Genomic DNA, 115,343 nt, shown 5'->3' with positions numbered 1-115,343 from the left:
GGCGTGTGACGCCGTCTGCACCTGTCACTTTGATTTCTGATAACAGGTCATCTTTGGTTTCAATGCCGGTAACCTGACCGATAGTCAGTTGCATTTCATAGTTGTCACACAGCTCTTTCATTTTGGCGACAGAGGCAGGCGCTGCGCGGAAATCGTCGCGACGATGCAGAAGCACGATGGATTCTGCTTTGCCCACCAGATTCAATGCCCAGTCGAGCGCGGAATCGCCGCCGCCGCAGATGACCAGATTTTTGCCGTGGAACTGGCTAGGATCTTTGACGCGGTAGAACACCTGTTTGCCTTCAAACGCTTCTATGCCATCGACTTTTAAGGTACGTGGCTGGAACGAGCCAACGCCGGCCGCAATGAAAATCGTTTTTGTGATAAAGCGGGTGCCAGTCGATGTTTCGAGGTCGAAACGACCATCTTCACGACGCGCAACCAGAGTGACTTCCTGACCCAGATGGAAAGTAGGTTCAAACGGTTCGATTTGCTTGAGCAGATTGTCAGTTAATTCCTGGCCTGTGCAGACAGGAACTGCAGGGATGTCATAAATCGGTTTATCAGGATACAACTCTACGCATTGACCGCCAACTACTGGCAGAGAATCAATGACGTGGGCTTTGATTTCGAGCAGGCCTAATTCGAACACCTGAAACAGGCCAACCGGACCTGCGCCAATGATGACGGCATCTGCTTCAATAACGCCATTTACCTGGGTAGTTTGTTTGTTTTCCATACGACTAGATAGTTCCTGATATTGCTTAAAATTACGTGGATAAGCTGGGCGGAGTTATCCGCGCCAGATTAGCGCTCCAGATATTGCAGTTTGTCTTTGACATCTTTCCAGTCATCCGCATCAGTGAGTGGTGCCACTGTTTTGGTGATGGAAGGCCAGTTGCGTGTCAGATCCGCATTGATTTTGATGAATTGTTGCTGGTCAGACGGCACATCTTCTTCAGCATAAATTGCATTTGCCGGGCATTCTGCAACGCAAACGGCGCAATCGATGCATTCGTCCGGATCAATAACCAGGAAATTCGGGCCAGCACGGAAGCAGTCCACAGGGCAGACATCCACGCAATCGGTATAACGGCAGCGGATGCAGGATTCGGTCACAACGTGGGTCATAACAGTCCAATCTAAAAAATTCGGGATGTTGGCGCAGCCAGATCGCAGAAAAACACATGCTTAGGCTGCAAAGCCTTGTATTTTAAGGCAATTTAAGAGTTCTCACAAACTGCACTTATATCGTTTGCGCATAAGCAAATGCGAACAGGGATTAAAAGCGATTCTGGAAGTGCGCTTTTGTCAGCGGAAACGCAAAATCTTATTTTAAGTGGATTCACGGTCATTGTTATTGATATGGGTCACTATCGATGAAAATCATCTATATCATTCATTGCTGAGATGAAAGTTTTTAAGGACGCAGAGGAACCCGGAAAAACTTCTTTTTCGAGGTTAAGATAAGCAACCACCCGCCTTTAATGTAAAGAAAGTTGTTAACTATGAAACCAGCGATTTTGGTTGCCAGAGCGATATTTCCAGAAGTATTGAACCGTTTGCGTCAGCATTTTGAAGTTGAGTCGAATCAGGAAGATGTGATTTTTACGCCGGCAGAGCTGGCGCAGCGTCTGGCTGGCAAAGCCGGGATACTGGCGACAGGAAGCGCGCGCATTGATGCTGCTTTGTTGCAGCAAGTGCCGGAGTTGAAAATGGTCGCGAATATGGCGGTCGGTTACGATAATATTGATTTGCCGGCTTGCTCTGCGCATGGCGTGATGGCGAGTAATACACCTGACGTGCTGAATGAAACGACTGCCGATTTTGGCTGGGCGCTGATGATGGCGACAGCGCGGCGTATTACCGAATCAGAACACTGGCTGCGGGCAGGGAAATGGAATAAATGGCGTTACGACTATTTCCTGGGGCCGGATCTGCACGGTTCCACCCTGGGAATTATCGGTATGGGGCGTATCGGACAGGCAATTGCGCGCCGTTCCACTGGATTTAATATGCGGGTGATTTATCACAATCGTTCACGGATTACACCAGAGCTGGAAGCGCAGGCGAATAATGCCAGTTATGTCAGCAAAGAAGAGCTTTTACGCCAGGCCGATCATGTGATGCTGGTGTTGCCGTATTCACCGGCTTCCCGCCACACGATTGCTGCGGCTGAATTGGCTATCATGAAGCCGACGGCAACGCTGACTAATCTGGCACGTGGCGGCATTGTGGACGATGTGGCGCTGATTGCAGCGCTACGCGAAAAACGTATCGCTGCTGCCGGGCTGGATGTGTTTGAAAACGAACCGAAGTTTCACCCGGATTTTCTGACGCTCGACAATGTCGTACTGACCCCGCATATCGCCAGTGCGTCAGAAAAAACACGTCTGGCAATGGCGAATTGTGCCGCCGATAATCTGATTGCCGGTTTGAGCGGGCAGGTGCCGCCGAACTTGCTGAAACTCTGAGGCTGGTTGCCAAAAATCGACGCAAAAAAAAGCCCTGATCAGGGCTTTTTTTTCATTGCGTTTTTATTGTTTATTTCAGTGAGTTAATCAGATCAATGTACTGTTGCATCGCGGCTTCCTGCGTCGTGCCTTTCAGACCAGCCCATGCATCAAACTTGGCGCGACCGACAAAGTCCGTCATACCCGGGCGATCGCCAGTTGCGTCGCCAGTGCTGCCTTGTTTATACAAAGCATAGATTTTTAACAGCGTCATATTGTCAGGACGTTCCGGCAGATTTTTAGAATCTGCCAATGCCTGGTTGAATTGTTCTTGCAAGCTCATGCGGGTCTCCGGCGGTCTTTAAACGAAAGCGCAAAAAATAGCACGCTGAAGATGTGTTCGCCAGCATTACTGCTAGAGGGTTCCTTCCAGCAAGATGACCTTAGTACTGGATCAGCGCCAGTTGAATCAGGGACGATAATTTACTGAGTTTTCCGTACGTTGACACTACCGAATTCTCTGACCAGTGAGGCGATAACTTTGCCTAAATATTCTTCGCCTTGGCCACCGTGCGAATAAAAAATCACGCCTGACTCAGTTATTTTTGCGGTGCCATCCGGCATTCTTCCAGAGACAGCGGATTGAAAATCGTAACGGGCACCAGTTGGTAATGTGACGGTTAACGCACCGATGGCGGCGAATAAACTGGCGACGCGATGTGCATCAGTAAAGGAAAATTCTATCGAATATTCTATGCCCATGGCGGCCTTTCAAGTATTTGCTTCGTCGTTGCTGCGTTATGAGTGAAGCTAGGGTCAATATTGACTAGCGGTTTGGCCGCTTTCAGAAAGAAAACAAACACAATATTTTCTTCCTGATGCCTGCCTGTTATCGTGAACCCGAATTAATGGATAGTTGGTTCAGCACCGCAGCAGACTTTGTATTTTTTACCGCTGCCGCAAGGGCAGGGATCATTGCGACCGACTTTCGCTGTTTCGCGTTTTACGGTTGTGACACCGGATTTGCGCAAAGGCACCCAGAAACGGCGTATCGCGGGAATCGAAGCTTCCAGCGTCAGCGCCAGTTCGTGGCATTTTTCTGGCGTATCGACGAAGCGCATTTCTTCTTCTTCGATTTCCTCGGCACCCAGCAAATAGATAGGTTGCAGCAAAGGGCCGATTTCTTCGGATTCCCAGGCGGCTTCCCAGGCTTCTTCGCGTAACTGCATGCCTTCCCAGAAGCCCCAGGCCCAGGTTTCGCCGTCGATGAGTTCTTTGCCGTTTTGTTCCATCACGCAGAATAAAGGTTCATATTCCTGTGGCGCGACTTCAAACGTAATTTGTATTTCATTCATAAAACGCGCGATCAGTTGCGTGATGCGCTGCATTTCTTTTTCGTTTTTGAACTTAGGTTCGCCCTGTTCCGGCAGCCCCCAGACTTTCGGCAGCCATTCCGCCATCGGTATCATTTCAGGCCCGAGCGCAATCGCTGTCAGATAGCCGTGCAAGGCGTCCATCGTCATACCTTCATCGCCTACCTTATCGGACATGAGAAATTTATCGAGTTCGTTGAATTCTTTGTCGCTGAGCGGTTCGTCGAGATGCATGGTGTTACCTGTTGGTGTGATGAAAATACCGGAAGTGTAGCGCTTTGTCGTCAGGCTGTGCAGGTGTTTTCTGCGTTTTTCCGTGGAATTAAATCCGTCTCAGAGGCATGTAAATCAAGGCGGGCAGGGGATAAGCACGTACAATTCAGGAATGACAGAACAAATCTCCCCCGTTTCCCAGGCTGCTTCCTTCGCTGATTTATCACCTGATCTGGTGCTCGATGCTGTTGACAGTTGCGGCTTGCATTGTGATGGGCGTTTGCTGGCGCTGAACAGCTATGAAAATCGCGTGTATCAGCTTGCGCTGGATGACGCGCCGCCGGTGATCGCCAAGTTTTACCGGCCACTGCGCTGGACCGATGCGGCGATTCTTGAAGAACATCAGTTTGTGCGCGAGTTGGTGGCGCAAGAGATCCCGGTTGTGCCTGCGATAGTGAATGCGGCTGGCGACAGTCTGCATCAGTATCACGGCTATCGTTTTGCCTTGTTCCCACGGCAGAGCGGACGTGCGCCGGAAATCGGCGATGCCGCCACGCTGGAATGGTTGGGACGTTTCATCGGACGCATACACGCCGTTGGCGCAATGCAGACGTATTGTCACCGACCCGCAATTGATCAGCAGACCTTTGGTATCGCACCGAGGCAATGGTTGCTGGAACATGATTTCATTCCGCCAGATTTGCTGCAGGCGTATGAATCGGTATCGCAACAGGCCCTCGATGGTATTGCACGCTGTTACGAGCGGGCAGGGGACGTGCAGATGCTGCGTTTGCATGGTGACTGCCACATGGGTAATGTCTTGTGGCTAGAATCCGGCGAGCAGGCCGGGCCGCATTTTGTTGATTTTGACGATAGCCGCATGGGGCCAGGCATACAGGATTTGTGGATGCTGTTGTCCGGCAGCCGTGCCGAGATGCAGAGCCAGCTGACCGATATTCTGGTTGGCTATGAAGATTTCTTTGACTTTGATGCGCGCCAGTTACATCTGATTGAAGCGCTGCGTACCCTGCGTCTGCTGCATTATTCGGCGTGGTTGGCGCAACGCTGGGACGACCCGGCGTTTCCGGCGGCGTTCCCGTGGTTTAACAACCAGCGTTACTGGCAGGATCGCATACTCGAATTGCGCGAGCAGATCGCGTTGATGGATGACGCGCCATTGTGGCCGGTCTGAGCTTTACTATGTACTGGTCTGCTGTCCGGTAAAATAGCGCAAATTTTTTGAACTTTTGGACTGCAATACTAAAGTCCACGCATGATTGGAAATCACCATGACCCAGGATGAACTGAAACGCGCTGTTGCCCAGGCAGCGATTGCTTATGTTGTTGAAAATGAGATTGTTGGCGTCGGCACAGGCTCGACCGCTAATTTCTTTATCGACGAACTGGCAAAAATGAAGCATAAAATCAAAGCGGCAGTTGCTTCTTCGGAAGCCACCGCGCAACGCTTGCGTGATCACGGCATCACCGTGCTCGATCTGAATGAAGTGACATCGATGCCCGTGTATATCGACGGGGCAGACGAAATCACGCCGCAAGGCGCGATGATTAAAGGCGGTGGCGCTGCGCTGACCCGCGAAAAAATTGTGGCTTCCGTGGCCGATAAATTCGTCTGTATCGCCGATGGCTCTAAACTCGTTGATCAACTGGGCAAGTTTCCGTTGCCGGTTGAGGTGATTCCGATGTCGCATGCGGTGGTGACGCGTAAGCTCAATGCGCTGGGTGGTGAGGCACGTTTGCGTCTGAAAGACGGCAAACCTTTGCTGACGGATAACGGCAATATGATCCTTGATGTGCACGGTTTGCAGATCGCTGATCCGGTGGCACTGGAAGCGACGATCAATAATATCGTGGGCGTGGTGACGGTGGGTTTGTTTGCGCAACAAGGCGCGAATGTCTGCCTGCTGGGAACAGCAGAAGGCGTGAAAACTCTGCAATTCTGAGCGCGCGTTCTGAGTGCTCATACTGAGTGAAATGCGGAAAATTTCACGACAGACCTGCGACTGATTTGCGACGGATCTGCAACTGATTCGCAATGGACTCAAACAGATCGGTGAACATAAAAATGGTTGTTATTGACAGCCATTTTTGCATACTCCCCCACTAATTTAATAAAACCACCGTCATCTCCTTATAAAAAAAGGGCTGTTTTATATACTGGGGGGAGTATATTTTAAGCTTCCAGGCATCCTTTTGGCATGCCGCAGGCATGAGGTCGGGTAGGCCATGTTACTGAGGTGTGAATTCAGTTAAGTCGATTTGTCTTGCGCCTCCTTTTTTGCTGGCGCAGTCAGGGCAATATGGCGTCATTATTTCCATCGATTTCATGTAGGAGTAACAGCCTTTATCTGGCGCTGCACCACTATGGAAATACGCTTTATAGCAAATTCTTGCCGTTGTGGCGCTGCGGTTTTCGATGACTTCATAGCCCCAGTAACCCGATTTGGTCGTGCAAGTGCTGAGCACCACGGGTGCGCCGATGACTTGCCAGCTATCGCAAATTGCATCTGAAAACTGTTTATGATTTTGCGGCGTAGCGATGCCGTAGGCGCCGTATATTGGTCTCACATCCAAAGGTAGTGGCGTGACGCAGGAGCCGTTAGAGAGTATTTGCGGTGCTTTGCAGGTCACTGGTGTCGGCGGCGTGATGCACACACCATTCTGCGGTATTTGTGGTGCATAGCAGGTTGGCGTGACTGGGGCTGCGGTGGAAGCGGCCGGATAGCCAGCCGTCATCAGATAATTGGTCGCGTCATTGACAGCGGTTTTGCCACGGTTTGCGAGATTGTTTTGTATCGCCGTGCGGAAGGCCGCTGCCAGGGCTGTATTGCTCGGGTAGGTTTTTGCCCGCCACAGCCGGTCGATGATCTGCCGGAATTCTTCCGCAACGCTTTTGGCATAAATTAAGGCTTCGGCGGTATCCGGGTCTTGTAACTCTTCATTGCTGACAAAAATGGAATTGACCAGTGTGTCGCAATCGTAAGGGCCCGCATAGCAGAGCATGACACCGTAATAGTTTCCGCTTTGAACCGGAGTGATGGTGAAATAAAAAACAGGACGAATCGGAACCGGCGCGGTGGCGTTGACGCAACTGCCATTTTGCAGTATTTGCGGTGACGTGCAACTGATTGACGGCGGCGTAGAACTGGTTGAGGTGCTGAATCCAAAACGGCTGAGTTGTACCGGTTTTCCGTTTGGCAGTGTCATCGTCGCGGCATCGGCGGCAGTGAAGTTGAAGCTCATATCACCTGCATTGGCTTTTAGTCCCGCTGATTTGTAGCCACCGATTAAGGTCTGACCGCCAGCATATTCCTGCAGTGATCCGCTGAGTTTGTTCGGTGCGGATAATGTGGCGGAACTGACGTACCAGGTCGGTTCGCCAGCGTTGTCGTACATGAAGCTGCCGATAAAGGCCTGATTGCCCTGTACTTCAATAAAATAGCCGCGCCCGCCTTCTTTGTCGCTCCACCACCAGCCATTCTGAAAACTGGCTGCCGAAGCCTGAAACGGCACCGGAGTGGAAATCGGAAACCGCTGCAGTTTGACAGTAATCGCGTTTTCACCGGTATCCGGCGTGACATACAGCGTACCTTCAGTCGCGGACGTAAACGAGAGTACTGCATATCCAACCTGACTCTGCGTCGCACCTTTATAGTCACCGGTCAGACTCTGCCCACCGGCAAAACGCGCCAGCGATCCTATGAATTGTTTGTTCGACTGCATTTCCATCGTGGTGACATACCAGGTCGGATGTCCATTGCTTTCGTACAGAAAGCCAGATAAAAATATCTTGTCTCCCTGACGTTCAATCGCAAAGCCACGACCGCCTTCTGCCGGGTTCCAGTACCAGCCTGTTTCGGGCAAAACATAGATTGTGTCATTGACCGCACCGCTTGCCGTGATGGCACGAATGCCGGCAACTGGTGCGACCGTTTCTTTATTTGCAGAGGTGTCGCCTGATCCACAGGAAACGAGTGCCAGTAACATGAAAATGCTGAACAAGCGGCTGAGAGCGGTGAGGATAGTCCGGTACATGATGTCAACCTTGTCAGAACAAATCGTGCTTAATATTTTAGCATTCTCGATTGTGCTGACATTGAAATGCTGGCTGAGGTTGCACTGATACGACACTCACCGTATCGGTAAGATGAAGCAGAGTTCTGACGCCGCTCATGCAGTGATGACGAAGTGGCGGGTCATGGTCTCTCTGAGCAATTCACGTATTTGTTCTTCGTTCATGGACGAGATCGTGTTGTAGACCGAACTGGCGATGTCGAGAAATTGTGCCAGCAGATCCGGGTCGAAATGGCTGCCTGCGCCTTCCCGTAAAATCGCTATTGCTTGCTCGTAGCTGAACGGTTCTTTGTACGGACGCTTTGAGCACAAGGCATCAAACACATCCACAATCGCAAATATCCTGGCTTCCAAAGGAATGGCATCGCCCTGTAGCCCACGCGGATAACCCTGGCCATCCCATTTTTCATGATGAGCCGCGACCACGGCGGCTACGCTGGGTAACCAGCCTGCTCCTTTGACGATCTGTTCGCCATGTTCAACATGGGTGCGCATAATCTGCATTTCTTCCGGCGTATGTTTGCCCGGCTTTAACAGGATCGCATCCGGAATGCCGATTTTGCCGACATCGTGCAAAAAACTGCCGATGATCAGACCTTGCATGTGTTCACCGCTCAAGCCACGTTTTTCGCCCATCAGCGCTGACATCCAGGCAACCCGATAATTGTGCGAGCCGGTATCTGAATCCCGTTTTGCGATGGCGCGTCCGAGTGCTTCCATCATCGAAATGTGCGACTCATAGATTTGCAGCGTTTTGCGTTCGTTTTCTTTCGCGAGGTAGGTGACCACCGGGTAAATCGTCATCCCGCACAGCAATGACGCAATTGCCACCATCAGCGCAACGATGCTGGCATCGGCAGAAATTTGCTGCATTTGCCATTCGGGTATCACGCGCACACCTTCAAAATAGCCGCTCAGTTTCATTTGCTTGTCAAACAGAGGAACGAACACGCGGATGGCCGTTCTTTTATCTCCTTCCAGACTGATCGCATTATTTTCGTAGTGCGTATCCTGATAGTCTGGGCGTGCATGATGTGGCAACTGGTTTTCAACCAGACTTCCGGTCGGCGTCATTTGTTCAGCTAATTTTTTGCCTTGCGCATCGTAGACTTCGGCAATGTCGAATATGCCGCTGGTCAGAATGTTTGCGCCATTTTGTGCTTGCCTGGCGTTATCGGTATCAGATTTGCTTGTATCGTTCAGAAACGCCAGCGGGCGGCGACTTTCTTCGATAGCAAACGAAACGACTTCTTCTTCGGCATTTTCGCGTGAAATCAGCCAGGCCAGAGGGCTGCCAAGTATCGCCAGCAGCAGACTGACCAGTCCTATCCTGATTGCTGCCCGTTTTTTGTAGATGTTCATCGTTGAACCCAGGGTTAGGTGCATCTTGGAATAGAAATATCAGTGAGAATGCTCAGCATATATGGCATTTCTGAACAAAATCTTAAGAAAACACAAAAATGCACAGGTTTCCCATAAAAACCGCAAAAACTGACTTTTTAAATAACTGTGATTCTTTGATATGACGAAATACCATCATGCCGATATGTATACGTTGCGCGCTGATTTTTAATACGTTACTAAGAAAAAAGCCCGCGAGTTGCGGGCTTTTTGTTTGAACGGAAGGTGATTATTCCGTCGGTGGTACATAACCGGCAGCGGCGTCGGCACCGTCACCAAAGAAATGTTTTTCCATCTGCGTCGCCAGATATTTACGGGCGCGGGTGTCGGCAAGGTTCAGGCGGTTTTCATTCACCAGCATGGTCTGATGTTTCAGCCAGCCAGCCCAGGCTTCTTTGGATACGCTTTCATAGATTTTTTTACCCAGCTCACCCGGATATGTCGGAAAATCCAGGCCTTCAGCTTCTTTGTTCAGTTTGATGCAGTGGACCATACGGGCCATAGTAATACTCCTTAGTAATTCGTCAAAACACAGCGGACGTCACAGTAATTCAATCGCCGTGGATTATAAAGCCAAGTGATCAGAGTTGCTTGATCAGAACCAATGACTTGCGCTGCCAGTTGTACATTTTTTGCCGGTCTTTCGGCAAATCATCAACGGTTGCTTTGACAAAGCCGCGTTTCAGGAACCAATGCTCAGTACGGGTTGTCAGCACAAACAGTGAATGAAAGCCAGCGCGGCGTGCGCGTTTTTCTATGTGTTTCAGAATACGTTCACCGTCGCCCTGACTCTGTACGTCCGGATTGACCGTCAGGCAGGCCATTTCGCCCATTTTTTCAAACGGGAACGGATATAAGGCAGCGCAGCCGAAAATCACGCCATCATGTTCAATCACCGAGAAGTAATTGATTTCGCGCTCTATCAGTTCGCGGCCACGTTTCACCAGCGTGCCGTCGGCTTCCAGCGGTTCGATCAGTTTAATAATGCCACCGACATCTTCAATCGTCGCTTCGCGCAGACTTTCGAGATTTTCCGACGATACCATCGTGCCGACACCATCATGCGTGAACAATTCCAGCAACGCAGAACCATCCATTTCATACGGCACGATATGAATACGAGGTACTCCGCCGCGTGAGGCTTTTACCGCATGTTCCAGATAAAACGCGGAATCCGGCGGCAGGTAATTGGCGGCCAATTCTTTTTCTGCCTGAATGAAGGAAAGCTCGCGGATTTCAGCACCTTCGCGATCCACCATCATCGGCGTCTCTGAAATAAAAATCAGCTTATCGGCGCGCAGCGCACTGGCGGCTGAGACGGCGACATCTTCCATGGTCAGGTTAAATGCTTCGCCCGTTGGAGAAAAACCGAGTGGCCCCAGCAAAACCAGGCTGCCACCATCCAGAATACGGCCTATGGTGTCGTAAGCGACTTTACGCGCGGTGCCTGTCAGGCCGAAATCTACGCCATCAACGATGCCTATCGGTTTGGCGGTAACAAAATTACCGGAAATCAGGCGTATCGCGGCGTGTGCCATCGGGGTGTTGGGCAAGCCCTGGCTGAATGCCGCTTCGATATCGAGACGCAATTCGCCAGCGGCCTCTTTCGAGCATTCGAGTGCGGCGATATCGGTAATCCGGATACCATTGTGAAAACGGCCTTCCACATTACGCAAGGCGAGTTGTTCAGCGACCTGTGGGCGTGAGCCGTGGACGATGACAATTTTGATACCAAGCGCGTGCAATAAAGACAAATCCTGTGCCAGCACGGGCAGTGCACCTGCCATGACCAGTTCGCCGGGAAAGGCGACCACAAAGGTTTTGCCACGAAAGGCGTGAATATACGGCGCGACTGAGCGCAGCCATTGAACGAATTGAACAGGATTTTCCATCCGCCAATTATAATCTTAGACGAGAAAGCAGATGACCTTGCAACGTGGTCGAATTTCCACATTGTTGTCAATCAGACGCCGGATCTCGTATCGGTAAGTGCCTGATCGCTAATATTTGAATGGCTTAATGGTACGTGGCTTTAATCCTTTCCAGTTTGCCTGCATATAAATTCCGGGCCTTGCGTGTGGTGCTGTTGGCCTGTGCCAGTGTAAGTTCTTCTATCGCGTCCTTGGTTTCACCCAGTTTTAAATGTGCCAGTGCAAGCCATAAATGGAATTCGTCATAATTCGGGTCGCGTTTTATTTCCCGTTTGAACAGGGCTTTGGCTTCGGCGTATTCACCTCGATCCATGGCCGCCATGCCACGGTTAAAGTAGTGGAAGGGAGCATTCGGTTGCAGGTTTGCCAGCCTGTCGGCATATACCTGTGCTTCAGACTGGCGGTCGACTTTGCGCAATACTTCGATCAGATTGCTGAGCGCCATCGTGTTTTCTTTTTCTTTGCTTAGAATCTGCTTGAAGACAGTTTCAGATAACGCCAGATCTCCATGCTGGTGATATACCACGCCAAGGGTATTGTAGGCGGCAATGAAATCAGGGTCGCTCATCAGTGCGGCACGGGCAAACCAGTAAGCGTCGTTGACCTGATGTTGTGCCAGCGATTCAGCGGCGCGGTTGTTGAAATACATGGCAATGACGGTGGCTTCAGCTATCAGTTCCGCACGCTGACCATGCAGATCCTTGGGAGGGAGAAAATCTATCACCATGGATTGACTATATTCCTGCGCGGAGTTCCTAAATACCGATTTGTTTCCCAGTACGATATTCACATGTCCTACCGCAAAATAAATATCGTTGTTGCGGCTCCAGGATTCATTCATCATGACATTTTGAAATTGGACACTCATGCCCAGTTCTTTTGCCAGTGCTGCAGTCATCAACACCAGCGACAGGCAATTTCCGGAGCGGGCGTTGAAGGCCTGTGCAGCATTGCGGGTCATTTCCGCATCGTATTCAAGCTTGATCTGGCCTTTGGTGGAAAGTGCTTCAAACAGGGCTTTTTGTGGGGATTTTCCACGTAGTTGGGTAGCAATTTCATTTTTTATGTACGTATGCATTTCGTTGCTGACCGCCATGACATCTTCTGCATTGATGGATGTCGGTGCCGGGCCAAAGCCCTGATCGTGAAGTTGTAGGTTACTTAATTTTTGGTTGGGTTGGCTGGCGCAGGCGCTCAGCAAACTGGCGAAGAGCAGAATAATCCAAGTTTTCATTTTAATCCTCACGCGTCTGTATTTTGACTGAAACACATTTCAATTTTGTTGATGAAACAGGTTCTTCATTTAGACAGCAATCTAGGCTACTTTGGATTGCGAAATAGCTACGCAAAATGGGTCGTAGACGTAAGGTGGTGGTCTCAAATTTTTGTTTTCTTCATTATAGGTAAAGAAATAATGAAAGGATTTATTTATATGATTTGATGCTTGTTGCGAATCGATACGTATCGATTCGCAATCTTGTTTTGATCCGGGTGAAACCGCAGTGTTGTGGTGAGCAGTGCAACATTTCCTGTGCGGCGTAAAAATCAGGGATAATGCGCAGCGCTATGTCTTCAAATAAAACACCTAAAAATTCCCAAAAAAAAGCAACGTCCACCACGATAGATGGTTTGTCGGGGCTGCGCGAGCTACGTCAACAATTGCGGCAAGCTGCACCAGTGGCAGAAAAACCGGCAACGCCGGCAGCGAAGCCGCCGGTCGCGCAGGTGCGACAAGCAGCGTCATCAGCATCGTCGGCGTCGTCAGCATCATCGCCAGATCAGCGTGGGCATTCTCAGCGAGCCGCAGCTAAGCCTGCCGGACAGTCGCCGGTGCGTGCTGGCGCGAAGCCCGCCAATGCTAAAGCTGCTAGCGCTGCCACGGCTGCTGTAGTAGCTGATGAGAGCAGTCTGCCTTTCCGCAACCCTCTGCCGGTCATTACGTTTCCGGAAGAATTACCGGTGTCCGGTAAGCGCGTTGAGATTGCTGAAGCCTTGCAAACGCATCAGGTGATCATCGTCTGCGGCGAAACTGGTTCCGGTAAAACCACGCAATTGCCGAAAATTTGTCTGGAACTCGGGCGTGGACGCAAAGGGCTGATCGGTCATACCCAGCCGCGCCGGATTGCGGCTTCATCAACTGCCAAACGGATTGCGCAGGAGCTGAATTCACCACTTGGCGAGCATGTTGGTTTTAAAGTGCGGTTTACCGATACGCTGAGCAAAGGTGCGTCGGTCAAGCTGATGACCGACGGTATTTTGCTGGCAGAAACCCAGACCGACCCTTTGCTGCGTCAATATGACACCATCATCATCGATGAGGCGCATGAACGCAGCCTGAATATTGATTTCCTGCTCGGTTACCTGAAGCAATTGCTGCCCAAGCGCCGCGATCTGAAGATCATCATCACGTCCGCGACGATCGATGCGCAACGCTTTGCCAACCATTTTGCCGACGATGCTGTCAATCCGCGTGGTGCAGAACCTAAACCTGCGCCGGTGATTGAAGTATCGGGGCGGCTGTATCCGGTGGAATTGCGTTATCGCCCGGTGCAGGATACCGATAAAGATAAAGAACGCGATTTGATGACGGCGATCACCGATGCGGTCGATGAATTGTGTCGTATCGGTTCTGGTGATGTGCTGGTGTTTTTGCCGGGCGAGCGCGAGATCCGCGATGCCGCGGAAGCCTTACGAAAACATCATCCGCCACAGGTGGAGATACTGCCTTTATTTGCACGCTTGTCGGCACAAGAGCAGGAACGGGTGTTCAAAGTGTCGAATTCCCGCCGTATCGTGCTAGCGACGAATGTGGCGGAAACCTCGTTGACAGTGCCGGGCATCCGGTTTGTGGTTGATACTGGCCTGGCGCGCGTCAAGCGTTACAGCTACCGGAATAAGGTGGAGCAGTTACAGGTTGAATCGATTGCACAATCGGCAGCAAATCAACGCGCAGGTCGTTGCGGACGTGTCTCTGCTGGTGTTTGTATACGACTATTTGACGAGCAGGAATTTAATCAGCGTATCCGGTTTACTGAACCGGAAATTTTACGTTCCTCGCTGGCGGCCGTTATTTTGCGGATGAAGTCTTTGCGACTCACCGATGTGGAAACTTTCCCGTTTATCGAACCACCACCGGGCAGGGCGATTGCCGATGGCTATCAGCTCTTGCAAGAGTTGGGGGCGATGGACGATACCAATCAGCTCACAGCAGTCGGGCGGCAATTAGCAAAGTTGCCGTTGGACCCGCGAGTCGGACGCATGATCCTCGCCGCGCGTGATAATCAGGCCTTGCAGGAAGTGCTGATTATTGCTGCGGCTTTATCGGTGCAGGATCCGCGCGACCGGCCGATGGACGCGCAGGCGGCTGCGGATCAGGCGCATAAGAAATTTGCCGATGAAAAATCTGAATTCATCTCGTATCTGAAAATCTGGAAATGGTTTGAAGAGGCAATCGAGCACAAAAAAACGAACCGTCAGTTGCAGGATAATTGCCGTAGCAATTTCCTGAGCCAGATGCGCTTGCGCGAATGGCGCGAGGTGCATTCGCAATTGCTGACCATCGTGAAAGAGCAGGGCTGGCGTCTGAATGAAACCGCCGCCACTTACGAACAACTGCATCTGTCTTTATTGACCGGTTTGCTCGGGAATATCGGCTATAAATCCGAGGAAGAAGCGCATTACCTCGGCGCCCGTAGTATCAAATTCTATATTTGGCCCGGCTCCAGCCTGGCGAAGAAAGCCGGACGCTGGATTATGGCGGCAGAGCTGGTCGATACGACGCGCTTGTATGGCCGTTGCATCGCACAGATACAGCCGGAATGGCTGGAAAAAATCGGCGGTCATTTATTGAAAAAATCCTATGGCGAGCCGCGTTGGGAAAAGCGGACGGGTCAGGTGTCAGCGTTTGAGCGAGCGACCCTGTATGGATTGGTCGTGTACAGCCAGCGCCGGATTCAGTATGGTTTGTATCATCCGGTCGAAGCGCGCGAGATTTTTATTCGTGAAGCATTGGTGGAAGGTGAGTTCGAGACGCGTGCGCCGTTTTTTGCCCACAACCAGAAACTGGTGCGCGAGATTGAAAATCTGGAACACAAATCGCGCCGCCTCGATGTATTGGTCGACGCTGAACTGATCGTCGCGTTTTACGACAAGCTGATTCCGTCAGATGTGTATAACGCAGTGTTGTTTGAGGAATGGCATAAAGAAGCGATTAAAGCCAATCCCAAATTGCTGCATCTGAATAAAGATGATCTGATGCGTCACGAGGCAGCAGGCGTGACGACGGATTTATTCCCGAAAACCATGCAGGTATCCGGTGTGGCGCTGCAACTCAGCTACCATTTTGAACCCGGCAGCCCACGTGATGGTGTGACGCTGACTGTGCCTTTGTTTTCGCTGAATCAGGTGTCGGCAGAACGCTGTGAGTGGCTGGTGCCCGGCATGCTGAAAGAAAAAGTGCATTTGCTGATCAAATCATTGCCGCAAAAAATACGCCGTCATTGCGTGCCTTTGCCGGAATATGCGGCAGGATTTTGTGAGCGCAATGACTTTGGTAAGGGAAATTTCCTCGATGCTGTGATTGCCGATATCCGCGAGCAAAAAGGTTTGCTGTGCAAAACCACAGATTTTAAATTTGAAACCGTGCCTGTGCATCTGACGATGAATTTTAAAGTGGTGGATGAACATGGCCGCCAGTTAGAAATGGGGCGGAATCTGGCGAATCTGCGTGCTGAATTTGGCGGCCAGGCGCGTGAAAGTTTCCAGAAGATTGCGAGTGCAGAAAAGCTGGCGCTGCTGGACGCACAGGCAGCAAATATGCGCGGAACAAATCAGGAAAAAACGTCCGCAGCGGCAGAGACCTCACGCGCCTCCGCAGCGAATAAAAATGGAAGCGCAGCGTCTGCAGGCGCAATGCCAGCGCTGAAGCAGGAAAATTTTACAGGCTGGACTTTCGACAGCTTACCGGAATTACTGGAAGTACAGCAGGGCAAGCAAACCCTGATCGGCTATCCGGCGCTGGTGGATAAGCTCACGCATTGTCATATCGAGGTGTTTGATGATCCTGACGAAGCAGCGCGAGTGCACCGGATAGGCTTGCGCCGTTTGTTTGCCTTGCAACTGAAGGAGCAGGTGAAGTTCCTTGAGAAAAATATTCCCGGCCTTCAGCAAATGGGCATGCAGTTTATGGCGCTGGGCTCGCAGGAAGAATTGCGCGAACAGATTATCCAGACGGCGATTGAACGCGCGTGTCTGCAGCAGCCGCTGCCAGGCAATTCTGGTGAATTCAATATCCGCCGCGAGGAAGGAAAGGCGCGCCTGAATTTACTGGCGAATGAAATCGCTCGCATGGCGGGGCAGATTCTGGCGGAATATCACAGTCTGCCCAAGAAAATTCAGGGCATCAAAGCCCATGCGCAAGCAGCGGCTGATATCCAGAATCAGTTGCAGATGCTGATCACCAAACGCTTTATCGCCGAGACGGATTTTAGCCAGCTGGCGCATTTTCCGCGTTATCTGAAAGCGATCACGATACGCATGGATAAGCTGCGCGCAGATCCGGCGCGTGACGCTAAATTGATGGCGGAGTGGAATAGCGTCGCCCAACCTTGGCAGCGCGTGCCGCGAAAAACGGGTGCCGATGCTGATCCTAAGTTGCTGGAGTTCCGCTGGTTGCTGGAAGAGTTGCGGGTGTCTTTGTTTGCGCAGGAGCTGCGCACGCCGATGCCGGTGTCGGTGAAACGCTTGCAGAAAGTCTGGGAAAGTATGCAGCGTTAATTGCTGCGGAACTTAAAGTGAATGTCTGAATAAATACGTGCCTTTCCAGTGCTTTTTGGCTGGAGAAGCACGGTTTTATTGGACTTGCCTAGATTTTTCTGTCATGCGAGTCAGCGCACCCTGCAATTGATCTGACTCCAGAATCGCGACGCTATCGGTTGCAGTAAAGCTTGTATTCATGGCTGCATGCAGCATCGCGGCTGCAACATCAGCGACATCTACCGCGCGGTAACGGCGCGGTATCAGCCAGCCAAATAGGCGAGATAAGAAGATCGCGATGGCTTCGGCCGGGCGTTTATCTTTTCTGGTGCCGCCGCTAAGCAGTGATGGACGTACCATTGTCAGCGCTGAAAATCCCAAAGCACGCAAATCATTTTCCACTTGGCCTTTAACCTGTAAATAAAAGGAGTTGGCATCTGCGTTCGCACCAAGTGCCGAGTTATACACAAAATGTCTTGTGCCTGCGGCTTTGGCAAGGTTGGCAGCGGCTATTACGTAGTCGTGGTCGATACGGGAAAATGCGGCTTGCGATCCGGCGATCTTGATCGTCGTGCCGAGCGCACATAAGACCGCATCTGCCTGCCACCAGTCTGCATCCTGTGGCAAGTGGGCATAGTCAACGATGGGGTTGTGTAGTTTAGGATGCGGCGCCAACGCTGTACGCGTCGGCGCGATCACTTGCGAGACATCCTTGTGCCCCAGGGCTTGCGCAATTAATTGCTGCCCCACTAAGCCGGTACCGCCCAGAATTAATAATTTCACTTTTACCTTCTCTCTTTTTGCTGTGCCATCAACTTAGCGACGGCAGCGTCTGCCGGTATTTTAGAGGTGAATCTGACATATTGCAGCCGTCATACTGGTCGCCGCGGCCTGTGTCCGGGTGGTATGCTGTCGGACTTTGCTGACCGCCATTTCTTTCCTGTTCCGATTTTGTATGAATCATAAACTGACCCCCGGCACCATTTTTTTACTGGTATTGGCACCACTGCTTTGGGCAGGTAATGCGGTTGTCGGACGTATGATACATACGATGGTGCCGCCAGTGACCTTGAATTTCTTTCGCTGGGCAATCGCTTTTCTGATTTTGCTGACGATGGCCGCCAGTATTTTTAAACGTGGCAGCATATTCTGGTTTCGCTGGTATCGCTACGCATTACTTGGGCTGCTCGGTGTGGGTATGTACAACGCCTTGCAATATCTGGCTTTACAAAGTTCGACGCCGATCAATGTGACGCTGGTGGCAGCAAGTATGCCGGTGTGGATGTTGTTAATCGGACGCTTATTTTTTCATGCGCCGATTTCCCGCTCTGCGGTAGCCGGTGTGGTCGTCTCGATAGCTGGGGTATTGCTGGTGCTGTGTCGTGGTGAGCTTCAGCATTTAATGGCACTGCGTCTGGTTCCCGGCGATATGCTGATGCTGCTGGCAGCGATTTGCTGGTCACTTTACAGCTGGCTGCTGACACGTGGTGGCGACGGTGAGTTGCGCGATCACTGGTCACATTTTTTATTGGCGCAGGTCAGCTTCGGGCTGGTGTGGTCGGGTTTGTTTGCGGCGGGTGAATGGATGCTTGTTGCTCCTGTGATTCACTGGAGCGGTACGCTGATCGCTGCGATCATTTTTGTCGCAGTAGGGCCGGCGCTGATCGCCTTTCGCTGCTGGGGCATGGGCGTACAACGGGTCGGACCAAGTATCGCTGCGTTTTTCAGTAATCTGACGCCCTTGTTTGCCGCTTTACTGTCGTCGCTATTTTTAGGTGAGACGCCACAATTATTTCATGCGGTAGCGTTTTTGCTGATTGTTGCCGGTATCGTTTTATCTTCAAGACGTTGACGTCGCCTTGCAGATTAGCTGTGTTTTACAGCGGGTCGGGCGCGCCCGCAGCGATAGCGCCATTACTGACGATATAGGAAAACAATTGTTCGTAGCGATAACGTTCACCTGTGTCGTCAAGCTGATGGCGATTTTCCATAAATGCCTGATCGACTTCCTGCCAATCGGTGACATTCAATACCAGTTTGGCGACCGGTAACACATCATTTTCCTCAGCGTGCATGTGCGCGTAATAGAAAAGAGCATATTGCTCAGCCAGATCTCTGAAATGCGGAAAAGCCGGGGCTCCGCAAAACTCGTATTTCAGCAACGCATTGTGCAGATTGCGCACCAGGCATTCGCCGTTGCCATGTTGTTCGATCAACGCATCCAGCACATTGTCGAGTTGGTGTGTGCGCTCTTTAATCTTGGAAAACAGAAATTTGTCTTCTTTAGGATGATGTACTTTTTCCGGATATTCGCTGATGTAAAAAAGAATGGCGCGGAATAATTTAAGATCAGGTGGCGCTTCTCCTTTATCCGTCGAACGCACAAATTCCAGCATGGTCTGTATGACGGCAGACAAATGCTGATGTTCTTGCTGAATGATATCGATGGATATTGGATGGAAGTTTCTGGCGCACATAACGGTCTCCGCAGAATTTTTTTATACTGTACTCTGTGCACCTTATTCGCTGTTTGATGCCGATCAAATAAAGCGAGACGTACCAACGGATTTCGTTGACTTCCGCTGATTTTTTAGGTTGATCGGTGTTCGCGTCCGCATTCGGCTCTTGTTTTACTCTCCACTCATGCTCGTTTGATGAGTATTTTTTATTGCCCTGGTTATATAAAAAAACCTCGTTCCCATTAGCAGGGAACGAGGTTGGTTGACTACGTTATATCAGTGCTTCAGCGTTTCAGCGTTTTGCAACGATGGCTTCAATCTGATCCATGATGCTGTTCATGCGTTTAAACACTGCTTGATATGGTGCTGGCGATGCCAGATCGACCCCGGCTTTTTTTACGAGATCGTAAGGATAAGCAGATCCGCCAGCTTTCAGGATATTCAGATAATTGTCGCGTGCGCCTGTTTGTGATTTCAGAATTTCATCGGCAAACATAGAACCGGCAGCAATCGAGGTTGCATACTGGAAGACATAAAAGCGATTATAGAAATGCGGGATGTAAGCCCATTCTGTGGCATAGACATCATCGATTTTCATGACGCCTTCTTTATCACCGTGATAGCGCTTCAGGGTGTCGCCGTAGATTTTAGTAAGACCTTCACCAGTCAGTGATTCACCTTTGTCCACACGCGCATGCACTTCGCGTTCAAAGTCTGCAAACATGGCCTGACGGAAGAAAGTGCCGCGCAAATTTTCCAGTGCGGAACCCAGATACAGCAGACGCTCATCGTCGCTCTTCGCGATTTTCAGCATGTGATCAAGCAATAATACTTCGTTGGTGGTCGAGGCAATTTCAGCGGTGAAAATAGGGTAGTCAGCGGTGCTGAACGGCTGATGTTTATTCGCCAGATACGAATGCATCGCATGGCCCCATTCATGCGTGAGTGTGGATACTGACTCGTAATCGTCGTTGTAATTCAGCAGTATGTATGGGTGTACGTCATACGCGACGCCAGACATGTAGGCACCTGAACGCTTGCGTGGGCGAGGGTAGACGTCCATCCAGCGCGCAGTGCTCGCTTTGGTAATCGCATTGACGTAATCGTCGCCAAGCGGTTTGACTGAACTCAGCATCAGTTTCACACCGTCGTCGATGCTGTAAGTGAAATTGCCGGAAACCAGTTGCGGGTAAATATCGAAGTAGCGCAGATCTTGTACACCGAGCATTTTCGCGCGTAATTTGAAATACCGGTGCAGCGTCGGCAGATTGGCGCGGGTCTGATCGACCAGCGTGTCATATACAGCGCGCGGTATATTGTTGCCATCCAGCGCATGGGTCAGTGAATCAGGATAATTGCGCACTTTGGCATACACGGCGTCGCGTTTGAGTTGTTCGTAAAACGTGACGCCGTAGCTGCGTTCAAACTCTTTCCATTTGCCCCAGAACGCATCAAACACCAGCTTGCGGTCAGCACGATTCGGTGAAGCGCGGTATTTGGTGTACGCGGCCTGATCGATGGTGACTTGCTGACCATCCGACAGTGTGACTTTTGGCCACGGCATTTCTGCATTGGACAATGTTGAGTAGACAGCAGCGGGAGCATTCATTGCCATGCCAAAGCTTGCGATCAGTTCTTCCCCTTTTTTATCCAGCGTGTGTTGCGCGCCGCGCAGGATGTCGTGCAGGCCAAAGCGGTAGGCGGCGAGTGATTTGTCCTGATTCAGATATGCGTCGATTTTCTTTTGCCCCAGCTTCAGTATCTCCGGACGGAAGAAAGAACTCGCTTCTTCGAGCTTGCTGCCGATGATATCCGCATTTTGCGCAATGTCCTGCCCCTCGTTGTCACCGGTATCCTGATCGCGGAATTGCGACGCATAGGTCGCCAGGCGTGCATAACGTTTCAGAATATCCGCATTCAGATCGAGACAGGATTTAAAGCTGCTGATCTTATCGCCCAGATGACCGCTGCATTTTTGCAGCTGGACTAACTGTGTTTCCAGATTTTTTGCATCAGCGTTCCACGCAGCGCGATTGGCATACAGATCGGTAAGATTCCAGCGTTGCGCTTCAGTGTCGTTGCTGTGCGCTGCAAAACCGCTGGCAGGAAAGGCAAATGCGAGTGCCAGCAAGCTGGCGATCAGATGTTTTTGCATAGAGTCTCCGGTGTTGAGTATTGCCGGCAAAAGCCGGTAAAGGTAATCACAAACGATGTAACGAACAATGTGATAGTTGATGCGATAAAAGCAAAAATATACAGGTAAATCTATTGCATGAATTCAGGTAACAGGCAGATGAATCACAGATTTGATAAAACCTGTGCAATTCCGGAGAATCTTCTGGTTTTACTCCGTTTGACTATTTTTTATACGATTTAGATTTCCCTTTTTCTTATTTGAGAACGCAAATTTTTGCGCCCGGCGTTGTACTTGGGTGCGGTTTGACTGTCACAGTTTTGCGAACAGCAGAATTGCATTTTGATGAGGGGAATTTTTTCAGATGATTCAAGTACAATGAAGCTCGTTTTTATTTCTATTGCCGCCTATGAAACGCCCCCGCTTTTTACCTGACAACATGACTTTACTTTTGCTGGGTGTGATTCTGATCGCCAGTTTTTTTCCGGTAAAAGGAGAACTTGCAGTCAGCGTTGATCATCTGTCGACACTGATGATCGCGCTGCTGTTCTTTATGCACGGCGCTAAATTATCGCGCGAGGCGGTGGTGGCAGGAATGACGCACTGGCGTTTGCATTTGCTGGTACTGGGGGTGACATTCGCCTTATTTCCTTTGCTGGGGATGCTGCTCAAGCCAGCTTTGCTGACCGTGTTAACTCCGGATTTATATTTGGGAATTTTGTATTTGTGTCTGCTGCCATCGACGGTGCAATCATCGATTGCTTTCACCTCGGTTGCGCGTGGTAACGTTCCTGCCGCCGTCTGCAGCGCTTCCGCGAGTAACCTGCTCGGCATCTTCATCACGCCTTTATTGGTCAGCCTGCTGATTAAAGCCAACAGTGATGGACATTCGTCGATCGATGCGATGCTGAAGATCGTTTATCAATTGCTGTTACCGTTTGTGGCTGGACAGATCATGCGCCCGTATTTACAGGCATGGATCACCAAACATGCGAGCGTGTTAAAAATGGTCGATCAGAGCTCGATTCTGCTGGTGGTATTCGTGGCGTTCAGTGAAGCGGTCGTGCAAGGATTATGGCGTCAGGTGCCAACGCTGATGTTATTGGGCCTGCTGCTGATCAGTGCGGTGATACTGGCATTGGTAATGGGTTTTACTACCCTGATCAGCCGTCGTCTTGGCTTTAGTAAGGAAGACGAAATCACCATTGTTTTTTGTGGTTCTAAAAAGAGTCTGGCGAGTGGTGTGCCGATGGCGAAAGTCTTATTTTCCAGCGGTTCCGTCGGCATGGTGTTGTTACCTGTGATGCTGTTCCATCAACTGCAACTGATGGTCTGCGCGGTACTGGCGCAACGCTACGCAAATAGACCAAAATAAAAATCAACAGAATCCGGCCAATGTCAGGCCTGCCTGAATACCGGGTTTTTTAAGGAGAAATACATGCCTCGTTTTGCTGCCAACCTCAGCATGATGTATGCCGAAGTCGATTTTCCTGCACGTTTTGCTGCTGCGGCAAAAGATGGTTTCACCGGTGTGGAATATCTGTTTCCTTACGATTATCCGGCACAGCAATTACGTGAATTGCTGGATGCGAATAATTTGCAGCAAGTGTTGTTCAATGCTCCACCGGGGAACTGGGCAGCCGGTGAACGTGGCCTGGCGTCTTTGCCAGGGCGCGAAGACGAATTTAAGCGTGGCTTTGATCAGGCGCTGGAATACGCCCGTGTGCTGGGTAACCGCCATATTCATGTGATGGCAGGGCTGATACAGCCTGAGCAGGACAGGGCGCGTCATCGCGCGGTCTATCTGGGTAATCTGGCGTATGCGGCATTGCTGGCTTCGCGTGAAAATCTGACGGTGTTAATTGAACCTATCAATACCCGTGATATGCCGGGATATTTTTTATCTGAGCAAAATATGGCGCAGGAAATCTGTGAAGAAATTGGCGTCAGCCATTTGCAAGTGCAGTTTGATATGTATCACTGCCAGATTATGGAAGGCGATATCACACGCAAGCTGCAGCGGGATATGTGCCGGCCGCAGGCCGGCATCGGCCATATACAGATCGCCGGTGTGCCGGATCGCCATGAACCATCCGAAGGCGAAGTAAATTACCCGTATCTGTTTCAACTGCTGGATGATTTGGGCTATGACGGCTGGATAGGTTGCGAATACCGGCCGCGGGCGGGAACCTCAGAGGGGCTTGCATGGATCAGACCCTGGCTACCTGCGAAGTAAATCGCTTCCGTATCGCGCGGCGAGCGTGATCGAAATAGCCCGTCGATGTAATTCTCCGGCGATGGCATCTTCATTTTATCGTCGGTAAGCAGAATAAAAAAACGGCCTGTGTTTTTCTCAGGCCGTTTTTTTCAGATCAGATAAAATCGTCAGACCAGATAAATTACTCGTCTGCGACTTGCAGAATCAGCTTGCCGAAATTTTTACCATCGAACAGCATCATCAGCGTGTCAGGGAAAGTTTCTATGCCTTTGACGATATCTTCGCGGGTGTGGAATTTACCTTCTGCCATCCACTTGCTCATTTCTGCGACCGCTTCGCCATAACGTGCTGCATAATCAAAAACGACGATGCCTTCCATACGCGCGCGATTGACCAGCAGCGATAAATAATTCGCTGGCCCCTTAACCGGTGTTGTGTTGTTGTATTGTGAGATCGCACCGCAGATGATGATGCGCGCTTTCATATTGATACGGGTCAGCACGGTATCGAGAATGTCGCCGCCGACATTGTCAAAATACACGTCTACGCCATTCGGGCAGTGCTCTTTCAGTCCGTCACGTACAGAGCCTGTTTTGTAATCGATGCAGGCATCAAAGCCGAGTTCATTCACCACGAAATCGCATTTGTCTTTACCGCCAGCGATGCCGACGACGCGGCAGCCTTTTTGTTTGGCAACCTGACCGACCGTCTGACCGACCGCACCAGCCGCACCAGAAACGACGACGGTTTCACCTGCTTTAGGCTGGCCGACATCGAGCAAACCAAAATACGCAGTCATACCAGGCATGCCGAGCGCATTCAGGTATTTCGGTAAAGGTGCGAGTACTGGATTAATTTTGTAGAAGGCCGCTGTTTTATCGTTCGCCGCGCCAACCCAGTATTGCTGCACACCGGTGCCGCCGGAAACATAATCGCCGACCACAAATAAAGGTGATTTCGATGCCACCACCTTGCCGACGCCGCCAGCGCGCATGACTTCATCAATCGCGACCGGACGGATATAGGATTTGCCTTCATTCATCCAGCCGCGCATCGCAGGGTCGAGCGAAATGTAGATCGTTTGAACGACGATTTCACCATCGTTAATCTCTCTGACTTGTTCGGTGGAGAATTTCCAGTCGCTGTGTTTCGGTGTGCCGACCGGGCGGGCGGCGAGGCGGTATTGTTGATTGCTGAAGCTGCTCATAGTGTCTCCTGTGTTTTTGGTGATGTCTTACGTCTTACGGATGGTGGCTATCGCTGTTTTTGCGCCAGCCTTAATATACACGAAATAGAACGTACGTGCTTTTTGTTGCCGCTATTTTAAAACGCCGTGAAATTCAGGGCGGATTCTCGCTAATCTGGCACCGATGTGCGACGTACCTGCGATGAACGTGCGACAATAGTCCGTTACGGTTTTTAGCTTTGTTTTGCTTTAAAATTGCGGGTTATTCCAAATTAAATTTGCCTCACCCCCGAATGTCATGTGTATTCGGGCGAAAAAATAACATGATGACCATACGACCAGAATATATTCTCACCCTTTCTTGTCCTGATCAACGCGGTATCGTACACAGCGTTTCAGGATTTTTAGCCAATCATGGCTGCAATATCATTGATTCTGCGCAGTTTGGCGATGAACAATCCGCCACGTTTTTTATGCGTGTGCATTTCGCTGTTGAAGATGCGGGCGTCAAAGAGACAGCATTACGCGAAGAATTTGCGGAACTTGCTCACGGCATGCAAATGAGCTGGAAGCTCAATGACGCGCACCACAAACCAGCTGTGATACTGATGGTTTCCAAAATCGGTCATTGCCTGAATGATTTGCTGTTCCGCTACAAGAGCGGTTTATTGCCAGTGGAAATCAAGGCCATCGTTTCTAATCACACCGATTTTTATCAGCTTGCTGCCAGCTACAATATTCCTTTTCACCATTTGCCACTGGCGGCGGGTGCTTCGGCTGAGGCCAAACGTGCGCAGGAAGAAAAAGTGTTGGAAATCGTCGCCGCTAATCAGGCTGATCTGGTGGTGTTGGCGCGCTATATGCAGATTTTGTCGCCGCAGATGTGTGATGCACTCAAAGGCAAAGCGATCAATATTCATCACTCTTTCTTGCCCAGCTTTAAAGGCGCGAAACCCTATTATCAGGCGCATGAACGCGGCGTGAAACTGATCGGTGCGACCGCCCATTTCGTTACTGGCGATCTGGATGAAGGCCCTATCATTGAGCAGGATGTTGAGCGCGTTGATCATGCGATGGAACCGGAAACACTGACAGCCATTGGTCGTGATGTTGAATGCGTGGTGCTGGCACGTGCCGTGAAATGGTTTGTTGAGCACCGTATTTTGCTCAATGGTCACAAGACAGTGGTGTTCAAATAATGGCTTTGAAATCGATTATCTACAAAGCCGATCTGAATATCTCTGATATGGATCGTGGCTATTACGCCGACCATAGCCTGACGATTGCCCGCCATCCATCGGAAACCGATGAGCGCATGATGATACGCGTGCTGGCATTTGCCATTCACGCCGCCGAGCGACTGGAATTCGGCAAAGGTATTTCCGATACCGAAGAGCCTGATCTGTGGGAAAAAGACTATACCGATGCGATACAGCTATGGGTGGAAGTTGGTCAACCCGATGACCGCCGCTTGCTGAAAGCCTGCGGGCGCTCAGAGAAAGTGATCGTCTACAGCTTTGCCAGTGCCAGCGATATCTGGTGGAAGCAAATGAACAGTCGCCTCGATCGCGCAAAAAATCTGAAGGTGATGAATGTGCCATCGGTACAAAGCCAGGCGTTGGAAAAACTCGCACAACGATCCATGCAATTGCAATGCACGATACAGGACGGGCAAATCTGGATGTCGGCAGGCGACGCCTCGGTGCAGATCGATCTGGAAATGTTGAAGGATTTTGGTTGATCTGATGTGTGCGCTACTAATGCGCTGGTGACAGCCGTTCAGCCCATTGTAACGGTGCGGATAATTCTGCATTGCTCATTTCAAGGTGTAAAACCCTGCGTTGGCTGCATTCCTGCGATTTTTCGGACGCATGTACGATCAGAGGCCGCATCAGTAAAACGTCGCCGGCCTTGAGTTCGCAGCAATAAGCAGGCTGTGCTGCGGTCATGATGTTAAGTTCATCTGATGTCAGTTTGCCTTGGCGGTGACTACCTGGTATCAGTTTTAATGCGCCATTTTGTGGTGGCGTATCATCCAGTGCAAAACGCCACGTCAGCATGTTTTCCAGAATGCTGGCTGGTGGTTCTGCATGGACAACCCCATTTTTCTTTGTCCACTTTTCATAGCCTGCGATTCCGGCAGCGGTGTCGACGCAAATGGTTTTATCCTGATGCCAGGGAACGAGCCAGTTGTGGGACGCATTTTTGTTAAAGAATATACTCCGCACCGTTGTCGCGCCCGATAACCCGACATTGTTCAGTATGTTGGCGATATGAGATGTGGGGAGCGCCTTCACAATATCGGGGCAATGCTGCAATACTTGTCTGACACCATATTGCTCCTGAACCGGGTGGCAGGCATCACGCAGCGCCTCAAGCTGTTCAGGAGTAAGAAACTGGCGAAGTATCAGGAATCCATCTGTTTCCAGCGTTGCTTTCATTTCTGCCGGTTGCATATTTTCATGAAAGAATTTGTTAACCTTGTCCGAATGACTGCAGGAAAATTCCTGACCAGACTTTCGCGTGTCGCTGCTTTTTCAGATGGTGCCGGTATTGAAGAGCGATACCATCTGAAATGAAAGGCTGTGAAGTAATTAAGCTGGTGCTACGCCAGCCGCGTCAAAATAGCCATCAAACAGGACGGAGCTTAAATAACGCTCACCTGAATCAGGTAAAATCGCGACGATGGTTTTGCCTGCATTTTCAGGCAAAAATGCGAGTCGGGTTGCGGCAGCGACGGCTGCACCACACGAGATGCCAGCCAGTATGCCTTCTTCTTTGGCGAGTCGCTGCGCGAACAGCACAGCGTCTTCATTGCTGACTTGTTCAATCTGATCGATCAGCGATAAATCCAGTACATCAGGCACAAAGCCAGCGCCTATGCCCTGAATTTTATGCGGCCCCGGTTGCAAAGGCAGGCCAGCGCGTTGCTGCGTCAGTATCGGGCTGGAAGTCGGCTCTACCGCGACGGTGTGCAGTGCTTTGCCTTGCGTCTTTTTCAGGTAACGGGAAACACCGGTGATGGTGCCGCCTGTGCCGACGCCAGCGACAAAAATATCAATATTGCCCTTGGTGTCTTCCCAGATTTCCGGGCCTGTCGTGCGTTCATGTACTGCCGGATTCGCCGGATTTTTAAACTGTTGCAACAAGACATAACGATCCGGGTCGCTGGCGCGGATTTCTTCGGCTTTGGCGATCGCGCCATTCATGCCTTTAGGCCCTTCGGTCAGTACCAGCTTCGCGCCGAAGGCAGCGAGTAATTTCCGGCGTTCTATGCTCATGGTTTCCGGCATCGTCAATGTCAGCGGTATGCCTTTGGCTGCTGCGACGAAAGCGAGCGCGATACCGGTGTTGCCGCTGGTGGGTTCTATCAGTTCTTTGCCTGCGCCGAGCAATCCGCGTTCTTCTGCGTCAGCGATCATCGCCGCGCCGATACGGCATTTGACGGAGTAGGCGGGATTGCGACCTTCCACTTTCACCAGCACCGTTGCACCTGCACCGGCAGTGATGCGGTTGAGGCGAATCAATGGTGTGCGTCCGATGGAATCTGCGTTGTTTAAATAAAGTGCCATGATGGTCTCTCAGAAGTTGGATGTATGGATACTACGAGTCAGGTGATGCCGCGTGATTGATCTTTATCAAGCGTGCTTCCTTACATTTTTTGCGTATATCGATATGAAAAAAAGGAGAGCGGATGCTTTGCCGGTCGTCATACTTTTTTTGCTGCTCAGGATACGCGAGTACTATACATGGCAATCAGTAAACATGGTGATGGTGCTGCCAGTCTGATGCGCGTATCGTCATTGCGGCAGAATGCAGACTGGCCTCGGTTTTGCGCTTTGATTTTATAAATAAATGAAGAAAAATGGGGAGTATATGCAAAAAACGCCTTATTCTCAGCAGAAAATAAGGACGTTTTAAAATACTGGGGGGAGTATATTTAAGGCGTTTTTGCCTCTTGCAACGGGCAACAAACGCAAATTTACGCTGCCAGCACCTTGTGCAACCACAGCCCGATGTCGCGGATTTCTTCGGCGCAGACCGAATGCGGCATCATATATTCATGCCATTCAACCTGATAACCGAGCTCTTTCAGCAAGTCGCGCGATTGCTCTGCGCGTTGAATGTGAATCACAGGATCGGCGCGGCCATGCACCAGAAACACCGGTGTCTCCTGATTCGCCGCACTGCGTTCGGCAGCAACCACATCACGCAACGGCACGTAGCCAGATAAACACAGCAAGCCTGCCAGTTTTTGCGTATAGCGTAAGCCGGTTTGCAAGGTCATCGCGCAACCTTGCGAGAAACCCGCGAGGAAAATTTTATTAGCTGGAATACCGCGCGCCACTTCGCGCGCAATCAGTTTTTCAATTTCTGCTTGCGATGCACGTAAGCCTTTTTCATCTTCGCGGCGCGCGATGTCGGTGCCCAGAATGTCATACCATGCGCGCATCACATAGCCATTGTTGATCGTCACCGGCATCGTTGGCGCGTTCGGGAACACGAAGCGTATGCCGGGTAAGCCGCTCAGATCGAGTTCATGAACGATGGGGACGAAATCATTGGCATCTGCGCCCAGACCATGCATCCAGATAATGGCGACGCTGGGATTGGTGGCGCTTTCAATTTCTACGGTGTCGAGGTAATTGCTCATGGCTGACGGAGTGTTTTTCTTGGTTGAAGGAGAATTGCGGATGTCGGATGATTTTAGTTGTTTCTTGCTCGTGCCTGGAGTGATTACATTCACCGCATTCACCGCATTCACAGTTGCAGCAAAGGCCTTATTGAGCAGGCACAGCGCTGAGGTACTGAGCAAAGCAGTGATCCATAATCGTCTTGCTGATGGCGGAAAATCTGCTTTGTTCATCTGTCTGAGCCAATAGCGAGCGACCCGTTTTACCGGGAAGTTATCAGGATTTTTGTCGTAACGCCGATTTAGGACGGAAGACTTTGCACACGGATTCGTGCGTTTCTATGTAAGGCCCGCCGATCAGGTCGATGCAATAAGGAATCGCTGCAAAAATACCAGACACAATCTGTTTGCCATCCGCATCTTTCAAGCCTTCCAGCGTTTCTTTAATCGACTTCGGTTGCCCCGGCAAATTCAGAATCAGCGCCGCATGATCAGCGGTTTCGCGTATCACAGCCACCTGCCGCGACAAGATCGCGGTTGGTACAAATTGCAGGCTGATCTGACGCATCTGCTCGCCGAATCCCGGCATTTCTTTGCTGGCGACAGCCAGCGTGGCTTCCGGTGTCACATCGCGCCGTGCAGGACCGGTACCGCCGGTGGTGATCACCAGATCGCAGCGTGCCACATCGACCAGCTCAGTCAGCGCTTGTTCGATTGCCTGACGTTCATCTGGAATCAGGCGGGTTTCCATCACCCAATTGCTCGCCATGGCAGTACTGAACCATTCCTGCAACGCGGGCAAACCCTGATCCTGATAGACACCAGCTGATGCGCGGTCAGAGATTGAGACCAGGCCTATGCGCAATGCGCGGTCGGCTGTATCCGTATTACTCATTGTCCTCATCCTCTTGATCTTCAGCGTCTGCATCGTCCAATGCATCATCGCCCGCAGGCGCTTTCTGCAATTGCTTCAGAATCTGGAAAATCTCGCGGTAGGCTTTTGGTGGTTTGTTTTCTGCCTGTTCCTTACGCGCGTTGCGGATCAGCGTGCGCAATTGCTGCACATCGAGATGCGGATGTTCAGACAGTAACTCTGTCAGCGCATTGTCGTCCGTCAGCAGTTTGTCGCGACGACGTTCCATCGCATGCATCGCGGCGGTTTCTGCTTTCGACGCACCTTTCCAGCTGTCGATGGTTTTCTGGATCAGGGCAACTTCCGCCTCATCCAGCGTACGCATTTTTTTGCCGACAAATTGCATCTGACGACGACGACCTTCATGGTTCGTGATTTGCTGACATGCGAGAATCGCGTCGCGCACATCTTCTGGCATAGGAACGCGTTTGACGCGGTCACGCGCCTGTTCGACCAGTTCTTGTCCCAGTTTTTGCAACGCGGTCATTTCGCGTTTGAGCTGAGATTTTGAAGGGCGTTCGTATTCCTCTTCAAATTCGCTCGATTGGTAGCCACATGAGCCCCGGTTTGGATTTGGCATAATTCTGCGCCTTTACTATAAACTTAATGAAACGGCTGATATGATAACCGTTTTAGTTCCGTCTCCAAAGAAACCTCATCTATGAGCAAGCCAGTTTTTACCCATTCCCAAGATCAACTGAAACAAATTGCGCAGGATATGTTGCTTTTTGCTAAAGAAAAAGGCGCTTCCGATGCGGCTGTCGAAATCAGCGAAGGTGAAGGTTTATCGATCAGCGTGCGCAAAGGCAAGGTGGAAACGATAGAGCAGAACCGCGATAAAGGTATTGGTATTACTGTTTATATCGGACAGAAACGCGGCAATGCCAGCACTTCGGATTTTTCCCGTCAGGCGCTGAAAGATACGGTTGATGCGGCCTACAACATCGCCCGGTTTACGGCAGAAGACGATTGCGCTGGCCTGGCTGATGCGGAACTGTTTGAAATGGCGCCGCTTGATCTGAAGCTGTGCTATCCGTGGCATATCAGCGCAGAAGAGGCGATCGATATCGCCAAGCGCACCGAAGCGGCGGCGTTTGCGGTCGATAAGCGGATTACGAATAGTGAAGGCGCCAGCGTCCATGTGCAGCAATCGCATTTCGTGTCAGCAAATTCACGTGGCTTTATCGGTGGTTACCCGCTTTCCCGTCATACGATCGCCGTCGCACCGATTGCGGGTAAGGGCGCAAAGATGCAGCGCGACGATTGGTATTCATCGCAACGCAATCCGAAGAAACTTGCTCAGCCTGAGGCCATCGGTCGTTATGCTGCCGAACGCGCGCTGGCGCGTCTAAATGCACGCAAACTGACGACGCGCAAATGCCCGGTTCTGTTTGAAGCACCATTGGCCGCAGGCTTGCTGGGATCGTTTGTGCAGGCGGTTTCCGGCGGTGCCTTATATCGTAAATCCTCATTTTTGCTGGATTCGCTGGGGACGCAGATTTTCCCTGAACATATTCAGGTGGTCGAAGATCCGCATGTGCCGGGCGCGGTAGGTTCATCGCCGTTTGATGATGAAGGTGTCCGTACCCAGCGCCGCGATGTGGTCAGCAATGGCGTGTTGCAGGGTTATTTCCTGTCCACTTACTCGGCACGTAAGCTGGGGATGCAAACGACAGGCAATGCGGGCGGCTCGCATAATCTGAGTCTGCTGTCGTCCAATACAAAAAAGAGCGATCATTTTGCTGCCATGCTCAAGAAAATGGGAACTGGCTTGCTGGTGACAGAGCTGATGGGGCAGGGCGTCAATTACGTGACGGGTGATTATTCACGCGGCGCATCTGGTTACTGGGTGGAAAACGGTGTGATTCAATATCCGGTCGAAGAAATCACCATCGCAGGCAATATGCGCGACATGTTCACGCAAATCGTCGCGGTTGGCGCGGATACACTGGTACGCGGCACCAAGCAGACTGGCTCGATACTGATCGAGAGCATGACGATTGCAGGTAACTGATCATTTACTGACTGTTCAAATAAAAACGACCATCACAGATGGTCTTTTTTTTATGCTGAATTCCTTATTTCAATACCCACTATGCCCGTTAAAAATTTACTTTCCTTTTTTGCTTTGTTGTTGCTCTCACATGAGGGAATTGCGCAGCAGTCTTTGCAAGGCGTTGAGGTATTGGGAAATAAACTGTTAGCGAGGGAGACCATTCTGAGTGGGTTTCCTCTGCAAACGAATATGCCGTTATCTTCTGATATGTCCTCGTTCAAAGCATGGTGTGATACGTTGGAAGTCCGGCTTCATGTTCCGCTTGCGCGATGCAGTATCGTTGGCTTTGGCGGAGGTAAGATCTATGCAGTAGTCGACGTTGTTGAAGCGGGGAACGAAAATAAATTAAAAATTCAGGAGAAGACGCCATATCGCGACATTGAACTGAATTCAGACTTATACAAGTTATCGAGGCAACTGACTTCCGTCTGGATAGAAAAACTCAAGCAAAATGTCGGCGTAAAGAGTTTTGTCTCGCGCGGTGTCTTTCTCGATTATGACGATCCAGAACTATCGTTGATGGCCAGTCAGTTATTTTTGCTTGCTTCGGTACAAAAACAGACGATATTTGACGTGCTACTATATTCGAAGAGCGAGTCGCAGCGCACTGAGGCTGCACATTTGCTGAACTGGTGTGGCGACCCGCAGGCAGCGATGATCAAAGCAATGATCGCTTTCAGAGATGAGAGCTCCTCAGTAAGAAACAATCTTGTTCAATTCATTTCTTTTTACTTTACATATATACCGTCAGCAGACATACACCCTCTTATCGGCGACCTTGCATGGCAATTGAACCTGCCTTCTCACACCGACAGGAATAAAGCCTTGGGAGTACTGTTTTTACTTTTAAAACAGCATCCTGAAATAGCAAAACAGGTGAGGGAACTCGCTGAAGATGAAATCACTTATCTGGCTAAAAATAGCGTGTTGCCCAATGTTGGCGGAGTGGCGAAAAAAATTCTGGAGCAATTAAATAAGGATGCACCGGGATAACGGTGCTTTGCGACTGACTTGTCATCAGATAATCGCAAGCGATTGCCTGCGATTCGGATTTCGGATTTCGAATTGCTGATTACGTTTTGGTTGGCATTCGAGATCAGGCGCCTAGATAAGCTTCGATCACTCTAGGGTTGTTCAGCAGATTCTGACCGCTGTCTTGCAATACAATTTCGCCATTTTCAAGAACGTAACCGCGTTGGGCGATTTTCAGTGCTTGCCTGACGTTTTGTTCCACCAGCAAAATCGTCAGCCCGGTCTGGTTGATCTCTTTCAGTACGCGGAAAATTTCCTGCACCATCAATGGTGCGAGCCCCATCGATGGCTCGTCGAGTAGCAGCACTTTTGGTTTCGCCATGAGGGCGCGGCCAATTGCGAGCATTTGTTGTTCGCCACCGGATAAATTGCCTGCGAGTCCGGAAGCGCGGTTCTTCAATACTGGAAACAGATGAAATACGTAGTCCAGATCCTTGCTGATCTGCGCTTTATCTTTGCGGGTGTAAGCGCCGAGATCAAGATTTTCCTGCACTGTTAATGTGGTCAGAATGGCGCGTCCCTCGGCCACTTGTACCACACCTTTCTGCACGATCTGATGCGGCGAGAGTGTGGTCAGATCTTCGCCCTCAAACAGGATTTTTCCGGCATTCGCTTTGATCAGGCCGGATACCGCCAGTAATGAGGTGCTCTTGCCCGCGCCATTGGCACCGACGAGGGCGGTAATTTCGCCGGCGTTCAGTTCCAGTTGTATGTTTTTGACGGCGCGGATGTGGCCATACGATACGCTGAGGTTCTGGATGCTTAATATAGTGCTCATGCGGCATCCTCCTTACCGAGATAGGCTTCGATAACATCCGGGTTGGCGCGCACTTCATCCGGCGTTCCTTCTGCGATGATTTTGCCGAAATTCAGTACCGCGACGCGATCACAGAGTTCCATTACAAAGCGCATGTCGTGTTCAATCATAAAAATCGAAAATCCACGTTGGCGGATATTCTTAATTTCTGCCATCAGCTCGGTTTTTTCTGCGGGATTCATACCGGCGACCGGCTCGTCGAGCAGCAATAATTTTGGTTGCGTCGCAAGTGCCCGCGCGAATTCCAGCTTGCGTTGTTCGCCATACGATAAATTGTCGGCCAGCATGTGTGCTTTGTGATCGAGTCTTACCCAGGTCAGCAATTCATGGGCACGTTCACGTGCTTTCGCTTCTGCATTTTTAAACGTCGCAAGATTAAACAACATGCTGCCGACGCTGTAATTCAGGTGTTCGTGCATACCAACGACGACGTTTTCCAGCAAACTCATTTCCTTGAAAATGCGGATGTTCTGAAATGTGCGTGCGATGCCGAGTTGCGTAATCTTGTGGGGTTCCACCACGCTCAGATCCTGATTGTTGAAACGTATCTCGCCACTGGAGGGGCGCAACAGACCGGTGATCAGATTCACGATGGTGGTTTTACCTGCGCCGTTAGGACCGATCAATCCGAAAATGCTGCCCTGAGGCATGGAGAAACTGACGTCCTGCAAGACCTGCAAGCCGCCGAAATTTTTACTGATAGCTTGTAACTGCAACATTTAAGCGACCTCTTCAGACTTGCTGGATGTGAATTTGCGGCGCAGCGCGCGGATTTTAGCCGGATCCCAGATGCCTTTAGGCAGGTACAGAATCACGATGATCAGAATCAGGCCATTCGCGGCGAGTCGGTAGTCTTTCAGCGAACGCATCACTTCTGGCAGTAGTGTCAGGATGGTGCTGCCAAGCACCGGGCCAATCAGATTGCTGGTGCCACCGAAGACAGCCATGGTGAGAATTTCGACGGCATTTTCAAACGCATAATTTCCGGGACCTATCGTGAAGGTGTAATGTGCGTTCAGACCGCCTGCGACACCGGCGATCACTGCGCCGAGCACAAACGCCAGCAGTTTGTAGCCCGCAACGTTGACACCCATTAAGCGCGCCGCGATTTCATCTTCCTTAATCGCTTCAAATGCACGTCCGGTTTTCGAGCGGCGTAATCTCGCCAGCACAAATAAGGTGATGCCTAAAATAACAACGATGTGCCACCACTCTGTTTTAAGTGGAATGCCGTTCAGACCCATAGGGCCACCGGTGATTTCCATATTCAGAACGATGACGCGTACGACTTCGCCAAAACCCAGAGTGGCCATCGCCAGATAAACACCCGACAAACGCAAGGTCGGAATGCCAACGGCGAGAGCGACAAGCGCCGGCGCAACACCCGCTGCAAGCAAGGCGACCGGGAAAGCAAGCTCGGTCTGCATGCTGATCATCGACGCCGCATACGCGCCTATGCCCATAAACGCTGCGTTGGCAAGCGACAGCAAGCCGCACGACAGGGTCAGATAAATTGACAGTGCCAGCATCGCGTTGATGCCAATACCAAAAATAACAGTGCTGTAAATAGCCCAGAAACCATCCCACCATTCGAGCATGATCTTATGCCTTTCTTTCTAAAATCTTGCCAAACATGCCGGAAGGACGAACCAACAAGATCACAAACAATAAACCAAATGCCACGGCATCACGGAAGTCACTGGACAGATAAGCGACGCTCATGACTTCGGCAAAGCCAAGAAATAAACCACCGATGAGGGCACCACGGATATCGCCCATGCCACCCAGAATAATCACTGCAATACCTTTGTGCAGCATGGGTTGTCCCATGAATGGTGAAATCGCGTTGAAAGACAGGCCGACCAGCACACCTGCTGCACCGCCGAGTGCTGCCGCGGCAAAAGATGTGAACAAAAACAGGCCCTCAACATTAATGCCGAGCAGATACGCAGCTTTAGGTGATTCTGCGATGGCTCGCAAGGCTCTGCCGAGTTGTGTGCGACGCATAATGATCAGCAGCACGACCATCAGCGAAAATGAAATCAGGACGATGGCTAACTGTACAGCGGTCAGGTGCAGATTACCTACAGTAAAACTTTCTTCCGGTATCGTGCCAAACGGGAAGCGTTTGTTTTCTGCACCAAAGAAACCCTGTGCCACATTCGTAATCATGATGGCGACGCCGATGGTGGCGATCATCGGCGCCAGATGCGGGGCATTTCGTTTACGCAAAGGCCGGAGTACAAGGAAATCGACGATCACGCCAATCACGCCGCAGGTCAGCATCGCGATCAGCATGGCCAGCCACAAGGACATCTGGAATTGGTTGACCAGCAATAAGGCTACATAGCTGCCCAGCATGAATATTGCGCCATGAGCGAGATTAATGACGCCCAGCACGCCAAAGACGAGAGTAAAACCGAGGGCGAACAATGCATACACGCTACCGAGTGAAAGGGCATTGATAAGTTGTTGTTCAAACATGATGATCCAGGCGAAAAACTGTTGCAACTCTTGCCGCTGTTGAGTTGCGTATCAGTTTTGTCAGAAAAGCGTTTTATGGAAATGAGAGAAAGTTCAGATTAAAAAATGCAGATGCAAAGCACGAAAAAATCTGCTGAAAAAATGAAAACTCATACGAAACAAAAATTCATACCTTAGAAACACAGCAGCGGTTCGCGCTATCGGTAGCGGAACCGCTGTGTTTTAAAGAAGAATATCATTTCAGCAGTATAAATTTACCGCCCTTAGCAATATTCACAATGGCTTCTTGCTGTGCATCGTAACCTGCTTCTTTTCCATCTTTTGCAGCAGCGCGGCGGAATGCAAATTTGCCGGTGGCACCTTCAAATTTGATCGCAGGCAGGGCATTGCGCAGCGCGACCCGGTCTTTATCGATGCTGCCAGTCAGTTTTACTGTTTTCAATGCTTCGGCAACGATATTGAGTGCGTCAAAAGCCTGTGCTGCAAACTGATCAGGTTCATTGCCGAATTTTGCTTTGTAATCGGCGATGAATTTTTTGTTTGTAGCAGAGGTATTTTCTATCGACCATGGGCTGCCCATCAAAGTGTCGTCAGCCGCGTCTTTGGCGATTTCAAACAGTTTCGGCGAGTTGAACCCGTTACCACCGATAAAGGGCTGCTTCATACCCAGTGAGCGGGTTTGCAGAATAATATTGGCTGCCTCTTCTGCCAGACAGGAGCAAACAATCGCATCAGGATTCGACGCTTTGATTTTGGTCAGTTGTGCCTTGAAATCAACGTCACCCTTTGCATAGGTTTCGGTATCGGTGACACTGATTTTCTGATCTGCGAGGGCTGACTTGAAAACATCGTAGCCACTCTTCGTAAAGGCATCGTCATTGCCATACAGCACGGCGACTTTTTTGATATTGAATTTTTTTACTGCTGCACGAGTGGTGACTGGCAAGACGTCGGCTTCCATCACAGAGTTACGGAAAGTGAAAGGGCCCATATTGGTAATACCATCAGCAGTATTGCTGGTGCCAAAAACCACGGTTTTAGTTGCATTGGCAATAGGATCGGCGGCAAATGCGGAATTGGATAAAGTCGGGCCGAAAACCAGTAAAACTTTTTCCTGGAAGATCAGTTTTTTGAAAACGTTGATCGCTTCTTCTTTTTTACCTTGTTCGTCTTCCACAACCAGGGCGATTTTGTTTCCGTTGACGCCACCTTTTGCGTTGATGCCATCGGCTGCCAGAGTGAACCCGTTTTTAATTGCTACGCCGTATTTCGCTGCCGGGCCAGTCAGTGCTTCGGCAACGCCGACTTTGATATCTGCGGCATTGCCGATGACAGTCCATCCGAGCAAGGCACTTGCAACCATCAGTTTTAGTTGGTGTGACATAAAGGGTTCCTGAAAGAATGTGATGAAAAGGATTACTGGTCACCGACAGTGTGAAATAGCATGCGTCTCTATTAACTGGCGGCGCTGAATAATCGCCGTAGAATTTTTATTAGATAAATATTTATTTTCGCCAAATATTGTATTGGCTGCCAAGCAGAAGGGCAATATAACATGGTGTTGCGGTGCAATATCCGCTGCTTAAGTAGAATTACTTATAGCATCGGCAGAGCTGGGGTGGAAGCGGGTCTTGAGGTGGGAAGGTGCAGCCCTAAGATGGACTAGGGCTGCGCCTGATGCTTGTTGTTAAATACGAGAGTTTATGCGAGCGACTGGCGTGCACGTGCAATTGCTGCCCGCACCTGATTTGGCGCTGTGCCGCCGATGTGATCGCGAGCAGCGACAGAGCCTTCCAGTGTCAGCACCTGGAAAATATCCTGTTCAATCAATGCAGAGTAACCGCGTAATTCTTCGAGGGACATTTCGCTGAGGTCGCAGCCTTTTTCCACGCAAGTTTTGACGGCGTGTGCAACAGCTTCATGCGCATCACGGAACGGCAAACCTTTTTTCACCAGATAATCGGCGAGATCGGTTGCAGTTGCATAACCTTGCAAAGCTGCGGCACGCATGGCTTCAGGTTTGACGCTGATGCCAGTCGCCATATCGGCAAAAATGCGCAGTGTATCAACCAGGGTATCGACCGTATCAAAAAGCGGCTCTTTGTCTTCCTGATTATCCTTGTTGTAGGCCAGCGGCTGACCCTTCATCAGCGTCAGCAACGCAATCAAATGGCCATTGACGCGGCCTGTCTTGCCACGGGCAAGTTCTGGCACGTCTGGATTTTTCTTTTGCGGCATGATCGATGAGCCGGTGCAGAAACGGTCGGCAATATCGATAAAGCCAACCCGTGGGCTCATCCAGATCACCAGCTCTTCAGACATGCGAGAGATATGTGTCATCACCAGCGCGGCAGCGGCGCAGAATTCAATCGCGAAGTCGCGGTCAGAAACTGCATCGAGGGAGTTGTAGCAAACTTCGTCAAAGCCCAGTGTCTTAGCGACGCGTTCGCGGTCGATCGGGAAGGTGGTACCCGCCAGCGCTGCAGCGCCCAATGGCAGACGATTGACGCGTTTGCGGCAATCCAGCATGCGCTCGGTATCACGTCCGAACATTTCAACGTAAGCGAGAATGTGGTGCCCGAACGTGATCGGTTGTGCGACTTGCATGTGCGTAAAACCCGGCAAAATCGTCGCTGCATTTTTTTCTGCCAGATCAATCAATGCGCTGCGCAGGGAGCGCAGCAGGGTGACGATATTATCAATCGCAGAGCGCATGTAAAGGCGGATATCGGTCGCGACCTGGTCGTTACGTGAGCGTCCGGTATGCAGTCGCTTCCCTGCGTCACCGACCAGCTCGGTCAGGCGTTTTTCTATGTTCAGATGCACGTCTTCCAGATCCAGCAGCCATTCAAATTTGCCCGATTCAATTTCTGACTGAATTTGTGCCATGCCGCGTTGAATATCAGCGTAATCCTGAGCGCTGATAATATTTTGTGCACTCAGCATCTCCGCATGCGCGAGAGAACCCTGAATGTCCACCGCCGCCATGCGATTATCAAAAAATACCGAAGCGGTGTAGCGCTTGACGAGATCGGAAACTGGCTCGGAGAAACGGGCAGACCATGCCTCGCTTTTTTTATTGAATTGTGATGTCATAATGGATTGATTGCCGTTTTGGCTGCGGTTAGCGATAAATATTCTCCGATTATAAAACACCGCACCACTTTTCCCCGAGCAAAACCACGATGACGACTGTTTTATCTGTCCCAAAGAATGAACCTGTGATTCCCGATTGCTGCAATATCGGCGTGATTTTCCGCGTGCTGGCGGGTGTCAGTGTGGTTGTTTTGCTGGGATTGGCCTCGCGTGGCGACGGCTGGGCGCTGGTTTTGGAGAATTTCATTGAAGCGTCGATGCTGATAGAAGCGATTTGTCTGCTTTCGCTTTTCCTATTATGTGCTTGTCGCCGCTATGCCTATTCACATGCCTCCCCAGTCTGGCTACAGCGGCTGGCCTGCGTATTAATTCCCGCTGCCGTCAGTATTTTTCTGCTCGCCTTCTTCGGTCAGTTTGAATGGTTTTTGCTTGCTTTCCCACGGCTGAACACGGGTTTTATTCTTATTTTCACTGCTGTTTCAGGATTTTGCCTGCAACAGTATTTTGAGCTGCGGACCCGTGCTTTTTCACCTGCATTAGGTGAGGCGCGCTTGCAGGCATTACAGGCGCGGATACGGCCACATTTTTTGTTTAACAGTTTGAATACCGCCTTGTCGTTGATACGGAAAGACCCGCGTCGGGCTGAATCGGTGATAGAGGACTTATCTGATTTGTTTCGGGTGCTGATGCGCGATACCCGAACCATGACAAGTTTGCATGACGAGTTGCATCTTTGCAGACAATATCTGGCAATTGAGTCTTTGCGTCTTGGGGAGCGTCTGCAGTTAGCCTGGAACACAGAGCAGTTGACGGACGAAGATATGCGCCAGATACAAATTCCTGTGCTGTTACTGCAACCGATACTGGAGAATGCAGTTCACTACGGTGTCGAGCCATCTTCCGGAGCGGCAACGATTTTCATCGACATTCAGAGAGGATTGGATAAAATCGAAATCCGTGTGCGGAATTCTGTACATCAGGACGCCAGATTATCTTCCGGAAATCAAATGGCGCTCGACAATATCCGGCAGCGCTTAAAATTATTGTATGACGTTGAGGCACAATTAAGTATCAGAAAATCAGATGGTAGTTTTGAAGTGATATTACATTTCCCGGCTCAAAGATGAGTATTCCCACCATTTTTATTGTTGATGACGAAGCTCCTGCGAGGGAGCGGTTGACGACTTTATTGTCTGATATTCAGGCTGAATGCCTGCATCAGCTTGTTGGTGAAGCATCCGATGCAAAATCGGGTCTCGAAAAGATTGCAGAATTGCGGCCGGATATTATTTTGCTTGATGTGCAGATGCCGGAAATGAGTGGAATGGAAATGGCGCAGTATTTGCGCGATCACGCAGTCGTTTCCGGAGTGCCGGCGATTATTTTTATCACGGCCTATGATGAGTTTGCATTCCCTGCTTTTGGTGTGCAAGCAGCAGATTATCTCCTTAAACCGGTGAGGGCGAATCGTCTGGCTGATGCCATCACCCGGGTAGCGAATCGCCTCCCGGTAGCAGTGTCTGCGAGCGCAACCATGGAGCAGATACCAGCACTTGTTTGCCGCGAGAATTTTTCTGTTCTTGAGCGCGGACGTATTTTGCTGGTTCCGGTTCGTGATGTTTTATTTTTGAAGGCGGAGCAGAAATACGTGACTTTATATACATCGCAAAAGGAATTTTTGCTGGAGGAATCCCTGACTTCATTAGAAACAGAGTTGAAAGATAAATTTGTACGCATCCACAGAAATGCATTGGTTGCGAAAGCAGCGATTGCAGGTGTCGAGCGCGCGACTCACATTGTCGATATGGATGGCGAAAACGAGAAGGTAAGTGAAAATTGGCAGGTGATTGTCGCTGGTTCTGTTGAACGCCTGCCAATTTCAAGACGCCAATGGCCGTTGATCAAGGCATTGGTTCGTTGAGTGTCTTCAGCGCCAGATAGGAAGACCCGTCAGGTCGGTATTTTCATCATTAACCCAAGCTGGCAGTCCGCTGATATCTGTCGGGCCCAGCGCCGCAAGCAAATCAAGTTGTTCCTGCCGGATGTTCTTTCCTTGTCGGGGTTTGGTATTTCCCTTTCTGACCTCTGGAACCTCAAACGCAGGCTCACCGAATCCGGGTAATTCCATTGTTGCGTTATCTTTATAATCTTTCATCGGATAGTGTTTAAATTTGGCAGTATTTTTTCATCACAATATAGGCTGCTCATTGCTGGCAACTCATTGAATTGAAAGCGGATTCTTTTTGTCTTTTGTGTAAAATATTTCACAAATCCTTAACTACCACAAACAACGCAGTGATGTGTGCAGAAGTCTGGTAAAGGATTTTCGGATAATGATATCTATATTTATTTTCGTTTGGCGTCTGAATCGTTTGTCATTAAGTCCGAGACCAAAGGCGCTAAGCGATCAGCCACGAAACGGGAGCCATCCAGCGTAAGATGATGTTCGTCACGATACAGGATTTCACCATTTTTCTTTGCCCAACATAAGCTGCCATCGCAAAAATATGAGCCAGCATCAAAAATTTTCACTTGAGGATAGTCTTTCAATACATTGATAACTACCTTTCGATACTCTCGGTTTGCGTCATCAAAGGCAGTACGCTTAACAGCGCAAGGCGTGCGTTCATAATTGTGGTTCATCAAGTGGAATGGCCTGCTATCTACGCACGATCGAGGGCTAAAATCCAGTGCTGGTGAATCCAGGACATAAATAATTTTCTTTCCTTTATCTAATAGTCTGGTTAGCGTATTTCGCATCCCAATTTCCCAGATTTTTTTTTCATCTTTTATTTCCGGATGTCCTTGCAAAAATATTTGCTGCTCCTCGCTTTGGTAGGTGGGGACGTAGGCTTGGCCGAACATCGCCATAATAACCAACTGTACTGAGCTGGTATTTTCAGCTGCAGAGATCGCTTCATTCGTCAGCTTTATCGCTTGGGGGAGATAGCTCAAATCTCCCGGTGTATGCCCTACATTTAGCAAAGCGGGGCCCCAACCCCGTCCGGTAACAGAGAGATTTAAGATATTGATACCAGACTCGTCTTTAAAGTGCTCCGCTAGGCCTGGGAATAAGTGATTTGCATGCGAATCTCCAATTAACATCACAGTGGGCGGCGCATTTTTTTGCAAACGACATGCTTTATCATCACCGAAATTGGGATATCGTTTTAAGCACTCAGCATCTTGGTATTCCTGGTGTACTCCATCACGCAAAGGAGGTCCGCCCCAAGACAAGAATGGCTCATTAATGCTGTTAAGAGAACGCTCCATTTTTTCATTTATCGATTTTCTTACCATTCCGGTGTAGGCGGCGTAACCGAGGCCAGCCACTGCGACCAGCATCATACTCAAAATAAATGTTTTTAATAAACCCTTCCTGCCAAAACGTATGGGTTTCTCAATGAAAACGTAGGTTGCCCATGCCAAAACAATGGCAATGACAATCGCTGATATTCGTATGTGAACTGCAGGTGTTTCGCTTTCTACTATTTGCGCAAAGGAGAGCAGAACCCAGTGCCATAAATACAAAGGATAACTAATCAAACCAACAAACAGCATTATCTTGCTTGATAAGATATTTTTACTCACCCAAGACTCAGGGCCCGATAAAATTATCAGAAAAGCGCTTAGCACGGGTGCTAATGCCCACCAGCCAGGAAATGATTTGTTTTTGTTTATACAAAAAATAGCCAGGATCGCAAGTATGAATCCTGTAATAGATAAAAAATTATTTAATGTGTATTGTCTTTTATCTAAGTCTGGTGGATTACTAAATATCACAGGATGAAAAACTATATACCTGATTTTTGCGAGAAAGCCATCGAACTTGAATACTTGGAAGAACGCAAGTATTGATCCTGCAAGAATCTCCCAAAATCGTGTCTGAGGTAAAAAATACGCCTTCACTATTTCATACTGAACATCATGGATATTCTGCTTAAAGGAGAAAAAAGCTAGTATCAGAATGGCAGTGAGCGCATTTAAGCCAAAACGCCACACAATCCACATCAATGCAGGAAAAATCAGATAAAACTGTTCTTCTAAGGCCAGCGACCACAAATGAATCAGTGGTTTAAGTTCAGATGCATTGTCAAAGTATCCGGATTCTTTCCATAAGACTATGTTTTGTGCAAATCCGGCTCCGGCAAGAATATGTTTTCCTAATTGTTTGAATTCGTCCGGTAACAACACAAACCAACCCAGACTAAAGGCTGTAAGCAATACCAGAATCAATGCTGGAAAAATCCGTTTGATGCGGTGTGAATAGAATTCAAGAAAACTAAATTTTCCACTCGCCAGTCCTTTGAAAATAATGCTGGAAATCAGATAGCCGGAAATTACAAAGAATATGTCGACACCGACAAATCCCCCGCTCACTCTAGAGGGAAAGGCATGATACAGAACGACTGCGATGACTGCGATGGCACGCAAACCATCTATGTCCGGGCGATACGTAATTGGAGATATTGTGTGTTGAATGGCGGGAGTCTGCATGTATGGAATTAATGTCAATCTTGTCAGGACTGAATAGGGGATTCAATAAAAGCAATATTTTACTTGACACAAAGCTATTTACCTAACACTTGCTTAAGTTGAACTTGTTTTGCATTGCCCACTCTTGTTAAAGAGTTCTAACTCCATGACTTTGGTCGATATTGCATCACATTGCGAATATCCAAATATCAGGTTGCTAATGAAGTACCAGAGGAAAGTTCAGCACTTTAACGAGTTGACAGAGCTAACTCGATAGACGCTGAGCACAAAAAAAAGAACGCCATAAACTCGTCTCATGATTTTTTTAGAGCATTCGTTTCATTTTGAAAATTGCCGACGCACTTCCATTCAATTTTTGATGTGCGAGTCTGAAAACAAAAAAGGCTTAGGTCAATGACGTAAGCCTTTTAATTTAACTGGTTGCGGGGGCAGGATTTGAACCTACGACCTTCGGGTTATGAGCCCGACGAGCTGCCAGACTGCTCCACCCCGCGTCTGAAGAGGGCGAATGATACATGGCAAGTGGCCCATATACAAGTGCGCAACGAAAATAAATTCCGCGAGCTCCGTAAAGTTGTTGCTGGTCGAAATTCAATGATTAAAATCATGTGCAACATATAAATGGTTTACTGCGAGGCATAATGGGGAACGTATGAAGGCTAGTACTGAAATAAAGTACTGAAATAACATTGTGTCGAGAGTTTGACGTGCGGAATTAATTTGATTGATGCGGAGAAAAGCAGTGATGGAATATGAAGTGATTGATAGTCAGATTGCACCGGAAGGTCGCATGGAAGTATTGTCTAAAGCGGAAGTCAGTAAGTTGCTTGATAACAGCCATGGGGGTTTGTATCAGGTGTTTCGTAGCTGTGCGTTAGCGGTATTGAATTGCGGCAGCGGTCTGGATGATGGCAAGGAATTGCTGGAACGTTATAAGAATTTTGATATCAGCATTGTTCAGCGTGAGCGTGGAATTAAACTGGATATCAAAGGCGCACCTGCTCTGGCTTTTGTCAACGGCGTCATGATCAAAGGAATTCAAGAGCATCTGTTCGCCGTATTGCGCGACATTTTGTTCATGAATGCAGAAATGGAGAATAGTGTCGCGACTGGAATTGCAGACAGAAATAAATTCAATCTGAATTCTAGCGAGGGAATCACTGACGCGGTGTTCCATATTTTGCGTAACGCGAATTTGTTACGCCCTCAGGTGAACCCGAATCTGGTGGTGTGCTGGGGCGGTCACTCTATTTCTGGTCATGAGTATGACTACACCAAGCAAGTCGGTTATCAGCTTGGCTTGCGTAATCTGGATATTTGTACTGGTTGCGGTCCAGGTGCGATGAAGGGACCGATGAAGGGGGCGACGATAGGTCATGCGAAGCAACGTATTGCGCATAGCCGCTACATAGGTTTGACCGAACCGGGGATTATCGCTGCGGAGGCGCCTAATCCTATCGTTAATGATCTGGTGATTTTGCCCGATATCGAAAAGCGGCTTGAAGCATTTGTTCGTATCGGGCATGCGGTCATCGTCTTTCCAGGTGGCGCTGGGACGGCTGAAGAGATTCTCTATTTGCTCGGTATTTTGCTGCATCCTGAGAATGAAGGAATTCCGTTCCCTCTGATTTTTACCGGGCCCGAAGGTGCGGCCGATTACTTTCATCAGATTGACCAGTTTATCGCCAGCACTTTGGGCCCTCAGGCGCAGCAGCACTACCAGATTATCGTAAATGATCCCGTTGCGGTCGCCAGAGCAGTTGAGCAGGGTATAAAACAGGTCAGAGAATTCAGAAAGCAAAAGGGCGATGCTTATTATTTCAACTGGATGTTGAAGATCGATGAAGAGTTTCAGCGACCATTTGAACCCAGTCATGAAAATATGCGTAATCTGGCAATTCATAGAAATCAGCCGCAGCACATACTGGCCGCCAACCTGCGCCGTGCATTTTCCGGGGTGGTTGCCGGTAATGTGAAGAATCAGGGAATCAGGGCGATAGAGCAATATGGGAATTTTGAAATCTGTGGTGACCCCGCCATCATGGAAACCATGGATGCTTTATTAAGCTCGTTTGTTGCACAAAATCGTATGAAATTGCCGGGGAAAGCGTACACTCCTTGTTATCGGATTATCAAATAAAGCAGATCCGGGGGACTTGCGCTTTTATCGTCTTATTTTTGTTCAGGAACTGCAAAAAGATGTGAATTCCCCGTCTTGAAAGATAAATTTGTTTGGCTTATCCGTTGAAATTGGTAACATACCATCGAACCAGTTCTCTTTAATTTAGAAGGAAATATCTATGAGTACAGTACAGCAGGAAGTGGATGAGCGTACCAATCTCACCGGTTCGAATAAATTTGAATTGCTGCTGTTCAGATTGGGTGGCGATACAAATGGCGATCGTTCTGAATTGTTTGGTATCAACGTGTTTAAAGTGCGCGAAATCGTTGCGATGCCTGCGATTACTGCTGTTGCTGGCTCTCTTCCCCATATGCTGGGTGTAGTGAACTTGCGCGGGCAAATAATTCCAGTGATTGATTTGCCTGCGGTTGTCGGATGTACGCCGAAAACTGGCCTGAATATTATGCTGGTCACTGAATATGCGCGCACCACTCAGGGATTCGCAGTGGAATCTGTTGAGGAAATCGTGCGGCTTGACTGGAGTCAGGTGCTGTCAGCAGAAAACAGTGCTGTAGGTGGTATGGTAACCAGCATTGCTCGTCTTGACGGCGATGTTGAGAATACCCGTCTGGCTCAGGTGCTCGATGTGGAGCAGATCCTGCGTGAGATTACGCCATCTGACACGAAAGATGTTGACCCAGATACGATTGGCGATAAGTTGCTGATGAAAGAAGGCGCTGTCATTCTGGCGGCGGATGATTCTGGCGTGGCTCGCAGCTTGATCGAACAGGCGCTGAATGCGATAGGTGCGCCGTTTATCATGACTAAAACGGGTAAAGAGGCCTGGGATAAATTGCAGTCAATGACGGCAGCCTCTCTTGCGGATGGGAAGCCTGCCAGCGATAAAGTGGCGATGATACTCACCGATCTGGAGATGCCTGAAATGGATGGCTTTACCCTGACACGTAAGATCAAGCAGGATGATCGTTATAAGAATTTACCTGTGATTATCCACTCGTCTCTCTCCGGTTCCACGAACGAAGAGCACATTAAGAGCGTTGGCGCAGATGCCTATGTCGCCAAGTTTGTGGCAGAAGAGTTGGCAGCAGCAATCAGGAAAATTTTGAAAAATAAATAGTAAGTCAGCGCTTGTTTGCTATGTAAAAAGGACGCCGGGTTGGCGTCCTTTTTTTATATCGTCATTTATATCGCGACCGATGTCGCCACCTTGGAATTGAGCATGAATGACGATGTTATCGTCCTTGCGCGGGGACTTTTCTCCAGCCGCCCGGACAATCTTTAATTGCAGGATAAAAGCCGTCTGGCTGATTACAGTACAGCCAGTCGCCGTTATTGCTTGTTACTGGGATGGGATCGGAGTAGGTATAACTGGTCGCAGGTTCACTGATATACGCTGGACTGAAGTAGGTGCTATATGTCGTTGCGTATGCTGGGTAGGGCGCATACGTTGTGTACGTCTGGTTGCTATACACGACAGATGGTGCACTGAGCATGGCACCCACGACTACTGAGCCCAGAAGAACCTCCGGAAAATAAGAGTAATGCCCCCGGTAATAGCCGTAGTTGCCGTAATAAGGGCGGGGGCTATGATAGGTGTATCCAGGGAATGGGCGTCCGGGATAGTAGCCGTGGCGAACAGAGCTGACCGGGGCGGAGTGCGATTGCGCCAGCACATTGGCGGAAAAACAAAGAGCAAATCCCGTTACGCAAAGCAGCTTAAATACCTTCATGATGTCAACCTTCAGCATATAAATGACTGTTTCAGTAAAATTCCGAAACTTAATGCAAAAAAAACACTCAGTAACAGATAACTATGATCTGTCATGTTCATATACTGCATATTAGCAGTATTCTGAAAATCTATTGTTTCCTTATGTTGCACGATGAAGCGAGCTTTTTAAATTGTAAATAGCAGAATATGCGTGTAAATGGCAGTCAAAAGAAATGATGTTCCGTGAAAAACCGATAAGAAAAAGGATCTGTGATGACTCGTTTGAAACTTTCTGCGTTGTTATGTGCGTCGCTGCTGGCGTTTAATCCGCTTAGTTCTGCGCTGGCTGCAGCAGACGCAACGGAAAAAGCTGAAAGCAAGCCCTCGGTGCGTGAGCTGTACACCAAATATGAATACCAGATTCCTATGCGTGATGGTGTGCGTCTGTTTACCGTGGTCTATGTTCCCAAAGATACATCTAAAGCGTATCCGTTTCTGATGGTCAGAACGCCTTACGGTAGCGGTGTGCATGATGGTGAAGAGTCGCATTATGGTGTGGATTTTTACCCGCGCTCTGTCGGTCCATCAAAGGAATTTGAAAACAGTGGCTATATTTTCGTGAATCAGGATGTGCGTGGGCGCTACATGTCGGAAGGTAAGTGGCAGGAAATGACGCCCCATGCGAAATCTGACCGTGCTCCCGGCGAAGGCAATGAAAGCCAGGATATGTACGACACGGTGGAATGGCTGTTAAAGAACGTACGTGGTAATAACGGTAAGGTTGGCATCTGGGGTATTTCTTATCCCGGTTTTTATACCTCTGCCAGCGTCATCGATTCGCATCCTGCAATCAAGGCAGCGTCACCGCAGGCGCCAGTGACAGATTTATATATGGGCGACGATTCTTATCATGGTGGCGCCTTTATGTTGTCGGCAAATTTTGATTTTTATTCCAATTTCACGGCAGAAAAAAATCCGACCCGGTTGCCAAAAATCTGGAGTCAGTTTGAATATGGAACGCAGGATAGTTATCAGTATTTTCTGCAACATCTGACACTTGGAAATATCACGGCACAACTCAGCGACAAACAGCGCGAATTACTGATGCCGACAATTGCCCATACCAGTTACGATGATTTCTGGAAGTCGCGCAATATTGCGGCGCATCTGAAAAATGTTAAAACGCCAGTGCTCACGGTTGGCGGTTGGTATGACGCCGAGGATGCGCAGGGTCCGTTCACAACCTATCAGGCCATCAAAGCGAATAATAAAGGCAGTTTTAATGGCATCGTGATGGGGCCGTGGGCGCATGGCGGCTGGGCTGGCGCAGAAGGTAAGTCATTAGGGAATGTCAGTTTTGACGTGAAGACAGGTGAGTATTACCGTAAAAATATTCTGTTTCCGTTTTTTGAGCAGCATCTGAAAGGCGAGAAGGGCAAAGCACTGGCGGAAGCGACCGTATTTGAAACTGGAACGAATGTCTGGCGCGAATACTCCAGCTGGCCGCCACAGCAGGCACAAAATCGTACTTTGTATTTTTCTGCGAATGGGAAGCTGAGTTGGAAAGAACCACAGGAAGAGTTCAACACCTTTGACGAATATATCAGCGACCCGAAAAAGCCTGTGCCGTTTATCTCGTATGTGGCAACGGGCGTGCCGCGCGAATATATGGTGTCTGATCAGCGTTTTGCTTCTACCCGTCCCGACGTGCTGGTGTATCAGACTGATGTGTTGGAAGAAGATGTGACGATTGCGGGGCCGGTCAATCCCCGTTTATTTGTCTCGACATCCGGTACCGATGCTGACTGGGTTGTGAAGCTGATTGATGTTTATCCTGACGATTATCCTGAGCGACAAGCGCCGCGTGATCGGGGTAGTGATGTGCCGCCGCCGGCGATAAAAATGGCGGGTTATCAGCAATTAGTCCGTGGCGAACCTTTGCGCGGGAAATTCCGTCACGGTTTTGAAAAACCTATGCCGTTTGCGCCGGGTAAAGTCGATACAGTGAGCTATCGTATGCCGGATATCAACCACACGTTTCGCCGTGGGCACAGGATCATGGTGCAGGTACAAAGCTCATGGTTTCCGTTAATCGACTTAAATCCACAAAAATTTATGGATATTCCTAAGGCAAATCCTGATGATTTCCAAAAAGCGACGCAACGCGTTTATCGCTCGCCGGGGCAGTATTCCGGCATCGCTGTACAAGTGTTAGTAAAATAATCGCTCGCGCCATATCAACTCACATATCAATAAAACGAAAAATTATGTCCACACCTCAATTCTTTAAGCGCAGCATCCTTGCTACTCTGGTGAGTCTTGCCTGTCTTTCTTCGACAGCGCAGGCGCAAACCGCCAGCTCAAACCAACTGGTACTGGAATCGGCAACGATGGATTTGAAAGCAGATCCATGCACGCAATTTTTTGAATATGCGAATGGGCTATGGTTGAAAAATAATCCAATTCCTGCTGATCGCTCGCGCTACAGTGCTTACGATGAGGTCACCGAGCGCAATATGATTGCCTTGAAAAAAATCGCGGAAACAGCTGCTGCGGGTCACGATCAACACCGCGCAGCGCAGCTGGTTGGCGCGTTTTACGCCAGCGGTATGAATGAAGCGCAAATCGAAAAAGAGGGCGTACGTCCACTGGATGCGACATTGGCGAAAATTAACGCTATTGGTGATAAGCAGCAGCTGATTTCCATGATTGCTGTATTGCATAAGCAGGGCATCAATCCCTTATTTGGCTTTACGATCGATCAGGATGCGAAAAATGCGAACCGCTATATTCCACAACTGATGCAAGGCGGTCTGGGCTTGCCGGATCGTGATTACTATCTGAAAACCGATACAAAAACGAAAGAAATTCGCGCTAAATATCTGTCTTACATGACGCAGATGTTTAGCTTTCTGGGCGATACATCTGACGTCGCAGCAAAAAATGCAGCAGATGTGCTGGCGCTGGAAACCCGTCTCGCCAAGGTTTCTCTGACCAAGGTTGAGTTGCGCGATCCGCAGGCCAGCTATCATTTGTCAGACTTGGCTGGGTTGCAGAAACTGACGAAATCCACACCGTGGGCCACGTATTTTTCGGGTGTTGGGCTGACACAGCCGGGGCAGTTCAATATTGCGCATCCTAAATTTTTCGCCGAAGCCGATCGCCTGCTGGATCGCGTACCACTGGATCAGTGGAAAACCTATTTGCGTTGGGAATTGCTGAATACGCGGGCATCAGCACTCAGCTCTGCATTAGTCAATGCGCATTTTGATTTTTACGGCAAAACTCTGGCCGGGACGAAAGAGCTGCAACCGCGCTGGAAACGGGTGCTGGCAAGCATCGATGCTCACACTGGTGAGGCCATGGGTGAGTTGTATGTGGCTCAGTTCTTCGGACCCGAAGCGAAAGCTGGCGTGCAGGAAATGGTGACGAACATCAAGGCGGCGATGCGCGACAGTATCGGTAAGCTGGAGTGGATGTCCGATGTGACCAAGCAGCAATCGTATAAAAAACTCGACACGGTGATGGTGAAAATCGGTTACCCCGATGTCTGGCGCGATTACTCTGGCTTGCAGATTGACAAGGGCTCGTATGCCGACAACATCGCGCGCGCCTCTGAATTCGAGTTTAAGCGTGTGCTGGCAAAATTAGGTAAGCCTATTGACCGCAATGAATGGGGTATGACGCCGCAAACGGTGAACGCCTATTACAACCCGACCATGAATGAAATGGTCTTCCCGGCTGGGATATTGCAACCGCCGCTGTACCATGTGAATGCCGACCCGGCAGCGAATTACGGTAATACCGGTGCGACGATAGGGCATGAACTGACGCATGGTTTTGATGATGAAGGGCGGCAGTTCGACGCACAGGGAAATCTGAAAAGCTGGTGGACACCGCAGGATGAGAAAAAATTCTTGTTGCGCGCCAAGGCCATTGAGCGTCAGTTCGATGAATTTAATCCTATCGATCAACTGCACATTAACGGCAAGCTGACTGCCGGTGAAAATATAGCCGATCTGGGTGGCTTGAAAATCGCGTTACAAGCCTTACGTCAATCGTTGAAGGCCAAACCGCAGGCTGCAGAAATTGACGGCCTGACGCCGGATCAGCGCTTCTTCGTTGCGAATGCCCAAAGTTTCCGCAGCCTGATTCGTGATGAAATGTTGCGCATGAAACTGGCAACAGATCCGCATGCACCGGACAAATACCGCGTCATTGCGCCGCTGGCAAACATGCCCGAATTTGCGGAGGCATTCCAATGTAAGGGCGATCGTTCGCCATTGCGTCAGGGCGCGAAGCGCGTGAACATCTGGTAACAGCGTATACTATCGCCTTTGCTGTGATCCCAACGCCGGTTTCGCCCACAGTGCAACCGGCGTTTTTTATCCTCAATTTCCCTGAAAAACAGGGGGTATATGCCAAAACTAGCCTATTGTCAGCATAAACACTAGGCCTTTTTATATACCCCGGGGAGTATATTTTGATGCCGGAACGCCTTCCAGCGCGCTTCCGGCGATAGGCAGAGAATGATGGAAGCTACCAAAGTCGTTGAATTTGAACGTCCTTTAATGGAAGAAGGCAGCAGTTGTGTCGCTAATGCCGGGGCCAAAGTGCCGGATATGCCGACACCGGAAGAAAAAATCGCCCTGAAAAACCGTATCCGCAGCTTGCTGAAAGAAAAGCAGGCGGTGCTGGTTGCGCATTATTATGTGGATGCCGACTTGCAGGATCTGGCCGAAGAAACCGGCGGTTGCGTATCGGATTCGCTGGAAATGGCGCGTTTCGGGCGGGATCATCCGGCCAAAACGCTGATCGTCGCTGGTGTTAAATTCATGGGCGAAACAGCCAAAATCCTCAGTCCTGAAAAAACGATACTGATGCCGGATCTGGATGCGACCTGCTCGCTCGATCTGGGGTGTCCGGCAGATGAGTTTGCGGCGTTTTGCGATGCGCATCCTGACCGCACCGTTGTCGTGTACGCCAATACCAGTGCCGCTGTCAAAGCGCGTGCCGATTGGATGGTAACGTCCAGTATCGGTCTCGATATCGTCGCGCATCTGCATGCGCAGGGCAAAAAAATCTTGTGGGCACCAGACAAACATCTGGGCGGCTATATCCAGAAAAAAACCGGTGCCGACATGTTGTTGTGGCAGGGTTCCTGCCTTGTGCATGACGAATTCAAAGGCATAGAGCTGGATTTGCTGAAGGCCGAGCATCCAAATGCAAAAATTCTGGTGCACCCAGAGTCGCCTGCTGCCGTCGTTGCGCTGGCCGATGTGGTGGGTTCGACGTCGCAAATGATTCACGCGGCGCAGACCATGGATGCGCAGGAATTCATTGTCGCCACCGACAACGGCATCCTGCACAAAATGCAGCTGGCTGCACCCGGCAAAACGTTCATCGTTGCGCCAACGGCGGGCAATAGCGCGACATGTAAAAGCTGTGCGCACTGCCCGTGGATGGCGATGAACGGCTTGCGCAATCTGTTGCATGTGCTGGAAAACGGCGATCATGAAATTCATGTTGATCCTGTGGTCGGGCAAAAAGCGCGGGTCTGCATTGATCGCATGCTGGATTTTGCTGCAGCGAAAAAAGCCAATGTGCGCCCATCGTCCGATCTGGCAAAAGAAGCTAACTTATTTTCCGGCATTGGCCCGGCTTAATGAAACTCCGCTCAGGATTTTGTACTCATGCCTAGTAATTTGAAAAATTCTCATTCGCCGTTTGATGCCGATCTGCAAAAAGCGTTTGAACGCAATATCCGCGATGCACTGGCCGAAGATGTCGGTGCCGCCGACCTGACTGGCTTGTTGGTGCCTGCCGATGAAATCGTACAGGCGCAAGTGATAGTGCGCGAAGATGCCATTCTGTGTGGTGCGCCGTGGTTCGATGCCGTGATGACGACGCTGAATCCCACTATCGAAGTGGATTGGCAATACGCCGAAGGTGCGCAGATGAAGGCAAATACCGTGGTCTGCAAAATCAAGGCGCCAGCCCGTGCTTTGCTGACGGCCGAACGTTCCGCGCTGAATTTCCTGCAGTTGTTGTCTGCGGTTGCGACTGCGACCGGCAAGTATGTTGCTATCATCGCCGGCACTAAAGCGGCGATTCTCGATACGCGCAAAACCTTGCCAGGGCTGCGTCTGGCGCAAAAATATGCGGTACGTGTTGGCGGTGGAAAAAACCAACGTCTGGCTTTGTATGACGGCATTTTGATCAAGGAAAATCATATCGCTGCCGCTGGTGGTGTCGCCGCTGCCATGCAACAGGCACTGAGCCTGAATGCCGGTGTCAGCATACAGATAGAAGTGGAAACGCTGGAGCAATTACAGACGGCATTGCAAGCCGGTGCGACATCGATTTTGCTGGATAACTTCGATACCGCAATGATGCGTGAAGCCGTGGCAATCAACGCAGGCCGGGCTTTGCTGGAAGCATCCGGTGGTATTGATCATGTCACCGTTCGCGCGATTGCTGAAACCGGCGTTGACCGTATTTCCATCGGCAGCCTGACCAAGGATATCAAGGCGACGGATTATTCTTTACGGATTATCTGAGCGCTGACAGGTTTCCCGTTCTTTTTTTCGCATAAAGCAATGCCGCCAGAGCCCGCATAGATATTGGGCTGTGGCGGCATTGTTTTTTGCCGTTTTCGTGATTCTTGATTGTGTTGTATCGCCTGATGCTTATTTTTTGCGCTTCGGTGTCAGTACTGTTGGTAAGGCCTTTGGCAAGGTGTCGGGATAATCGCGACTGAAATGCAGGCCGCGACTTTCGCGGCGAGACAGGGCGCTGTTGACGATGAGCGACGCCACTTCAACCAGATTGCGCAATTCCAGTAAGTGGTTGGAAATGCGGAAGTTGGCGTAATACTCGTCGATTTCTTCTTTCAGCAAACGTATCCTGTGCTTCGCGCGCTCCAGTCGTTTGGTGGTGCGTACGATACCGACATAATTCCACATGAAGCGGCGCAATTCATCCCAGTTGTGGGCGATCACGACTTCTTCATCGGCGTCAGAGACGCGGCTTTCATCCCAGTCAGGTAGGGCGATCGGTGTGATTCTTTCCTGACTTTCTATGTGTTTTGCTGCGGCACGGCCAACGACCAGACATTCAAGCAGGGAATTGCTGGCGAGACGATTCGCTCCATGCAGGCCAGTGTAAGCTGTTTCGCCGACCGCATACAGGCCGTGCAGATCGGTTCTGCCATCGGTATCGGTAACAATGCCGCCGCAGGTGAAATGTACAGCGGGCACGACAGGAATACCTTGTTTCGTAATGTCGATGCCGAGCTCCAGACAGCGTGCATAAATCGTCGGGAAATGTTCCTTCAGAAATTCCGGCGGTTGGTGGCTGATGTCGAGTTCTACATAATCGAGGCCGCGTTTTTTCATTTCGAAGTCGATCGCGCGCGCCACCACGTCACGCGGTGCGAGCTCCAGACGTTCATCATGATCGGCCATGAAACGCTTGCCAGCGGCGGCACCTGCTTCGGCGGGCAATTTTAAAATACCGCCTTCGCCACGCACCGCTTCCGTGATCAGGAAAGATTTGGCAAATGGGTGATACAGACAGGTTGGGTGAAACTGAATAAATTCCATATTGCCGACGCGGCAGCCTGCGCGCCATGCCATTGCAATACCGTCGCCAGTCGCTGTATCCGGATTCGTGGTGTACAGATAAACTTTGCCTGCGCCACCGGTCGCCATCACGGTATGCTGAGCGGAGAAGGTATCGACTTTTCCGGTTTTAACGTCTTGCACATACAGGCCGAGACAACGTGGTGTCGGTGAGGTGTCGCCGAGCTTTGCGGAGGTGATAACGTCAATCGCGTAATGATGTTCAAACAGCGCGATGTTGGGGTGGTTGCGCACCTTTTGTTCCAGCGTGACTTGCACCGCATGTCCGGTGGCGTCGGCGGCATGAATGATGCGACGCTGACTATGACCACCTTCGCGCGTCAGATGAAAGCCGAGTTCTGCTTCCTCGTCGCGGGTGAATGGCACGCCTTGTTCTATCAGCCAATCTATCGCTTCACGCCCATGCTCAACAATATAACGGGTTGCTCCTTCATCGCACAGGCCGCCACCAGCGATCAGTGTGTCTGAAATATGCTGATCATGACTGTCATGCGAATCCAGCACGGCGGCAATGCCGCCCTGAGCCCAATTGCTGGCACCGTCAAGCAATTCGCGTTTGGAGATGATGGCAACCTTGCGTGTTTGTGCCAGATGTAAGGCGACGGATAAGCCCGCCAGACCGCTGCCAACGATGACTACATCGAAATTCTTCATAAAGAGCTTTATAAAAACGCGCTGTCTTGTTGCGCCGTCTTGTTGTTAAATGGCCGCGATTTTTAAGTCGCGGCAAACGTGCTGACAGACCTGCGTTTGTTGAAATGATTTATTTTATTATTTTATGACGACAGGTCTCACTTTGGCTGCAGCTTCTTTGGCCAGGCGGCGTGCTGTGTCGGTGTCGCACGCTGCTGCCAATGCCACGCCCATGCGCCGGCGTGCGAAAGATTCCGGTTTGCCGAACAGGCGGATATCCGTTCCCGGTACTTGTAATGCCTCCGCAACGCCTTCAAATGCGATACCTTTTGCTTCGTGTTGGCCGTAAATGACCGCTGATGCCGCCGGTGTCCGTAATGCGACATCGACCGGCAAGCCCAGTATGGCTTTGGCATGCAGCTCGAATTCATTCTGCACCTGACTCGACATGGTGACCATGCCCGTGTCATGTGGACGTGGGCTGACTTCGGAGAACCAGACCATCTCGTTTTTGACGAATAATTCAACCCCAAACAAACCGAGACCGCCGAGATTATCGGTAATTTTCTTGGCGATATCACGTGCACCTTGCAGCGCCTGCGGGTGCATCGCTTGTGGTTGCCACGATTCGACGTAATCTCCCTGTACTTGAACGTGACCGATAGGCTCGCAGAAGTGCGTCTGGATTTCGCCATTGCTGCCTACGGCGCGTACGGTCAGTTGTGTGATTTCGTAGTCGAAATCGATGAAACCTTCAACAATCACGCGACCAGAATTGACGCGCCCACCCGCTGCAGCGTAGTTCCAGGCGGTTTCTACGTCAGCTGCGCTATCGAGTTTTGACTGACCCTTGCCGGAAGATGACATCACGGGTTTGACGATGCAAGGAAAGCCGATGTCGTCGCATGCAATGCGTAATTCTTCCAGGCTATCGGCGAAGCGATATGGCGATGTCGCCAGCCCTAATGTTTCTGCTGCAAGGCGACGTATGCCTTCGCGATTCATTGTCAGCCACGCTGCGCGCGCCGTCGGAATCACCTGCACCTTGCCAGCATTTTCGAGTTCAACCAACGTCGGAGTAGCGATGGCTTCGATTTCTGGAACAACCAGATCAGGCTGCTCGACTTCAATCAGTGCCGCCAATGCTGCGCCATCTGTCATATCGATAACGTAAGCGCGATGTGCGACCTGATGACCCGGTGCATTTTCATAGCGATCCACAGCGATCACTTCGACTCCCAGTCGTTGCAGTGAAATGATGACTTCTTTCCCCAGTTCACCTGAGCCCAGCAGCATAACTTTGGTTGCGGAAGGGGAGAGTGGGGTGCCTAAAGTTTGAATCGGTTTCATATTTATGTCGGATAGTTTTTGTGTGATTTTGTCGTCGCCACCAGCATGTGGCTTTCGCTTATTTATGCAATGCGCGGTTGAGCCGATTTATCGTTAACAGAAAGCCAGCAACGATATCAAGGTGAAATTATACTGAGTAAAGTCAAACTTAATCCTTAAGATTGCAATGAAAGCTTGTAAAACCGCTTGACACAAGGCTTTCCGGCTTGTTTTAATACCGGATGCAGATTTCCTGCTTGCCGTGATAGATGCGAGACTGAGAAACAATCGAATACATCGTCGCGAAATTCAAATTTTTGTGAGGGGGCTTTAAGTGAATAAAACTGAGTTGATCGATCATATTGCGAAAACAGCGGATATTTCAAAAGCGGCTTCTTCCCGCGCTCTGGACGCTTTGATCGGTGCGGTAAAAACAACGCTGAAGAAAAACGGTACAGTCACACTGGTTGGTTTTGGTACTTTCTCCGTCGGTAAACGTGCAGCGAGAACTGGCCGTAATCCACGCACCGGAGAAGCAATTAAAATCAAGGCGGCTAAGGTTCCTAAATTTAAACCTGGCAAAGCATTGAAAGATGCTGTAAACTAATGATCTTTCGCGACGCCGTGACAATGGTGGCGCGGGTGTAAATTGAAGGTGCGGGCGCTTAGCTCAGTTGGTAGAGCGGAGCCCTTACAAGGCTTAGGTCGGGAGTTCGAGCCTCTCAGCGCCCACCAGTTAATTTATGCATAGTAGTAAAAAAGGAGTGGTAGTTCAGTTGGTTAGAATACCGGCCTGTCACGCCGGGGGTCGCGGGTTCGAGCCCCGTCCGCTCCGCCAGAAAACTGAAAAGGCGAACGAAAGTTCGCCTTTTTTTATATTTGCAATTTTGTGATTGTTATTCTTCGTCATACGATAGGTTGAACATGTTTGAATTTATTCGTACCCATCAGCGCTTAATGCAATTTTTATTGTTGCTGATTATTTTTCCTTCGTTCGCCTTTTTTGGTATCGAGAGTTATACCAGATCGCAAGCGACTGCCGGTGCGACGGTTGCAACGGTTGCAGGCCAGGCGGTCACTCAGCAGGAGCTGGATGCCGCTTTGCGCGAACAGTTGGATAAATTTCGCCAGAGCTATGGTCCGCAATTCGACTCTAAGATGTTGAATACTCCGGAAATGAGGAAAAATGTTCTGGATGAGTTGATTGCCCGTAAAGCCGTTGCTGCTGAAATTAAAAATAGCAAACTGACGGTGACCGATCAGACTTTGCAGCAACAGATTCTGGCATTGCCTGGTCTGGTGAAGGCGGATGGCAGCTTCGATAAAGAACGGTATCTGAATTATCTTGCTTCTCAGGGGATGACTCAGGCTATGTTTGATCAACGTATGCGCCAGGATCTGACGGTTGAGCAGTTGGCTGGTGCTGTGCAGAACACGAGTTTTATTCCAAAAACGGTCGTGGATCGTATTGCGCTGATCAGCGAGCAGGAGCGTGAAGTTCAGATGTTGAACTTTAAAACGGCTGATTTTACCTCGCAGGTAAAAGTCACTGATGATATGGTGAAAGCTTATTACGATAAAAATGCTGCGCAATTCGAAATTCCTGAGTCAATCAAAGCCGAATATGTTGTCTTGAATAATGATGTATTGCAGGCGCAGGTTGCTGTTTCTGATGCGGAAGTGCAGGAGTTCTATAAAAGCAATGCGAAAGCCTATAGCGTTGATGAGCAGCGCCGCGCCAGTCATATTCTGATTGCGGCGAAAAAAGACGCCAGTGATGCTGAAAAGGCGAAGGCAAAAGCGAAGGCTGAATCATTGTTGGCAGAAGTTCGCAAAAATCCTGCTTCATTCGCAAAGCTGGCAAAAGAAAATTCTCAGGATCCAGGCTCGGCAGAGCGTGGTGGTGATCTCGACTTCTTCGGTAAAGGTGCGATGGTCAAGCCTTTTGAGGATGCTGCTTACAAGCTGAAGCAAGGCGAAGTTAGCGATGTTGTGCAGTCTGATTTCGGTTTTCATATCATTCAGTTGACGGATGTTAAGCCTGCGATGGTCAAACCTCTGGATGAGGTGAGGGCGCAAATTACTGCTGATATTAAGAAGCAGAAGGCAGCAAAGGCGTATGCTGAGGCGGCGGAAACTTTTGGTAATACAGTTTATGAGCAGGCGGATAGTCTGAAACCGGTCGCAGATAAACTGAAGCTCAAAATAGAAGTAGTTGATGGTTTGATGCGCGAACCGAATAAGGCGTTGCCGGCTTCTGTGTTGACGAATAATGCCAAATTTCTGACTGCTATTTTTGCTGACGGTGCTGTGAAGAAAAAACACAACACAGAAGCGGTTGAGGTTGCACCAAATACTCTGATTGCGGGTCGTATTCTGGAATACAAAGCGGCTAGCAAGCGCCCGTTGGAAGAGGTAAAGCCGACGATCGTTGCGAAACTTACGCAATCCGAAGCTGAGGCTTTGGCTGAAAAAGAAGGTAAGGCTAAACTGGCCGCATTGAAAGCGGCGGATTCTGTTGCCGGATTCTCGGATGTGAAAGTGATTTCACGTGCGAAGCCGCAGGATATTCCAGCGGCAGCATTTGTGCAGGTGATGAAGGCGGATACACAAAAATTGCCAGCTTATGTTGGTGTGGCGCTCGGCGGTGGCGGTTATAGTGTTTTCCGTATTTCGAAGGTGAGTGCAGGTGTTCCTGATGCGGCAAAACGTGCATCAGATGCGCAGCAAATTGCCAGTATGCAGTCGCAACAGGATCTTTTGACTTACATAGAGTTGTTGAAAAAAAAGGCGAAAGTCAGCGTCAATAAATCGGCTTTGGCAGCTCCGGTTCAAGTAGTTCAGTAATCAAAAAAGATGACCATAAAACGGCGCCAGAACGGTGCCGTTTTTTTTTGCGCAAACCGTTAATCGGCGTTATTCTTGAGGCTGTTGCGAATAGCATGAAGCAGGCGCAGATTCCGGTAATATTTGATATGTATCAATGTAGTTGTGCAGTGCGGTTGTTATTCTTTCAGTGTATTTTTACAACAGAGTGAGATCATGACGATAACTAAAGAAAACTCATACAACTATCGGGTTGTACGCCAATTTTCTGTCATGGCTGTAGTTTGGGGAATAGTCGGCATGCTTGTGGGCGTGGTGATTGCTACTCAACTGGCCTTTCCAGAATTTTTAACAGGGATACCTTGGCTTAGCTATGGGCGCTTGCGACCCTTGCATACTAATGCAGTAATTTTTGCGTTTGGCGGATGTGCGTTGATGGCGACATCTTATTATGTAGTTCAGCGTACTTCCAACGTGCGCTTGTTTTCTGATGGTTTGGCTGAATTTACTTTCTGGGGGTGGCAACTGGTGATCGTTGCTGCAGCCGTTTCTCTGCCTCTGGGTTTTACTCAAGGTAAAGAATACGCTGAACTGGAATGGCCAATTGATTTGCTGATTGCAGTCGTTTGGGTTGCTTACGCGATTGTGTTTTTCGGCACACTGGCTAAACGTAAAGTAGAGCATATTTATGTTGCAAACTGGTTTTACGGCGCGTTCATTCTCGCCGTCGCAGTGTTGCATATCGTAAATAGTGCTGCATTGCCAGTCTCATTGACTAAATCCTACTCAGCTTATGCTGGTGTGCAGGATGCGATGGTTCAGTGGTGGTACGGTCATAATGCGGTTGGTTTCTTCCTGACTGCAGGTTTCCTTGGAATGATGTATTACTTCGTTCCTAAGCAAATCGAGCGCCCTGTGTACTCCTATCGTTTGTCGATCGTTCACTTCTGGGCATTGATTTTTACCTACATGTGGGCGGGTCCGCATCATTTGCACTACACGGCATTACCTGATTGGGCGCAGTCCATCGGTATGGTGTTCTCCCTGATTCTGCTGGCTCCATCATGGGGTGGTATGGTCAACGGTATTATGACTTTGTCTGGTGCCTGGAGTAAATTGCGTTCAGATCCTATCCTGCGCTTCCTGATCGTGTCTCTGTCCTTCTATGGTATGTCGACATTTGAAGGTCCTATGATGGCGATCAAAACCGTCAATGCCTTGTCGCACTACACTGACTGGACTGTTGGTCACGTTCACTCCGGTGCTTTGGGTTGGGTTGGCTTTATTTCCATCGGTAGTTTGTATTACCTGATTCCACGTTTGTTTGGACAGACACAAATGTACAGCAAGCGTCTGATCGAGATTCATTTCTGGGTTGCGACTATCGGCGTTGTTTTGTACATCGCTTCTATGTGGATTGCCGGTGTGATGCAAGGTCTGATGTGGCGTGCAGTAAATGAAGACGGTACTTTGACTTACTCTTTCGTTGAGTCTGTTAAAGCGACATTCCCTTACTACGTCATCCGTTTAACAGGTGGTGCAATGTATCTGAGTGGCATGTTTATCATGGCATACAACGTTGCGAAAACATTGATGGCTGCGAAACCAGTGAATAACGCGATACCTGCGTTGTCTGCTAATTCCGCTCATGCTTAAATCAACAGGAGAAATTTGATGCGTAATTTTACTCATGATCTGATTGAGCGTAACGTAGGCTTGCTGCTGGTGCTGACCATTCTGACGATCAGCTTCGGTGGTCTGGTTGAAATTGTTCCGCTGTTTTTTCAGAAATCGACAACGCAACCTGTTCAGGGAATGCAGCCTTACACGCCATTGCAATTGGCGGGGCGCGATATTTATCTGCGTGAAGGTTGCTACGGCTGCCATTCACAGATGATTCGTCCTTTCCGTGCTGAAACTGAGCGCTATGGTCACTATTCCGTTGCGGGTGAGTCTGTCTACGACCATCCTTTCCAATGGGGTAGTAAGCGTACTGGTCCTGATCTGGCACGTGTCGGTGGTCGTTACAGTGATAACTGGCATCGTGATCACTTAAATGATCCTCGCTCAGTTGTTGTTGAGTCGAATATGCCAGCTTATCCATGGTTAGCAAAAACACCGCTGGATCCAAATAGCATTGTTCCAAAACTGAATGCGATGAAAACTTTAGGTGTTCCATATACTGACGAGCAAATCAAAGCAGGTCCGGCAGAACTGGCAAATAAATCGGAGCAAGATGCTTTGATTGCATATCTGCAGGTTCTTGGAACAGCGATTAAAAATAAAAACTAAAGAGTGGCTCCTTGGGTTATCACTTTTTGAAAGGGTAAATTATGAATTTCACGATCCTGAGCAGTGTGGTGACGTTGATTAGCCTGTTTGTATTTCTGGGCATCGTCTACTGGGCGTTTAGTTCCGGTAACAAGGAGCGCTTCGAAAAACTGGCTCGCTTGCCAATTGATAATGAGAATGGAAAATAGTCATGGCAGATTTTTTTAATGAATGGTGGGGCATAGGTATCGCCACCATCGTGGCTCTCGGCATGGTCTTTTGCGTTGTGCTGTTATGGTCGCAGTCAAAAGTGAAGGTGAAGGTTGGTGCTGATGGTAAGCCTTTGCCAGCAGAAACCACTGGTCACGTGTGGGATGGTACTCTGATGGAGCAAAATAACCCGCTTCCGCAATGGTGGAAATGGTTGTTCTATCTGACGATCATTTTCAGCGTGGGCTATTTGATTGTCTACCCAGGTTTTGGTGGAAATCAAGGATCGTTTGGCTGGAGCCAGGTTGGTGCTTATGAAAAAGAAATGAAAGATGGTGAGGCGCAATACGGTCCGATTTTCAATAAATACCTGGCAATGGATATCAAGGATGTTGCGAAAGATCCGCAAGCACGTGAAATTGGTCAGCGTCTTTTCCTGAACACTTGTGCGCAATGCCATGGATCTGATGCCCAAGGCGGTAAAGGTTATCCAAATCTGACAGATAGCGACTGGCTGTATGGCGGCGATCCTGAAGTCATCAAGACTACTATCACTCATGGTCGTAACGGCATGATGCCACCAATGGGTGCAGCAATTGGTAGCGATGATGATGTTCGTAACGTTGCTAACTATGTATTGAGTTTGTCTAATTCTGCACATGATCCTATCAAAGCAGCGATAGGTAAACCAAAGTTTGCCGCTTGCGCAGCATGTCATGGTGCTGATGGTAAGGGAAATCAGGCTTTGGGTGCGCCGAATCTGACAGATAAAATCTGGTTGTATGGTGGCAGTATCGATACCGTAATGGAAACGATCAATAAAGGCCGCACTAACCAGATGCCTGCACATAAGACTATACTTACAGAAGGAAAAATTCATCTGTTAGCAGCGTATGTCTGGGGGCTGTCAAACAATACAGAAGCAGGGAAAGTATCTGATTCTGAAGCTAAGAGCATCAAGCAAATTGCTACCGCTGTTGTACCTGCTGCGGATAACGCCGTAAAATAAGCGTAAGAGCATTTGTTTAAATAAGAAAGACGAAGTTTTAAAATGAAGCATATCCCCATTACTCCGGTGCCGATGGATGAAGTAGAGCTGGCTCTGTTTGAGGAACGTAAGAAAGTTTATCCTCGTACGCAAAAGGGTTGGTTTGCATCCTGGCGCTGGGTAATGGTGGCTTTTACACAGTTACTGTTTTACGGTACTGCCTGGCTCAACTGGAATGAGAGACAAGCGGTATTGTTCGATTTGGTTGCACGTAAGTTTTACATATTTGGAATTGTTTTCTGGCCGCAGGATTTTATTTATCTCGCGGTGTTGCTGGTAATCTCGGCGTTGTCCTTGTTTTTATTTACAGCAGTTGCGGGACGTTTATTCTGTGGCTACGCCTGCCCGCAAACGGTATACACCGAAATCTTTTTATGGATAGAGCGCAAGGTTGAAGGTGACCGTAATGCGCGTATCAAACTTGATACAGGTCCATTAACTGCTCGCAAATTCTCTTTAAAATTCGTTAAACACTTTTTATGGCTGATTTTAAGCTTGTGGACGGGTTTTACGTTTGTTGGATATTTCACACCAATACGTGAATTAGCTATTTCTGTCGGATCCTTTACCTTGGGTCCATGGGAAACATTCTGGTTCCTTTTTTATGGTTTTGCCACCTACGGCAACGCAGGCTGGATGCGTGAGCAGGTCTGCAAATATATGTGTCCTTATGCGCGCTTCCAAAGCGCAATGTTCGATAAAGACACATTGATTGTGACTTACGATACCGAGCGCGGTGAGCCACGTGGTTCTCGCAACAAGAAGGTTGATTTTAAAGCTGCTGGTCTGGGCTCTTGTGTTGATTGTGGTATCTGTGTTCAGGTTTGCCCGACTGGAATTGATATTCGTAACGGCTTGCAATACGAGTGTATTGCTTGTGGTTTGTGTATTGATGGTTGTGATCAGGTCATGGATAAAATGGGTTATGAGCGTGGATTGATCCGCTATACAACTGAACATGCACTGACACGCAAGTTAGATAACAAGGCGATGTGGAAACGGGTATTCCGCTTACGTACCTTGGTTTACAGCGGTATTTTAGGATTAATTATCATCGTCGCAGCAGTGTCTCTGGTCTATCACGTACCATTAAAAGTGGATGTGATTCGCGATCGTGGTATGCCAAAAATTACTGAAAATGGCGAGATAGAAAATGTCTACCGCCTGCAAGTCATGAATACGCAGGAATCTGCACGCAGGTATTCGGTAGAAATTCAGGGTGTTAAGGGTGCAACAATTTTGAATAATGTTGATATCGACGTTAAATCTGCCGCAGCAAAAGCTTTTCCGGTGCGTGTACGAGTTCCGGCGAATGTTCTACAGACAGGATCCAATCGAATTCGGTTTGTCGTTAAAGATCTCGATGCGCCTGATGTTTCCGTCACTGAAAAAGCTGTGTTTATTGTTCCCCGCTAAGGAGTGGTTATGGATGCAATCCTGATTTCAAAAAAAAGAGATAAATGGTTCAAAGAACCTTGGCTTTTGTTAGTCGCGGGCGGACCTGCAATCGTTGTTTGTGCGAGTATTTTTACTGGTGCCATTGCATTTCGTGGAGCAGATAAGGTTGTTGCTGAAGATTATTACAAGCAAGGCTTAATGATCAATAAAGATATTCAGCGTGATGCGAAATCAAGAGAATTGCATTTAGGTGCAACGCTGAGTCTCGACGTGTCCTCTGGAAAACTTCGTATGCAGTTGAAAGGTGACGGTTTGTTACCTGACACTGTGAAGCTGAGTCTTGCTAATGCCGCTGAAGGTGCGACATCTGTAAACGAAGTCGTTCATCGCTTACCTATGGTGCAAGTTAGCCCTGGGATTTATGAGGGTGACTTAAAGTTAGTCTCGAGTATTTTTTCAAGCTCTGTTAAATTGTTTCACATTAAATTAGAAACGACTGATTGGCGACTGACCGGGGATTGGTTTGAACCAGAGCAAAAGGTCGCGCAATTAGGTATGGCAAAATAATTGCGCATCCCTATGATTTGTTGACTGATCAGTTGAATAATCACTAAAGGGGACGAGATTGGAACATCAGAATTCAGCTCACAGCAAAGCTTATTTACGGCCAATGTTGATGATAGTGTTGTGGCCAGCATTTCTAATGGCATGTGCTGCAACAGGATTGTTTTTTAGTCTCGTTGATCCTATGGAGTTGATTATATTTGATCAGCGTCTGCAGTTGCATCTTACAGGTGTGTACACAATAGGTTTTTTCATGTTCTGGCTGTTAGGCATTCTCTCCAGCGGTTTGACTGCTTTACTGGTACAGAAGGCTCATTAACCACGATTCAGACACCAGTCTGCTAACCATCTTTATTCAATCGGTGTGTAGCTCTTGAATACTGCTGCGCAATGCGTGTCAGTTTCATCTCTTAAGCGAGATATAGTTATTATCTCGTGTTCATTCCGATTTATTTATTACTATGCTGACTCTGCCCCTGATACTTGCTGCTGTAACCGCCGGTATCGCGGGAGGGGTGCATTGTGTAGGTATGTGCGGTGGTATCTCTTCCATGCTTAGTCGTGCCGGGAGCAATGGAAGAAAAGTGATTCCTATCAGTCGGAGTGATGATACTGAAAGCCAGCCGCAAGTCTTGGTAAATACTGGTATTCGTTTTCAGGCTTTGCTACAGGCCGGCAGACTTTCCACATATATGATGATTGGTGCAGTGTTTGGTGGTTTGGGAAGTGCAGGCATGATTTTGAAACCTTACTTTCCGGTTCATCAGATTTTGTTTGTCATTGGTAATCTTGCGCTGATTATTTTGGGGCTCAAAGTTGTTGGGTTTCGTTTTCACATAAATGCTCTGAGTCCTTATTTTTCGCGCCTACAGCAAGCATTGTTTTTTTTTGCGCCGCCGCTAAAGCAAAGTATTGAATATCCGTTCTTTGTCGGTATGGCTTGGGGATGTCTGCCTTGTGGGTTACTTTGGGGGATGGCACCTTTTGCTTTGCTATCGGGAGATGCATTTTCGGGTGCAATACTGATGTTGTTATTCGGTTTGAGTGCAATGCCACATCTGTTGTTGAGTCAGGGCATATTTAATGCTGTCAGTAAGGTCAGGGTGCCTTCGGTATTGAAATACACTGGCGCGTTTGTACTGATAGGTATAGGATTGATCGGACTCTGGTATCCAGATATGCAGCAGATGCCCGGTTTTCTTTGTGTCTTGCCTGATCGCTAGCTTTTTTTAGGTGTCAGTCAGTGTGGCGACTACGCTTTGGTATTGATCAGCGTTCCTAATAATTCATCAGCGGTTTTCACCATTTTTGCGTTGATGTCAAATCCAGCTTGGTATTGAATAGACTGCACTATCTCTTTCGTAAGATCAGTGCCGCTGGTCTCTTGTGTTGCCATCTTAAAACCCTGTTGGCTGATGCTGACGGTCACACCACCATTGCTTGCCTCTTGAAACGCAGCTTGCTGAGGTATGAAGCCTTGTGTTTCCGCGTTCGCTACATTGTGACTGGAAACATCTAAGGCTGTCTGATTTGCTCGCATGCCTGACAGTCCATTGCTCAAAATAGAAGATAGCATCAGCTTTCCTTTGAAAATATTGCCATATGCAGAGTGTATCCCGTATTTTTTTGCATCACGATGTGTTTTACAATATTTAATCTGTCAGCGGTAATCTTATTTCCAGAGTAGTGCCTTCTCCAGGTGTGCTCAGAACCTGAAATTCACCGTTCATTGCTTTAATTCTTTCCCTCATGCCTACCAAGCCGAATGAGCTGGTTTTCCCCATATCTTCTTCAACAATTCCTTTACCATTGTCGTTAATGTTTAATTTAAGTTCTGCGTGAGAGCGTTGAAATTCGATCTGAACATCGCTTGCTTCAGAGTGACGTGCAACATTGGTCAGTGACTCCTGAATAATACGGAAAATGGCTGTGCTTCGCGCGTCGTCTAACGTCAGTTGATCTTCGTCAGCAATCAATTCGCAATTTATGCGATGTCGGTGAGAGAAATCTCTCTGTAAAGTCTGTAGCGCAAAGAACAGTCCTCCCTCATCCAGTGCGCGTGGGCGCAGATCTGTGGCGATACGACGGAGTGTAGTAATCGCAGTCAATATCAACTGATCCATGCTGTTGATCGTGGGTTTATTTCTATCCAGAAATGACAGATCCCGTTGCAGTAATGATAAATCCATCCTAAGTGCAGCGAGCAGCTGACCCAGATCGTCATGTAGTTCACGCGCGATGTGCTTACGCTCCTCTTCTCGGATCGATTGTAGTGTCGCTGAGAGCTGGCTGAGTTGCTCATGATACTTTGCCATTTTCTCTTTTGCGACTTTTCGGTCAGTAATGTCTCTGAAGATGACCGTGTAGTAGCGTTTTCCGTTTTCCAGTTGATGTGCAATTGATGCCTCGATCGGAAACTCCTCACCTGATGCGCGACATCCGGTGACATAAAAGTCTTCAAAATGGGTGCCCATCTTGCGGCGGGTGATACCGGCCTCTCCAAATTGCTGCACGTGAATTTTATGCGTCTCGCGATGGCGTGCCGGAATTAAACGGTTAAGGGATGTTCCGACTAATTCATTTACTTCATAGCCGAAAATTAACGCAGCGGCGGGATTGACCAGGATGATTTCCTGTTTGTCGTCAACGGTGATGATGCCATCAATTGCAGTATCGATCATGCGACTCAGACGTTGGCGTTCCAGTTTTAATTCTTCAGCAGATTTTGCCAGATTATTAGTAGAAGCAGCGAGGCTTGCATAGGGGGTATGGATGTTGACAGCGACCATGCTGCGGTAAATCGCAATCGCCGAAAATAGTAGAAATGTATGCCCTATGACGACATTGACATCACTGGTTTCTGCATAGATGGAGAAGTAGACTTCAGACATTGCCATCAAGACGGTGGCCAGAAACAGTGGAACTCTGTCGATATGTAAATGCTCTGCAGATTTGTCAATCTGGAAGCGTAGTGCGTGTCTGTAAAATAAAACTGCAGCTAAGATATGTGCTGCAATTAATGAGGTTTCGCAGGCGACTTTGAACGATGTCTGACCGGCTCCCTGAATGAATGTAAGCGGAATTAAATTGGGAAATGCAAAAACCAGAATTCCCCAGCCTAACGTGGCTAGTAAGCCGGCACTCAAAACCCCATACGATTGCATCTGACTTATTTCTGAGTCTTCCGGATCAAACGCAAGCCCTAGCAAAGTTGTCGCGATTATTGATCTCGAGATAAGCCAGAAACTCATTGATTTATGCATGTCTCCTGCGGTTTCGAATCCAGGCATACCTTGAAATGTGAGCGTATGAAAAAAGCCTAATATTGCTGTACAGAGAAATGCGACTGCCAGTATCACACTACTTTTTTTACGTACTTCACCAAAAGCATTCCAGCAAACGATAAACACCGAGGCAAAAATAACGATGGTCACTGTCTCTAGAAAGGTATGTACCGGGAGCGGCGCTGGTACGACGAAGACGGAGAGACGCTCCTGGTCTATCCATAAAAAACAGGAAAGTACAAACAGGAACCCCGCGATCCAACGCGCTTCGGATAGTCTTGATGTTAGTGAGAGTGAATTTGATGACATGCGACTTGATGATATTGAGTGAGATCTGTCTATTCTAAGGGCTGAAATCAGCTTGTATTGATGTCTTGGTAAAAAAAATGGCACCCATCAGTGGATGCCATTATTACCGAGGCGGTGAACCTGACGCCAGTAATGATCAATGAGACATAAATACAGGAACCGTCATACTTTCAAGAATGGTCTTAGTCACGCCACCCATGATCATTTCCCTGAAACGGGAATGTCCATAACCACCCATCACTATCATATCGCTATCGAGGTCATGTGCTAATGAGAGCAATGCGTTACCGATATCAGTGGAAGTTTTGTGCACTGAGACCTCGACTTTAACGCCATGTCTTGCGAGGTAAAGAGCGATATCAGCGCCGGGTTGCTCGCCGTGGGCATCAGGCGTGGATTTTGGATTGAAAATGGCAACCTGAACTACATCTGCTTTTTTTAGTAAGGGCAGTGCATCAGTAACTGCACGGGTCGATTCCCGACTTGCATCCCAAGAGATCAAGGGGCGTTTTGCGATCGTATTAAAATCTCCTGCATAAGGAATGATGAGTACCGGACGCCCGGAATTCATCACAATATATTCAGGAAAATCTGGTAATACTGAAGGTGAGGGCTCGTCGTGATTGGTTTGTCCTATGATCACCAAGTCACTATATCTGGCTTGAAGGCCAATTCCACCACCAGCTTCATCATTTGCAACCATGCTTTCATGTGATGAAACACCAATCGTTTCCACTTCGCGATTGAAATTGGCGACGGCTTTTTCAGCGCGTTCTCTGAGAAAATTGAGATGGATCGTCAAGTTCGGGTCGCTGGCACTGATGTTTCCGTCCTGATAGATAAAACGTGAAACGCCGGTGACTGCTGTCCCGATTAAATGTGCATCTTCAGCTTTAGCAATTTCAGCCGCAAATTTGACTCTTAAATTCGATCGCCCTGATTCATCAACGTGCACAAGTATGGTTTTATATGTCATGTCATTGCTCCTGTTAATTTTTTCTTCGCGTCAGAGCTTTAAAAAACTCTTAGAGAAAAATCGGTAATGAATCAAAATCGGCGATGCAAATTTTTGTATAAGTTGCCAGATTCTAGCTTAAATATTTTATACGGCAACCGCTGTTTCACTTCCCCACTGTGGAAGCAGTTTTTTTCCAACCATTACAGATACTTTTTCGCTGACTTTATTTCGGGTTTTTGCTGGCGGCAGACGACGCAGGGTTTTCAACGCAGTCGTATCAAGTAAGCATATTTCACGTTGATCGACGCTGATTAATCCCATTTCGTTAAATGCAGACAGCGTCCGGCTAACGGTTTCTAATGTCAAGCCAAGGTAGCTGCCGATTTCGTGGCGAGTCATACGCAGGTTGAATGATTTTCCAGAGTAACCTAACTGGCTGAAGCGTTCGCCCAGTGTGGTCAGAAAACGGGCAACTTTGGCTTCTGCGCTAAGTGCGCTAAGCATGCCTATCATTAATTGTTCACGAACCAGTTCGCGGCTCATGACGCTGAACATTGCATGTTCTAATTCAACATAGCTGCGCCCCAGATTTGCAAAAGCCTTGTAAGGCAAAATAATGATGTCGCAATCTGACAGAGCAACAGCTTCTGACGCGTGTTGTTGATTATGGATGCCATCGATTCCAAGCAGATCACCCTTCATCGGAAAGCTCAGTACTTGTTCGTTACCGTATTCATCAATTAATACAGTTTTCAGGAATCCCGAGTTGACAACATACAGCGCTTCAAAATTCTGTCCTATCGTATGGATGCGCTGACCAGCTTTAAAGCGAACATGCTGAAATAAGGCTTCTTCATCCGTTGAGTTAAGAGGAGTAGGAATATTTAACAGATCACAGACCTGACTCAGGTCTGACCACAAATTGCCGTGGCAACGCCAACCTGCCTCGTTTGACATCACTGGTAGCATCGCTTTGTTTGCTGCAATATGTTGGCTGACTGGGCGGGATGATTGGGCAACTGTTGTCATGTGAGTCTCCTGGATAAACGAAAATTAATTAACTTGTTTCGACGCATCTGGACTTTCCCAGTCATACAGAAAATTCTGTATCTGGTCGAAGTCAGTAGATTTGTCGAGAAAACCGTCTGCACCAGCGCGCATAGCGTGCACGCGATTGTCTTCAGTTGAGTGATTCGTGAGAATGACAATCTTGACCTCTGGTTTATTTTGCTTCACATCTTTCAAAAGTTGCAAGCCATTTTTGTCACCTAATTGCAAGTCAAGAATCATTGCATCAGTGTCACTATTGATAACACTGTCGTAGGCAGTATCGATGTCGCCAGAAACACCGATAACGTGCATCCCTGGTATTTCTTCTATGAAACGAACGAGTCGGTTTTGAATTAAAACCGAATCTTCAACGATAAATAAATTCATGGTGCGCGTGATGTAAGACATCGCTTGTTTGCTTGATGTCTATTATCACGGCTTCGCTTTTTGATTTAAATCAGGTAATGCTGATTTGAATTGTCAGATTTGAGGCTGATCTTATAGGAATATTCCTACAAGATAGTGATGGTGGAGGTGCTTGGTCAGACGTTAGGGACCAGAAGATTATGGGCGACAGCGTACTGAACCAGGTCGGAAATGTTGCTCATATTCATTTTTTGCATAATACGCATCTTATGTGTGCTGACTGTTTTTACACTGAGATGTAGCAAATCACCAATTTCTGTAATCGTTTTTCCCTTGACGATATGGCTGAAAACCTCAAACTCTCTATCGGAAAGGCTGGTGTGTGGGAGGTTATCGTCGGCAGGCATCGCATTCATGGCTAACTGCTCCGCCACTTCTATGCTGATATAGGGGCGTCCCGAAGCTACTTTGCGCAATGCTGTAACCAGTTGTGTGCCCGCACTTTCTTTTGTTAGATACCCTCTGGCGCCAGCTCTGATCGCACGCACAGCGTATTGCTCTTCTTCATGCATGGTGAGAATCAGGATGGGGAGCTTGGGGAATTCATCTTTGATCTGACGTATCAGGTCGACGCCGCTTCGCCCTGGCATGGACAGATCCATTAACAGGACATCAAACTGTGCGTTTCTCACTTTTTCCAAAGTGTCAAAACCGTCGATAGCTTCTGCAACCACACGTATGTCGTCGTTTCCATCAAGTATGCGCTTGAGTCCTTCACGCATGATAGTGTGGTCATCGGCAATAAGAATTCTAATCATTGATCAGTGGTGCAGTTAAATTTTGTGCAAGCTGAGTCGCAAGGCATGCACTATTGTACTGTACAACCCGATTAGTTGCTTATTGCCTATGTCCGTGGCTACCAGCTCAGTGTTTTTTGACTCTGTGCACCAGAACTGGAATATCACACATGGATAAAACTTTGCTTGTCGTGCTACCCAAAAGTAATTGTCCGACCCCACTGCGTCCGTGGGACGCGATAAAGATCAGGTCGCAAGCATATTGCTGTGCTGTATGGACAATTTCCTTCGCAGGAGCATCGCTAAACTTGACGACACTTTCAAACTCCAGACCTTCCTTATGCGCAGCTACTCTGGCCGGCTCCAGATAAGATTCGCCAAAGGCACGCATTGCCGCCTGGTATTCTTCTTCCGTCGGAGTGTTTGGCGGAATGATGTCGATGTAAATAGGGTACTGATAATTCGCCGCTACAAAAATTCCAACTACCTTGGCATTTACTTTTTTTGCAAACTCAATACCCGCTTGAATGCTGGCATTGGCCAGCTCAGACCCGTCGGTCGGCATAAGAATTTTGCTATACATCGTTCTTCCTTTCAGTTGAGTAGTGGCAGATCGAACCTTTATAATGGATTATCTGAGGGATGTGCGTTTGATTAATAACAAATTTCAAGGTGGTTAATCACACGTTGATACATCCTGCCGATAGTCCCCCCTCTGGACTGAACGAGAGGGGAGAATTAATGATGTACAGCATCTTTTTAGAAATGTTTTAATCCTATCGCTGCTTTCACTTCATCGGTTGTTTTGGCTGCAATCTCCCGCGCTTTTTGTGTCCCCTCTTTGAGCATTTGTAGAACCTGACCGCGATCTTTGGCATATTCCTCGCGACGCTCACGAATTGGTGCAAGCAGATCCTGTAATATTCCTTCAAGACGCGCCTTGACTACGCTGTCACCCAAACCGCCGCGTGTGTAGTGGTCTTTCATTGCTTGTAATCCGATTTTGTCTTCATCGAACGCATCCAGATAAATAAAGGCGACGTTATCTTCCAGGTGTCCAGGATCGCTGACGCGCAGATGCAACGGATCTGTATAAACATTGCGTACTGCCGCTTTTATCTCTGCCGGGCTGGCGCCGAGGTTGATCGTGTTCCCGAGGGATTTACTCATTTTGGCTTTTCCGTCGATACCCGGCAAACGACCGATCTTTGGCACCAACGCCTGACATTCAACCAGAATATCTTTTTTAGCCAGACGATTGAACCGGCGAACGATTTCGTTTGTCTGTTCAATCATAGGAATCTGGTCTTCGCCCACAGGTACCAGACTCGCTTTGAATGCAGTAATGTCGGCGGCCTGACTGACAGGGTATGTCAGAAATCCAGCAGGAATATCGCGCTCAAAATTACGCAGAATAATCTCTTGTTTGATCGTCGGATTGCGTTCCAGGCGGGCAACCGAAACCAGATTCAGATAGTAGAACGTTAATTCTGTCAGTTCAGGAATTTGCGACTGAATAAAGATCGTGGATTTAGTGGGGTCAATGCCAACGGCGAGGTAATCCAGTGCAACCTCAAGTACGTTGTCATGAACTTTGGCCGGATTGTCCATATTGTCCGTCAATGCCTGTGCATCGGCGAGCATGATGTACTGCTGATATTGATGTTGATATTTGACGCGGTTGCGCAGACTGCCGACAAAATGTCCCAGATGAAGAGGGCCAGTAGGGCGGTCGCCAGTCAGAATGGTGTGGTTTTTATTTTCAGTTGTACTTGCTTGCATAAAAATTCCGTTGTTTACGTGCGTAAAAAATGCCGCTCAATTGTGGCGGCATTTTGAATATGTGCGTCTAATCAAGGCGTTATGATGCCGTCACCGCCGATTATGTGTCAAGTTTGCTTGGATTGATCAAAAAGTCTGCAAATTTTCAATAGTTTAACCGACGAAATCATGATTTCTGAATGGTAAAATTCGGCACACTTGATTTACCAGATGACATCTGATTGCCTGAATATTTAGAAAGAAAATTATTTTGACTGCAGTTTCTCCCAAAAAATTGGTCATTGCTTCCAGAGAGAGCCGGTTGGCAATGTGGCAGGCTGAACATGTTCGTGACCGTCTGTTATCGTTATACCCAGATTGCCAGGTCGATATTCTTGGAATGACGACGCGCGGCGATCAGATTTTAGACCGTGCTTTATCTAAAGTCGGCGGGAAAGGTTTATTTGTTAAAGAGTTGGAAGTGGCGATGGCTGAAGGTCGTGCCGATCTGGCAGTACATTCCCTCAAAGATGTTCCTATGGAGTTACCCGAAGGTTTCACTTTGGCTGCGATTTTAGAGCGTGAAGATCCACGCGATGCTTTTGTTTCCAACGATTATGACTCCCTTAGTAGCTTGCCCGATGGCGCCGTCGTTGGTACCAGCAGCCTGCGGCGTCAGGCCTTCATTTCAGCCCGTTTCCCGCATTTAGTGATTCGCCCTTTGCGTGGCAATCTTGATACCCGTTTGCGTAAGCTTGATGAGGGCGAATACGCTGCGATTATTCTTGCAGCGGCAGGATTAAAGCGTCTCGAATTACCTCAGCGTATACGTGGATTTTTAGAGCCTGAGGCAAGCTTGCCCGCAGCCGGACAGGGTGCTATGGCGATAGAAGTGTCGGATTCGCGTCCTGATTTACTTGAGTTACTTGCCCCGTTAAATCATTTGGCAACTTCTCAGTCCGTTATTGCCGAGCGAACTGTGTCCAAGGTTTTTGGCGGCAGTTGTCAGATACCACTGGCGGCGTTCGCAACCGTAGCTGATCAAAAAATGCATTTACGTGGGATGGTGGCAACCCCGGATGGACGGCGAGTGGCGAGTGCCGAGATTTTTGGTGATGCGTCTGAGCCACGAGCGCTGGGTTTACAACTGGCGCAGGCCTTGTCTGCCCAAGATGCTGAGGGCATCCTGGCTTTGTGTAAAGCACAGATTGTTGAGTAATTCTCTTATGTCGCGCAGGAATGTGATTGTCACGCGCCCATTGGCACAGGCTCAGGATTTTGCCGCTCAACTTCAGGCTTTATCGCGTCCGTGTCAATTGTTCCCCTTGATCGAAATACATTATTTAGAGAATCAGACTGAGATTAGCGACAAAGTAACTAATCTCAGTAGTTATGGATTAGTTGTTTTTGTGAGTCCGAACGCGATTGATGCTTTTTTTTCGCATATCACGCAATGGCCGTTACAGGTTCCGATTGGTGTTGTCGGTGAGGGGAGTAGGCTTGCTTTGGCGCGCTATGGTCTTCATTCTGACAATGCGACGATCATCAGTCCCTCGAATAAACTGAAAACGGATTCTGAGGCTTTGGCGGCAGAGATTGACTTTGCTGCACTGGCTGATAAGCAGGTATTGATCGTGCGAGGAACAACAGGCCGGGAATTTTTGGCCGATGCATTTCGTTCCCGTGGCATTCATGTGACGCAATTGGCTGCTTATCGGCGTTCTGCTCCCGAATTCAGTATTTCTGTGAAGAGGCGGTTAGAACAGTTGCTCCAGTCAGAGAATGACTGGGTGATTACCAGTTCTGAGGCATTGCGAACGCTCATTTTCTGGTGTGAACAATTAACCTTTGACGATGCCGTGGCAAAAATCCAACATCAACACATTATCGTTCCCCACGTCCGTATTGCCGAAACAGCGCAGGCGCTGGGGTTTCATTCCATCACTTTAACCGCATCAGGCGACGAACAGCTACTTGTCGCGTTACAATCCTGAGTATGAATGAACAGCAAACTAACACAGGGGGTTCTTTGCCATCTCAAAACCCTGATCAATCCGTGGTCACTACTGCGGCCAATTCGCTTCCGGCTTCTTCGTCAGGCAGCTGGACTCATCCTGCCTTTCTGATTTCAGGCGTCTTAGCCGTATTGTTGGCTGCGCAATGGTGGTCTTCTCAAAATCAGATCAGTACTCTGAAAGAGGAGGTTGCTCGACGTTTGCTGAGCGCTGACACGACAAGTAATGAAACAAAGTTGCTGGCCAAAAATGTGCAGGAAACGACAAAAGAAATTCAGGCCAAAGTTCTTTTGATCGAAAGCAAACAAATCGAATCTCAAAGCCAGCAACTGGCTTTGGAACAGCTGTATCAGGATCTGTCAAAAAATCGTGATGAATGGGCATTGGCAGAAATTGAACAGGTATTGGCAACAGCCAGTCAGCAATTGCAGTTGGCAGGTAATGTCCAGGGGGCGTTGATTGCGTTGCAGAATGCGGATGGGCGCCTGGCTAAATCTGACAAGCCTCAGTTCATTACGATCAGAAGAGCAATCGCGAAAGACATTGATCGTTTGAAGTCTTTGCCGGCACTTGATTTACCAGGCATTGCGTTACGCCTCGACAGCGTCATTACACAGGTTGATCATATTCCTTTGTGGGCAGATGAGAAGTCAGTGGTTTCTCCGACCCCGCCAAAAGCACCATTGAGAATTATTCCAAAAACTCAGCGTGCATCGAAGCAGGATAAGCAGGATAAGAAAGTGGCCGAGGTTGAGGAAAGTACTTTCTCAATGCGTTTGCAGGACGCTTGGCAGAGTTTTTCCAGCGAGATGTGGGGCGAGGTTAAGCAATTGATTCGTGTCCGCAGTGTGGAAACGCCTGACGCTTTGTTGTTGACCCCGACGCAATCCTATTTCGCACGCGAAAATCTTAAATTGCGTCTGCTTAATGCAAGACTTGCCTTGCTGGCCAGAAATGAGAGTGTCTTCCGTAGTGATTTAGTGTCTGCACAAGATGCGATTACAAAGTATTTCGATACCAGGGCGAAACAGACTCAGAATGCGCAAGCCTTATTGCGTCAGGTTCAGGGCAGCAATCTGTCGATAGAAATGCCGAATTTGTCAGAAAGTTTAAATGCAGTACGCAACTACAAAGTGAAGCCTTAACGTATGCGAATTTTTATCCGGCTTCTGATTCTGTTTTCTCTTGCCGTTGGTCTGGCGATAGGTGCGCGTTTCAATCCAGGAAACGTCGTGTTGTTTTATCCGCCTTACAGAATCGATTTATCTTTAAATTTATTTCTCTTTTTGGTGGCAGTGCTGTTTCTGATTGTCTATGCGATTTTCGGAGCAATCGTCACCACACGTAAAATGCCTAAGAAAGTGGCAGCTTACCGCCAGCAGAAGCGTGAACGTGATGGCAACAAGGCTTTGCGTGAGTCGCTCAAGACCTTGTTTGAAGGACGTTTCGGATATGCTGAGAAAGCGGCGATCCGCGCAGCCGAACTACCAGATAACGCCGGGGTGGCTGCACTGATTGGTGCGCGTGCGGCGCATCACATGGGGCAATTTGAGCGCAGAGATCTGTGGTTGGCGGGAATTGAGGCTGACAACAACTATAAAGTCGCAAGGCTTGTGAGTGCGACTGAGCTGTTGGTTGATCAGCATCAGTCAGATAAAGCGCTTGAGGCGGTTAAGGAGTTACATGCCAATGGTAGTCGCCATATCCAGGTGCTGCGTTGGGCATTGAAAGCAAATCAGCAGGCGCAGAAGTGGGGCGATGTACTGAAACTGGTTCGTACTCTCGATAAGCATCATGCCCTGCATCCAGCGCTCTCGAAAAGGCTGAAGGAATTAGCCTACGAGGATTTGTTAAAGGGGCATGAGCATGATGCTGAGTCTTTGCGGCGCGTCTGGTTTGAAATCCCGGCAAACGACAGAAAATCAGCCTTTATCGCATATCAGGCTGCGAACGCTTTTAACGCCAGAGGTTTGTATGATGAGGCACGTTCTATCGTAGAGAAAGCACTGACAGAGGATTGGGATGAGCGCCTGTTGCGGGCTTATCGCGATGCAGCCGCTGCAGAGGGTTCGGCCGCATTGTTATCTCAGATTGAACATTGCGAAAAATGGTCCCTGAGTCATCCGACTGATCCTGAATTGGCGTTAACGCTCGGCGTGCTTTGTTTGCGTCAAAAATTATGGGGCAAGGCACAACGACACATGGAACAAGCCTTGTCTGACGCGGTTTCAGCCCGGACAGTGACAGAGTCGAATCTGAAATTGGCACAATTGCATGAGGCGCTTGGACAGGATGAAGAGGCAGCCTACCATTACCGGCAATGTGCCATAGCGACGACGCTGTAATTTGGCTGGCTTATCTTTTGCGCCGCACAAATATAGCCATAAACCCGATATAATTTTGCACGGTAAATTGAATTTATTGATATCTATTAAGAAAGAGTGACATGAGCTTGAATAACGTACCAGCAGGTCGTGATCTGCCAAATGACTTTAACGTCGTCATTGAAATTCCAATGAATGCAGATCCTATCAAATACGAGGTTGATAAAGAAACTGGTGCCATTTTTGTTGATCGTTTCATGGGCACGGCAATGCACTACCCATGTAATTATGGTTATGTTCCGCAGACTATCGCTGGTGATGGTGATCCAGTTGACGTGTTAGTCATCACACCATTTCCTTTAATTCCGGGTGTTGTTGTTCGCTGTCGCGCCATTGGCGTATTGCAAATGACGGACGAAGGTGGTGAAGATGCGAAGGTGTTGGCCGTTCCTGTCGATAAAATTTTGCCGATTTATACGCATTGGCAGAAACCAGAAGATATGAATGAGTTGCGCCTGAAACAGATTCAACATTTCTTTGAACACTACAAAGATCTTGAAAAAGGCAAGTGGGTGAAAGTTGAAGGTTGGGGTGGCCCGGAAGAGGCAAAAAAAGAGATTCTGGATGGCGTTGAAAATTTCAAAAAGCTTCAGAAATAAGTAAGTTTCCCTAAAAAACGCGGCTATTCTGGCCGCGTTTTTTATTCAGACTTAATAAGCCTTGTTTGTAATTGCTTGTAAACCCCACATGGACTAGACCTTAGCGCGGCAGGTTGACCATTACCGCAAACGCGATTGCAATCAGTATCGCTGCAAGACTAAGCCAGAGAAGAGTATTGCTCTCAGTGCTGGTGTTGTTCTCTGCACCGTCCGGACTGATTTTTCCTCTCTTGCGTTTCAGTCTTTTATCTCGATCCAGTACTTTTTGTAAATCATCAGCCATCTCGCGTGCTGTCTGGTAGCGATCGCTCAGCTCTTTTTGCATTGCTTTCATTACGATTCTTGAGAGCGATTCAGGTATCGCGGGATTGATTTCTGACGGTGCCTTCGGTGTTTTATACGCGATCTGATTCAGTAGTTTGTCTATATCGTTACTTTGAAATGGTTTTTGCAAGGTCAGCATTTCATACATGACCGCGCCGAGCGAATAAATATCCGTCTGCGCATTCACCTGTTTTCCCATGGCCTGTTCCGGAGACATGTAGTTAGGTGTACCGAGAATATTATTATTGAACAGCGTTACATTAGCTGGTTGGTTTTCATCCAGCAGGCGATTCGGTGCGCGGGCAATACCAAAGTCTACTACTTTGGGTTGATTATTCGTCAGAATAAAAATATTGCCAGGTTTAATATCTCTGTGAATGACTGCTTTCTCGTGGGCATAGGCAAGCGCGTCCGCAATTCTTTGAATGATATCAGTGGTTTCTATGGAATCGAAAGTGCGTCCCGCGGCCAGCATCATTTTCAAGTCTTGTCCACCGAGGAATTCCATCGCGATAAATGTTGTACCTCCTTCGCTGGAAGCATCGAAGATCGTCACAATATTCGGATGGGAAAGTCTGCCGGCCGCCCGTGCTTCGTTGATGAACTGCTGTTCACGTTGCTTTTTGTCCGCAGCATTCCCGCTTGCATTGAGTATTTTGATGGCAACATCCCGGTCAATGACAGGATCATGACCCCGAAAGACGGTGCCATTCGATCCTGTGCCTAGCTTTTCAGTCAGGTAAAAGCGACCAGCGCGTTTGTGCATATTCATTGCGTTACTCGGATTATCGGATGTTGTTTTGTTTTTTTGCATGTCAGCAGGATGCCTTGATGCATCTTAAATTTCAAGTGGTTGTTTATACGGATTATGCTCATTCAAATCGTCCAGATACAGTTCTATGCCGTTTGTTTCTCTTTGCAGAAAATTGGCGACAGCATTACTGAACTCTGGGTGCGTTAAGAAATGTGCCGAGGCAGTCTTTTGCGGTAGAAATCCTCTGGCCATCTTGTGTTCCCCTTGGGCTCCGCCTTCAAAGGTCCGGATACCGTTATTAATGCAAAATTCTATCGCCTGATAATAAGCTGTCTCGAAATGCAGGCAAGGATAATGCTCAACACAACCCCAATAACGACCGTACACCTTGCTTTGATTGAATATCAACAGCGAAGCCGCAATTTTCTTTCCATCTTTAATCGCAAAAATAAGATGGACGTGCTGCGGTATTGTGCTGCCAATTTGTGTGAAAAACTCAAGATTCAGGTAAGGTTTTGAGTGATGATTTTCATACGTGGCATCGTAACAGCGCTTGAAAAAAAGCCAGTCTTCCTCGTTTGCCTCCAAACCTTGAATATGCGAGAAAATAATGCCTAGTTCCTGTACTTTTTTTCGCTCGGCACGGATATTTTTGCGTTTTTTCTTACTGAGCGTCTTCAGAAAACTTTCGAAGTCAGAATGCTGATCGTTTTGCCAATGAAATTGTACCCCCGCTCTGATCAAAAAACCTGCATTCTTCAGCTGTGTTATTTGATTTTCATCAGGAAACAGAATGTGACACGAGGAAAACTCTCCTGACAGCGTGAGGTTTTTCAGATTTTCCAGCAATAAGTTTCTGACCGTATTATCACTCGCAATAATTCTGCTGCCTGTGACAGGGGTGAATGGTATCGCGGACAGTAGCTTGGGGTAGTACTGCAACCCATGCTGTTGATATGCCTGTGCCCAGGACCAGTCAAACACGTACTCACCGTAAGAATGTGTTTTCTGATAAAGCGGGCAAGCGCCAACCAAGGTTTTATCTTGCCATATCGTTAAATAATATGGATGCCAGCCAGTTTTTGCCGAGGCCGATCCGGATGAGTGTAAGGCGTGTAAAAAAGCATACGAAAGAAAGGGATTGGCGGACGGATCGGATTTCAGCAAATTGTCCCATTGTTCTTGTCCAATATCAGAGAGAGAACTTGCGAAGCCCATGCGATAATACTGGTCGATAGAAACTAATTCCATTTTTTGATTTTTTCAAATTGCACCATTATGACGATTAAAGTTGCCATTGCTCAGATGAATAGTACGGTCGGTGATCTGGCCGGAAATGCCGCGAAAATAGTAAATTATGTCCGCCAGGCAGCTGAGCAGGGAGCCGATATTGTTGTAACACCTGAGCTGTCTTTGGTTGGTTATCCTCCGGAGGATTTACTGTTAAGAACCGGGTTTTATCTGCAAACACAGCAGGTGTTATCTGATCTGACTGTTCAGCTTGCTGCATTCAAAGATATTTATGTGTTGGTCGGACATCCTGAGGCCAGAGATGGACGTCATTTTAATGCGGTTTCCGTTTTGCTTAACGGCAGCGTCATTGAATGCTACTTTAAGCGCAATCTGCCGAATGACATGGTATTCGATGAAGTCAGATATTTTTCTGCTGGTTCTGAGGCTTGTGTGTTCGACGTGAAGGGCGTGCGCTTTGGTATCAATATTTGTGAAGATACCTGGTTTAAAGATGCCCCTCTGGCAGCGAGGAGTGCAGGGACGCAGGTATTGTTGGTGCCAAATGGCTCGCCATTTCACATGGATAAGCAGCAGCAACGTCTTGATGTGATGCGCGCGAATGTCAGCACTACAGGCATGTCGCTTGTGTATGCAAATTTACTTGGCGGTCAGGATGAACTGATTTTTGATGGAAATTCCTTTGTTTTAAATTCGCAAGGGGAACTCGTTGCTCAGTTGGCACACTGCGAAACGGCTTTGCAAGTCATAGAATTTGAAGGCGCACAACCGGTTTCTCAGCCCTTGCCTGAATTGGGCACAACAGAATCTCAGGTTTATAAGGCGCTGGTACTTGGCGTGCGTGATTATGTGACTAAAAATGGCTTTCCCGGCGTCTTACTGGGATTGTCTGGCGGCGTTGATTCCGCGTTAACTCTGGCGATCGCGGTTGATGCATTGGGTGCAGAAAAAGTCAGGGCAATCATGATGCCTTCACCGTATACCGCAGATATCTCTCTGTTAGACTCGCGCGATATGGTGGAGCGCCTTGCTGTGCGTTACGATGAGATTTCAATCGGCGCTTGTTTCGATGCATTCAGAACCACCCTGAGCGCAGAGTTTGCCGGCTTAAAAGAAGATACGACAGAAGAAAATATTCAAGCGCGGATCCGTGGCACGATACTGATGGCCTTATCCAATAAGTATGGTTCAATCGTGCTGACGACCGGCAATAAGAGTGAAATGGCCGTTGGTTATTGCACCTTGTATGGTGATATGGCAGGTGGCTTTGCTGTGATTAAAGATATTCCCAAAACGCTGGTTTATCGTTTATGCGCTTACAGAAACAGTATTGCCGAAATTATTCCAGAGCGCATTCTGACGCGACCACCTTCTGCCGAACTGCGTCCGGATCAAACCGATCAGGATTCTTTGCCTCCCTATGAAATACTCGATGGCATCATGCAGTTGTATATGGAACAAAATAAATCCCGTGCCGATATTATTGCAGCAGGATATCGCGAAGAGGATGTTGAACGAATTACGCGTTTGATTAAAATAAATGAATACAAACGTCGTCAGGCACCAATAGGTGTGCGGATTACTCACCGTGCTTTTGGTCGTGACTGGCGCTACCCGATCACCTCAAAATTCAGAGACTAAAAAAGGAAATTTATTATGAAACAAATTACAGCAGTCATTAAACCATTTAAGTTGGATGAAGTTCGCGAAGCATTGGCTGATGTTGGCGTAACGGGCTTGACCGTGACCGAAGTAAAAGGCTTTGGTCGCCAAAAGGGACACACTGAACTGTATCGCGGTGCCGAATATGTTGTGGATTTTTTGCCGAAAATTAAAGTAGAAGTTGTTGTGGACGACAACATTTGCGATAACGTTGTTGATGCCATTATTAAAGCGGCGCATACTGGAAAAATAGGCGATGGCAAAATTTTTGTGCAGAACGTTGAGCAGGTAATTCGCATCCGTACCGGTGAAACTGGTTCTGAAGCGGTCTGATTTATTACTTAAACTGAGTGCAAGCAACTATGATGGCATCCAAATTACTCACTGCTGTATTCGCAGCGCTGCTGGCCATGCCAGCTGCCGCGGAAAATGGCGTTAGTGAGCATAAAATTATTATCGGCCAATCTGCTGCTTTTTCGGGGCCTGCAGCGCAACTGGGCATACAGTTGCATGCAGGGGCGAAAGCCTATTTTGATCACGTGAATAGCACTGGCGGCGTATTTGGCCGTAAGATCGAAGTCATTAAGCGTGACGATAAATACGAGGCTGACATTGCTGCTGCCAATACGAAGGCACTGATAGACACTGACGATGTATTTGCCTTGTTTGGTTATGTTGGCACTGCAACCAGCAACGCCGCAATGCCGATATTCACGCAAGCGAAAGTGCCATTCTTTGCACCTTATACTGGTGCTCAGTCTTTGCGGGAACCTTTCAATAAGTTGATCTTCAATGTTCGCGCCAGCTATTTTGACGAAACCGAACATTTGGTTGATCGTCTGGTGAATACCGGGCTTAAAAATATCGCTGTGTTCTATCAAAATGACGCGTACGGTAAAGCAGGATTAACCGGCGTAGAGCGTGCGCTGAAGAAAAAAAATCTTCCTATTGTTGATACTGCAACGGTAGAGAGAAATAGTCTTGATGTTGCCAAAGCAGTTGAAAAAATGATGGCAAAACGTCCCGACGTTATTATCCAGATCAGCGCTTATTCTTCTTCTGCAGCGTTAATTAAAGAGATGCGTCGGTTGGGTTATACCGGCCAGTTTTATAACGTCTCTTTTGTCGGTAGTCAGGCTTTGTCGGATGCTTTGGGTAAAGATGGTTCCGGTGTCGTTGTGTCGCAGGTCGTGCCTTTCCCTTGGTCAGCGGCGAACGCAACTGTCGTCGGTGAATACACAAAAATCATGAATAAAGCCGGCATTAAAGACCTGAATTTTTCCAGTCTGGAAGGTTTTATTGCGGCGAAGGTGTTTGTGGAAGGTTTGCGTCGTTCAGGCCAGAATCTGACCCGAGAAAAATTGATTTCCTCTTTAGAGTCGTTGAACACTAAGAGTTACGATGCTGGTGGTTTTGACATTAACTTTTCATCGTCAAATCACAATGGTTCAAAATTCGTTGATATGACCATGATTGGCAAAGACGGAAAATTCAAGAACTGATAAAAAAAGGCCTGAGGAAACTCAGGCCTTTAATAATACGATCAGCGCACCTGATCCGCCATCTGCTGCAGTCGCCTGACTAAACGCCAGCACCTCATCTTTCTGGATCAGCCAGTTTCTTACTTTGTGCTTCAGAACGGGTTCTTTATTGACAGAACCCAGGCCTTTTCCATGAATGATCCGTACGCAACGAACACCGTTTCTACCGCATCGCCTCAGAAAATCACCCAGACTGTCTCTGGCCTGATCGCGGCGCAGACCATGCAAATCTAATTGCGCCTGGATCACCCAGTGCCCCTTGCGTAATTTTCTGACGACATCAACCCCGACTCCGGGACGGGTGTAGCTCAGATTTTCATCTGTTTCCAGTAATGAATCCGCATCGAATTCATCAGAAAGCGATTCTTGCAGGGCTGCTTTCTCATCGGCGATGTATTGAAACGGTATTGGTGCCGGGCGTACCGGAGTTGCCTGATGCTTGACTGCCACTTTCAATGGTTCAACCGAACCTATGCTGGAGCGGAAAATATTCGCTTCTGCTTTTGCTTTCTTTTCCTGCTCCAGACGTTCTGCTTCAGCGCGCTGTCTGGCTTCCTGTTGTGTTTTGAGTTGCTGACCCAGAGATTTCAGGTCAGCAAAATTTTTCAGCGACGACATCGATTCAGCCTGGATTATTCTTCCAGATAACGCTGTGCATCCAGTGCCGCCATACAGCCGGTACCTGCGCTGGTAATCGCCTGACGGTAAACATGATCCTGCACATCACCAGCTGCAAATACGCCGGGAACATTCGTTGCGGTTGCCATGCCTTCAGTGCCAGTGCGGGTTTTGATGTAGCCGTTATGCATTTCCAGCTGACCTTCAAAAATGCCGGTATTCGGTTTGTGACCAATAGCAACAAAGACGCCATGCAATGGCACCTGAGTAATGACGCCGTCTGCTGATTTGATATTCACGCCAGTGACGCCGGAATTATCTCCGGTGACCTCGTCCAGAGTGTGATTCCATTTGACTTCTACTTTGCCTTCGGCAACTTTTGCCATCAGGCGGTCGATCAGAATAGCTTCTGCGCGGAATTTGTCGCGACGGTGAATCACTGTAACTTTACTGGCGATATTCGATAAATACAGTGCCTCTTCGACCGCTGTATTGCCGCCACCGACAACCGCAACTTCTTTGCCGCGATAAAAGAATCCATCGCAAGTGGCGCAGGCGGAGACACCTTTACCCATAAAGGCTTGTTCAGAAGGTAAACCCAGATATTGTGCCGATGCACCAGTCGCGATAATCAGTGAATCACAGGTGTATTCACCCTGATCACCAATCAAACGGATAGGTTTTTCATCGAGCTTGGTTGTATGGATGTAATCGAAAATGATTTCAGTGTTAAAACGTTCTGCATGTTGTAGAAAACGTTGCATCAGTTCCGGACCTTGCACACCCAGCGGATCTGCTGGCCAGTTTTCGACATCCGTTGTCGTCATGAGCTGCCCACCTTGTTCTACGCCAGTGATCAATACCGGATTTAGGTTGGCGCGGGCGGCGTAAATAGCGGCGGAATAACCCGCTGGACCTGAGCCGAGAATCAATACGCGAGCGTGTTTTTTAGATGTAGACATGAGCAGACCTGCATAAAAAGAGTTGAAGGGGAGGCCAGACGGGATAATCGATGCCTTATTTGCTTGCAGATGGTGTTGCCTTAGAAAAAAGCAAGCGATGGAGCTTTTTTGCATTTTCATCTGCAGATCAGCGCAAATTATAGTCTATCCTCTGGCGCTGCGTGAGGTGCCCGGTGTTTGGCGAGCGGGCTCTAACATGCTATCTTGTCAGTCTTTGGTTGTCTGGATGAACATTTTCCTGATTTATGACTACAAGTAACAGCGAAGCCTACACCCGTAGCAATAAAAGCCCGCCGCCCCCGCCACTGCCAAATAAAATGGTGGTGTTGCTGATGGAGGCACGCTGGCTCATTTTCGCTGCATTAAGCGTTTGCCTGATATTGATACTGGCGACGTATTCCAAGGCAGATCCGGGCTGGTCACAGTCTAGCGTTGTCCCGAAAATCCATAATCTGGGCGGAAAATTCGGCGCTTGGCTGGCAGACGTGGTGCTGTATGTATTCGGTTTTTCTGCCTGGTGGTGGAGCGTCGTTTGCTTGCGTCAGGTAGTGAAATCTTATCGGCGTCTGGCTGATCGGCTATCGATGCAAGTCGAAACGAAAACCGGCGAAGAAGAGGGCTTGCCTTACCTGCTTGCGCGGATCACGGGATTTGCCTTGCTGATTTGCGGCAGCATGGGGCTGGAGTTTTTGCGCATGCATACCCTGAGTCTGCCATTGCCATTGGCTCCAGGGGGCGTACTTGGCAATGTAATTGGCTCTGCCGCATACAGCGCTATGGGTTTTACTGGCGCGACACTGGTGTTGCTGATGGCGATGGCATTGGGCATCAGCTTGTATTTTCAGGTGTCCTGGCTGACGATCGCAGAAAAAACCGGAGCGGCGATAGAAACCGTGTTTGTGTTCATACAAAATAAATACGCGGCGGCGGAAGACCGGCGAGTTGGTCAGACTGCCGCAGTCAAGCGCGAAGAAGTGGTGGTGCAAGAGCGCGCTAAGATTGTGGAAGCATCGCCGATACGTATCGAGCCTCAAGTGGTTGCTGTGCAGCGTTCTGAGCGTGTGGAAAAAGAGAAACAGGTGTCCTTATTCAATGAACTGCCAGACACGAATCTACCACCGCTTTCTTTGCTTGATGATGCGCCGCCTGTGCAAGAAACCGTCAGCGTGCAGACCCTGGAATTCACCAGTCGTCTGATAGAGAAAAAACTCTCCGATTTCGGTGTTGATGCCAAGGTCGTTGCGGCTTATCCGGGGCCTGTCATTACCCGTTACGAAATTGAGCCGGCGACCGGCGTAAAAGGCAGTCAGATCGTCAATCTGGCGCGTGATCTGGCGCGCTCATTGTCGCTGACGTCGATACGTGTTGTAGAAACCATTCCCGGTAAAAATTACATGGGGCTGGAATTGCCGAATCCGAAACGGCAGATTGTCCGCCTGACAGAAATTCTGAGCTCCAAGATTTATCACGACAGCTCATCAAGCCTCACCGTAGCACTCGGTAAAGATATTGCAGGTAATCCGATTTGTGCCGATCTGGCGAAGATGCCGCATTTGCTGGTGGCTGGTACAACCGGCTCAGGTAAATCTGTCGGCATTAATGCGACGATATTGTCACTGCTGTACAAGTCTGATCCTAACGACGTGCGCATGATACTGATCGACCCTAAGATGTTGGAAATGTCAGTCTATGAAGGCATTCCGCATTTGCTGGCACCGGTGGTGACGGATATGCGTCAGGCTGGGCATGCTCTGAACTGGGCGGTTTCTGAAATGGAACGCCGGTATAAACTGATGTCGAAACTGGGTGTGCGTAATCTGGCCGGTTACAACGTCAAAATCGCAGAAGCGGCAAAGAAAGAGCAGCATATACCGAATCCATTCAGCCTCACGCCGGATGCACCGGAGCCGCTCGATAAATTGCCAACCATCGTCATCATCATTGATGAGTTGGCTGATCTGATGATGGTGGTGGGTAAAAAGGTGGAAGAGCTGATCGCCCGTATTGCGCAAAAAGCACGCGCGGCGGGGATACATTTGATTCTGGCAACGCAACGACCATCGGTGGACGTAATTACCGGCCTGATCAAGGCGAATATTCCTACCCGTATCGCGTTTCAGGTCAGCAGTAAAATCGACTCACGCACGATTCTCGATCAGATGGGCGCAGAAACACTGCTCGGTATGGGCGATATGCTGTACATGCCGCCCGGCACCGGTTTGCCGGTACGGGTACACGGCGCGTTTGTGTCGGATGAAGAAGTGCATCGTGTGGTCGAACATCTGAAAGCCCAGGGTGAGCCTAACTATATCGAAGGCATACTCGAAGGCGGCACTTTGGAAGAGGGCGGTGAGAGCGGCGCTGCGGGCGAGGTTGCCGGTGGTGGCGAGGCCGATGCCTTGTATGATCAGGCCGTGGCGATCGTATTGAAAAACCGCCGCGCTTCGATTTCGCTGGTGCAGCGGCATTTGCGCATTGGTTACAATCGCGCTGCCCGCTTGCTGGAACAAATGGAGCAAAGCGGGGTCGTATCGACGATGCAGTCGAACGGTAACCGTGAAATTCTGGTCCCGGTCGGAAATGCTGAGTAGTCAAGGATAGCCGCGACAGGCGGATCAGGCGGTCGTTATGATAAGTAGTACAGATGAGTAATCAAGGAAAATCAGTGAAGAAGCAAAGTAAAATAGTACGCGGTCTGCTGGCATGTGTTGTTGCCACCACGCTGTTACCCGCAATCGCCATGGCGTCCGCAGTCGATCAATTCAAATCCTTTGTCTCGAACACCAAAAGTGCCAAAGGTGAATTCGTTCAGCAGCAGATCAAGATGGTCGATGGCAACCCTAAAGTCTCCAAGACCTTCAGCGGCGCATTCGTCTTTGCCCGTCCCGGGAAATTCATCTGGACTTACCAAAAGCCTTACGAACAAGTGTTGCAGGCCGATGGTGAAAAGCTCTTTATCTTCGATAAAGATTTAAATCAGGTCACGATCAAAGAATTAGGCAATGCTTTGGGTTCCAGCCCTGCAGCGATTCTGTTTGGCAGCGCTGGTGCTGCTGATCTGGATAAAAATTTCGTCCTCAAAGATGTGCCATCGAAGCAGGGCATGGAATGGCTGGAAGCAACTGCGAAAGCCAAAGGCAGCCAGTTCGATCATATCGGCATCGGCATGAAAGACGGTGTTCCTTACGCTTTGGAATTGCGCGATCAGTTTGGTCAGGTGTCATTGGTGACGCTCAAAAGTATGGAAAAAAATCCCGCTTTGAAAGCCGATCAGTTTAAATTCGTCGTCCCAGCCGGGGCGGATGTGTTCCGCCAATAATGATGGAAATTGAGTTGGCAAATGAGATGGCAGATGTGATTGCATGATGAACGCACCACGTAAGAAGCTCGCGCCGCTGGCAGAGCGCATGCGTCCGGCGACGCTGGATGATGTGATTGGTCAGCAGCATATTCTGGGCGAGGGTAAACCGCTACGCGTTGCGTTTCAGTCTGGCGAGCCACATTCGATGATCTTGTGGGGCCCGCCGGGTGTGGGGAAAACCACGCTGGCGCGCCTGATGGCAGATGCATTCCACTGCGAATTTATTGCCTTGTCCGCCGTTTTATCTGGCATTAAAGATATCCGCGAAGCCGTTGAACGGGCGCAGATTCTGCAGGCGACTTCGCAACGTCGCACCATCTTGTTTGTCGATGAAGTGCATCGTTTCAACAAGAGTCAGCAAGACGCTTTTTTGCCGCATGTGGAAAGTGGCTTGTTCACCTTCATCGGCGCGACGACCGAAAATCCTTCATTCGAAGTCAATAGCGCCTTGCTGTCGCGGGCCGCTGTGTATGTGCTGAAATCGCTGACGGATGATGATCTTGCGCTGATGGTGGATCGTGCCTGCGAGCGTCAGCTCGATGGCTTGCAGATATTGCCGGAAGCTAAAGCCAGTCTGGTGTCCAGCGCCGATGGCGACGGTCGAAAATTATTGAATAACCTCGATATCGTGGCGCATGCCGCTACTGCCAAAAATTTAACTATCGTTGATCCCGCTTTACTCAGTGAATGTCTGGGCGACGCTTTGCGACGGTTTGATAAAGGCGGCGATGCGTTTTACGATCAGATTTCTGCCTTACATAAATCCGTGCGTGGATCGAATCCTGATGCTGCGCTCTACTGGCTGGTGCGCATGCTCGATGGCGGCGCTGATCCGCGTTATATGGCGCGGCGCATTGTCCGCATGGCGTCGGAGGATATCGGTCTGGCTGATCCGCGCGCTTTGCGTATTTGTCTGGATGCGGCTGAAACCTATGAACGTCTGGGCTCGCCGGAGGGCGAGTTAGCGTTGGCGGAGGCGGTAATTTACCTTGCGTGTGCGGCGAAATCGAACGCAGTTTATAAAGCCTATAACGCGGTGCGGGCGCTGGTCGCGAAAGATAAATCGCGCGTCGTACCTGAACATTTGCGGAATGCGCCGACCAAGTTAATGAAGCAACTCGGTTACGGCAAACTGTATCGCTATGCCCATGACGAGCCGGATGCGTATGCCGCTGGTGAAACTTATCTGCCGGAAGGCTTGGAAGGCGAATCCTGGTATCACCCTGTGCCGCGCGGACTGGAAATCAAAATTGCAGAAAAGCTGGCGTATTTGCGGCGGCTGGATGATGAGGCGGACGGCGTTTAACGGCGTCTGTCGATTTGCTGATGCGCTTGATCAGGTTTCAGCGCATTTGCTAATGTCAAAACGCGGCAAAAAAAACGCTCAGAAATCACTAAAAAAGCAGAAAAAAGCCTGAAATATACTCCCGGGGGTATCTGTTTTTGCCAGCCTATCCCCCTTTGTTTGTATAGAGATAGGCTGATTTTGCTCATATACTCCCCATTATTTGCATTTACATGCGTTGGCTTGCATTGAAATTCAGTCGCAGTCGCATGCTATAAGTTTAGGGAAATTCGCCCTCCCTTGCTACAATAGCCGATTAGCTCATTCCACTTATTCGTATCAGATCACTATGATAGATATTCAACTCCTGCGTAAAGATATCGCCGCTGTTGCCGCGCGTCTTGCTACCCGTAAATTCAAACTCGATGTCGATGCCTTTAACGCACTCGAAGGTGAACGTAAGCAGATTCAGTCCCGCACTGAAGAACTGCAAGCCAAGCGCAACAGCTTGTCCAAACAAATCGGTATGCTCAAAGGCAAAGGCGAAGATGCTTCCGCAGTGATGGCCGAAGTCGGCGGCATCGGCGACGAATTGAAAGCCTCAGAAGTGCGTCTGTCAGAAGTGCAGACCGCCATGACGGCATTCTTGCAAACGATACCGAATCTGCCGCACGAATCTGTGGTGGTGGGGCAGGATGAAACCGCGAACGTCGAAATCCGTAAAGTCGGCACACCGCCAGTGTTTGATTTCGAGGTCAAAGATCACGTCGATATCGGTTCCGCTCTGGGTCTGGATTTTGATACCGCAGTCAAATTAACCGGTTCGCGTTTCTCGGTAATGAAGGGCGGTATGGCGCGTCTGCATCGTGCGCTGGCGCAATTCATGCTCGACACGCAAACCGTTGAACACGGCTACACAGAAATGTACACGCCGTACATGGTGAATGCCGATTCCATGCGCGGCACCGGCCAGTTGCCGAAATTTGAAGAAGATTTGTTTGCCGTGAAAAAAGGCGGACAAGACGGTGAGGGCGAAACGCTGTATCTGATCCCGACCTCCGAAGTGACATTAACCAACACCGTGCGTGATGAAATCATTCCTGCAGATGCTTTGCCGATCAAGATGACGGCGCATACACCATGCTTCCGTTCTGAAGCAGGCAGCTATGGCCGTGATACACGCGGCATGATACGTCAGCATCAGTTCGACAAAGTGGAAATGGTGCAGATCGTGCATCCGGAAAAATCCATGGAAGCACTGGACGAAATGGTCGGTCATGCCGAAGCGATTCTGAAAAAACTGGGCTTGCCTTACCGCGTCGTCAGTTTGTGTACCGGTGATATGGGCTTTGGCGCAACCAAAACTTTCGATCTGGAAGTCTGGTTGCCAGCACAAAATACTTACCGCGAAATTTCTTCGGTATCGAATATGGAAGCCTTCCAGGCACGTCGCATGCAGGCACGTTTCCGCAATGCGCAAGGTAAGCCAGAAGCGGTGCATACGCTGAATGGTTCTGGCCTGGCAGTGGGACGCACGCTGGTGGCGGTGCTGGAAAATTATCAGCAGGCAGATGGCTCCGTGGTGATTCCAGAAGCGTTGCGCCCTTACATGGGCGGCATGGAAAAATTAGTGCCGGCAGCGTAACTCAGCTTGTTGCAATAAGTTGATCTGAAAAAAATCCCGCATTGTTGTATTCGATGCGGGATTTTTTTTATCTCTATTTCACTTCGGCGCGGCGATCGACAAACAAGCTGTTGCCGTGAATTTTCTTTGCCTGTTTCTTTGCTTCAGAAGCCGCAATCGAAATCTGATGATGCGAATAAAACTGATTCGGGCTGGATTTGACTACACCCAGCGACAGACTCACCAACGGATAAAACACTTTTTTTCCTTGCCGGTCTTCACTCAGATAACCACCGCGTTCTCGGTCTTCATTGTTATAAAAATCCTGAATCTCGGTTGCAAAGCTTTCCAGAATATCGCTGCAACGCTGCTCCCAGTCATCGCTGCGAAACAGAATAATAAAATCATCGCCGCCGATGTGACCGATAAAATCCATCTGTGAATCGCAATGCCGTTTCAGCACATCGCCCGTCATCTGAATAATATCGTCGCCGCGCCGGTAACCATATACGTCATTAAACGGCTTGAAATGATCGAGATCGCAATAACAGGCGCTGAATCTCTGCTGTTTTTGCAGCAGCTGATCAATGTGTTCATTGATCGGCACGTTACCGGGTAACTGCGTCAGCGGATTCGCATAGCGTGCGGCGGTAATCTGCATTTGCGTGATTTCGCGCATCAGATCCGGCCCGGTACAAATGCCCAGATATTGCCCCTGATCGGTAATGATGATGCCGTTGATCAGATGCTCAGGATTGGCTTCGACAATGATATGGCTGACATCCTGCATGCTGGTGTTTTTATCGACCACCACCGGGTGCGGATCCATAAACACCTTGCAGGATTTTTTGCCGTACAACTCGCGCTGATACGGGCGCGCGAAGCGATCAATCATGTGATAGCGATTGATGATGCCGATAGGCGTGCCCTGATCGACCACCGGTATCATCTGTAATTTCGGGTTCTGCAAAAAAATATCATCGACCTGATTATTCAGCATACTCGACGGTATCGACGGCGTTTCTTTCAGAATCTTTTCGACTGCCGCGGTTTGCTCAAAGAAGCCAGACGCTCGGCGCGACAGTTGCTGATGATGGGATACCAGCGCCTTGGCCACCTCTGCCGGAATTGCCTTGCTCGGCGTCGGGTGAGGGCGGGCGATGTGATAGCCCTGACCACAAGCCACGCCGATATCGCGCACCATCAGCAATTCTGCATGCGTTTCTATGCCCTCGGCAATGACCCGTGTTGCCGATTTCTCTGCAATGCTTTGTATCGAGCGGACAAACTGCGCCTTCACCGGATCATGATCGATGCCCTGGATAAAGTGCATGTCGATTTTTACGTAATCAGGCTTTAATTCTGACCACAAGCGCAGACTCGAAAAGCCCTCGCCCAGATCATCAATCGCAATTTCAAAACCCATGCTGCGATAATGAATCACCGCCTCCGACAACAAAGCGTAATCATGCGTCGGCTGATATTCGGTCAGCTCGATGATGACGCGGTCTGGATTCACGCCCAACTGATGAATGTAATCCAGCGTTTCACCATAGCGCACATCGCGCTGGATCAGGCATTCCGGGCTGACATTCAGAAACAGCTTGCCTGGTAGATTTTGTACAAAAAATTCTTCCAGCACGATCTTGCGGCACAGATGTTCGACTACGACCGTTAAATTGTGTGCCGATGCCGCTTTAAATAAATTAATCGGTGAATGCAGCGGGCTGTCAGACGGGCCGCGTATCAAGCCTTCGTAACCCAGAATATCGCCATTCTGCATTTCAACGATAGGCTGGAAACGCGCCGTCAGCGAGCGTTGTTCGATGATGCGCTGCAAATGCGCCAGCGTCATCGCATCGCCATCATCCGTCGTCGCCCCGGCTGCAATAGTGGCGGTTGCCAGGTGCTGATGCACGATGGCCATTCTTTCCTCAGACGCTGCGCTGTTCATTCGGCGGCTTTCCCAAAAACGCGCCGCTGGCTTTTCAGGCTGCAGACGCAAAAACAATCAATAGCAACAATATAAATAGTTGATATGACAAGCGCGTGTCATTATTGCTTTGTGGGAATAAATTTAAATCAGCACGATCGAATGGGTGCGTGATCGAATTGCACTTTGCTAGGAAAGCAAAGATTTCTTTGCTATAATCGGCGGCTTCGTTTTATAGCGAACAACCAAAGCCGGAGAGGTGGCAGAGTGGTTGAATGTACCTGACTCGAAATCAGGCGTACTGTAACAGGTATCGGGGGTTCGAATCCCCCTCTCTCCGCCAGAATTAAGTTTCAAGCAGTTCCAAGAAACCCCAAAAACCCGCGTATCTCCCAGTGAGTACGCGGGTTTTTGGTTTCAGGACATGCCAGAAGACACATTGGCATCCCACTTTTTTGCATCCATGGATGAACTCACCTAAAAGGCATGGATGCAAAATGCCAAAACTTGCTACCCCCCAACTGATATGCAACCTGAAGCCATGTGTGCTTGTTGATTATAAAGTTGTTTCTGAGGTGCGCTTTCGTTTTTGGTAATGCCTCCAAATAAGAATTGGAAAAGCAAACCACCAGATTGGCCCTAAGAATTCCTCGCCAAATGGAATTGGTAATGTGAAATATACAATAGAGACAGGAAAATCAAGTACCCCGAGGGGGAGGTATTCGAACTGCCACATTGCGTCTTGACTAAGGTGGGAATCAATTAACTTGAAAGCGAAGAAACGAATCCCGGCTAATGTGAAAGCGATGAGCAACATGTATGCAGGTGCGTGCTGACGTTTTTGATACCTTCGGCTTTGGATCAACGTGATCGAAGATTCGCATTGAAGCGCTCTGCCGCTTGAGCTAACCGGCGTTGCGCGGCTTTATCGCGCAGCGTCCGATGGAATGATGGGTTGGGCACCTTATGTACCCAGAAACCCGACAGTAAGGCGACGCGGATTCGCCGGGTCGCGCTGGTGGATAGGTATCTCACGAATCTCAAAGGGTGCGTTGCCCTTCAACTTATAGAACAGTCCGACGAGCACATTCTCACCGAGAATGATGGTCTTTTCGATGATGGCTTCAAAGTCAGTGAGAACCGGCTTGAGTGGTTCGCCAGTAAGCCCCCAGTGCGGATCAACAAGCGCATCACCAGTAACATCATGCGTGATACTAAAGTTGGTCGTCACGAGTCGACCTCTGGGTGATTCGGATGGATGGTCGACTGCGTTACGCATTTCGACAATCCGTTTAACATATGGCTCCCAACTTTCTACCATCATAGCAAAGTCATCGGACACACCGAACTTGGTTTTCGACCAAGCTGAAAATTTTTGATATTTGTGACCAAACCCAACGCCATAGAACGGCTTGACTAAATTTCCAGTCTCGGCGATGGCGAGTTTCGCAGACTGAAGAAATGTCTCTGACTTCGACTGAAGATCGCTGACCCCGGGTAGTGAAATTGCTCCGCGACCTGCCTGTTTGAAGCCATGCGACTCAATCTCTGCACGGCCAGCAGCAACCTCCCCTACAAGCGGATCACAAATCTCCACACACTTAACCAAATGCCGTTGTAGCTCAAACAACACGGCAATTGCGGCTTCCTTTTGAGGTTCTGGACAGCTAAGGAACTGCAGGAGCTCTCGCCCCTGTAAGGCCGTTCTCGCCACAGCAGGAGTGGATGTTCCGAAGTTTGATATTTTCTGTAGGCGAAACATGTCCCGTTACCAAGGTGCCCAACGCCAAGCTGACCCACGCGCAGCGTGGGTGTCGAGCGACATGTTAAATCTGAGATTATTCATAATCCGCTAGTTCCTCTTGTAAGTCATCTCTCAACTGCAGCGCTGGTACCATTACACCTTTCATGCTTGTCGTTGGAAACACTGCAACGTGAACATTGTCATTCGCCATATTTGGCAACCATATTGCGACAAATTCCTGAACCTCGATAGGCGTTGGTTGATTTCCCGCCCATTCATCCTTTGCGCAAGCCGCAGCATAATCAGGATGAGGCCAAACAGGGATGCCGCGATTTCCAGAATCGTCTTCCGCTGATACCCAGCCAGTTTCGTTTTTTAGTCCCCATACATTCTGCCAGTCGGCAACACGTTTGACGAAGTGTTCATAACGCTCCGATCCCTCTAACCGGGTAACCGATGCATGTTCCTGTTCTGAGAAACGGTAGCTATCAGCCATAAAGATTTAACGCAGAGATGAAGGGATCGCCTTCATGGACTTAAATAAAACCAAAATTATCATTCGCGATTCCCTATCGATCGTCCTGTTAAGTTGCATTTTTTCTCCGTAAATAAGTCCAGAGAAGGAATATGATCGGTGCCCAGATAAGTATCACACCAACCAATGCCCAAAGTGAAAAAAAAGCGAACATTGGACAGTAAAGAAACCAAAATGGCCAATTTAGGAATAACTCGACAGCATTTGAGCCAAAAAAATTACGGCATTCGATACCTATAAGCATCGCATCATAAAAGTTACAACTCGCTGTTTGATCGCCATATTCGGTAGTCCTCGCGACAAAAACATTAGCTGCGATTGCGAGCAAGGCAAAACATAGATAAAACCATGAAAGTCTGCGGAGTATTTGGATCATTGAAACTTAACGCCGAGTTAACCGGCGCTGCGCAGCTTTATCGCGCAGCGTCCAGCGACTGAAAGGAGCGAGGTTGAGCGCCGGGTTAGCCCTTGGCGGGCGAGGAAAAGGAAGAGCACTCATTTGTTGCACCACTGCTGCTCGCAAGGTACACCGTCGTAGTTGCCGTCCATCTTGACGTTGGGACAGTTTTTCAAAAAGAACGTAGCTTCAGCACACGAAGTCATTTGTGAGCAAAGAGTTCGACCATCGCACTGAAAAACTGCCGAGGTGGTTTGCTCACTGGTTTGAGCATCGACGGCCGATTTAGGGGCCGCACGGCGTGAATACTCGACATAACCGTAGGCGATCAAGGCAACGACAACGGCAAGCTGAACAAAACGCCCGAAAACACTTCGGTTTTCGCGGCGACGCGTGGGCGTGTGTTGGCGGGTGGCGTGCTGGACTTGACGATCCAGGCATACAAGATTTGTTGTGCGCTTCTTTCCATTTTTGTCGGTTTCTATCTCAAACGAGAGCCGTTCGCCGACTCTGGGTCGCTGTCCGTCTCTCGGGAACGTGGAAACGTGAACGAATATCTCGGAACCACCTTGAGCGGGGGGCGATAAACCCAAATCCACGGTCATCGTTCCATTTTACGAGAGTGCCGTCTATGCGCATATGAAAGGGCTAACGTGAAATTAACCGGCTCCGCGCTTTTGCGGAGTCCGGGTTGAATGTCGGGTTATGCATTTTATTTGAGGCATGGAACACCATCAATATTCTCAAGCCATTTATTTACTGCTGTTTTTTGCTCATTGGAGAGAGTGGCTCTTCGTACTACTTTGCTCCTAATGTCTTTGAGAAAATCGGTTTTATTATCCGGTAACTTATCAATTGCAATATCAATCCAAAATAAATAGTTGTAACAGCGTTGCAACACAGATAGTTTCAGATTATGCGGAGCTTTATTTTCAATGTTATTGATGTGGGAAATTTCTGAATCCGTCAACTCTTTATCCTGCATTGATTCATAATAATTTTTCAGAACTGGATAGGAACAGTTTAGTTCGCTAACAAGTTTTTCTTCTCGCAATATTATGTACTCGATAGCTTGGCGCCGAGGATTGTTGATGGCTCCGGCATTATTACCACCCCCTCCCACACCCCCATGTTCATTTCCAACATCTTTTGATAGAGTGAATTTTGTAAGATCTGGTATGCCTTTTATCGAATAGCCGTGTGCCAAATTGTCTTCGGCACACTTTGGGCCAGCATAAGCAATTTTTCCAGTTTCTGTTTCCTCAAGGACATATGCTTTTAAAGATGTCAAAAATCTGGGGCAAAAGTCACATTTTTGTGTTGTTTCAGTTAAGTCTTTTCTCAGAGGTTTATATGCCATCGTTATTCCCTAGAAATGCATAACGCAGATTTGACGGGGTCGCCGCCGTGGTTATAAATAGAAGTGAAGTCATCATCGGCGACTCTCCGTCGAAAGTTTTGTTAGCCACATATTGACCAAACGCTCTTGTTATTCTCAAAGTAAAGATAAGGTGTTTCAAAGCCATTCTCCGGCGTGAGACTCGCTGGCCGATCAATTGCCATAGACAATGACTCGATAAACTTAAGTATTGCCTCATGCTCAAATTGCCCTTTCACTTCTCGCGGATCAATATCAAGTTCAATCTCATCAACAACAAAGAAATGGCAATTTACTGTAACACCACTTACGTGGATTGAAAGTACATGGTGACCTTCGCGATTCGAAAAAATTGCTTCTACGGACGAAATTTCTTTTGCGTCACCATCGAACGAATACTGATATTGAAACTCCTGAATGGATAGGAAGAATTTCTTCCAATGTTCAATTCCGGTATCAGTAAAATAAACGTCCCTCAATGAACCATCTCGATTCCAAAGGTACGGAACATCTGTAATTGATGGGTCACTCATGATGGCTAACGCTGGGCTGATCGGAACTGCGCACATCGCACTGAAACCGAAGAGCAAGTGATTGATGAAATGCCGAACATCGAAATTCCTGCATGCGCAGTTTCCGTGTCGAGCGTCGTGTTAGCGGTCACGTTCTCTCCGCGAAATGTAATCATTCAATAAGGTAAGCGAACTAGTAGGAAAATCATGCTGAACCCAACGCGATTTGTAACCAGCCTCGCCATGCTGTGCTAACACTTTTGACGCTGCATCACGAACGGCAATTCCGAATTCGAGCCGAGTCAACTCGAAGGCAATCAACGGGTCACCTTCAGAATCAGGGCGATTTCCCCATAACTGAGGAAATGAAAGAATCACTACACGGACTTGGTTGCCATCGCCACTAGTTACAGCCCAACGATATTCGCCAGGCTCTTCATCGAATCCAACAGAAATGCTATGCACGCCCGCCAAAACGGCAACGCCACAAACAACCAACGAACCAAGTGCATCAGAAAGATATGAGGCAGAAATTTCACATTTAGTCTCATTGAATTGGACTATACAGTCTGCCCAACCAGTTCCTGCGAGATTGAAATCGATAGTGAGTGTCATGACCGCTAACGTGTTTTAATTTTCATTTTGCAACATTAACCATCAATAGACAAACTGTCAATATGTTGCAATCCCTTTGAAAGCCGCATGGATATTGGCTATATTTGGTTGTACTGATTAAATATGCAGTGTAACTAAATGGGCAAAAGCATCACCCCACAAAACCACGTTTGCTGAATCAGGTGCGACAATACTTGCGTTTTAAATATCTGTGACCCATTTGCTGCAGGGCGAATGCGACATTTGCGCCATACAGGATTAATTGGGCATGCGATTTACTAAAAAAATATATAGATCGTTTATCCATGAGGGTCTCAGAATGAGATTTGCCTTCCCCTATGGAAAAAAGACCGCATCTGGCGGTCTTTTTTCTTTTGTGGTGGTCGAAATTTAATCTCTTAATTAAATGTGAAATTTAAATTTGAGGTAGTTGTTCCTTGGTTAAATGCTTGCTGATTAATTGAAACGAATTTTATTCCGCCGGACGATGTAACTCTATAAACGGTAGATGATTGTGAGATTTTGCCTACCGGCTGCATACTTTGTTCGAGGTTTACTGTAACGAGCAGGGATGATGCGGTGTCTTGAGCAACCGAATAAGTTTGGGACATGGTGGTAGCGAGTGTTCTGTAATCAGAGGCAGTCCCAAGCAGCCCATTTGTTTGTGCTTTTACGCTTGTCGGTATCGTATATGGCGTAAAAAATATCGTTGTGTTTGTATTCGATACTGCCAAAAGCGAAAATGTCGCTGGGTCATAGTAGTTGTATGCCGTTCCGTTCGCACTTCCAATGGAGCCATTTGCATTAATGGTCGCGTTTATGCTGACCATTTGTTTTAAAGATGCAGCCTGGCCAGTTGGTGTGAAAAGAGTGGCTCCTGAACTCATACCTTGCGTGTAAGTTCCGCTACCAGTCACGGGAACTTGTTGAGAGTTCACGATAGCCCACCCCGAAATATTAAAACTACCTGTTATCCCACTTGTTACTACTGACGCCATTGCTGCTTTAAATGGAACGGTTAAATTTGGGTCTATAGTTGGTGCAGGCGTAGATGTAGATCCAGATGAGCCGCCACCTCCGCATGCAACTAAAAAAAGTGGAAGCGCAAGTAATGCAAAATAAGTTTTTTTCATATTTTCCTTTTGTAAATTATTGTATAAATCCCTATACAAACAGGATACATTGGAAATGCAAAAAAAATAATACTCAGTTTAAATAAAAACTTTATTAGTGATGCATATCAAGCAGACTGGTTGCAAAAAGTTGTGAATTTGAAGCTTCGGTTTGTTGCGCAAAAAAATCGATTTTCTGTCTAATATCAAGAGAAATTCTTTTCTCGAAGCTGACTTGATCTGTCATGAGAAAGCATGCGTCGTTAGTCATTTTTAAAGACAAAAATTTAAGCAATTTGTCGCTATCAGCAAGGCGCTTGTAATGGTGTTACATTGCCGCTTGGCAATTCAGCTTTGGAAATTGTTGATATAAATTTTTTTGAAACCTTTATTTCAATTGCTATTTTCAGGCTGGGGGCAAAAGGCTGGCTTATTCAATGTCATCACATCCAGTGCATCTCACAGAGTCTGTTCTGCGATGTTGTTCAGGTTTACTCGAAAAAAATTAATGATTCAGAGGCATGATGAATACAAATTTATTTAGCGATCTTACCCTCAAGGCCAGGATAGGTCTGGGGTTTGCTTTGGTGTTATCCATGATGACGGTGCTGACCATCGTCGGGATTGTGCAGGTCAATTCTATCTCCACCGGATTGACGACGATTGGTGATGTGAACAGTGTCAAACAGCGGTATGCGATTAATTTTCGCGGTAGCGTGCATGACAGGGCGATCGCTCTGCGTGACGTGATTCTGGTGCAAAACGATACTGAGCTTAACTCTGTCGTGGCGAAAATTAGCAGTTTATCCGCTGATTACGATAAGTCTGCGGCACCGCTGGATAAAATATTCAGTGAGCGTCAGGACATCACCAACGAAGAAAAGAAAATTTTAGAAAGCATCAAAGAGATCGAGGCAAAAACACTGCCTATGATTAAGCAAGTGATCGAATTGCGCCGCGCTGGCGATCTGGATCAGGCTAAACAAATGATGCTCAGTGAAGCTCGCCCGGCTTTTGTAGAGTGGCTGAGCCGTATTAACAAACTGATTGATTTTGAAGAAAATCTGAATCGTCATGAATCAACGCTTGCCCGTTCCACCGCAGGCGGCTTTCAAACCCTGATGCTGATTACCTGTTTTGCCGCACTTGTTCTCGGTGGCGTCGTCGCGACGCTGATTGCGCGCAATATCTCCCGGGCATTAGGTGGTGAACCGAAAGATGCGAGTGCTATCGCCCGCAGTATTGCCTCTGGCGATCTGAGTATCAATATTCAAGTTGATGCGCGTGACCAGACCAGTGTGCTGTCGGCGATGAAAGAAATGCGTGACAGTCTGGTGAGTATCGTTGGGCGGGTTCGCAGCACTACGGATACGATTTCAACCGGCTCGTCAGAAATTGCCTCCGGCAATCAGGATTTATCTGTACGCACCGAACAACAGGCGACGTCGCTGGAAAATATTTCGACCTCGATGTCAGAATTAACCACGACCGTAAAACAAAATGCGGATAACGCCAAACAAGCGAATCAGCTGGCCGTGACTGCGTCGGGCGTTGCTGTCAAAGGCGGCGAAGTGGTGTCGCAAGTGGTTGATACGATGAGTTCCATTAATGGTTCATCCAAAAAGATTGTCGACATTATTGCGGTCATTGACGGTATCGCGTTTCAGACCAATATTCTTGCGTTAAATGCAGCGGTCGAAGCGGCGCGTGCAGGCGAGCAGGGCAGAGGTTTTGCGGTTGTTGCCAGCGAAGTACGTAATCTTGCACAACGTTCTGCAACTGCTGCCAGAGAAATTAAGGCATTGATTGGTGATTCGGTAGAAAAAGTCGATGCCGGCAGTAAGCTGGTGGAACAAGCTGGCACGACGATGGATGAAATCGTCACCAGTGTGAAACGCGTGACCGACATCATGGCGGAGATCATGGCGGCGAGTCAGGAACAAAGCAGCGGTATTGAGCAAGTGAATTTTGCGATTGATCAGATGGATCAGGTCACTCAACAAAATGCCGCCCTGGTCGAACAAGCTGCTGCGGCTGCAGCATCGATGCGTGATGAAGCAAGTCAGTTAGCAGAGACCGTGGCCGTATTTAAACTGAATCATGCGCAGACGACGCAAAATGCCGCATCGAAAGCCCGCATTCAGAAATCCGGCGCGACGGTTGCCCAGCCGCGTGCATCGACAACCAGACTGATTAAATAAGCAAGCATTTTTACAGCAAGCTTTGCACGTCGCAGTGAACCCCATCCTTGCGACGTGCAGACGAAAAACAATCTGACTGGATGTTGAGGTTTTTCTTCAGTGCTTGCCCATTCCTTCGCAAAAAACAGTGTATTTGCCGCTGTTTTCATTCCAGTTATCATCTGCCGCCAAATCAATACACTTCAATACAGTTGCTCCCGAAAAACTGGGGCGTTCATTAACGCACTGACCAGCATCATTGAGTGCTGACTGCTATCGGTAGCTCACAGCCTCGCATCGTTCTACTTTTCAGTTCGCCTTTCATCGGACGATGAATCACGGTTTTTGCAAAAATAGGGGAGTATGTGCCAAAAATGCCATCTTCTCAGCAGAAAATAAGGGCGTTTAAAAATACTCCCCCCCAGTATATTTTTCTCATTGACAGGCAAAAATAGGCAATCTGAGGAGGTGCGTGGTGTGTCTGGCGTCGGTGCCTGGCTGATGTGGCGGCGCAAGTTGCATGTGTGTGGCGAATGGATTCGGCGGGAATTTGCCGTGATTTGAATAAAGACCGCAAAAGATCGCTTGTTTCTGGCTTAAATCCGGCGAGTCTCAGAGATAATGCGTCTATACGACAATCTATTGATGAGCGGATTATGGCAACACCAACTTTACCTACAATGGATTCAGCGACGCTGGACCCGGCCGACTGGAGCACGCTGCGTGCCCAGGGGCATCGCATGCTGGACGATATTCTGGATTACGCAGAGCATATTCGCGAGCGGCCGGTATGGCAGCCAATTCCTGAAGAGGTGCGGGCGAAATTTCAGCAGGGTTTGCCGCAGGGCGTGGGCGATTTGGCCGCGGTGCATCAGCAGTTTATGCAGGATATTCTGCCGTACTCGGTGGGAAACAGTCATCCCGGTTTCATGGGCTGGGTGCAGGGCGGCGGCAATCCGGTCGGCACGCTGGCGGAGATGCTGGCAGCCGGGCTGAATGCGAATCTGGGCGGGCGCAATCATATTCCGATTGACGTGGAGCGTCAGGTCAGCCGCTGGGTCAGTACCTTGTTTGGTTTCCCTGAAACCGCGAGTGGCTTGTTTGTGACGGGCACGTCGATGGCGAATTTCATCGCGGTGCTGGTGGCACGTTCGGTGGCGCTGGGAACGGAGGTGCGGAAAACAGGTCTGGCTTCCTATGAGCAGCGTCTGGTCGCCTACACCTCGGCGGGGGCGCATGGTTGCATCGCGCAGGCGATGGATATTGCCGGCATCGGCAGGGATGCCTTGCGCATGATTCCGATGACCAGCCAATTTGAAATGGATACCGCTTTGTTGCGCGAGGCGATTGCGGCAGATCGCGCTGCCGGGCTGACGCCATTTTTTATCGCAGGCACCGCTGGCTCGGTGGATGCCGGCGCGATTGATGATCTGAGTACGCTTGCCGAGATCGCGGCACAAGAAAAAATCTGGTTTCATATTGATGGTGCATTCGGTGCGCTGGCGATGTTATCACCTGAACTGTCACCACGGCTGGCGGGTATAGAACGCGCAGATTCGGTGGCATTTGATTTTCATAAGTGGATGCAGGTGCCTTACGACGCTGGCTTTATTCTGGTCAGAAACCGCGAGGCGCATCTGGCGACCTTTTCTGCGCCGGTCGGTTATTTGCGGCGGGAAACCAGAGGGCTGGCAGGTGGTTCGCCCTGGCCTTGTGATTTCGGGCCGGATTTGTCGCGTGGCTTCCGCGCTTTAAAGACGTGGTTCACTTTGCAGGTCTATGGCACAGAACGTCTGGGGAAAATGATTGCGCACACCTGCGAACTGGCGCAATACCTGAAGCAGCGGGTGGAGGGAAATCCTAAGCTGGAATTACTCGCGCCGGTGAATTTAAATATCGTGTGTTTTCGTTACCGCAGTGAGCGTATTGCAGATCTGGATGCCTTAAATGCAGACATTGTCGTCGCTTTGCATGAGGGCGGCATCTGTGCGCCATCAACGACATTCATTCGTGGGCAACTGGCGATACGTGCGGCGATTGTGAATCATCGCACCCGAGCCGAAGATATTGATGCACTCATCAATGCCACCATCGCGCAGGGCGACCTGCTGGCGCAATCCGCACAATAAACCTGGTTTCAGATATGACTACTCTTTACGAATCTCAGCATAGTACCTATATCGGCCTCGCACCTTTGATGCGGCGGGCTTTTGCAGGCGAAGATTTAAAACCCTTGGCCAATGCCTTGATTGCGCGGGCGCAGCAGTATCCCGATGACGCGAATGCGATGCTGGATTTATCGACGGTGCTGCTTTTGCTCGGCCACGCTGAATTGGCAGCGAGCACGCAAATGGAAGCATTAAAAAAGCAGCCTTTGTATTCTGTGCCGGCAGCGCATCCGCCAAAAATTAAATTGCTGGCGCTGCTGACCGATGGCGATCTGATGGCGAATACGCCAGTCGATTTTTTGGTTGAAGATTCAGACATCGATCTGGATTTGTTGTACGTGGGGCAGGGCATTCCAGCGCTGGATCAATTACCTGAACATGATGTGATGTTTGTGGCGATTGGCGAGGCCGATGCCAAGCATACGCTGCTGCTCGATTTACAGGAAATTGTCTCGCAATGGCCGCGGCCAGTGGTGAATGCGCCGGAACGCATCGCCCATCTGGGGCGCGACCGCGCTTATCTGCAACTGCAATCGGCGCGTGGCGTCGAAATGCCGATGTCGCGCCGCATTACCCGTCAGATGCTGGAGCAACTCGGGCGTGGTGAATTACCTATCGGCGATTTATTGCCCGGCGATGACTTTCCTATCATCGTGCGACCGCTCGATTCACATGCGGGGCATGGTCTTGAGAAGCTGGTGTCGCCAGCGGAAATCGCTGGCTACCTGCAGGAAATACAGAGCGACGAGTTTTACATCGCCCGCTTTGTTGACTATCGCAGCGCCGACGGTCAGTTCAGAAAATACAGGGTCATGCTGATCGATGGCAAACCGTATATTGCACACATGGGAATTTCGCAGCATTGGATGATTCATTATCTGAATGCCGGCATGGCAGAAAGCGCCGAAAAGCGGGCAGAAGAGCAGCGTTTTATGGCGAGTTTTGATACAGAATTTGTGCCACGTCACACGCTGGCGCTGCAAGAAATCTACGACAAATTAGGCTTGGATTATGTCGGCATCGATTGTGGTGAAACGCCGGACGGCAAGCTACTCATATTTGAAGTCGATAGCGACATGATCGTGCACGCCATGGACCCAGTGGAGATGTTTCCCTATAAACAGGCGACGATGAAAAAATTGTTTGCGGCATTCAGAGACTTGTTAATCAAGCGCGCATCCGCTTCAACATTGAGCGCGCAGTAAGCAGGAGACGCATGAGCAACGACGCTATTTTATCTGCTCTGAAACCAGCATTCACGTCTGGCATGAGTATTCCGACGCTGGCGCAATTGCTGGTTGATGGAGGTGATTCGCGTATTACGCTGGACACGTACGGTGTGAATAAATACGGCTGTACTGTGGAGCCGCAAAGTACGCAAGACAGCTCGTTTGCATTTGGATCGGCAACCGCATCGACTATTTCTCAACGCGGTTTTGCGGCGGCAAATCGCGTCTATCAGCAGATCGTAGAAGCGTATCGCGACAAAAAGGAGTATTCGCTGTATTCCTTGTATGAGCAGGAAATGCAGAGCCTGCGTCAGGAATTAAAGCAGTTGTGTCAGACCGGTGATGCGGTGGATGTGGCATTTGCAGCCTCTGGCACCGATTTGCATTTAATCGTATCGCAGCTATTTTCAGGGGCATCTTCAAGCCCTTCGATGATAGTGATGGTAGAGGCTGGCGAGACCGGAAGCTCGGTGCCTGCGGCGTTGCAGGGTTTGCATTTCAGCGATTGTGCGGCGCTGGGTGAGCCTGTTAGTCCGGGGCAGCAAGTGGGGCAGTTTGGCGTATCTGAATTAGTTAACATCGCTTTGCGCGAGGCAGATGGAAAGCCACGCGCCGCCGGTGATATCGACCGGGAAATCGAGGCGCTGGTCACGCAGGCGTGTCATCACAACAAGCGCGTGTTGCTGGTGTTGGCCGATGTGACCAAGACCGGCATGATAGGGCCTTCCGTGCAGTGTGCATTGGCGTTGCGGAATCAATTTCCTGATCAGCTTGAGGTGCTGGTGGATGCGTGCCAATTCAGGCTGACGAATGCGACGCTGAATGCTTATCTGGATCAGCAGTTTTTAGTTGCGGTGACGGGCTCAAAATTTATCTCTGGCCCCAGTTTTTCCGGTGCTTTATTTTTCCCGCCGGAAGCGGCAATCAGATACAGGCAGCAAACCGCACCGGCAGGTTTATATGCTTATTCCAGCCGCGCTGACTGGCCTGCATCCTGGACTGGAATGGACGGTTTGCAGAAGAAGGCGAATGTCGGATTACTGGTGCGCTGGGTGGCGGCGATGGCGGAATTACGGGCATTTCGCAGCTTGCCTGACGACGCAATCAATCAGTTTGTGCAAGCGTTCCGGCGTGCGGTATTGACGTATTTTGATGCGCATTCTGGCCTTACGTTGTTACCGGTTCCTGTGCCCGATAGACAAGTGTTGGCGACGACGCCAGGCTGGGATCAATGGCCGACGATTTTTCCGTTTGTGCTGCATCACGCTTCCGGCGAGCCACTGAGTCGCGACCAGACGATGTTGGTGTACCGCCGCTTGCAAAATGAAAAGCGTATGCAAGTGGGACAACCAGTGACTTGTGGCGTTTGCCAACAGATTCCTGTCAGTGCCTTGCGCCTGTGTCTGAGCGCGCGGCTTATCACGGCGGCATTGAGCGATGTGACGGATATTAGAAGTGGCGGAAATAAAGCAGACGAAATCATTGCCAAAGCGATGGAGGTATTGGATGCAGCACGCCAGCTCAGCTTGCTGCGTGATTCTTAGGCCCGTATCTGTATTCTGAATGTGTTGCCATCAGGAATGTAAATAATGATTAAGCACCATTTTCAGGTAGAAATTTCGTGCTAATCTGCGGCAGTAATCAGGCACTCATTATTCTTTTTTTGAGTTCTCTTTTAGTTTTTTGAATCGCGTAGTTATACAGATTTTCATCTGCATTGAGCGTCGCCTTCTGACGTCATTTCAATAACTCTTACCTCAATATCATACGGTCATCACTCATCATGAAAATGGCAAAAAAGCGTTTGCGGCTACAACTTTTTTTGTTATTCAGTCTGATGTTGGTATTGGTGTGGGTTGTCGCTTTTTACGAAATGAATCGTAGTTATCAATCGGTGTTCAACGAGGCAAAGATACGTAACACCGAGGAGGCGCAGATTTTTGCGGAATACTCTTCCTCCAATATCAAGCGTCTCAATGAAGCGCTGCTGGATCTTCGCAGAGCGTGGCGGGGCGATTGGAAGGAATTCGCCGAACTGGTTCAGCGCCGGCAAGAGATTATTCACGACATTTCTTTTCAGGTCGCCGTCATTGATAAAGATGGCATTATGCAGTTTTCGAATCTCGCCAAGCCATCCGAGCGTGTTGATCTGAGTGAACGCGAACATTTTCGTGTTCACCAGCTTGCCCCGCATAAAGACAATTTTTTTATCAGCAAGCCCTTGAAGGGGAAAATTTCGGGAAAATGGTCGATCCAGTTTACGCGGCCTATCTTTAAAGACGGACAGTTCAACGGTGTTCTGGTGATTTCTGTCAGTCCCGATATGTTTACCAAATTTGCAGAAAAAGTTAATTCCAACGCTACCATTACAGTAGCGAGAGAAAATGGCTTTGTATTGGCTCGCTTACCGGATATCGATCTGAACAAAGGGATAATGATTGACGTCAGTCGCTTTGTAGATGATCGGGTTCCTTCTCAGGGAAATTTTCAGATTATCTCCAGGATAGACGGTGTGGAGCGTATCTACGGTTACCAGCGCTTGCCTGAATATCAGATGATCTTTATCACTGGCGAGTCTGTTGCAGGCATTTTGGTACCGTATCAAGTAACAAAGAGAAATGTCCTGATCATTGCGGGTGTGTTCAGCCTCATCAGTGCTTTGCTGTTTTTTATGTTATTCCGTGCGTTTAATGAAAAAAATACGGCGCAGTTGAAGCTGGAAGAGCGGGAAGAAATTTTACGGCAATCGCAAGAAGTCGGGCGTATTGGTAGCTACTCTTTTGATCTGAATACTTTTCGTTTCGAGAGTTCGCCAAATATGGACGAAATATTTGGTCTTTCTCCCGATACGGATAAAACCTATGATGCCTGGTTGAAGCTGCTTCATCCATCTGACCTCGAAGATGAACGTAAGACCATGCGCGAAGTCCGGCTCAATAGCGGCACTTTCCGACGGGAATACAGAATCATCAGGCCGATAGACGGTGCAGAAAGATGGATACTGGCGATCGGAAAAATGAATAAGCCGGATGAACATCAGCCCATGAGAGTGATGGGGATAGTTCAGGATATTACTGAGCAAAAGCAACACGAAGCAGAATTGATGAAAGCGAAGGAATTGGCTGAGGCGGCCAATGTTGCCAAAAGCTTGTTCCTTGCTTCAATGTCGCACGAGATCCGTACCCCGATGAATGGCGTGATTGGTATGACGGAGCTGGTTCTGGAGACGGAATTAAATCCGCAGCAAAGAGAATATGTGAATATGATCAAAGCATCGGCAGATTCTTTGCTGGTACTGATTAACGACATTCTCGATTCGTCGAAAATTGACGCAGGTAAGATTGATCTTGAAAGCCTGAATTTCGATTTATTCCGGGTGCTGGACGAGGTGATTAAACCGCTTGGTTTGCAGGCGGAAAAAAAAGGCGTTGAACTGATTCTGGATATTCAGCCAGATATCTGCCAGTTTGTGATCGGCGATGCTGGCAGGCTGAAACAAATCTTACTCAATATCCTGGGCAACGCAATTAAATTCACCACGAAAGGTGAGATCACTGTTCAGGTGCGATATACGCAGTACGAGCGGCGGCAGGCTGATTTGTATTTCAATATTATCGATACCGGCATAGGTATTGCTGAAGATAAAATCAGAAGTATCTTTGATTTGTTTTCGCAGGCGGATAATTCGATTACCCGCAAATATGGTGGAACAGGTTTGGGACTTTCTATTTCTTCCCGTTTGGTCGAGTTGATGGGAGGGACCTTATCCGTTGAAAGTAAAGTCGGCATTGGCAGTAAATTTAGTTTTACTTTGCCATTCCAATCAGCGCCCGAAGCCAGCCGTCTGCCACCCGCAACCTTGTTTCCAGATTTGCAGGTACTGGTTGCGGATGATAATCAAACCCACTTGAATCTGATGGCAGATACTTTGCGTCAATCTGGGATGAAAGTTATTCAGGCTTGCGATGGTCAGGCGTTTTGGGATGAGTTTGTCAAACTCACTGACGCCGGGCGAGAAATTGATTTACTGGTGCTGGATGCGCACATGCCCGATAAGAACAGCTTTCAGCTAATCGAGGCATGCAGCGAGGTTGGTAATACGGCACACCTGAAAAAGGCACCAAAAATATTGTTGCTGACATCTGCATTGACGCCTCAGGATATTGATCTTTGTCAGTCAATGAATTTAGCTTATCTGAATAAGCCGTTTTCAATGATGGAGTTGAAGGCGGCTGTTGGCCAATTGTTTATTGATCATGACGTGCGCTCCTTATCTTCTGTCGAAATGTCTGCGGAAAATAAGTTGCAGCAAAGCCGCCTGAGTATTTTGTTGGTTGAAGATAATGAAATAAATCAACGCATTGCTACCGTCATTCTGGAAAAGGCTGGACATCAGATACAAATCTGCGGCAACGGTGCGCTTGCGTTGGAATTGCTTGAGCGCCGGAAATTTGATCTGATCTTAATGGATATGCAAATGCCCGTCATGGGCGGGGTTGAGGCGACCGTGAATATACGAAACAAGGAACGTGTCAGCGGCGGCCATATTCCGATTATTGCTATGACTGCGAATGCCATGAGCGAGGATAAGGAGTTATGTCTGAATGCGGGCATGGATGGTTACATATCCAAGCCGGTGAGAGGTGAAAAGTTGATGAGTGTTATTGCTGAAGTGCTTAATAAATGTAAGCTGTGATCAGCTGAAAACGACACACGTTCCGGAGGAAAGAGCGGAGGTTGCCGGGTTTGATTTGCCGCGTATTGATGCAATTGCTGAGGCAATAGAGACAGAAAAATATGCGGATATCGTGATTGCTGCACACACGCTGAATTGGCAGAAATTTTATTGTGCCTGCAACAGAAGACCCGTGCCTGAAGGTTTATTTCAACCCGGGCTCATGCAGTGATGTGTTTCTCTAACTACAATTCTGAATCAGGCAAACTTGCTGATGTTTATTGATAAAAACGGATGGTGTTGCGACCTTCCTGTTTTGCCCGGTACATTGCGGCATCTGCCCGATCTAGCAATTTCTCGCCGCTGCTATCGCCGTTATTGAAGGTGATGACGCCGATACTGGCTGTGCATCGATGCTCGACGGTGATTGTTGTCCCATTGTTGTCAGTCTGTAGCAAATAAGGATCAGCCACAGCAGAAAGAATTTTTTTTGCGATATTTTCTGCCTGTGTGTGTGCACTTGATTCGTCTGCGTCCATGTCTGTAATCAGTATGACAAATTCGTCACCGCCAAAGCGGGCGACGGTATCGGTTTGACGCACACACAATTGCAGACGACGTGCGACTTCAATCAGCAACATATCGCCAACGTTGTGACCGTGTTTGTCGTTCAGTGGTTTGAAATTATCCAGATCTAAAAACAGCAGTGCGCTATAACTCGCATTGCGAATATTCCGTGCTAATGCTTGCTTCAGATGTTCTATCAGTAAGCGCCGGTTAGGTAGCTGAGTTAATGCATCGAGATAAGCGAGCTGCTGAATTTTTTCGTCCATGAGTTTGCGGTCATGAATATCTGTCAGAAAATTCAGGCTTGCATTGTCGCCGTGCCACTCGAATGCGACGCCGCTCAATTCAAACCAGCGGACGCCGCGGTGTCTGGTCGAAATACGGATGGCATATTTCAGATCGTTGACTGTTGTCAGGAGTAATTTCTTCTGATTCTCTATCACCATAGCCTGATCTTCGTGATAGATGAGGTCGATGATGGATTTGTTTGTGAGTATATTTGCGTCATACCCGGTCAATTCGCAGAGTTTCGGATTGGCGTAACGCAAGACACCATCATTGACGACGCAAATACCCTCGTTCGCTGTTTCGATCAGCAAACGATAATGTTTCTCACTTTCTCTGAGTTGCTCTACGGAAGAACTGCGTTCGATAGCAACACTGGCGAGTTTCGCAACAGCTTCGATAAGTTCAATATCGCTACTCTCGGGGGCGTGTTCGTCGCGGTGATAAATAGCAAATGTTCCAAGCACTTTCTGGTTAGAGGATAGTACTGGCTGCGACCAGCATGATGCCAGCCCTGCTTGCAGTGCCAGTTCTTTATAAGAGACCCAGTAAGGATGGGTTGCAATTTTTTCTGCAATTACCCGCTGCTTTGTATATGCTGCCGTACCACAAGAGCCAACGCCCAAACCTATTTCGACGCCCTGGATAGCGCTGTTGTAAAACTCTGGCAGACTGGGAGCAAAGATGCGGCTAAGGAATCTGCCGCGCTTATCAAGTAACAGTATGCTGCATAACATTTCCGGATGAAGTCGTTCAATGCCATTGATGATCGCATTCAAAATGTCGTCGAGAGGTCGGTTAAGCGAAAGAAGATCAAGGATTTTATTGCTGAATTTTGTGAATGCCTGATTATCCAATGCGCGTTTTTCTGCTCGCTCGTGCGTCATGAGTACAAATCCGATCGAGAGTAACAGCAGGCTGACCAGCACCGTTATAAATGTGTAACTCTGGATAGAATTGGATTCGGCGATCGATGTTAATTTGGTCGATCCCAGAAGAAAGCTGATCTCTCTCAACATCATGGCTGCAATGACTGAGACTAGCCCTGTTTCGATAATATATTGGCCTCGTCCAATCGTGTTATTTCGCATTTTTATGGCGAATGCCAGTAAGGCTGCACTTTGTAAAGTAAAGACCAGGGCGCTGATAACCAAGCGAACTTGTTGGTTATCCAGCAACATGCTAAAGCTGATAGCGATAAATACAACCGGCGCCCACAAAGTTAAGCGGTTTGGTTGCTCATCATGAAATCGATAAATGGCTTCACCAAACAAGGCAAAGCCAGCGGAAAGAAATGAGTTGCCGACGATGATCGAGACTGCATCATTGATGTAGCCTCGCAAGCTGAATAGCAAATAGGCGCCACCATGGAGAGCCAGAGCCAGCGACCACATGAAAAGCGGATTAAACAGCGAATTATTTTTACGATACGAAATCCAGGCAATTGCCAATGCCAGCGTAAAACTCGTTGTTACGATCACCAAAAACATTGTCGGTGTGTGAATCAACATAAAGAACCTTAAAAAATGTTTGTTGCTGTATGTACGCCGATTCAGTTGCTTCTCTGTTTCTGATTTACATCTGTGTTTTCAGTAGCCCTGTTATTTATTGTTGTTTTTGTTGCGATGGCGAAGATATCACTCGGCGAACTTATTTAAATTAATCTCTATTTCGCCCAGCTGTTATTTCTGTATCTATAAACTGAATCTAACAACTGCGGTCAGAATTTGTTTTGATCAAAAGCAAGCGTAAATAGTGATTTTTATTAATAATTGCCTGTTAGGATTACATAGAATACTTTTGTAAAAAGTAAATTTATGTGAACTTGATAAGTTTTCTGTTGGTGCTGATCAATCTGAGCAATGCCTTATTTCACAATTGCAGGCAGATAAATATCGCAAAATTCCGGTGGCATTCTTTTTGGTTTTCCAGTGCTGATTTCTATGCAAACCAGGTCCCATTTTCCGCGCATAATAATGGCCTGATCAGCTTCCCGGATTAATTGAAAATGCCTTTCCATATTCAGCTTTCCGTCGCTGGCAACAATCCAGGTGCCGAGTATGAGTTGGTCACCGAGGACTGAAGGTGATAAGTAATCGTATTCGGCATGGCGTATCGCCATCGCCCGATTCAGTTCTTGATAGTTGTTGAGACTGAGACCCAATTGCTCCGAATGCGCCCATCCGATCACTTCACACCACTGAACATATACAGCGTTGTTTGTGTGATGGAGACCATCGATGTCGCTGCTTGCTGGCGTCAGCTTTAGTGTATAAGGCTGCGGGTAATCCCAAGTCATCATGTATTCCGTCTTGCGTGGAGAAGTTTGATAGTTTACCGCATCTGTCATGGCTCTCAATGCAATGATTATCCGATGATTTTAGGCCTGGCGATCAGGAAGTCGTTGCGCCTTATCTAAAGCTTGAAATTGGAATCAACAATGGTTCGCAGTTGGGTGACTATTTAAGCTGAGAAGAAAAAGCGAAGCGAAAGGGCGAAGGGAGTTGACAGTGAGTGAGAAGTACTTCATAATCTCGTTTCTCTGCTGCTGACGCACACAACGATGCGAAGCGAAACTCGGAAGAGTGAA

Annotated in this window: 98 protein-coding genes and 4 tRNA genes (1 of these 102 running past the window's edge); 48 read left to right on the top strand and 54 right to left on the bottom strand. The window is 48.7% G+C overall.

Annotation, left to right across the window (positions count from 1 at the left end):
* Together Undi14_RS14160 and fdxA are read right to left on the bottom strand one after the other, a co-directional pair.
* Positions 1-739: the 5' portion of an NAD(P)/FAD-dependent oxidoreductase gene (locus Undi14_RS14160; protein ID WP_186898149.1), read on the bottom strand. It extends 332 nt beyond the left edge of the window; 739 of the gene's 1,071 nt are visible here — the first part of the coding sequence; its start codon is at positions 737-739; its stop codon lies off the left edge, out of view.
* Positions 740-807: 68 nt separating this feature from the next.
* A complete protein-coding gene (gene fdxA, locus Undi14_RS14155) occupies positions 808-1,131 on the bottom strand; it encodes a ferredoxin FdxA (RefSeq protein ID WP_186898148.1) in 324 nt (107 codons plus the stop codon).
* A gap of 377 nt (positions 1,132-1,508) precedes the next feature.
* On the opposite strand from fdxA, the gene Undi14_RS14150 reads away from it, so the two are divergent.
* Positions 1,509-2,474, top strand: coding sequence for a D-glycerate dehydrogenase (locus Undi14_RS14150; RefSeq protein WP_200181010.1), 966 nt, complete (start codon positions 1,509-1,511; stop codon positions 2,472-2,474).
* Between the two features lie 70 nt (positions 2,475-2,544).
* On the opposite strand, the gene Undi14_RS14145 is transcribed toward Undi14_RS14150, so the two are convergent.
* The 3 genes from Undi14_RS14145 to Undi14_RS14135 all read right to left on the bottom strand — a co-directional run bounded on the left by Undi14_RS14145 (position 2,545) and on the right by Undi14_RS14135 (position 4,060).
* Positions 2,545-2,796: an acyl-CoA-binding protein gene (locus Undi14_RS14145; protein ID WP_186898146.1), complete on the bottom strand. Its 252-nt coding sequence runs from the start codon at positions 2,794-2,796 to the stop codon at positions 2,545-2,547.
* 140 nt (positions 2,797-2,936) lie between these two features.
* Complete coding sequence (locus Undi14_RS14140; RefSeq protein ID WP_200181008.1) at positions 2,937-3,215, bottom strand: hypothetical protein; 279 nt, start codon at positions 3,213-3,215, stop codon at positions 2,937-2,939.
* Positions 3,216-3,358: 143 nt separating this feature from the next.
* The gene (locus Undi14_RS14135) at positions 3,359-4,060 is read right to left on the bottom strand and encodes a UPF0149 family protein (RefSeq protein WP_186885796.1); all 702 of its coding nucleotides are present in this window, start codon (positions 4,058-4,060) and stop codon (positions 3,359-3,361) included.
* 151 nt (positions 4,061-4,211) lie between these two features.
* On the opposite strand from Undi14_RS14135, the gene Undi14_RS14130 reads away from it, so the two are divergent.
* Entirely contained in the window at positions 4,212-5,231 is a 1,020-nt protein-coding gene (locus Undi14_RS14130) for a serine/threonine protein kinase (protein ID WP_200181006.1), read from the top strand.
* Between the two features lie 97 nt (positions 5,232-5,328).
* Positions 5,329-6,000: a ribose-5-phosphate isomerase RpiA gene (rpiA, locus tag Undi14_RS14125; protein WP_190480748.1), complete on the top strand. Its 672-nt coding sequence runs from the start codon at positions 5,329-5,331 to the stop codon at positions 5,998-6,000.
* A 286-nt stretch (positions 6,001-6,286) separates the two neighbouring features.
* On the opposite strand, the gene Undi14_RS14120 is transcribed toward rpiA, so the two are convergent.
* The 5 genes from Undi14_RS14120 to Undi14_RS14100 form a co-directional block, all read right to left on the bottom strand.
* The gene (locus Undi14_RS14120) at positions 6,287-8,092 is read right to left on the bottom strand and encodes a hypothetical protein (protein ID WP_200181003.1); all 1,806 of its coding nucleotides are present in this window, start codon (positions 8,090-8,092) and stop codon (positions 6,287-6,289) included.
* 135 nt (positions 8,093-8,227) lie between these two features.
* On the bottom strand, positions 8,228-9,493 hold the full coding sequence (locus tag Undi14_RS14115) for an HD-GYP domain-containing protein (protein ID WP_200181001.1): 1,266 nt from the start codon (positions 9,491-9,493) through the stop codon (positions 8,228-8,230).
* 268 nt (positions 9,494-9,761) lie between these two features.
* Complete coding sequence (locus tag Undi14_RS14110; RefSeq protein WP_200180999.1) at positions 9,762-10,034, bottom strand: oxidative damage protection protein; 273 nt, start codon at positions 10,032-10,034, stop codon at positions 9,762-9,764.
* Between the two features lie 79 nt (positions 10,035-10,113).
* Positions 10,114-11,424 carry an amino-acid N-acetyltransferase gene (argA, locus tag Undi14_RS14105; protein WP_186885802.1) on the bottom strand — a complete coding sequence of 437 codons (1,311 nt, stop codon included), beginning with the start codon at positions 11,422-11,424 and terminating at the stop codon, positions 10,114-10,116.
* Between the two features lie 124 nt (positions 11,425-11,548).
* On the bottom strand, positions 11,549-12,697 hold the full coding sequence (locus Undi14_RS14100; protein ID WP_200180996.1) for a tetratricopeptide repeat protein: 1,149 nt from the start codon (positions 12,695-12,697) through the stop codon (positions 11,549-11,551).
* 332 nt (positions 12,698-13,029) lie between these two features.
* On the opposite strand from Undi14_RS14100, the gene hrpA reads away from it, so the two are divergent.
* A complete protein-coding gene (gene hrpA / locus Undi14_RS14095; protein ID WP_200180994.1) occupies positions 13,030-17,238 on the top strand; it encodes an ATP-dependent RNA helicase HrpA in 4,209 nt (1,402 codons plus the stop codon).
* Positions 17,239-17,313: 75 nt separating this feature from the next.
* On the opposite strand, the gene Undi14_RS14090 is transcribed toward hrpA, so the two are convergent.
* Complete coding sequence (locus Undi14_RS14090) at positions 17,314-18,000, bottom strand: NAD(P)H-binding protein (RefSeq protein ID WP_200180992.1); 687 nt, start codon at positions 17,998-18,000, stop codon at positions 17,314-17,316.
* Between the two features lie 172 nt (positions 18,001-18,172).
* Between Undi14_RS14090 and Undi14_RS14085 the strand changes: the two genes are divergently transcribed.
* A complete protein-coding gene (locus tag Undi14_RS14085) occupies positions 18,173-19,069 on the top strand; it encodes a DMT family transporter (RefSeq protein ID WP_200180990.1) in 897 nt (298 codons plus the stop codon).
* 25 nt (positions 19,070-19,094) lie between these two features.
* On the opposite strand, the gene Undi14_RS14080 is transcribed toward Undi14_RS14085, so the two are convergent.
* Together Undi14_RS14080 and pepF are read right to left on the bottom strand one after the other, a co-directional pair.
* A complete protein-coding gene (locus Undi14_RS14080; RefSeq protein ID WP_200180988.1) occupies positions 19,095-19,694 on the bottom strand; it encodes a hemerythrin domain-containing protein in 600 nt (199 codons plus the stop codon).
* Between the two features lie 274 nt (positions 19,695-19,968).
* Entirely contained in the window at positions 19,969-21,831 is a 1,863-nt protein-coding gene (gene pepF, locus Undi14_RS14075) for an oligoendopeptidase F (protein WP_200180986.1), read from the bottom strand.
* Positions 21,832-22,219: 388 nt separating this feature from the next.
* On the opposite strand from pepF, the gene Undi14_RS14070 reads away from it, so the two are divergent.
* Positions 22,220-23,185: a bile acid:sodium symporter family protein gene (locus tag Undi14_RS14070; protein ID WP_200180985.1), complete on the top strand. Its 966-nt coding sequence runs from the start codon at positions 22,220-22,222 to the stop codon at positions 23,183-23,185.
* Between the two features lie 63 nt (positions 23,186-23,248).
* Positions 23,249-24,046 carry a 2-oxo-tetronate isomerase gene (gene otnI, locus Undi14_RS14065; RefSeq protein ID WP_200180984.1) on the top strand — a complete coding sequence of 266 codons (798 nt, stop codon included), beginning with the start codon at positions 23,249-23,251 and terminating at the stop codon, positions 24,044-24,046.
* A gap of 163 nt (positions 24,047-24,209) precedes the next feature.
* Here the strand turns inward: otnI and Undi14_RS14060 are convergent, their stop codons facing one another.
* Entirely contained in the window at positions 24,210-25,235 is a 1,026-nt protein-coding gene (locus Undi14_RS14060) for an NADP-dependent oxidoreductase (RefSeq protein ID WP_200180983.1), read from the bottom strand.
* A 302-nt stretch (positions 25,236-25,537) separates the two neighbouring features.
* Between Undi14_RS14060 and purU the strand changes: the two genes are divergently transcribed.
* Together purU and Undi14_RS14050 are read left to right on the top strand one after the other, a co-directional pair.
* Positions 25,538-26,413, top strand: coding sequence for a formyltetrahydrofolate deformylase (gene purU, locus Undi14_RS14055; protein ID WP_370587107.1), 876 nt, complete (start codon positions 25,538-25,540; stop codon positions 26,411-26,413).
* On the top strand, positions 26,413-26,955 hold the full coding sequence (locus tag Undi14_RS14050; RefSeq protein ID WP_200180982.1) for a YaeQ family protein: 543 nt from the start codon (positions 26,413-26,415) through the stop codon (positions 26,953-26,955). The genes purU and Undi14_RS14050 overlap by 1 nt, the downstream gene beginning before the upstream one ends.
* Before the next feature lie 16 nt (positions 26,956-26,971).
* Here Undi14_RS14050 and Undi14_RS14045 read toward each other — a convergent pair whose 3' ends face one another.
* The 5 genes from Undi14_RS14045 to yjgA form a co-directional block, all read right to left on the bottom strand.
* The gene (locus Undi14_RS14045) at positions 26,972-27,670 is read right to left on the bottom strand and encodes a phytanoyl-CoA dioxygenase family protein (RefSeq protein ID WP_200180981.1); all 699 of its coding nucleotides are present in this window, start codon (positions 27,668-27,670) and stop codon (positions 26,972-26,974) included.
* 138 nt (positions 27,671-27,808) lie between these two features.
* Positions 27,809-28,786 (bottom strand): cysteine synthase A, encoded by a 978-nt coding sequence (cysK, locus tag Undi14_RS14040; RefSeq protein ID WP_200180978.1) that lies wholly within the window; start codon positions 28,784-28,786, stop codon positions 27,809-27,811.
* Positions 28,787-29,196: 410 nt separating this feature from the next.
* A complete protein-coding gene (locus tag Undi14_RS14035; RefSeq protein ID WP_200181251.1) occupies positions 29,197-29,868 on the bottom strand; it encodes an alpha/beta hydrolase in 672 nt (223 codons plus the stop codon).
* Positions 29,869-30,124: 256 nt separating this feature from the next.
* A complete protein-coding gene (gene mog, locus Undi14_RS14030; protein WP_200180977.1) occupies positions 30,125-30,751 on the bottom strand; it encodes a molybdopterin adenylyltransferase in 627 nt (208 codons plus the stop codon).
* Positions 30,735-31,340 (bottom strand): ribosome biogenesis factor YjgA, encoded by a 606-nt coding sequence (yjgA, locus tag Undi14_RS14025; protein WP_200180976.1) that lies wholly within the window; start codon positions 31,338-31,340, stop codon positions 30,735-30,737. The genes mog and yjgA overlap by 17 nt, the downstream gene beginning before the upstream one ends.
* A gap of 81 nt (positions 31,341-31,421) precedes the next feature.
* On the opposite strand from yjgA, the gene pmbA reads away from it, so the two are divergent.
* Both pmbA and Undi14_RS14015 read left to right on the top strand, forming a co-directional pair.
* Entirely contained in the window at positions 31,422-32,774 is a 1,353-nt protein-coding gene (gene pmbA / locus Undi14_RS14020; protein ID WP_200180975.1) for a metalloprotease PmbA, read from the top strand.
* An 81-nt stretch (positions 32,775-32,855) separates the two neighbouring features.
* Positions 32,856-33,809 (top strand): hypothetical protein, encoded by a 954-nt coding sequence (locus Undi14_RS14015; protein WP_200180974.1) that lies wholly within the window; start codon positions 32,856-32,858, stop codon positions 33,807-33,809.
* 103 nt (positions 33,810-33,912) lie between these two features.
* On the opposite strand, the gene Undi14_RS14010 is transcribed toward Undi14_RS14015, so the two are convergent.
* The 6 genes from Undi14_RS14010 to argH form a co-directional block, all read right to left on the bottom strand.
* Entirely contained in the window at positions 33,913-34,626 is a 714-nt protein-coding gene (locus Undi14_RS14010) for an ABC transporter ATP-binding protein (RefSeq protein WP_200180973.1), read from the bottom strand.
* Complete coding sequence (locus Undi14_RS14005; protein WP_200180972.1) at positions 34,623-35,384, bottom strand: ABC transporter ATP-binding protein; 762 nt, start codon at positions 35,382-35,384, stop codon at positions 34,623-34,625. The genes Undi14_RS14010 and Undi14_RS14005 overlap by 4 nt, the downstream gene beginning before the upstream one ends.
* Positions 35,385-36,263, bottom strand: coding sequence for a branched-chain amino acid ABC transporter permease (locus tag Undi14_RS14000; RefSeq protein ID WP_190480723.1), 879 nt, complete (start codon positions 36,261-36,263; stop codon positions 35,385-35,387). It lies immediately after the preceding gene.
* A gap of 4 nt (positions 36,264-36,267) precedes the next feature.
* The gene (locus Undi14_RS13995) at positions 36,268-37,149 is read right to left on the bottom strand and encodes a branched-chain amino acid ABC transporter permease (RefSeq protein ID WP_200180970.1); all 882 of its coding nucleotides are present in this window, start codon (positions 37,147-37,149) and stop codon (positions 36,268-36,270) included.
* A gap of 235 nt (positions 37,150-37,384) precedes the next feature.
* Positions 37,385-38,512 (bottom strand): ABC transporter substrate-binding protein, encoded by a 1,128-nt coding sequence (locus Undi14_RS13990; RefSeq protein ID WP_223827068.1) that lies wholly within the window; start codon positions 38,510-38,512, stop codon positions 37,385-37,387.
* 338 nt (positions 38,513-38,850) lie between these two features.
* Complete coding sequence (argH, locus tag Undi14_RS13985) at positions 38,851-40,245, bottom strand: argininosuccinate lyase (RefSeq protein WP_200180968.1); 1,395 nt, start codon at positions 40,243-40,245, stop codon at positions 38,851-38,853.
* Between the two features lie 89 nt (positions 40,246-40,334).
* Here argH and Undi14_RS13980 point away from each other — a divergent pair, with 89 nt between their 5' ends.
* Together Undi14_RS13980 and Undi14_RS13975 are read left to right on the top strand one after the other, a co-directional pair.
* Positions 40,335-41,372 carry a sensor histidine kinase gene (locus tag Undi14_RS13980; protein ID WP_200180966.1) on the top strand — a complete coding sequence of 346 codons (1,038 nt, stop codon included), beginning with the start codon at positions 40,335-40,337 and terminating at the stop codon, positions 41,370-41,372.
* The gene (locus Undi14_RS13975) at positions 41,369-42,166 is read left to right on the top strand and encodes a LytTR family DNA-binding domain-containing protein (protein WP_200180965.1); all 798 of its coding nucleotides are present in this window, start codon (positions 41,369-41,371) and stop codon (positions 42,164-42,166) included. Before Undi14_RS13980 ends, Undi14_RS13975 begins: the two co-directional genes overlap by 4 nt.
* Positions 42,167-42,172: 6 nt before the next feature.
* On the opposite strand, the gene Undi14_RS13970 is transcribed toward Undi14_RS13975, so the two are convergent.
* From Undi14_RS13970 to Undi14_RS13960, 3 genes are all read right to left on the bottom strand, one after another.
* A complete protein-coding gene (locus Undi14_RS13970; protein ID WP_200180964.1) occupies positions 42,173-42,400 on the bottom strand; it encodes a hypothetical protein in 228 nt (75 codons plus the stop codon).
* A gap of 191 nt (positions 42,401-42,591) precedes the next feature.
* On the bottom strand, positions 42,592-44,679 hold the full coding sequence (locus tag Undi14_RS13965) for an acyltransferase family protein (protein ID WP_200180963.1): 2,088 nt from the start codon (positions 44,677-44,679) through the stop codon (positions 42,592-42,594).
* 480 nt (positions 44,680-45,159) lie between these two features.
* A tRNA-Met gene (locus tag Undi14_RS13960) sits at positions 45,160-45,236 on the bottom strand.
* A 251-nt stretch (positions 45,237-45,487) separates the two neighbouring features.
* Between Undi14_RS13960 and ppnN the strand changes: the two genes are divergently transcribed.
* Together ppnN and Undi14_RS13950 are read left to right on the top strand one after the other, a co-directional pair.
* Positions 45,488-46,882: a nucleotide 5'-monophosphate nucleosidase PpnN gene (gene ppnN / locus Undi14_RS13955; protein WP_234030626.1), complete on the top strand. Its 1,395-nt coding sequence runs from the start codon at positions 45,488-45,490 to the stop codon at positions 46,880-46,882.
* Positions 46,883-47,042: 160 nt separating this feature from the next.
* Entirely contained in the window at positions 47,043-48,002 is a 960-nt protein-coding gene (locus Undi14_RS13950) for a chemotaxis protein (protein WP_186885827.1), read from the top strand.
* Positions 48,003-48,117: 115 nt separating this feature from the next.
* Here Undi14_RS13950 and Undi14_RS13945 read toward each other — a convergent pair whose 3' ends face one another.
* A complete protein-coding gene (locus Undi14_RS13945) occupies positions 48,118-48,633 on the bottom strand; it encodes a hypothetical protein (RefSeq protein WP_200180962.1) in 516 nt (171 codons plus the stop codon).
* Positions 48,634-48,869: 236 nt separating this feature from the next.
* Here Undi14_RS13945 and Undi14_RS13940 point away from each other — a divergent pair, with 236 nt between their 5' ends.
* From Undi14_RS13940 to nadC, 4 genes are all read left to right on the top strand, one after another.
* Complete coding sequence (locus Undi14_RS13940; protein ID WP_200180960.1) at positions 48,870-50,819, top strand: CocE/NonD family hydrolase; 1,950 nt, start codon at positions 48,870-48,872, stop codon at positions 50,817-50,819.
* 44 nt (positions 50,820-50,863) lie between these two features.
* Positions 50,864-52,915: a M13 family metallopeptidase gene (locus Undi14_RS13935; protein WP_200180959.1), complete on the top strand. Its 2,052-nt coding sequence runs from the start codon at positions 50,864-50,866 to the stop codon at positions 52,913-52,915.
* Between the two features lie 210 nt (positions 52,916-53,125).
* Positions 53,126-54,262, top strand: coding sequence for a quinolinate synthase NadA (gene nadA, locus Undi14_RS13930; protein ID WP_370589959.1), 1,137 nt, complete (start codon positions 53,126-53,128; stop codon positions 54,260-54,262).
* A gap of 27 nt (positions 54,263-54,289) precedes the next feature.
* Positions 54,290-55,156 carry a carboxylating nicotinate-nucleotide diphosphorylase gene (gene nadC / locus Undi14_RS13925; RefSeq protein ID WP_200180958.1) on the top strand — a complete coding sequence of 289 codons (867 nt, stop codon included), beginning with the start codon at positions 54,290-54,292 and terminating at the stop codon, positions 55,154-55,156.
* 129 nt (positions 55,157-55,285) lie between these two features.
* Here nadC and nadB read toward each other — a convergent pair whose 3' ends face one another.
* A complete protein-coding gene (nadB, locus tag Undi14_RS13920) occupies positions 55,286-56,893 on the bottom strand; it encodes an L-aspartate oxidase (RefSeq protein ID WP_200180957.1) in 1,608 nt (535 codons plus the stop codon).
* Positions 56,894-57,010: 117 nt separating this feature from the next.
* Positions 57,011-58,222 (bottom strand): formate-dependent phosphoribosylglycinamide formyltransferase, encoded by a 1,212-nt coding sequence (gene purT, locus Undi14_RS13915; RefSeq protein WP_200180956.1) that lies wholly within the window; start codon positions 58,220-58,222, stop codon positions 57,011-57,013.
* A 313-nt stretch (positions 58,223-58,535) separates the two neighbouring features.
* Here purT and Undi14_RS13910 point away from each other — a divergent pair, with 313 nt between their 5' ends.
* The 11 genes from Undi14_RS13910 (at position 58,536) to Undi14_RS13860 (ending at position 67,741) form a co-directional block, all read left to right on the top strand.
* Positions 58,536-58,808, top strand: a complete 273-nt coding sequence (locus tag Undi14_RS13910) for an HU family DNA-binding protein (RefSeq protein ID WP_186885834.1) — start codon at positions 58,536-58,538, stop codon at positions 58,806-58,808.
* Positions 58,809-58,860: 52 nt separating this feature from the next.
* A tRNA-Val gene (locus Undi14_RS13905) sits at positions 58,861-58,936 on the top strand.
* A 26-nt stretch (positions 58,937-58,962) separates the two neighbouring features.
* A tRNA-Asp gene (locus Undi14_RS13900) sits at positions 58,963-59,039 on the top strand.
* Between the two features lie 86 nt (positions 59,040-59,125).
* Complete coding sequence (locus Undi14_RS13895; RefSeq protein ID WP_200180955.1) at positions 59,126-61,048, top strand: SurA N-terminal domain-containing protein; 1,923 nt, start codon at positions 59,126-59,128, stop codon at positions 61,046-61,048.
* A gap of 195 nt (positions 61,049-61,243) precedes the next feature.
* Positions 61,244-62,683 (top strand): cytochrome-c oxidase, cbb3-type subunit I, encoded by a 1,440-nt coding sequence (gene ccoN / locus Undi14_RS13890; RefSeq protein WP_200180953.1) that lies wholly within the window; start codon positions 61,244-61,246, stop codon positions 62,681-62,683.
* An 18-nt stretch (positions 62,684-62,701) separates the two neighbouring features.
* Complete coding sequence (gene ccoO, locus Undi14_RS13885) at positions 62,702-63,319, top strand: cytochrome-c oxidase, cbb3-type subunit II (RefSeq protein ID WP_186898113.1); 618 nt, start codon at positions 62,702-62,704, stop codon at positions 63,317-63,319.
* A 41-nt stretch (positions 63,320-63,360) separates the two neighbouring features.
* Positions 63,361-63,507: a cbb3-type cytochrome c oxidase subunit 3 gene (locus Undi14_RS13880; protein ID WP_186885838.1), complete on the top strand. Its 147-nt coding sequence runs from the start codon at positions 63,361-63,363 to the stop codon at positions 63,505-63,507.
* 2 nt (positions 63,508-63,509) lie between these two features.
* Positions 63,510-64,517 (top strand): cytochrome-c oxidase, cbb3-type subunit III, encoded by a 1,008-nt coding sequence (gene ccoP, locus Undi14_RS13875; RefSeq protein ID WP_186885839.1) that lies wholly within the window; start codon positions 63,510-63,512, stop codon positions 64,515-64,517.
* 42 nt (positions 64,518-64,559) lie between these two features.
* Positions 64,560-65,972: a cytochrome c oxidase accessory protein CcoG gene (gene ccoG, locus Undi14_RS13870; protein WP_190480692.1), complete on the top strand. Its 1,413-nt coding sequence runs from the start codon at positions 64,560-64,562 to the stop codon at positions 65,970-65,972.
* Between the two features lie 9 nt (positions 65,973-65,981).
* Positions 65,982-66,521, top strand: a complete 540-nt coding sequence (locus Undi14_RS13865) for a FixH family protein (RefSeq protein WP_190480690.1) — start codon at positions 65,982-65,984, stop codon at positions 66,519-66,521.
* A 458-nt stretch (positions 66,522-66,979) separates the two neighbouring features.
* The gene (locus Undi14_RS13860; protein ID WP_200180952.1) at positions 66,980-67,741 is read left to right on the top strand and encodes a sulfite exporter TauE/SafE family protein; all 762 of its coding nucleotides are present in this window, start codon (positions 66,980-66,982) and stop codon (positions 67,739-67,741) included.
* Between the two features lie 29 nt (positions 67,742-67,770).
* Here the strand turns inward: Undi14_RS13860 and Undi14_RS13855 are convergent, their stop codons facing one another.
* The 8 genes from Undi14_RS13855 to trpS form a co-directional block, all read right to left on the bottom strand.
* Positions 67,771-68,094: a flagellar basal body rod C-terminal domain-containing protein gene (locus tag Undi14_RS13855; protein ID WP_223827054.1), complete on the bottom strand. Its 324-nt coding sequence runs from the start codon at positions 68,092-68,094 to the stop codon at positions 67,771-67,773.
* A gap of 76 nt (positions 68,095-68,170) precedes the next feature.
* Positions 68,171-70,111 carry an MASE3 domain-containing protein gene (locus Undi14_RS13850; RefSeq protein ID WP_200180951.1) on the bottom strand — a complete coding sequence of 647 codons (1,941 nt, stop codon included), beginning with the start codon at positions 70,109-70,111 and terminating at the stop codon, positions 68,171-68,173.
* Positions 70,112-70,247: 136 nt separating this feature from the next.
* Positions 70,248-71,087, bottom strand: coding sequence for a universal stress protein (locus Undi14_RS13845; protein ID WP_200180950.1), 840 nt, complete (start codon positions 71,085-71,087; stop codon positions 70,248-70,250).
* A 126-nt stretch (positions 71,088-71,213) separates the two neighbouring features.
* Complete coding sequence (locus tag Undi14_RS13840; RefSeq protein WP_370587111.1) at positions 71,214-72,026, bottom strand: helix-turn-helix domain-containing protein; 813 nt, start codon at positions 72,024-72,026, stop codon at positions 71,214-71,216.
* A 96-nt stretch (positions 72,027-72,122) separates the two neighbouring features.
* The gene (locus Undi14_RS13835; RefSeq protein WP_200180949.1) at positions 72,123-72,506 is read right to left on the bottom strand and encodes a response regulator transcription factor; all 384 of its coding nucleotides are present in this window, start codon (positions 72,504-72,506) and stop codon (positions 72,123-72,125) included.
* A gap of 155 nt (positions 72,507-72,661) precedes the next feature.
* The gene (locus Undi14_RS13830; protein WP_200180947.1) at positions 72,662-73,303 is read right to left on the bottom strand and encodes a response regulator transcription factor; all 642 of its coding nucleotides are present in this window, start codon (positions 73,301-73,303) and stop codon (positions 72,662-72,664) included.
* 106 nt (positions 73,304-73,409) lie between these two features.
* Positions 73,410-73,865, bottom strand: a complete 456-nt coding sequence (locus tag Undi14_RS13825) for a universal stress protein (protein ID WP_186885847.1) — start codon at positions 73,863-73,865, stop codon at positions 73,410-73,412.
* Positions 73,866-74,041: 176 nt separating this feature from the next.
* Positions 74,042-75,064 (bottom strand): tryptophan--tRNA ligase, encoded by a 1,023-nt coding sequence (trpS, locus tag Undi14_RS13820; RefSeq protein ID WP_200180945.1) that lies wholly within the window; start codon positions 75,062-75,064, stop codon positions 74,042-74,044.
* Positions 75,065-75,314: 250 nt separating this feature from the next.
* On the opposite strand from trpS, the gene hemC reads away from it, so the two are divergent.
* From hemC to ppa, 5 genes are all read left to right on the top strand, one after another.
* The gene (gene hemC, locus Undi14_RS13815; protein WP_200180943.1) at positions 75,315-76,262 is read left to right on the top strand and encodes a hydroxymethylbilane synthase; all 948 of its coding nucleotides are present in this window, start codon (positions 75,315-75,317) and stop codon (positions 76,260-76,262) included.
* 22 nt (positions 76,263-76,284) lie between these two features.
* Positions 76,285-77,037 (top strand): uroporphyrinogen-III synthase, encoded by a 753-nt coding sequence (locus Undi14_RS13810; protein WP_370589958.1) that lies wholly within the window; start codon positions 76,285-76,287, stop codon positions 77,035-77,037.
* 2 nt (positions 77,038-77,039) lie between these two features.
* Positions 77,040-78,203, top strand: a complete 1,164-nt coding sequence (locus tag Undi14_RS13805; protein ID WP_200180941.1) for a uroporphyrinogen-III C-methyltransferase — start codon at positions 77,040-77,042, stop codon at positions 78,201-78,203.
* Positions 78,204-78,206: 3 nt separating this feature from the next.
* The gene (locus Undi14_RS13800) at positions 78,207-79,403 is read left to right on the top strand and encodes a heme biosynthesis protein HemY (RefSeq protein ID WP_200180939.1); all 1,197 of its coding nucleotides are present in this window, start codon (positions 78,207-78,209) and stop codon (positions 79,401-79,403) included.
* Between the two features lie 101 nt (positions 79,404-79,504).
* Positions 79,505-80,041 carry an inorganic diphosphatase gene (gene ppa, locus Undi14_RS13795; protein ID WP_186885852.1) on the top strand — a complete coding sequence of 179 codons (537 nt, stop codon included), beginning with the start codon at positions 79,505-79,507 and terminating at the stop codon, positions 80,039-80,041.
* 100 nt (positions 80,042-80,141) lie between these two features.
* On the opposite strand, the gene Undi14_RS13790 is transcribed toward ppa, so the two are convergent.
* Together Undi14_RS13790 and Undi14_RS13785 are read right to left on the bottom strand one after the other, a co-directional pair.
* Entirely contained in the window at positions 80,142-81,179 is a 1,038-nt protein-coding gene (locus Undi14_RS13790) for a serine/threonine-protein kinase (protein WP_186885853.1), read from the bottom strand.
* Positions 81,180-81,203: 24 nt separating this feature from the next.
* Positions 81,204-82,370 carry a GNAT family N-acetyltransferase gene (locus Undi14_RS13785; protein WP_200180937.1) on the bottom strand — a complete coding sequence of 389 codons (1,167 nt, stop codon included), beginning with the start codon at positions 82,368-82,370 and terminating at the stop codon, positions 81,204-81,206.
* A 27-nt stretch (positions 82,371-82,397) separates the two neighbouring features.
* Here Undi14_RS13785 and Undi14_RS13780 point away from each other — a divergent pair, with 27 nt between their 5' ends.
* Genes Undi14_RS13780 through Undi14_RS13770 form a run of 3 tightly spaced genes read left to right on the top strand, consistent with a single transcriptional unit; the run spans position 82,398 to position 85,534 of the window.
* Complete coding sequence (locus Undi14_RS13780; protein WP_200180935.1) at positions 82,398-84,011, top strand: NAD+ synthase; 1,614 nt, start codon at positions 82,398-82,400, stop codon at positions 84,009-84,011.
* 15 nt (positions 84,012-84,026) lie between these two features.
* Entirely contained in the window at positions 84,027-84,365 is a 339-nt protein-coding gene (locus tag Undi14_RS13775) for a P-II family nitrogen regulator (RefSeq protein ID WP_186885856.1), read from the top strand.
* A gap of 29 nt (positions 84,366-84,394) precedes the next feature.
* Complete coding sequence (locus tag Undi14_RS13770; RefSeq protein WP_234030609.1) at positions 84,395-85,534, top strand: ABC transporter substrate-binding protein; 1,140 nt, start codon at positions 84,395-84,397, stop codon at positions 85,532-85,534.
* A gap of 21 nt (positions 85,535-85,555) precedes the next feature.
* On the opposite strand, the gene Undi14_RS13765 is transcribed toward Undi14_RS13770, so the two are convergent.
* Together Undi14_RS13765 and trxB are read right to left on the bottom strand one after the other, a co-directional pair.
* Positions 85,556-86,191, bottom strand: coding sequence for a Smr/MutS family protein (locus tag Undi14_RS13765; RefSeq protein ID WP_186885858.1), 636 nt, complete (start codon positions 86,189-86,191; stop codon positions 85,556-85,558).
* Positions 86,192-86,205: 14 nt separating this feature from the next.
* Complete coding sequence (trxB, locus tag Undi14_RS13760; RefSeq protein ID WP_200180931.1) at positions 86,206-87,153, bottom strand: thioredoxin-disulfide reductase; 948 nt, start codon at positions 87,151-87,153, stop codon at positions 86,206-86,208.
* Positions 87,154-87,398: 245 nt separating this feature from the next.
* On the opposite strand from trxB, the gene Undi14_RS13755 reads away from it, so the two are divergent.
* From Undi14_RS13755 to Undi14_RS13745, 3 genes are read left to right on the top strand one after another with little or no spacing between them, the layout of a single operon-like run.
* Positions 87,399-89,744: a DNA translocase FtsK gene (locus Undi14_RS13755; RefSeq protein WP_200180929.1), complete on the top strand. Its 2,346-nt coding sequence runs from the start codon at positions 87,399-87,401 to the stop codon at positions 89,742-89,744.
* A gap of 53 nt (positions 89,745-89,797) precedes the next feature.
* Positions 89,798-90,472, top strand: coding sequence for an outer membrane lipoprotein chaperone LolA (gene lolA, locus Undi14_RS13750; RefSeq protein WP_186885861.1), 675 nt, complete (start codon positions 89,798-89,800; stop codon positions 90,470-90,472).
* Between the two features lie 43 nt (positions 90,473-90,515).
* On the top strand, positions 90,516-91,820 hold the full coding sequence (locus Undi14_RS13745; protein ID WP_200180926.1) for a replication-associated recombination protein A: 1,305 nt from the start codon (positions 90,516-90,518) through the stop codon (positions 91,818-91,820).
* Here Undi14_RS13745 and Undi14_RS18290 read toward each other — a convergent pair.
* The gene (locus Undi14_RS18290; RefSeq protein ID WP_234030608.1) at positions 91,817-92,008 is read right to left on the bottom strand and encodes a hypothetical protein; all 192 of its coding nucleotides are present in this window, start codon (positions 92,006-92,008) and stop codon (positions 91,817-91,819) included. The two genes, Undi14_RS13745 and Undi14_RS18290, sit on opposite strands and share 4 nt — an antisense overlap.
* A gap of 140 nt (positions 92,009-92,148) precedes the next feature.
* Between Undi14_RS18290 and serS the strand changes: the two genes are divergently transcribed.
* Complete coding sequence (gene serS / locus Undi14_RS13740; RefSeq protein WP_200180924.1) at positions 92,149-93,444, top strand: serine--tRNA ligase; 1,296 nt, start codon at positions 92,149-92,151, stop codon at positions 93,442-93,444.
* A 73-nt stretch (positions 93,445-93,517) separates the two neighbouring features.
* Here serS and Undi14_RS13735 read toward each other — a convergent pair whose 3' ends face one another.
* Positions 93,518-95,278 carry a GGDEF domain-containing protein gene (locus Undi14_RS13735; protein WP_234030623.1) on the bottom strand — a complete coding sequence of 587 codons (1,761 nt, stop codon included), beginning with the start codon at positions 95,276-95,278 and terminating at the stop codon, positions 93,518-93,520.
* 331 nt (positions 95,279-95,609) lie between these two features.
* Between Undi14_RS13735 and Undi14_RS13730 the strand changes: the two genes are divergently transcribed.
* A tRNA-Ser gene (locus tag Undi14_RS13730) sits at positions 95,610-95,699 on the top strand.
* A gap of 621 nt (positions 95,700-96,320) precedes the next feature.
* On the opposite strand, the gene Undi14_RS13725 is transcribed toward Undi14_RS13730, so the two are convergent.
* From Undi14_RS13725 to Undi14_RS13695, 7 genes are all read right to left on the bottom strand, one after another.
* Positions 96,321-97,118: a hypothetical protein gene (locus Undi14_RS13725; protein ID WP_200180922.1), complete on the bottom strand. Its 798-nt coding sequence runs from the start codon at positions 97,116-97,118 to the stop codon at positions 96,321-96,323.
* A 76-nt stretch (positions 97,119-97,194) separates the two neighbouring features.
* A complete protein-coding gene (locus tag Undi14_RS13720) occupies positions 97,195-97,596 on the bottom strand; it encodes a DUF2750 domain-containing protein (RefSeq protein ID WP_200180920.1) in 402 nt (133 codons plus the stop codon).
* 534 nt (positions 97,597-98,130) lie between these two features.
* On the bottom strand, positions 98,131-98,631 hold the full coding sequence (locus Undi14_RS13715) for an excalibur calcium-binding domain-containing protein (RefSeq protein WP_370589957.1): 501 nt from the start codon (positions 98,629-98,631) through the stop codon (positions 98,131-98,133).
* A 113-nt stretch (positions 98,632-98,744) separates the two neighbouring features.
* Positions 98,745-99,392 (bottom strand): hypothetical protein, encoded by a 648-nt coding sequence (locus Undi14_RS13710; RefSeq protein ID WP_200180918.1) that lies wholly within the window; start codon positions 99,390-99,392, stop codon positions 98,745-98,747.
* A 101-nt stretch (positions 99,393-99,493) separates the two neighbouring features.
* Entirely contained in the window at positions 99,494-99,943 is a 450-nt protein-coding gene (locus Undi14_RS13705; protein ID WP_200180916.1) for a hypothetical protein, read from the bottom strand.
* A gap of 120 nt (positions 99,944-100,063) precedes the next feature.
* Complete coding sequence (locus Undi14_RS13700; protein ID WP_200180915.1) at positions 100,064-100,537, bottom strand: hypothetical protein; 474 nt, start codon at positions 100,535-100,537, stop codon at positions 100,064-100,066.
* Positions 100,538-100,935: 398 nt separating this feature from the next.
* Positions 100,936-101,670 carry a hypothetical protein gene (locus Undi14_RS13695; protein ID WP_200180914.1) on the bottom strand — a complete coding sequence of 245 codons (735 nt, stop codon included), beginning with the start codon at positions 101,668-101,670 and terminating at the stop codon, positions 100,936-100,938.
* Positions 101,671-102,170: 500 nt separating this feature from the next.
* Here Undi14_RS13695 and Undi14_RS18470 point away from each other — a divergent pair, with 500 nt between their 5' ends.
* The 5 genes from Undi14_RS18470 to Undi14_RS13670 all read left to right on the top strand — a co-directional run bounded on the left by Undi14_RS18470 (position 102,171) and on the right by Undi14_RS13670 (position 111,922).
* A complete protein-coding gene (locus tag Undi14_RS18470; protein ID WP_304941616.1) occupies positions 102,171-103,850 on the top strand; it encodes a methyl-accepting chemotaxis protein in 1,680 nt (559 codons plus the stop codon).
* Positions 103,851-104,485: 635 nt separating this feature from the next.
* Positions 104,486-105,958, top strand: a complete 1,473-nt coding sequence (locus Undi14_RS13685; RefSeq protein ID WP_234030607.1) for a pyridoxal-dependent decarboxylase — start codon at positions 104,486-104,488, stop codon at positions 105,956-105,958.
* Between the two features lie 14 nt (positions 105,959-105,972).
* Entirely contained in the window at positions 105,973-107,202 is a 1,230-nt protein-coding gene (locus tag Undi14_RS13680; RefSeq protein ID WP_200180913.1) for a RimK family alpha-L-glutamate ligase, read from the top strand.
* An 11-nt stretch (positions 107,203-107,213) separates the two neighbouring features.
* Entirely contained in the window at positions 107,214-108,770 is a 1,557-nt protein-coding gene (locus tag Undi14_RS13675) for a hypothetical protein (RefSeq protein ID WP_200180912.1), read from the top strand.
* Positions 108,771-109,009: 239 nt separating this feature from the next.
* On the top strand, positions 109,010-111,922 hold the full coding sequence (locus tag Undi14_RS13670) for a hybrid sensor histidine kinase/response regulator (RefSeq protein ID WP_200180911.1): 2,913 nt from the start codon (positions 109,010-109,012) through the stop codon (positions 111,920-111,922).
* A gap of 257 nt (positions 111,923-112,179) precedes the next feature.
* Here the strand turns inward: Undi14_RS13670 and Undi14_RS13665 are convergent, their stop codons facing one another.
* Positions 112,180-114,264 (bottom strand): diguanylate cyclase domain-containing protein, encoded by a 2,085-nt coding sequence (locus Undi14_RS13665; RefSeq protein ID WP_200180909.1) that lies wholly within the window; start codon positions 114,262-114,264, stop codon positions 112,180-112,182.
* 356 nt (positions 114,265-114,620) lie between these two features.
* Entirely contained in the window at positions 114,621-115,103 is a 483-nt protein-coding gene (locus Undi14_RS13660; protein ID WP_234030606.1) for a thioesterase family protein, read from the bottom strand.
* Positions 115,104-115,343 lie beyond the last annotated feature (240 nt).

The sequence above is a fragment of the Undibacterium sp. 14-3-2 genome (assembly GCF_016595265.1).
In the GTDB taxonomy this organism is placed as follows: Bacteria; Pseudomonadota; Gammaproteobacteria; order Burkholderiales; family Burkholderiaceae_D; genus Undibacterium; species Undibacterium aquatile.
This window is presented reverse-complemented; position numbering and strand designations above follow the sequence as displayed.

What these genes read in the sequence shown, in the direction of transcription:
- fdxA (WP_186898148.1), bottom strand. Translation starts at nt 1,131, where the DNA reads ATGACCCACGTTGTGACCGAATCCTGCATCCGCTGCCGTTATACCGAT.
- Undi14_RS14150 (WP_200181010.1), top strand. Translation starts at nt 1,509, where the DNA reads ATGAAACCAGCGATTTTGGTTGCCAGAGCGATATTTCCAGAAGTATTG.
- Undi14_RS14145 (WP_186898146.1), bottom strand. Translation starts at nt 2,796, where the DNA reads ATGAGCTTGCAAGAACAATTCAACCAGGCATTGGCAGATTCTAAAAAT.
- Undi14_RS14140 (WP_200181008.1), bottom strand. Translation starts at nt 3,215, where the DNA reads ATGGGCATAGAATATTCGATAGAATTTTCCTTTACTGATGCACATCGC.
- Undi14_RS14135 (WP_186885796.1), bottom strand. Translation starts at nt 4,060, where the DNA reads ATGCATCTCGACGAACCGCTCAGCGACAAAGAATTCAACGAACTCGAT.
- Undi14_RS14130 (WP_200181006.1), top strand. Translation starts at nt 4,212, where the DNA reads ATGACAGAACAAATCTCCCCCGTTTCCCAGGCTGCTTCCTTCGCTGAT.
- rpiA (WP_190480748.1), top strand. Translation starts at nt 5,329, where the DNA reads ATGACCCAGGATGAACTGAAACGCGCTGTTGCCCAGGCAGCGATTGCT.
- Undi14_RS14120 (WP_200181003.1), bottom strand. Translation starts at nt 8,092, where the DNA reads ATGTACCGGACTATCCTCACCGCTCTCAGCCGCTTGTTCAGCATTTTC.
- Undi14_RS14115 (WP_200181001.1), bottom strand. Translation starts at nt 9,493, where the DNA reads ATGAACATCTACAAAAAACGGGCAGCAATCAGGATAGGACTGGTCAGT.
- Undi14_RS14110 (WP_200180999.1), bottom strand. Translation starts at nt 10,034, where the DNA reads ATGGCCCGTATGGTCCACTGCATCAAACTGAACAAAGAAGCTGAAGGC.
- argA (WP_186885802.1), bottom strand. Translation starts at nt 11,424, where the DNA reads ATGGAAAATCCTGTTCAATTCGTTCAATGGCTGCGCTCAGTCGCGCCG.
- Undi14_RS14100 (WP_200180996.1), bottom strand. Translation starts at nt 12,697, where the DNA reads ATGAAAACTTGGATTATTCTGCTCTTCGCCAGTTTGCTGAGCGCCTGC.
- hrpA (WP_200180994.1), top strand. Translation starts at nt 13,030, where the DNA reads ATGTCTTCAAATAAAACACCTAAAAATTCCCAAAAAAAAGCAACGTCC.
- Undi14_RS14085 (WP_200180990.1), top strand. Translation starts at nt 18,173, where the DNA reads ATGAATCATAAACTGACCCCCGGCACCATTTTTTTACTGGTATTGGCA.
- Undi14_RS14080 (WP_200180988.1), bottom strand. Translation starts at nt 19,694, where the DNA reads ATGTGCGCCAGAAACTTCCATCCAATATCCATCGATATCATTCAGCAA.
- pepF (WP_200180986.1), bottom strand. Translation starts at nt 21,831, where the DNA reads ATGCAAAAACATCTGATCGCCAGCTTGCTGGCACTCGCATTTGCCTTT.
- Undi14_RS14070 (WP_200180985.1), top strand. Translation starts at nt 22,220, where the DNA reads ATGAAACGCCCCCGCTTTTTACCTGACAACATGACTTTACTTTTGCTG.
- otnI (WP_200180984.1), top strand. Translation starts at nt 23,249, where the DNA reads ATGCCTCGTTTTGCTGCCAACCTCAGCATGATGTATGCCGAAGTCGAT.
- Undi14_RS14060 (WP_200180983.1), bottom strand. Translation starts at nt 25,235, where the DNA reads ATGAGCAGCTTCAGCAATCAACAATACCGCCTCGCCGCCCGCCCGGTC.
- purU (WP_370587107.1), top strand. Translation starts at nt 25,538, where the DNA reads ATGATGACCATACGACCAGAATATATTCTCACCCTTTCTTGTCCTGAT.
- Undi14_RS14050 (WP_200180982.1), top strand. Translation starts at nt 26,413, where the DNA reads ATGGCTTTGAAATCGATTATCTACAAAGCCGATCTGAATATCTCTGAT.
- Undi14_RS14045 (WP_200180981.1), bottom strand. Translation starts at nt 27,670, where the DNA reads ATGCAACCGGCAGAAATGAAAGCAACGCTGGAAACAGATGGATTCCTG.
- cysK (WP_200180978.1), bottom strand. Translation starts at nt 28,786, where the DNA reads ATGGCACTTTATTTAAACAACGCAGATTCCATCGGACGCACACCATTG.
- Undi14_RS14035 (WP_200181251.1), bottom strand. Translation starts at nt 29,868, where the DNA reads ATGAGCAATTACCTCGACACCGTAGAAATTGAAAGCGCCACCAATCCC.
- mog (WP_200180977.1), bottom strand. Translation starts at nt 30,751, where the DNA reads ATGAGGACAATGAGTAATACGGATACAGCCGACCGCGCATTGCGCATA.
- yjgA (WP_200180976.1), bottom strand. Translation starts at nt 31,340, where the DNA reads ATGCCAAATCCAAACCGGGGCTCATGTGGCTACCAATCGAGCGAATTT.
- pmbA (WP_200180975.1), top strand. Translation starts at nt 31,422, where the DNA reads ATGAGCAAGCCAGTTTTTACCCATTCCCAAGATCAACTGAAACAAATT.
- Undi14_RS14015 (WP_200180974.1), top strand. Translation starts at nt 32,856, where the DNA reads ATGCCCGTTAAAAATTTACTTTCCTTTTTTGCTTTGTTGTTGCTCTCA.
- Undi14_RS14010 (WP_200180973.1), bottom strand. Translation starts at nt 34,626, where the DNA reads ATGAGCACTATATTAAGCATCCAGAACCTCAGCGTATCGTATGGCCAC.
- Undi14_RS14005 (WP_200180972.1), bottom strand. Translation starts at nt 35,384, where the DNA reads ATGTTGCAGTTACAAGCTATCAGTAAAAATTTCGGCGGCTTGCAGGTC.
- Undi14_RS14000 (WP_190480723.1), bottom strand. Translation starts at nt 36,263, where the DNA reads ATGCTCGAATGGTGGGATGGTTTCTGGGCTATTTACAGCACTGTTATT.
- Undi14_RS13995 (WP_200180970.1), bottom strand. Translation starts at nt 37,149, where the DNA reads ATGTTTGAACAACAACTTATCAATGCCCTTTCACTCGGTAGCGTGTAT.
- Undi14_RS13990 (WP_223827068.1), bottom strand. Translation starts at nt 38,512, where the DNA reads ATGGTTGCAAGTGCCTTGCTCGGATGGACTGTCATCGGCAATGCCGCA.
- argH (WP_200180968.1), bottom strand. Translation starts at nt 40,245, where the DNA reads ATGACATCACAATTCAATAAAAAAAGCGAGGCATGGTCTGCCCGTTTC.
- Undi14_RS13980 (WP_200180966.1), top strand. Translation starts at nt 40,335, where the DNA reads ATGACGACTGTTTTATCTGTCCCAAAGAATGAACCTGTGATTCCCGAT.
- Undi14_RS13975 (WP_200180965.1), top strand. Translation starts at nt 41,369, where the DNA reads ATGAGTATTCCCACCATTTTTATTGTTGATGACGAAGCTCCTGCGAGG.
- Undi14_RS13970 (WP_200180964.1), bottom strand. Translation starts at nt 42,400, where the DNA reads ATGAAAGATTATAAAGATAACGCAACAATGGAATTACCCGGATTCGGT.
- ppnN (WP_234030626.1), top strand. Translation starts at nt 45,488, where the DNA reads ATGGAATATGAAGTGATTGATAGTCAGATTGCACCGGAAGGTCGCATG.
- Undi14_RS13950 (WP_186885827.1), top strand. Translation starts at nt 47,043, where the DNA reads ATGAGTACAGTACAGCAGGAAGTGGATGAGCGTACCAATCTCACCGGT.
- Undi14_RS13945 (WP_200180962.1), bottom strand. Translation starts at nt 48,633, where the DNA reads ATGCTGAAGGTTGACATCATGAAGGTATTTAAGCTGCTTTGCGTAACG.
- Undi14_RS13940 (WP_200180960.1), top strand. Translation starts at nt 48,870, where the DNA reads ATGACTCGTTTGAAACTTTCTGCGTTGTTATGTGCGTCGCTGCTGGCG.
- Undi14_RS13935 (WP_200180959.1), top strand. Translation starts at nt 50,864, where the DNA reads ATGTCCACACCTCAATTCTTTAAGCGCAGCATCCTTGCTACTCTGGTG.
- nadA (WP_370589959.1), top strand. Translation starts at nt 53,126, where the DNA reads ATGATGGAAGCTACCAAAGTCGTTGAATTTGAACGTCCTTTAATGGAA.
- nadC (WP_200180958.1), top strand. Translation starts at nt 54,290, where the DNA reads ATGCCTAGTAATTTGAAAAATTCTCATTCGCCGTTTGATGCCGATCTG.
- nadB (WP_200180957.1), bottom strand. Translation starts at nt 56,893, where the DNA reads ATGAAGAATTTCGATGTAGTCATCGTTGGCAGCGGTCTGGCGGGCTTA.
- purT (WP_200180956.1), bottom strand. Translation starts at nt 58,222, where the DNA reads ATGAAACCGATTCAAACTTTAGGCACCCCACTCTCCCCTTCCGCAACC.
- Undi14_RS13895 (WP_200180955.1), top strand. Translation starts at nt 59,126, where the DNA reads ATGTTTGAATTTATTCGTACCCATCAGCGCTTAATGCAATTTTTATTG.
- ccoN (WP_200180953.1), top strand. Translation starts at nt 61,244, where the DNA reads ATGACGATAACTAAAGAAAACTCATACAACTATCGGGTTGTACGCCAA.
- ccoO (WP_186898113.1), top strand. Translation starts at nt 62,702, where the DNA reads ATGCGTAATTTTACTCATGATCTGATTGAGCGTAACGTAGGCTTGCTG.
- Undi14_RS13880 (WP_186885838.1), top strand. Translation starts at nt 63,361, where the DNA reads ATGAATTTCACGATCCTGAGCAGTGTGGTGACGTTGATTAGCCTGTTT.
- ccoP (WP_186885839.1), top strand. Translation starts at nt 63,510, where the DNA reads ATGGCAGATTTTTTTAATGAATGGTGGGGCATAGGTATCGCCACCATC.
- ccoG (WP_190480692.1), top strand. Translation starts at nt 64,560, where the DNA reads ATGAAGCATATCCCCATTACTCCGGTGCCGATGGATGAAGTAGAGCTG.
- Undi14_RS13865 (WP_190480690.1), top strand. Translation starts at nt 65,982, where the DNA reads ATGGATGCAATCCTGATTTCAAAAAAAAGAGATAAATGGTTCAAAGAA.
- Undi14_RS13860 (WP_200180952.1), top strand. Translation starts at nt 66,980, where the DNA reads ATGCTGACTCTGCCCCTGATACTTGCTGCTGTAACCGCCGGTATCGCG.
- Undi14_RS13855 (WP_223827054.1), bottom strand. Translation starts at nt 68,094, where the DNA reads ATGCTATCTTCTATTTTGAGCAATGGACTGTCAGGCATGCGAGCAAAT.
- Undi14_RS13850 (WP_200180951.1), bottom strand. Translation starts at nt 70,111, where the DNA reads ATGTCATCAAATTCACTCTCACTAACATCAAGACTATCCGAAGCGCGT.
- Undi14_RS13845 (WP_200180950.1), bottom strand. Translation starts at nt 71,087, where the DNA reads ATGACATATAAAACCATACTTGTGCACGTTGATGAATCAGGGCGATCG.
- Undi14_RS13840 (WP_370587111.1), bottom strand. Translation starts at nt 72,026, where the DNA reads ATGTCAAACGAGGCAGGTTGGCGTTGCCACGGCAATTTGTGGTCAGAC.
- Undi14_RS13835 (WP_200180949.1), bottom strand. Translation starts at nt 72,506, where the DNA reads ATGAATTTATTTATCGTTGAAGATTCGGTTTTAATTCAAAACCGACTC.
- Undi14_RS13830 (WP_200180947.1), bottom strand. Translation starts at nt 73,303, where the DNA reads ATGATTAGAATTCTTATTGCCGATGACCACACTATCATGCGTGAAGGA.
- Undi14_RS13825 (WP_186885847.1), bottom strand. Translation starts at nt 73,865, where the DNA reads ATGTATAGCAAAATTCTTATGCCGACCGACGGGTCTGAGCTGGCCAAT.
- trpS (WP_200180945.1), bottom strand. Translation starts at nt 75,064, where the DNA reads ATGCAAGCAAGTACAACTGAAAATAAAAACCACACCATTCTGACTGGC.
- Undi14_RS13805 (WP_200180941.1), top strand. Translation starts at nt 77,040, where the DNA reads ATGAATGAACAGCAAACTAACACAGGGGGTTCTTTGCCATCTCAAAAC.
- Undi14_RS13800 (WP_200180939.1), top strand. Translation starts at nt 78,207, where the DNA reads ATGCGAATTTTTATCCGGCTTCTGATTCTGTTTTCTCTTGCCGTTGGT.
- ppa (WP_186885852.1), top strand. Translation starts at nt 79,505, where the DNA reads ATGAGCTTGAATAACGTACCAGCAGGTCGTGATCTGCCAAATGACTTT.
- Undi14_RS13790 (WP_186885853.1), bottom strand. Translation starts at nt 81,179, where the DNA reads ATGCAAAAAAACAAAACAACATCCGATAATCCGAGTAACGCAATGAAT.
- Undi14_RS13785 (WP_200180937.1), bottom strand. Translation starts at nt 82,370, where the DNA reads ATGGAATTAGTTTCTATCGACCAGTATTATCGCATGGGCTTCGCAAGT.
- Undi14_RS13780 (WP_200180935.1), top strand. Translation starts at nt 82,398, where the DNA reads ATGACGATTAAAGTTGCCATTGCTCAGATGAATAGTACGGTCGGTGAT.
- Undi14_RS13775 (WP_186885856.1), top strand. Translation starts at nt 84,027, where the DNA reads ATGAAACAAATTACAGCAGTCATTAAACCATTTAAGTTGGATGAAGTT.
- Undi14_RS13770 (WP_234030609.1), top strand. Translation starts at nt 84,395, where the DNA reads ATGATGGCATCCAAATTACTCACTGCTGTATTCGCAGCGCTGCTGGCC.
- Undi14_RS13765 (WP_186885858.1), bottom strand. Translation starts at nt 86,191, where the DNA reads ATGTCGTCGCTGAAAAATTTTGCTGACCTGAAATCTCTGGGTCAGCAA.
- trxB (WP_200180931.1), bottom strand. Translation starts at nt 87,153, where the DNA reads ATGTCTACATCTAAAAAACACGCTCGCGTATTGATTCTCGGCTCAGGT.
- Undi14_RS13755 (WP_200180929.1), top strand. Translation starts at nt 87,399, where the DNA reads ATGACTACAAGTAACAGCGAAGCCTACACCCGTAGCAATAAAAGCCCG.
- lolA (WP_186885861.1), top strand. Translation starts at nt 89,798, where the DNA reads ATGAGTAATCAAGGAAAATCAGTGAAGAAGCAAAGTAAAATAGTACGC.
- Undi14_RS13745 (WP_200180926.1), top strand. Translation starts at nt 90,516, where the DNA reads ATGATGAACGCACCACGTAAGAAGCTCGCGCCGCTGGCAGAGCGCATG.
- Undi14_RS18290 (WP_234030608.1), bottom strand. Translation starts at nt 92,008, where the DNA reads ATGAGCAAAATCAGCCTATCTCTATACAAACAAAGGGGGATAGGCTGG.
- serS (WP_200180924.1), top strand. Translation starts at nt 92,149, where the DNA reads ATGATAGATATTCAACTCCTGCGTAAAGATATCGCCGCTGTTGCCGCG.
- Undi14_RS13735 (WP_234030623.1), bottom strand. Translation starts at nt 95,278, where the DNA reads ATGACGCTGGCGCATTTGCAGCGCATCATCGAACAACGCTCGCTGACG.
- Undi14_RS13725 (WP_200180922.1), bottom strand. Translation starts at nt 97,118, where the DNA reads ATGTTTCGCCTACAGAAAATATCAAACTTCGGAACATCCACTCCTGCT.
- Undi14_RS13720 (WP_200180920.1), bottom strand. Translation starts at nt 97,596, where the DNA reads ATGGCTGATAGCTACCGTTTCTCAGAACAGGAACATGCATCGGTTACC.
- Undi14_RS13710 (WP_200180918.1), bottom strand. Translation starts at nt 99,392, where the DNA reads ATGGCATATAAACCTCTGAGAAAAGACTTAACTGAAACAACACAAAAA.
- Undi14_RS13705 (WP_200180916.1), bottom strand. Translation starts at nt 99,943, where the DNA reads ATGAGTGACCCATCAATTACAGATGTTCCGTACCTTTGGAATCGAGAT.
- Undi14_RS13700 (WP_200180915.1), bottom strand. Translation starts at nt 100,537, where the DNA reads ATGACACTCACTATCGATTTCAATCTCGCAGGAACTGGTTGGGCAGAC.
- Undi14_RS13695 (WP_200180914.1), bottom strand. Translation starts at nt 101,670, where the DNA reads ATGAAAAAAACTTATTTTGCATTACTTGCGCTTCCACTTTTTTTAGTT.
- Undi14_RS18470 (WP_304941616.1), top strand. Translation starts at nt 102,171, where the DNA reads ATGATGAATACAAATTTATTTAGCGATCTTACCCTCAAGGCCAGGATA.
- Undi14_RS13685 (WP_234030607.1), top strand. Translation starts at nt 104,486, where the DNA reads ATGGCAACACCAACTTTACCTACAATGGATTCAGCGACGCTGGACCCG.
- Undi14_RS13680 (WP_200180913.1), top strand. Translation starts at nt 105,973, where the DNA reads ATGACTACTCTTTACGAATCTCAGCATAGTACCTATATCGGCCTCGCA.
- Undi14_RS13675 (WP_200180912.1), top strand. Translation starts at nt 107,214, where the DNA reads ATGAGCAACGACGCTATTTTATCTGCTCTGAAACCAGCATTCACGTCT.
- Undi14_RS13670 (WP_200180911.1), top strand. Translation starts at nt 109,010, where the DNA reads ATGAAAATGGCAAAAAAGCGTTTGCGGCTACAACTTTTTTTGTTATTC.
- Undi14_RS13665 (WP_200180909.1), bottom strand. Translation starts at nt 114,264, where the DNA reads ATGTTGATTCACACACCGACAATGTTTTTGGTGATCGTAACAACGAGT.
- Undi14_RS13660 (WP_234030606.1), bottom strand. Translation starts at nt 115,103, where the DNA reads ATGACAGATGCGGTAAACTATCAAACTTCTCCACGCAAGACGGAATAC.